The organism is Saccharothrix espanaensis DSM 44229 (genome assembly GCF_000328705.1).
In the GTDB taxonomy this organism is placed as follows: Bacteria; Actinomycetota; Actinomycetes; order Mycobacteriales; family Pseudonocardiaceae; genus Actinosynnema; species Actinosynnema espanaense.
Map to the genome: position 1 here is coordinate 6,955,001 of NC_019673.1, position 114,881 is coordinate 7,069,881.

Sequence of the window (114,881 nt, forward strand, 5' to 3'; positions counted from 1 at the left end):
GGACAACGAGCGGTTGCGACGGTTGCCCGACGACGTGCGGGTGGTGCGGGGCCTGGTGGCCGAGCGGGGTCGGCGGCACGTGGTGTTGCGTGACGGGCGTGTCCTGCGGGCGGGCCTGGTGGTGGACGCGACCGGCGCGTCGGGCCGGGTGGCGCAGCACGCGGTGGGTGTGGTGGTGGCTGCCGAGCAGGCGTTGCCATTCGTGGTGGACGACGAGGCGCTGGTCATGGATTGGCGCAGACCACCGGACGCGGGCTCGCCGGACCCGACGTTCCTGTACGCGATCCCGATGCCGGGCGGCGGTGTGTTGTTGGAAGAGACGTCGCTGGCGCGTGGCCCGGGGCTGCCGTTGCCGGAGCTGCGGTTGAGGCTGCGCGCACGCCTTGCGGCGCACGGGGTCGCGCTCCCCCACGACGAGGAACGGGTGCGGATACCGTTGGCGGCACGGCCTCGGCGCGGCGCGTTCGGGGCGGCGGCGGGGCTGGTGCACCCGGCGACCGGGTACAGCGTGGCGGAGGCGTTGGCGCTCGCGCCGGAGGTGGCGCGGGCGATCGCGGACGGGGTGCCGGTGGACCGGGTGGTGTGGCCGGCGCGGGCCAGGGCGGTGCACGCGCTGCGCCGGTACGGCCTGGCCGCGCTGCTGGTGATGCGGCCCGACCAGGTGCCGGAATTTTTCGACCTGTTCTTCCATTTGCCCGAGAATAAGCAACGAATGTATCTCAGTGGGCGCTCCGACCTGCACGGAACGGTTTCGGCGATGTCCGCTCTGTTCCGAACGGCGGACTGGCGGATGCGCGCTCGATTGGCATTCACCGTGCAGCCGGCCAAGGCTGTGAGAACTCCTGGTTAACGGTCTGGGCAAGACAAGATCGACCGGGCAGGATCTGGTGACGTGCCCGCTTTGCTGGATGACGTTCGCTTCGCCTTCCAGCCGCTGTTCAACCTCAACACCGGAGGGGTCGTCGCGGTCGAGGCACTGGCCCGCCCGCACGACGGCAGCGTGCAGGATCTACTCCGCATGGCGTTCCGTGCGGGGTATTTGGCGAACACCGATGTGGCCCTCGCCTGCCGTGCGATCCGCAGCGCGGCTGATCACGACTTCACCCTGCCGCTGCACGTGAACCTGCTCGCGATGACCATCGCGGACAAGTCCGAGCACATGGCTCCGCTGTACGCGGCGCTGCGCGACGCAGGTCGTCCCACCGCCAACCTGGTGATCGAGGTCGGCACGCCGTACTCGCGCGCGCCGCGCCACCGACTCGTCAAGGGTCTGGACCGGCTGCGCCAGGACGGGTTCAAGATCGGCCTGGACGGGGTCGGCGAGGGCGACGCCCCGCTGTCGCTGCTGGCCGAGGTGCAGCCCGAGGTGGTGAAGCTGGACCGCGAGGTGGTCCAGGAACTGGTCGACGACCCGGCGCGGTTCGCGCTGGTGCAGGGCTTGCAGCACCTGTGCGAGGCGACCGGTTCGCTGATCGTCGCCGAGGGCGTGGAGACCGAGCCGCAGCTCGCGGCGCTGCGCCGGCTGGGGGTGCGGCTGGCGCAGGGCAACCTGCTGGCCGCCGCGCAACGCCGGCCGAAGATCAACGCGACCATCTCGACCGTGCTCAGCGAGGTCAACGACCCCGAGGCGGCGACCAAGACGACCACCAAGCCGCTGCGCCGCAAGCCCGGTCCGAAGGTGACCGACTTCCTGCACCCGGCGACGACCCTGCCCGAGTCCGCGACCTCGGAGGACGTCCGGGACGTGCTGGCCACGCAGCCCACCGTGACCGGGGTCGTGCTGGTGGACGACGACGGCCGCCCGACGTGGACGGTGGACCGCAACCGGTTCCTGCTCGCGGTCACCGGGCCGTTCGGGCACGCGCTGCACGCCAAGCGGGAGGCGGCGCGGCTGGCCGACCCGCCCCGGGTGATCGGGGCCGGGTCCACGGCGATGGAGATGCTCGACGTGGTCGCGCACACCAACCGCGAGCGCACCAACGACGACCTGGTGGTCGTGGACGACGACGACCGGTGCGTGGGTGTCGTGCGGGTGGCCGACGTGGTGCGCGGCATCGCGGAGATGAAGGTCGAGCAGGCCGCGGCGCTGAGCCCGCTGACCCGGCTGCCCGGCAGCGACTCGATCGCGCGCGAGGTCGACCGGCGGATCCTGTCCGGCGAGATCTTCGCCGTGGGGTGGCTCGACGTCGACGCGTTCAAGCGGGTGAACGACTCGGTGGGGTTCGCCGCCGGTGATGACCTGATCAGGGCGTTAGGGCGTAAGCTGACCGAAGGTGCGACGGCGTTCCCCGGGATTCAGGTGGGGCACGTCGGTGGCGACGACTTCCTGGTCGTCGCGGGGCTGAACGAGGTCGTGCCTTACGCGGCGGGTGTATTGGATACGCCGTTTGACGCAGAGGGACACGCGGTAACCCTGTCGCTGGCGACGCTGGTGTGCGCGGCCGGGTCGGTGGGGTCCTACCGGGAGGTGTCCCGCCTGCTGGCGCCGTTGAAGGAGCACGCGAAGTCGTTGCGCGGCAACAGTTGGGTGCTGGGCCGTCCGGGCAGCGACCACGTGGACGTGCTGCGCGGCGGCGCGCATTTGGCGGTCAGCTAGCCGGACCGGAAGTTCACCGCAACGATGCATGTGCACCCGCGCTGATCACTCATAGCATCAGGATGACTACCCACCGCAGGGAGGCCCCTGGTGAGCGAAGTCGACGTCAGCGCGCTGCCGCGTCCGCGAACCGAGTTCGACCCCGCGTTGTCAGTCGGCGTGGAAGAGGAGTTCCTGCTGGTGGACGCGGTCACCGGGGCTCTGTCGCCGGTGGCGGGCGAAGTGCTGGGTGACGCGGACGGCGTGCTGGACCTCCAGTCCGAGATGACCCGCTACCAGGTGGAGAGCGCGACCGCGGTGTGCTGGTCGATGGACGAGGTGCGCGAGCAGCTCGTGCTGTCCCGGCGCGCCCTCGGCGACCTGGCCAAGGGGCACGACGCGCGGATCGTGGCCACCGGCACCCCGGTGCTGGGCGGCAGCCGGCCGCCGCCGTTGACCGACCGGCAGCGGTACCGGGACATCGAGCACCGGTACGGGTCGCTGATCGACGCGCTGACCATCTGCGGGTGCCACGTGCACATCGGGATCCCGGACGAGGAGACCGGCGTGCTGATCTCCAACCACCTGCGGCAGTGGCTGCCGGTGCTGCTGGCGATCAGCGCGAACTCGCCGTTCTCGGAGGGGCGTGACACGGGGTACGCGAGCTGGCGGTACCTGTCGTGGAGCCCGTGGCCGTCGGCCGGCGCGCCGCCGTGGTTCGCCTCCGTGGAGGACTACCACCTGGGCACGCGCACGTTGCGGACGTCCGGGGCGGCGATGGACACCGGGATGATCTACTGGGACGTGCGGCTGTCGGCCAGTCACCCGACCGTGGAGCTGCGGGTGTGCGACGTGGCGGCGACCGTCGAGGAGGCGGTGCTGATCGCGGCGATCGCGCGGGCCATCGCGGTGGTCGCGGTGTCCGGGGCGGCGGCGTTCCCGGTGTCGGACCTGGCGTTGCGGGCGGCGTTGTGGCGTGCCGCGCGGGACGGGGTCGAGGGGGCGGGGGTCGAGCCGCACACCGGGCGGTTGGTGGCGGCGGCGGACCTGGTGCGGACGTTGGTGGAGTGGATTCGGCCGGCGTTGCGGGCGTGCGGGGACGAGGCGTTGGTGGACGACGGGGTGGGACGGCTGTTGCTGGACGGGTGCGGGGCGACCCGACAGCGCCGGGCGTTCACTCGTCGGGGTGAACTTGCCGACGTGGTGGCGATGTTGGTGGCGCAGACCTGACTCCGCCGCTTGATCTTAGACTCCGGGTCGTGGACGACGTCGTGCTCGGATCGGTGACCTGCCCGTCCGGGCACCTCGTGCTGGTGGACGGCGGTTACCTGCGGTTGTGGTCCGCGCAGCGGTCGCCGGACGAGTCCGGCGGTGACGCGGCGGTCGACTTCGAGGTCGTCGGGTCTGACGCTGACGCCGCGGCGCGGTCCTTCGACCACCAGGCCGGGCGCAGGCTGTACGACATCCCCGAGCACGCGGTGGTGCCGTTCACCGCGAAGTTCGACGAGCACTGCCGGGCGGGTGGGTTCGGTGCTTCGCTGCGGCCGTTCCCCCGTCGGGTGCCGCACCGCGACCGGGTGCGGCACGCGCTCGAGGCGGGTGATCCGGAGTTCCTGATCACCGGAGTGCCGGTCGTGCCGATCGGTGGTGTGCCGACCGGTCGGGCGCTGCGGGTCGTGGCCACGCGCGGCCAGTGGGGGTGGGCCCGGATTCGGATCGAGCTCGGCGGCGGGACGGTGGTGGAGCGGCGCCCGTTGGGGACGATCAGGGTCGACCACGCCCGGTTCGCCTTCGCCGACGCGGACGCGCTCGGGTCGTGGGTGCACGACGATCCGCTCGACGGGCTGGCCGACGTCGTGTTCTGGGGTGGGGACGAGGACGCGATCGCCGAGGAGTTCGAGGCCCGGCGCACGAGGACGCCGGGCGACGACACCTTCGGCTGGGTCGATCTCCCGGTCCGGGAGGCGTACCGGCTGGCGGTGGCCTTGGAAGAGCGGCGCGGCGTCGCGCCGGAACGCAGGTTCGCCGTCGACTTCCGGCCGCACTCGCACCACTGGCAGGCGATGCGGGCCGTCCGGGCGAGCGAGCACGAGGCCGCGACCCTGGCGGTGGGCGGTGCCGACGTGATGCTGGCGATGACGTCGGTCGGCGACGGCTTCTTCCCCGCCCACCTCGACGTGGACGCGGCGGGCGCGCCGGTCGCCGTCGAGATCGACCTCTCGTAGTACGGGTCGGGGCAGCACGACGGCCGCCCCGATGTCGTCGCTACCTCTTGTATTCGGCGTGGAACGCGTGGAACGCGGGCGACGTTGGCCACGAAGGCGATCGACTTGCCGTCCGCGATGTGGAGCAGGGTGAGCGGGAGGCCCAGCGCGGTGACGTTGCCGGCGAAGCGAGCGCTCCGCGCGTTCCTCGGCGAGGGCGTCGACCTTGGGCGCCGCGACGAGGGGTGCGGCGGACAGCAGCGCGTGGGCGTACTCCGGTCGGATCGTAGAGGCTGATCATCGCTTCGACGTCGGCGGCGTTCAACACCTCACCCGTTCGCTGCACGTGGACGCGGTGCAGTTCACCTGCGGGGACGGGTCCGTGGAGTTGCTGTTCACACCGGAGGCGTTGCGGTTGATGAAAGCGGGTGGGTGATCGGGGCCGGGAACGCCGACAGCGGCCGCCGTGGTGGGCGACCGCTGTCGAGGGTGGTGCGAAAAGCCGGAGAGCTAGACCGTGAAGCCGAGGGCGCGGAGTTGTTCGCGGCCGTCGTCGGTGATCTTCTCGGGGCCCCACGGGGGCATCCAGACCCAGTTGATGCGGAAGTCGTTGACGATTCCGCCGCCGGGACCGCCGGTCAGGGCGGTGCGGGTCTGGTCTTCGATGACGTCGGTCAGCGGGCACGCCGCCGAGGTCAGGGTCATGTCGATCAGCGCGACGTTGTCGTCGTCCACGCGGATGTCGTAGACCAGGCCGAGGTCGACCACGTTGATGCCCAACTCCGGGTCGACCACGTCGCGCATGGCCTCTTCGAGGTCGTCCAGGCTGGGCAGGTCGGCCTTCGGCGCGGGCGGTTCGGGCATGCCCTCCACGCCGCGGACCACCTCGTCGGTGTGTTCCGCGGTCGAGCCTTCTGGGGTGGTCATGCTGTTGCTCCTTCGCTGCGGGCCACCGCGTCCTTGAAAGCCATCCAACCGAGCAGCGCGCACTTCACCCTGGCCGGGTACTTGGCCACGCCGGCGAACGCGATGCCGTCTTCCAGCACGTCCTCATCGGGCTCGACCTTGCCGCGACCCTGCATGAGCTCGACGAACGCGTCCAGCTTCTGGAACGCCTCCCCCACCGGCCTGCCGACCACCAGGTCGGTCAGCACCGAGGTCGACGCCTGGCTGATGGAGCAGCCCTGGCCGTCGTAGGAGACGTCCGCGACCTTGTCGCCGTCCAGCTTCACCCGGAGCGTGACCTCGTCACCGCAGGTCGGGTTGATCTGGTGGGACTCGGCGTCGAACGGGTCGCGCAGGCCGCGCCCGTGCGGGTTCTTGTAGTGGTCCAGGATGATCTCCTGGTACATCTGCTGAAGCTGCACCTACGCCACCACCCCGAAGAACTTCTGGGCTTCGCGCACGCCCTCCACCAGGGCGCGCACCTCGTCCAGCGTGTTGTACAGGTAGAAACTCGCGCGCACGGTCGCGGCGGCGCCGAGCCGCCGGTGCAGCGGCCACGCGCAGTGGTGGCCGACGCGGACCGCGATGCCGAGGCTGTCCAGGACCTGGCCGACGTCGTGGGCGTGGATGCCCTCGACCACGAACGACACGGCACCGCCGCGGTCCTGCGTGTCGAGCGGGCCCACGATCCGGACGCCGGGGATCTCCGCCAGGCCGCGCAGGGCCGCCTCGGTGAGCACGTGCTCGTGCGCGGCGACCCTGTCCATGCCGATCTCGCTCAGGTAGTCCACGGCCGCGCCGAGCGCCACCGCCTGCGAGGTCATCGGCACGCCGGCCTCGAAGCGCTGCGGCGGCGGGGCGAACGTGGAGCTCGCCATCTGCACCATCTCGATCATCGACCCGCCGGTGAGGAACGGCGGCAAGGTCTCCAGCAGCTCACGGCGTCCGTAGAGGACACCGACGCCGGACGGGCCGAGCATCTTGTGGCCGGAGAACACCGCGAAGTCCACGCCCAGCGCCCGGAAGTCGACCGGGCCGTGCGGCACCGACTGGCACGCGTCCAGCACGGTGAGCGCGCCGACCGCCCGCGCCCTGTCCACGATGGACCGGACCGGGTTGACGGTGCCGAGCACGTTGGACTGGTGGGTGAGCGCGACGACCTTGGTCCGCCCGGTGATCAGCGAGTCCACGTCGGACAGGTCGAGCCGGCCCTCGTCGGTCACGCCGAACCAGCGCAGGGTCGCCCCGGTCCGCTGCGCCAGCTGCTGCCACGGCACAAGGTTCGCGTGGTGCTCCATCTCGGTCACGACGATCTCGTCGCCGGGGCCGATCCGGAACCGCTCGGCCTCGGGGCCGGCGACCGAGGCGTTGCCCATCGCGTACGCGACCAGGTTCACGCCCTCGGTGGCGTTCTTGGTGAACACGATCTCGCCGAAGTCGACGCCCACGAACGCGGCGATCTTCGCCCGCGCGCCCTCGTAGGCGTCGGTCGCCTCCTCGGCGAGCTGGTGCGCGCCGCGGTGCACGGCGGCGTTCGCGGTCTCCAGGAACGCGCGCTCGGCGTCGAGGACCTGCCTCGGCCGTTGCGAGGTGGCGCCGGAGTCCAGGTAGACCAGCCGCTTGCCTTCCCGCACGGTGCGGCCCAGGATCGGGAAGTCCGCGCGCACGGTAGCGACGTCCAGTGGAGCAGCGGTGGTGGTCACAGCTCCGACGCCTCCTCTCGAACTGTTGAACACACGACTAGGACAACGTCAGCCGACCTTGGCGGCTTCCTGCACACCCGCGTACTTCACGTAACCGTGCTCTTCGAGCTGGTCGGCCAGCTCGCGGCCGCCGGACTCGACGATCCGGCCGTTCGCGAACACGTGCACGAAGTCGGGCTGGATGTACTTGAGGATCCGGGTGTAGTGGGTGATCAGCATGACCCCCGCCTCACCGGACTCCTTGAACTTGTTGACGCCCTCGGAGACCACGCGCAGCGCGTCGACGTCGAGGCCCGAGTCGGTCTCGTCCAGGATCGCGATCTTCGGCTTGAGCAGCCCGAGCTGCAGGATCTCGTGGCGCTTCTTCTCGCCGCCGGAGAAGCCCTCGTTGACCGAGCGCTCGGCGAAGGCCGGGTCGATGTCCAGGTCGGCCATCGCGCCCTTGACCTCCTTCACCCAGTGCCGCAGGGCCGGGGCCTCGCCGCGCACGGCGGTGGCGGCGGTGCGCAGGAAGTTCGACATCGAGACGCCGGGGACCTCGACCGGGTACTGCATGGCGAGGAACAGGCCCGCGCGGGCCCGCTCGTCCACGCTCATCTCCAGCACGTCCTCGCCGTCGAGGGTGACGGTGCCGGAGGTGATCCGGTACTTGGGGTGCCCGGCGATGGCGTAGGACAGGGTGGACTTGCCCGACCCGTTCGGACCCATGATCGCGTGCGTCTCGCCGGCCTTGATGGTCAGGTCGACGCCCTTGAGGATCTCCTTGGACGTCTCGTCGGTGGTGACCGAGACGTGCAGGTCCTTGATCTCCAGAGTGGCCATGTGGTGCTCAGTTCTCCTGGTGTGCCGCCCGGGGTGGGAGCGGCTCGGAAGTCAGTTCGTGGTGGCGTTCAAGGTGGCGGTGACGTCCACGTAGACGTCGCCGTCACGGATGTCGACGGCGAAGACGTCGACCGGTTCCGTCGCGGGCGGGGACGAGGGGCGGCCGGTGCGCAGGTCGAAGCACGACCCGTGCAGCCAGCACTCGACGCCCTTGCGGGTCACGTCGCCCTCGGACAGCGCGACCTCCGCGTGCGAGCAGAGGTCGCGCAGCGCGTGGACGGACCCGCCGTCGCGGACGAGCAGGACCGGGGTGTACTCGTCGCCGACCTCGAACGCGACCGGCTTGCGGTCGTCCAGGTCGGTCAGCGAGCACACCCGGATCACACGCCCACCGCTTCCAGCTCCGCCTCGATCGCGGCTTCCAGGCGCTCGCGCACCTCGGGGACGGCGATCTTGAGCAGGATCTCGTGGAAGAAGCCGCGCACGACCAGCCGGCGGGCCTGCTCCTCCGGGATGCCCCGGGCCTGCAGGTAGAACAGCTGCTCGTCGTCGAACCGGCCGGTGGCGCTGGCGTGGCCCGCGCCCTCGATCTCGCCGGTCTCGATCTCCAGGTTCGGCACCGAGTCGGCGCGCGCGCCGTCGGTGAGCACCAGGTTCCGGTTGAGCTCGAAGGTCTCGGTGCCCTCGGCCGCCGCGCGGATCAGCACGTCGCCGATCCACACGGTGTGCGCGTCCTCGCCCTGCAGCGCGCCCTTGTAGACCACGTTGCTGCGGCAGTTGGACACCGCGTGGTCGATGAACGTGCGGTGCTCCAGGTGCTGGCCGGCGTCGGCGAAGTACAGGCCCAGCAGCTCGGCGTCGCCGCCGCGCCCGGTGTAGGTGACCACCGGGGTGAGCCGGACCAGGTCGCCGCCCAGGGTGATGACGGTGTGCTTGAACGTCGCGTCGCGGCCCAGCTTCGCGTGGTGCGCGGAGACGTGCACGGCGTCGTCGGCCCAGTCCTGGATCGCCACGACCGTCAGGTGCGCGCCGTCGGCGACGACGAACTCCACGTTGTCGGCGTACGCGCCGGACCCGCGGTGGTCGATCACCACGACGGCCTCGGCGAACTGCTCGGCCCGGACCTGGAGGTGGCCGTAGGCGACCTCGCCCTTGCCCGCGCCGGTCACCGTGACGGTGGTCGGCTCGACCTTGGTGTCCTTGGGCAGGGTGATCACCGTGGCCTCGGCGAACGAGTTCCACGCCTGCGCCGCGATCCGGTCCGCCGGCGTGCCGGCGGTGCCCAGGCGCTCGTCGCCCCGGGCGGCGGTCTCGACCCGGACGCCCTCGGCCGCCTTGACCTCGACGGTGGCGGTGCCCGTGGCGGGCACGCCGGTGTGCAGGCCGGCCAGGCGCTTCATCGGGGTGAAGCGCCAGATCTCCTCACGGCCGCCGGGCACCTCGAACGCGTCCACGTCGAACGACGCGAAGTGGTCCGCGCGCGACGAGATCGGGGCGCCCGCGCCGTGGGAGTGGGCCGTCAGGCCGTGCTGGTCTTGAGTGGTGACGGCCATGTCAGCCGACGGCCCCTTCCATCTGCAGCTCGATCAGGCGGTTCAGCTCGAGGGCGTACTCCATGGGGAGCTCGCGCGCGATGGGCTCGACGAACCCGCGCACGATCATCGCCATGGCCTCGTCCTCGTTGAGGCCGCGGGACATCAGGTAGAACAGCTGGTCCTCGGACACCTTCGAGACCGTGGCCTCGTGGCCCATCGACACGTCGTCCTCGCGGACGTCGACGTAGGGGTAGGTGTCGGAGCGGCTGATGTTGTCGACCAGCAGCGCGTCGCACTTGACCGTGGACTTCGAGTGGTGCGCCCGCTTGTTGACCTGCACGAGCCCCCGGTAGGAGGTCCGGCCGCCGCCGCGCGCCACCGACTTCGACACGATCGTGGACGACGTGTGCGGCGCCATGTGGACCATCTTCGCGCCGGCGTCCTGGTGCTGGCCCTCGCCCGCGAACGCGATGGAGAGCACCTCGCCCTTGGCGTGCTCGCCCATCAGGAACACGGCCGGGTACTTCATGGTGACCTTGGAGCCGATGTTGCCGTCGATCCACTCCATGGTCGCGCCCTCTTCGGCCTTGGCGCGCTTGGTGACCAGGTTGTAGACGTTGTTCGACCAGTTCTGGATGGTCGTGTAGCGGCAGCGGCCGCCCTTCTTCACGACGATCTCCACGACCGCGGAGTGCAGCGAGTCCGAGGAGTAGATCGGGGCGGTGCAGCCCTCGACGTAGTGCACGTACGCGCCCTCGTCGACGATGATCAGGGTGCGCTCGAACTGGCCCATGTTCTCGGTGTTGATCCGGAAGTAGGCCTGCAGCGGGATCTCGACGTGCACGCCCTTCGGCACGTAGATGAACGAGCCGCCGGACCACACGGCCGAGTTCAGCGCGGAGAACTTGTTGTCACCCGAGGGGATGACGGAGCCGAAGTACTCCTTGAAGAGCTCCGGGTGCTCCTTGAGGCCGGTGTCGGTGTCGAGGAAGATGACACCCTGCTTCTCCAGCTCCTCGTTGATCTTGTGGTAGACCACCTCGGACTCGTACTGGGCGGCGACACCGGAGACCAGGCGCTGCTTCTCCGCCTCCGGGATGCCCAGCTTGTCGTAGGTGTTCTTGATGTCGTCCGGGAGGTCTTCCCAGGTCGCGGCCTGCTTCTCGGTCGACCGGACGAAGTACTTGATGTTGTCGAAGTCGATCGCCGAGAGGTCCGAACCCCAGGTCGGCATCGGCTTGCGGTCGAACAACCGCAGCGCCTTGAGCCGGAAGTCCAGCATCCACTCCGGTTCGTCCTTCTTCGCCGAGATGTCCCGAACGACGTCCTCGTTCAGGCCACGACGGGCGCTCGCGCCTGCCACGTCCGAGTCCGACCAGCCGAACTCGTAGTTGCCGATGCTCGCCAGGGTCTCTTCCTGGGTGAGCGGGGCTGTGGTGGTGCGCTGCTCGGCAGCGGCAGTCATGCGGGCTCCCCTCCATCTGAAGGTCGGGTGTCGGTCTCGCCGACGGTGATCGGGGGTGGGTTCGGGATGTGGGTCGTGCACACGGCGTCGCCGCGGGCGATCGTCGCCAGCCGCTGCACGTGGGTGCCGAGCAGGTCGGCGAACGCCGCCGTCTCGGTCTCGCACAGCTGCGGGAACTCGGCGGCCACGTGCGCGACCGGGCACAGGTGCTGGCAGAGCTGCTCGCCCGCCCCCACGTGTCGCGCCGAAGCAGCGTAGCCCTCCCTGGTCAGGGCGACCGCGAGGGCCTTGGCCCGCTCGGCCGAGTCGGGTTGCGCCACGATGGCCGCCCGGTGCTGGTCGACGAGTGCGGAGACCCGGCGCTCGGCGAAGGCTCGTACCGCCTCCTCCCCGCCCTGTTCGGCGAGGAACCGCAGTGCGGCCACGGCGAGGTCGTCGTAGGCGTGCCCGAAGCGGGCCCGCCCCTGCTCGGTCAGCAGGAACAGCTTGGCCGGGCGACCCCGACCCCGCTGACCCCGGCGCGGGGCCTCCCTGTCGACCGCCTCACCGTCGGCGACCAGCGCGTCGATGTGCCGGCGCACCGCCGTCGGGCTCAGGCCCAGCTGCTCCGCGACCGAGACCGCGGCGATCGGGCCCTGCTCCAGCAGCAGGCGTGCGACGGCGTGCCGGGTGCGGCCGTCGTGCCCAGCCGGCACGGCGGTCGAGTCGCTCCCGACGTTTTTCACAACACCAGTGTTGCTTATTTCGCCGGCGCTCGCAAAGATCGGCCCGGATCGGGTGACCCGACTCACGTGCGCAGGCCGGTCGCTACCCTTCGGGCGTGACGGCGGGCGGATTGGCGATGGCGGACCGGGACGGGATAGGCGAGGCAGCGCCGCTGGACACCCGTGAACGGCGGCAGCTCGACATCATCCGCCGTTGGGGCACGGTCGGCGCGCTGCTGATGTTCGTCGGCTCGCTGGGCGCGGGCGCGGCACCGGTGTTCAGCCCGCTGCCCGGCACGCCGGTGCTGGGGCTGTTCCCCCGCATGTCGACCGCCTCGATGGCCGTCGTGTGGACCGGCGTGTTCCTGGTCGTGTCGGCGTGGCTGTGGCTGGGCAGGTTCGCCCGGCCGGGCCGGCCCCGCCTCGTGTCGCGCAGCCAGCTCGACCGCACGCTGCTGATGTGGATCACCCCGCTGGTGTTCGTCCTGCCGATGTTCAGCCGTGACGTGTACAGCTACCTCGCGCAGTCGCAGATCGCCGCGAACGGGCAGGACCCCTACGAGCTGGGGCCGCAGAGCGCGCTCGGCGTCGACCACCCGTTGACGACCAACGTGCCCAACATCTGGCGTGAGACACCGGCGCCTTACGGGCCGCTGTTCCTCGCCATGGGGCGTGTCATCTCGATGGTGACCGGCGACAGCGTGCTGCCGGGCGTGTTCCTGCACCGGATGCTCGTGCTCGTCGGCCTGGGGATGATCGTGTGGGCGCTGCCCCGGCTCGCGCGGCGCTTCGGCGTGCCGCCGGTGAGCGCGCTGTGGCTCGGCGCGGCCAACCCGCTGGTGCTGTTCCACCTGGTCGTGGGCGTGCACAACGAGGGCCTGGCGATCGGGCTGATGCTGGTCGGGCTGGAACTGGCGTTGCGCAAGATGCCGGTGGTGCCGGGGTCGCCGATGACCCGGGAGGAACTGCTGTGGATCGCGCTCGGTGCGACCATGATCACGTTCGGGGCGGCGGTGAAGATCCCCGCCGCGCTGGCCCTCGGGTTCCTCGGGGTGATGATCGCGCGGCGGCTCGGCGGGTCGTTCTGGGACCTGGTCAAAGCCGCGTTGCTGCTGGGCGTGGTGTCCGGGGTGGTGATGGTCGGGACGTGCCTGGGGACCGGGTTGGGCTTCGGGTGGATCTCGACGCTGAACGTCGCGGGGACCGTGAAGAGCTGGATGTCGCCGCCCACCGCCATGGGGTTCATGGGCGGCGGGCTGGGGTTGGCGCTCGGGCTGGGCAACCACACGGATTCGATGATCGCGTTGATGCGGCTGGTGACGCAGGCCGTGTCGGTGTGGATCGCGGGGTTGCTGCTGTGGAAGGCGTTCAAGGGGCGGATCAAGGCGGTCAACGGGCTGGGTGCCGGGTTGGGCGCCGTGTTGGTGCTCGGGCCGGTGCTGCAGCCCTGGTACGTGCTGTGGGCGGCGTTGCCGTTGGCGACCGCGGTGCTGGCCAAGCGGTTCCGGCTGTTCGCCATGGCCACCAGTGCGGTGGTCGCGGTGGTGCTGCCGCCTACGGGGGCGGCGTTCGACGGGCGGGCTTACATCGTTCCGCAGGCCGTGGCGGCTTCGGTGATCGCGTTCCTGCTGTGCGTGTTCGTGGCGCGCAAGCAGGTGATGCCGTTGATCAGGCGGGATCCGGTGCCGGACGCGGCTTGATGCCGTCGGTCGGGCGAGGTCCACGGCTTTCACGACCGACCAGCTCGTCGACCGGGAGCCGGTGGAGCACTCTGGCCCGGCCGACCGGCCGTCCCGCGTCCTGGTGCCGGCTGCGAAGGGGCGGGCGGACTTCGAGGCGTGGGTGTGGGCCGCGGGGAGGTGGGCCGGTGGGGTGGGGCGGGGGCCCTAATCCGATCGGGGCGTAACCCGGTGGTTCCGGCGGGCGACTTATCGGTACCTGGGAAGATCGCCTGCGCGTCCGGGGAGGGAGCGTGTGATGGCCGACGTGCCTCGTGAGCAGATCCGGTTTGCCGTTGTGCTCAACGGTGGGGTCAGCCTTGCTGTGTGGATGGGGGGCGTGGTCCTCGAACTCGACCGGCTCACCCGAGGGGACGGGGTGTACGCCGATCTGCTGGACCTGGTCGGCAGCACCGCCCGCGCGGATGTGATCACCGGGACCTCGGCGGGTGGGATCAACGGGGCCGCGTTGGCGTTGTCGCAGGTCAACGGGAACGCCAAGCTGGAGCGGCTGCGTGACCTGTGGGCCGAGCAGGGGCGGATGGAGCAGCTGCTGCGCACGCCGTTCCGGGGGTCCCCGGTGTCGCTGCTCAAGGGCGACGAGTTCTTCCTGCCCCGGCTGCACGAGGCGCTGGACCGGCTGACCACCGACTTCTCCCCCACCCCGGCCGACGAGCGGCCGGTCGACCTGCGGATCACCACCACCTTGCTCGGGGGCGTGCCGACGGTCACCCACGACGACCTCGGGCAGGCCCTCGTCCAGTCCTCCTACCAGGGCAGCTTCTCCTTCCGGCGGGAACCCGGCGGGCGGGACGACTTCACCGCCGACCGACTGCCGACGCTGGTGGACCGGATGGCGTTGGCGGCCCGGTCGTCGGCTTCGTTCCCGTTCGCGTTCGAACCCTCTTACGTGCCCGTGGGCCCGGAGACGAACAACGGGCGGCCCAACATGGCCGATGTCGCCTCGTGGGCCAACGGGGCCGACAACCGGTCGCGGTACGCGGTGGACGGCGGGGTGCTGGTCAACACGCCGACCAAGGAGGCGTTGGAGGCCATCGACCGGATGCCCGCCGAAGGGCCCGTGCGGCGGGTGATGCTCCTGGTCTTCCCGCACGCCAAGGAGGACGCGGACGCGCCCACCGCCCCCGTCGACGGGAAGCCGCCCAGCACGATCGGCACGGGCGCGCGCCTGCTCAGCGCGTTGACCAGCCAGAGCGGGCGCACCTACGTCGAACGCATCGAGGAGCACAACCGGCTGGCCGCGTCACGGCGCGGCGGGCGCAGCGCGCTGCTCGACCGGCTCGCCGCGAGCGGGTCCGTCGTCGGCAAGCTCTACGCGCTCGCCGCGACCTTGCACGACCACTACGAGGACATCCGGATCCGGCACGCCGCCCGGGACGTCACCAGCCGGCAGTTCGAGGTCCCCGGGGCGAACGCGGCCGGGTGGACCTTCGAGCGGGTGCGGGCCTCGGCGGAGGCCGCGCAGCGGTCCTACCTCGCGAAGTGGGGCGGGCTGCCTTACGTGCCCAACCGGCCGCAGCCCGCGACGCTGCCCGAGCACGGCTGGCCGTGGGGCATCGGGATGGCCGAACGGCTCGCCGCCGCCGCGATGGACCTGCTCAAACGGCTGGTCTGGGTGGTTTCGGAGGACCTGTCGGGCGGGTCGCGGCTGGCGCAGGCCCGCACCAACCTCTACGAGCTGCGCACCGGGCTGCGGGCGGCGCGCGCCGAGCTGGACGGGCAGTGGACCACCGGCGAGAAGCAGGCGTTGAACCAGGAGTACTGGGAGGGCCGGGTCGAGGCGTTCGCGGCCGGGATGCTGCCGGCCGCGTCCGGCGACTCGGTCGGGCAGCGGGTGCGCGCCCAGGTGGACCGGATCGCCGGGATCCTCGCCGACGCGCGGGACGTGCTCGACGGGCTCGACGAGGACCGGGTGGCGATGGCCGGGGTGGCGTCGTGGCGCAAGCTGCTGGTCGAGCCGCGCACCGACGAGGAGACCGCGGCCGGGCTGCTGGGCAACGACCTGTGGCTGTCGCGGGTGCTCGCGCTGGAGGTCGCGGTCACCTGCCTGGCCGACGACTCGCGCAGCGGCATGGACCAGGCGGTCGACCTGGTGCAGATCAGCCTCCAGACGCGCAACGCGTTCGCCGACCACAGCACCACCCCCGACGACAAGGCCGGCGGCGCGTCGCTGAGCCGGTTCTCCGGGTTCCTGAAGCGGTCGTGGCGGGTCAACGACTGGATCTGGGGGCGGGTGGACGGCGCGACCATGCTGTGCAAGGTCGTGTTCGACCCGAAGCGGCTGTTGCGGATCGACCGGCTGACGCCGTCGGGGTCCTCGGCCGCCGAACGGGCCCGGGAACGGGTCGGGCACCTGGTCGGCAAACTGTTCGGAGAGGGGCTGCCCGCGTCGCTCCAGCCGGTCGTGGAGCGCGCGGTCGAGGAGTTGACCGCGCTGTACGGGAGTTCGGCCGGTGACCACCCGCCGACCTGCGAGGCGCTGGCCGAGCTCGCCGCGTGGGGCCTGCACGTGCGGATCATCTGCGAGGAGCTGCCGGCGCTGCGGGCGTCGATCCTGGCCGACCGCAACGAGGGCGCGGACCGGCGGTCGCGCGGCGAGCTGTTCCTGGAGGAGCAGGCGGTGCTGCTGGCGCGCCTGCCGGTGCGCACCGACGCGCAGCGGGTCGAGATCGGGATGGAGGCGCTGGCCGCGTTCGACCGGGCCGGGATCGGGCGGGAACCGCTGTCCCAGGAGGCATCCAGCGACCAGGTGATCCGGACCGCGGCGACCGCGGCGGCGGTGGCGATCACCGTGGCGGACAGCGAGAACTCCGGTCTCGGACCGGCGAAACCGCTGACCCGGACGTTGCGCGGGGCGGCGCTGCTGCCCTACTGGACGATCACCGGGCTGACCCGGGGCGGGCGGTTGGCGCAGTTCCTGGGCCTGCTCGGGTTCGCGCTGGGCGGGGCGCTGCTGGTGCTGGCGCTGTTCGACCTGCTGCCGCCGTGGGCGGTCGGCCCGGCGGCGGCGTTCGGCAGCGCCACGCTGCTGGCCGCGTTCGGGTACGCCGCGCTGCGCACCGGCACGCTGCTGCACGGCCTGGTGCTGCTCTCGCCGGTGATCCCGCTGACGGCGGTCGCGGTGGACCGGACGCGGATCGCGATGGCGTCGGGCGTGACCGAGGAGCAGGGCGTGACCGGCATGGTCGCCCTGGGCGGGGTGGTGCTGGTCGTGCTGGGGCTGCTGGTGATCGGCAGCCTGCCCGCGCCGGTCGGGACGCCGCTGGCGGTGCTGAAGAAGATCCGGCTGCGGCCGCGCCTGCTGGTGCGGATGGTGGTGGTGGCCGGGATCGTGGCCGGGATCTGGGCCGTGGTGCGCTACCGGCTCTACGACGTCGACGCGACGCTCGTCGTGATCGGCACGGCGGTGGCGATCGTGTTCGGTGCGACGGTGTCGCTGCGGCTGGGCCGGTCGTTGCAGCGGTGGCGGCAGATCGACGGCGTGTGGGACACCGAGAACGCCGAGCCGCCCGCGGCCGCGACCGCCGGGTGGGCCGCCGTGTACGGGTCGGTGCTGCTGGTGATCGGCGCGGCCGTGCAGGTGTTCACGCTGCGGTTCGTCGGCTGGGAGGCGGTGCTGGCGACGGCGCTGTCGTTCGGCCTGGTCCTGCTGCTGGTGACCACGTGGTGGGTGCCGTTGAAGGCCCGCCGGCGGATCACCCGCAACCTGGTGGAGCAGGCGTCGTTCGTCGACTTCGGCGGCAACGTGGCGGCCGGTCTGCTCAAGCGCCTCGAAGGGCACGCGATGCTGTTCCGCTTCCTGACCACCGTGGACGGCCACGGCCACCCGGTGCTCGGTCCGGCCGGCCTGCGGGTGGCCCAGCGCATCGCCCACCTGCAGGCCACCGGCGAGGACGACGACTGACCCGCCTGGCGCGGGGGACTGTCCTGACCCGGTCCCCGGAAACCTGCGGTTCTTCCGGGAACGCCACCTTCGCGGACAGCTCCAGGTTCTCGGCCCGCAGACGTTCCCACTCGCCGAGCCCGGACGTGTCGCAGGACTCGGCCGGGCGGCCTTCGGTCTGCGCCGCAGGGCTTCCTCGCCCTCTCGCCAGTACGACCTCGTACGTGAACGACCGCTTGCCCGGTCTCGTCACCAGCGGCCTCCCGCTGCCGCTCGGACAACGAACTGCGTGGATGCGACGAACCACTCCCCGGACAGTCGGAACTGGATTCCAGCCCAACTTCCGGGGAGCGGTTCCTCCCCCCGCCGCCCCCTCGCCAGGTCAGGCCGCCAGCGCCGGGCGCGCCACCGCGGGCACGCCCATCGCCCGCGCGTAGAGCGCCTCGAACTTCTCCAGCGTCGCCTCGATCGCGTGCGACCCGATCAGCTCCAGGCTCGCCGCGCCCATCCGGGCCGTCACGGTCGGGTCGGCGAGCACCGAGTGCAGGCGGTCCGCCAGGCCCGACACGTCGCCGGGGGTGAACAGCCAGCCGTTGCGGCCCGGCCTGCACAGGTGCGGCAGCGCCATCGCGTCGGCCACCACGACCGGCTTGCCCGCCGCCATGGCCTCCATCGTCGCCAGGCTCTGCAGCTCGGCGATCCCCGGCATGCAGAACAGGTCCGCGCCGGTGTAGGCGTCGAGCAGCTCCTCCTCGTCCACGAAACCGCGGAAGCGCACCCGCTCGGCGATGCCGAGGTCCCGGGCCAGCAGCTCCCACTCCGCGCGGCACGAGCCGTCGCCGACGATGTCGGCGTGCAGGCGGGGCACCAGGGCCACCGCGCGCAGCAGCTCGTCGACCCGCTTCTCCTCGTCCAGCCGGCCCACGAACAGCACCGTCGGGCCGTCGTTGGTGCGCACCGCCGGGCGCAGCCGGTAGCGGTCGATGTCGATACCGCAGGACACCGCCACCGCCCGCGGCGGGAAACCGTTGTCGTGCAGCAACTGCACCGCGCGCGGGGTCGGCGCGGTCACCACGTCCGCGACGCCGAACACCCGGCCCAGGTCGCGCCACGCCCACCGGGACGCCAAGCCCTGCAACCACTGCGGGCAGCGGGCGTGGCCGAACAGGTTCTCCGGCATGAAGTGGTTGGTGGCCACCGTGGGGATGCCCATCTCGGCCGCCTGCCGCACCACGTACCGGCCAACCACGAAGTGCGCCTGGACGTGCACCAGGTCCGGCTTCAGCTCCTCCAGCAGCGCCCGCACGTCCTTGCGCACCTGCCACGGCAGGCCGATCCGGAACGTGCGGTGGAACGGCGTCCGGTGCGACCGCAGCCGGTGGACCGTGATGCCGTCCACGTGCTCGGTGCGGGCCCTGCCCTCCGGGTCGACCGCGATCACGTGCACATCGTGGTCCCGTCCCGCCAGGCCGGTGGCCAGCCGGTGGGCGAACCGAGCCGCGCCGTTGACGTCCGGCGGGAACGTCTCAGCGGCGATCACGATCCGCATGGCGCGTCCGTCGTACACAGTGGTCTCCGATCTCAGAGGTGCAGGAGGGTTTTGCGTGCGGGCCAGCGCGACCACGCCGCCGATGGCGACGACGGCGCAGGCGAGTTCGGCCAGGGCGACGAGCCCGCTGGTCCGGGTGGCCTCACCGAGCAGCCCCGCGCCGATGCCGACGGCGACGAGCGGGTCCACCACGGTCAGGCAGGCCACCGCCAGGTGCGGCGGCCCACTGGCATAGGCGTGCTGGATGAACCAGCCGCCGACGAGCAGGGAGACGGCGATACCCACCGTCGACAGGGCGGTGGTCAGGTCGATCCGGCCGGACTGGACGTCCTGGGACACCGAGCGCATGAGCACCGACACGTAGCCGTAGGCGACACCGCCCGCCGCGCCGAAACCCAGCCCCCGCACCACGGGCCTGGTCGAGAGCACGCCGAGCAGCACGGGCGCGGCGATCAGGCCCAGCACCAGCAGACCGGCGGTGAGCTCCGCCTCCGGCACGACCGGGGTCGCGGTGGCGCTGCCCGCCGCCAGGAACACGAACGCCCCCACGCCGAACGTCGTCAGCGCCACGGCGGGCAGTTCGCGCCGGCGGCCGTCGAGCACCGTCGTGATGCCGATCGCCAGCACCCCGACCGGCTGCACGACGCTCAGCGGGGCCATGCCCAGCGCCACCGCGTGCAACCCGGCACCGGCCACCAGCAGCACCAGACCGGCCAGCCACCGGGGCCGGCGCAGCAGGTCCAGCACCCGCAACGCGCCCTCGGTGGCGCGCACCGCGTCGTGCTGCAACCGCGCGGCGAACGCGAAGAACACCGCGCCCACCACGGCGAGCAGGACCGCGAGCCACGTCACGACCGCGCCTCCCGCCGGGCGACCGCGGCGGCCAGCGCGAACAGCAGGCCGTACAACAGGGCGAACAGCAACCGCTCGAAAAGACCGAGCAGCACCGCGCCCTGGTAAGTCAGCGTCACGTGGCTCACCATGAATGCGACCGACGTGATCCCCGAGGCCACCGAAAAACGACGCACAGTGGTACTGGAAATGAACTGCCGGGAAATCAGCCAACCGGCCAGCGGCAGGCTCGCGAACATCACCGCCCCCGCGTACCGGTGCACCGCACCGGACACCGAGGTCGGCGTGCCGGTCGGGTCGGTCGGGAACACCGCGGCCACCGCCAACCCCGCGGCCCACAGCGCCATCAGGATCGCCACCGGCCCCCGCCTCGGCAAACCCCGCCGCACCAGCACCGCCAGCAGCGCGACCGACGCCGCGGCCAGGGACAGCGCGGTGACCGCCAGCAGCCCGCTGCCGTTGGCGACGAAGATGTAATCGCTGATCGTGTGGCTGATCGGGCTAAGCTCGCCGACCGACGCCACGTGCAGGTAAACAATCGGGAACAGCGACAGGACAAGGCCCGCAACAGCCAGCGGCAGCACCGCTGCCCGTCTTTTCCCCCGGATCTCCGCCACACCGGAATCTTGGCCGGAAAACCTCGTCCGGAACTATCCGGATTGCCCCCTAGGTGACCCTGAGGTGTCCCCGACCACCCTGGTGGGGCCAGCCCCACCACCAAGTGGCGCGCACCCCACCACCGGGACCCCACCACCGGCACCGCCCGGCACACGGCTTAGGCTCTGCCGTCGTGAGCCCGCACCCCCAGCACCCTGCCGTGGAAGTGTCCGGGCTGGTCAAGCGATACGGCTCCGTCGTCGCGGTGAACGGCCTCGACCTCACCCTGGACCGCGGCGCCGTGCTGGCGCTGCTCGGCCCCAACGGCGCCGGCAAGACCACCACCGTCGAGGTGTGCGAGGGCTTCCGCAAAGCCGACGGCGGCCAGGTCCGAGTGCTCGGCCTGGACCCGCGCGCACCGGAACTGCGCCCGCGCATCGGCGTGATGCCGCAGGGCGGCGGCGGCTACCCCGGCGTCCGCGCCGACGAGATGCTCCGGCTGGTCGCCGCGTGCGCCGCGAACCCGCATGATCCCGCGTGGCTGTTGGAGATCCTCGGCCTGACCGGCGTCGGCCGCACCCCCTACAAGCGGCTCTCCGGCGGCCAGCAGCAGCGGCTCTCGCTGGCCTGCGCCCTGGTCGGCCGACCGGAACTGGTGTTCCTGGACGAACCCACCGCCGGCATGGACCCGCAGGCCCGCCGACTGGTCTGGGACCTCGTCGCCGCCCTGCGCGCCGACGGCGTCAGCGTCCTGCTCACCACCCACCTCATGGACGAGGCCGAAGCGCTCGCCGACCACGTCGTGATCGTCGACGCGGGCCGCGTGGTCGCCGCCGGCACCCCCGAAGAGCTCACCGCGCGCACCGCCGACGACGAGCAGCAGCTGCGGTTCCGCGCCCGACCCGGCCTCGACCTCACCCTGCTCACCGGCGCGCTGCCGGAAGGGATGCGGGTGCGCGAGGCGACCCGCGGCGGGTACCTGGTCGAAGGCCGCATCGACCCGCAGGTCGTGTCCACCGTGACGTCCTGGTGCGCCCAGCAGGGCGTGCTGGCCGAGGAGTTGACCGTGGCGAAACGCAGCCTGGAGGACGTGTTCCTCGACCTGACCGGACGGGAGCTCCGGTCATGACGTTCGCCCCCGGCACCTTCACCCCCGCACCCGGCCGCGGCCCGCTGGCGCGGATGCTGGTCACCCAGGCCCGCACCGAAACCGTGCTGACCCTGCGCAACGGCGAGCAGATCCTGCTCACCGTCCTCATCCCGGTCGCGCTGCTGGTCGCGCTCGCCACGATGTCGGTCATCCCGATGCCCGACCCCCGGGTCGGCTCGGCCGTCGCCCGGATCCTCGCCCTCGCGGTGATCTCGTCGGCGTTCACCGGCCAGGCCATCGCACTCGGCTTCGACCGGCGCTACGGCGTCCTCAAGCGCCTGGCCGCCACCGCGCTGCCCCGCTGGCTGCTGGTCGGCGGCCGGATCGCCGCCGCGCTCGCCGTGGTCGCCGTGCAGGTCGTGATCATCGCGGTCACCGCGCTGCTGCTCGGCTGGGACCCGCCCCCGCTCGGCGGACTCCTGTGGGTCGTCGTGCTGCTCGTGCTCGGCACCCTCTCGTTCGGCGCGCTCGGCGTGCTGCTCGGCGGGGCGCTGCGCGCGGAGATCGTCCTGGCACTGGCCAACATCATCTGGTTCGTGCTGCTGCTCATCGGCGGCGTCGCCCTCGGCGTGGACAGCCTGCCCGGCTGGCTGGCCACCGTGGTCGAACTGCTCCCGTCGGCGGCACTGGCCGAAGGCCTGCACACCGCCATCGTGGACGGCGGCGCGCCGGGCCTGCGACAGGTGCTCGTGCTGCTCGGCTGGGGCGTCGCCGCCGCCGCGCTCGCCACCCGCACCACGAAGCTGAGCTGACCACCTACGGTGCGCAGCCGAACAGGTCCGGGAAGACCTCCAACGACCTGGTGCCGACCCCGGTGACCTGCCCCTCGTCGCCTCGCACCACGCAGAAGTAGTAGATCGGCTCGGAGTCCGGCACCACCGGCTGCGCGAGGTACAGCTCGCTGAACGGCTCGGTGACCCCGCTGCCGCGCAACGCGGCCAGCGCCTTGTCCTCGATCATGGTGAACGGCTCCACGGCCTCGATCCCCACCCCGGGCTGCCAGATCACGGTCTCCACGTACTCGCCGCGGATGTCGTAGATGTAGCTGAAACCGCCCGACGGGTGACTCGGGTCGCTGAAGTTCACCGCCCACCCCTCGATGCCCTCCACGCCGCTCACCGGCGGCTGGTCCAGTTCGGCCTCCGCGCCGAAGAACCGCGCCTGGGGGTACTTCAGCGCGGCCTTGTCCTTGGCGGCGTCGACGATGGTGGGCAGCCCCACCCCGATCGGCGCGGCGGTGGCGGTCCCGGTCGAGGTGAACAGACCGGCGGCGAGCACCACTGCCGCCGCCAAGCCGGTGATACGCGGTCGCATGTCCTGGTCTCCCCACAACGTCGTGCGGACTCGTCCGTTCGATGCAACCGCCGCGACGGCCGACCCGCCACCGCATTCACCCGACGGTAGGACGCCCACCCGCCCGTGAGCCGGGCCACTCCACCCCCCGGCGGACCGGACCCGGCGCGGACCCCTCAGCTCCCGCTACCTACCATCGGTAGCCGTGCCCACCTGGTTGACCGGCTTCCTCCTCAAGTTCCAGCGCGTGTTCGCCATCGCGGTGGTGATCGCCGAGGCGGGGATCGCGGTCACCGGGTCGGTCGTCCGGGTCACCGGGTCCGGGCTCGGCTGCCCGACGTGGCCCGAGTGCGTGGACGGCAGCCTCATCCCGGTGGCCCACCCCGAGGTCGCGCCGCTGCACCAGTGGGTCGAGTTCGGCAACCGGACGCTGACCGGCGTCGTCGGGATCGTCGCCGCGCTGTGCGTGCTCTCCGCCTGGGTCGACCGGCCGCGCCGGCGACGGGTCCTGACGCTCGCGCTGGTCCAGTTCGGCGGCGTGGTCCTCCAGGCCGTCATCGGCGGGTCGCTGGTGCTCACCGGCCTGCTGTGGTGGACGGTCAGCATCCACATGCTGGTGTCGATGGTGCTCACCTGGGCCGCGGTGCTGCTGGTGGCCTCGCTGCGCGAAGGCGACGGGCCCGCCGTGCCGCTGGTGTCCAAGAACGTGACGCGGCTTCAGGTCGTGCAGGCCGCGGTGCTCGGCCTGCTGATGCTGGCCGGCACGTTCGTCACCGCCGCCGGTCCGCACGCCGGCGACTCCGCCACGCCCCGCCTGCAACTGCCCGTGCCGACGCTCGCCCAGATCCACGCCGACCTGCTGTTCCTGTTCCTCGGCATGCTGGTGGCGCTGGGCTTCGTGCTCGGCCGCCAGGCCCGGCGCGCCTACCTGGTGCTGATCGCCACGGTCGTCGCGCAGGGCGCGGTCGGCATGGTCCAGTACTGGACGGGCGTGCCCGAGGTGCTGGTCTCGGTGCACGTGCTGGGCGCGGGCGCGGTCGTGATCGCCACGGCGAACCTGTGGACCGCGACCCGCGTGCGCCCTCACCTGGAGGACGAGGGCCTGCGCTCCCAGACCGCGGGCAGCTCCGTCGCCAGCCACGTGTAGAGGTCGTCCACGGCCCGCAGCCGCTGCGCCCGCTCCGGGTCGCCGCTGAGCAGCCGCATCCCGGACTCGGTCAGCTCGCGCACGCTGGTCAGCGCGTCGAGCTTGCGCTGCACCAGGTCGGCCCACTTCTTCTCGTTGATCCGGTACTGCGCGGCCTGCCGGCCCCGGCGCGTCCGCTTGGTCACCAGACCCTCGTTCACCAGGAACTTCATGTTCGTGGAGATGGACCCGCTGGAGGCCTCCAGCTCCTGGGACAGCTCCGCCGCGGTCCGCTCGCTGGGCTGGCACACCAGCAGGTAGCCGAGGATCCGCCCGCCGATCAGCGGGATGCCCTCCTCGGCGAAGTGCGCGGCGAACCGCTCGATCCACGCCGACAACCGCGTCTCACGTCCGACACCCACGCTGACCGCCCCCTGGTTCTGTCGACACTGAAGCCATCGTAGGCAGTCAGAGTCGGCGGAGGCCCGCCAACACGCGCTCCATCAGCCCGAGATCGGGTTCTTCGGCGGACGCGGTCCCGTGCACGTCGATCAGGCCGCGCTCGGCCATGTCGCCCAGCAGCACCTTGGCCACGCCCAGCGGTAACCGCAGCAGCGCCGCCACCTCGGCCACCGAGCGCGGCGCGGCCACCAGGTTGAGCACCTCCTGGTACTCCGACTGGAGCGCGCCCGGGAACTCCCAGTCGACCACCGACACCAGGGTCTCGATCTCCAGCTGGTGCGACGACGTGGTGCGCCCGCCGGTCCACGAGTAGGCGCGCACGCTCGACGCCGCCTCCTCGCGCGGGAAGTCCGGGTCGTCCTGGAACACCGGGTGCGGCCTGGTCGGCCGCTCCACCGGGTCGGGCTCCTCGGCGGGCCGCGCCGACCGCCGCCCGCTCAGGCTGAACCCGTTCAGCAGGGCGGCGAACGACGCGTCCGGATCCTCGTCCTGGCTCATGACCACCTCACGCCGAAGGGCGGGCCATCATCCGCTTCACACCGTGCAGCTCCGCGCGCAGCTCGGGGGTGAGGAGCTGGCCGACCTGGTCCACCACGACGGTCATCTCGTAGGCCACCTGGCCGACGTCGGCGTCCGGCGCGGCCAGCACCGCCAGGCACGAGCCGTCCCGGATCGACATCAGCAGCATGATGCCGTACTGCATCTCGATCACCGAGCGCAGCACGCCGCCGCCGTCGAAGCAGCGCGCGGCCGACTCGGTGAGGCTCGCGACCCCCGCCGCGATCGCGGACAGCTGCTCGGCCCGGTCGTCGGGCAGGCCGCTGGACGCGGTGAGCAGCAGCCCGTCCACGGAGATCACCACGGCGTGGGCGACGCCCGGCACGCGTTCGGCGAAGTTGCTCACCAGCCAGCCGAACTGGTCGATCTGCCGTGACCTCTGCCCGCTCATGTCGTACTCTCCCGCCCCGTTCGGTTCTCACCGGAGTCGTGCACACCTTGCCTGACCCCGGTCTGGTAGCTCGCCAGGAACCCGCGTGTCGCGTTCGGGTCCCGCCGGACGGGTGCCGCCGCGTCGGGCGCACTCGGCCGTTCGGCGGCCAGGTTCGAGCGCGGACGCCTCTTCGGCAGACCCGCGGAGTTCTCCTGCACCGGAGGATCCCCCTGTCCGGGCACCTCCACGTGCCCGGAGTGTTCAACGCCGTTGTGGCGCGGTGGTTCCCCGTTCCCGCCGGGAACCCGGGAACGGCCGAACCACGTCGAGCCCGGACGGGGCCCGCCGGCGGTGTCCGGTGGTGCGGGAGCCGCCGTGCCGGGTGCGGATGCCGGCACGGGTTTGGTGAACAACGCCCCGGCCCTGACCGGCGGTGCCGGTGTCGCCGGGGTGACCGTGGTGCCGAAGGCCGTGGGGCCGGTCGGCGCCGGTTCGGCGGTGCGGCCCCGGAAGGACGCCCACTTCTCGTCGCGGGCCGGCGTGCCGTTGGTCGCGGCCGCCGGGGTGGTCGGGTCGGTCGCGGCGGTCGGGCCCGCCGGGGTCGTCTCGGGGGCGGCGTGCCGGGGCGCGCCGGGCTGGGCCGGGACCGGGCGCGCGGCCGTCGGCTGCACCACGCGGACCAGCTCGGCGGGCAGCGCCACGACCGCGCGCACGCCCTCGCCCTGCTCGCGCAACGCGACCTGGATGCCGTGCCGACCGGCGAGCCGGCCCACCACGTACAGGCCGAGCTGGCGCGACACCGGCAGGTCGCCGGCCTCCTCGTCGGCGGCGGCCCGCGCGATCTTCGCGTTGGCCTCGACCAGGTCGTCCTCGGACATGCCCACGCCGACGTCGACGACGTCCACCAGGACACCGCCACCGGGCCGGCCGCGACCGCCGACCACGACCTGGGTGCGCGGCGGCGAGAACGTCGTGGCGTTGTCCATCAGCTCGGCGATCAGCCGCACCACGTCGCCCGCGGCGTAGCCGACCACCTCGACCGGCGGCGTGGCCTGCACGACCACCCGCTGGTACTGCTCGATCTCGGAGGCCGAGGCGCGCAGCACGTCGCCCAGCGGCACCGGGCGGGTGAAGCGGCGGGCCATGTCGCTGCCGGAGAGCACCATCAGGTTCTCGTTGTTGCGGCGCATCCGGGTCGCCAGGTTGTCCAGCTTGAACAGGCCCGAGAGCTGCTCGGGCTGCTCCTCCCGGCGCTCCAGCTCCTCCATCAGCCGCAGCTGCCGCTCCACCAGGCTCTGGCTGCGGCGGGACAGGTTGATGAACGCGTTGCGCATGCCGGTGCGCAGCTCGGCCTGCTCGGTGGCGGAGCTGACGGCCTGCCGGTGCACCGCGTCGAACGCGCGCGCCAGCTGGCCGAACTCCTCCCGGGTGTGCACCGGCACCGGGTCGATCGTCACCTCCGGCGCGGTGTCCTCGCGCAACTGGGCCACCAGCGTCGGCAACCGGTGCTGCGCCACGTCCAGCGCGGCGACCCGCAGGGCGCGCAGCGAGCGCAGCAGGTAGCTGCCGACCACGAACCCGACCGCGACCGCGGCGAACAGCGACGCCAGCAGGATCGCCGAGGCGAAGCCCGCCCGGTCGCTGGTCTCGTCCTGGAGCCGGGCCGCGGATGCCTTGAGCTGGTCCTCCAGCCCGCGCAGCACCCGGTCGTACTGCTTGGCGGTGACCGTCGAGCCGTCGTCCCAGACCTCGGCGTCGATCCGGCGCAGCCCCTCCGGGTCGACCCGGACCTGCTGGAGCAGCGCGTCCCGGGAGGCCACGGTCTCGCCCGCGACCGCCGACCGGAAGTCGGCCTGCTGCTGCGGCGTGGCCACGGCGGTGAAGTCGGCGATCTTGTCCTGCTGGCGCGTCCAGGACTGCTCCAGCGAGTTGCGCTCGGTCTCCGGCAGCACGCCCGTGCGGACGCCGGAGAGCACGGTCGCGTGCTGCCACGAGATCTGCTCGGCCGCCATCGCCAGGTTGTGCAGCGCGTTCGCGGTACCGGCCAGCGCCGGGTCGCCGAAGTCGCCCACCATCGCCTGGTCGAAGTCCAGCAGCGCGCGCAGCACGACCGTGTAGCCGCCGATCGCGCCGGCCGGCTCGATGGTCCGCGCCAGCACCCGGTCACGCAGTTGCGGCAGACCGTCCAACTGCACGTTGACGTCGTCGAACCGGGCCGTGGCGACCGGGCCCAGGGAGGAGGCGGTGCGCTCCAGGAGGTTGCGCACACCGGCCACCGCGGCGTCGGTGTTGCGCAGGAGTTCCTTGAACCGGCGCTGTTCCACGCTGGTCGCCTCGACACCGCGGGCCGCCACCGCGCGCTCGGCCTGGATGTTGGCGATCAACGGGTCCAGACCGGCACGAAGGGTGACCATCCGCTGCGCCGCCGAGTAACCGTCCGCTGCCCTTACGTAGCCGCGGATCTGCACCATGCCCGCGCCGATGGCGACGATCACCGGCACCGCCAGCACGGCGGCGAGCTTGACCGGCAGGCGCCAGTTCCGCCAGTCCGCGACAGCGCCCCACCACGGCCAGCGCGCGCTGTTGTCGCCAGTCACCAGACAAGTCCCGGGAGTTCGAGTGGTTGATCCGCCACGCAGTTCGACGCCTGCGCCAAGGCACGCCGGCGGCGGATGCTGATGGGCGATAGTAGGTCGTGATCGGGGCCGGGACAACGACCTCGGGCCATGTGCTCATCCGTTCGGATCAGACACGCACAGTGAAGTCAACGCTGAAACCCGCGCTGGGCGGCCTGACGGCACGGGAGTTGAGCAGCCGTAACGGTTGCGCGGCGGCTCGGCGTGATGCAATCGGCCGTTGACTGAGAGCACTTCGTGATTAGGCTGATCGCTCATCGAGCCGCGCGATCCCTGCGGTGGAGAAGGCAAATCACCGTGGAGGATTGATGACGAAGGCGATCCTGCCCCCGGGCGAGTCCAGACGGGCGCGCGGTTTCGCGACGTTCGAGGAGCCTCCGCCACCGCTGCTGGTGGACGCGGCCGGCCGGCCGGACTTCGCGGCGATCCGCGACACCGACGAGTTCCGCGAGCTCAAGCGGCGCACGACGGTGTTCGTGCTGCCCGCCGTGCTCGGCTTCCTGGCCTGGTACCTGGGCTACGTGGTGGCGTCGGCGTTCGCCCCGGAGTTCATGGGCACCAAGGTGCTCGGGGAGATCAACACCGGCATGGTGTTCGGGCTGCTCCAGTTCGTCTCGACGCTCGCGCTCACGGTGGCCTACGCCCGCTACGCCCGGCGGCGGATCGACCCGCAGGTGGCGCAGGTCCGGGCGCTCACCGCGGAGGAGAAGCGGTGACCGGCGCGAACACCGCGCTCAACCTGGGCGTGTTCGGCGTCTTCGTGGTGATCACGCTGTTCGTGGTCTACCGGGTCGGGTCGCGCAACGCGACCGCGTCGGACTACTACGCCGCCGGCAGCAGCTTCACCGGGCCGCAGAACGGGGTCGCGCTGTCCGGCGACTTCCTGTCCGCGGCCTCGTTCCTGGGGATCACCGGCAGCATCGCGGTCAACGGGTACGACGGGTTCCTGTACTCGATCGGCTGGGTGGTGTCCTGGCTGCTCGGCCTGATGATCATCGCGGAGCGGCTGCGCAACACCGGGCGGTTCACGCTCGGCGACGTGCTCGCGTTCCGGATGCGGCAGCGGCCGGTGCGGGCCGCGTCGGCGTACGTGACGCTGGTGATCTCGCTGTTCTACATGATCGCGCAGATGGCGGGCGCGGGCGCGTTGATCGCCCTGCTGCTCGACGTGCACACCAGCGGCGGGCAGGCGATCGTGATCGCGGTCGTCGGCGTGGTGATGGTGCTGTACGTGCTCGTCGGCGGGATGAAGGGCACCACCTGGGTGCAGATCATCAAGGCCGTGCTGCTGATCCTGTGCGTGACCCTGATGTCGGTGTTCGTGCTCGGCAAGTTCGGGTTCAGCCTGTCCGGGATCATGGAGGCGGCCACCCGCAACTCGTCGCTGGGGCCCGAGGTGCTGGAGCCCGGCGTGCGCTACGGCGGGTCGGCGTTGGCGAGCCTGGACTTCGTGTCGCTGGCGCTGGCGCTGGTGCTCGGGACCGCGTCGCTGCCGCACGTGCTGATGCGGTTCTACACGGTGCCCAACGCGCGCGAGGCGCGGCGGTCGGTCGTGTGGGCGACGTGGGTCATGGGCGTGTTCTACCTGTGCACGCTGGTGATCGGGTACGGGTCGCTGGCGCTGGTCGGGTCGGACACGATCAAGAACGCGCCGGGCGGCGAGAACTCCGCCGCGCCGCTGCTGGCGTTCCGGATCGGCGGCGTGGTGCTGCTGGGGATCGTGTGCGCGGTCGCGTTCGCGACGATCCTGGCGGTGGTGGCCGGGTTGACGTTGACGGCGTCGGCGTCGTTCGCGCACGACGTGTACGCGAACGTGATCAAGCGCGGGCAGGCCGAGCCGAAGTCGGAGGTGCGGGTCGCGCGGCTGACCGCGGTGGGCGTCGGGGTGCTGGCGATCGGCGGCGGGATAGCGGCGAACGGGCAGAACGTGGCGTTCCTGGTCGGGTTGGCGTTCGCGCTGGCGGCGTCGGCGAACCTGTCCACGATCATCTACTCGATGTTCTGGAAGCGGTTCAACACCAACGGGACCCTGTGGGCGATCTACGGCGGGCTGGGGTCGTGCGTGATGCTGATCGCGTTCTCGCCGGCGCTGTCGGGAACGAAGACGTCGGTGTTCCCGGACGTGGACTTCGCCTTGTTCCCGCTGGGCAACCCGGGCCTGGCGTCGATCCCGTTCTCGTTCCTGTGCGGGTGGCTGGGGACGGTGCTCAGCCGGGAGCAGGCCGACCCGGCCAAGCAGGCCGAGATGGAGGTCCGCTCGCTGACCGGCATCGGATCGGGCCTGCGGTAGCCGCCCGGTTCTCGTCACCAGGCTTGACGGGCGCTCAGGGCGGCGCGGACGGCCGAGGCGAAGCGCTGGGGCGCGGCGGCGTCGGCCTGCCGGAAACCGAGGGACGGCTCCACGAGCTCGAGTTCCAGCAGCAGCGGCGCGCCGTCGTGCCCGGTGACCAGGTCGACCCGGGCGTAGAGGAGTTCGCCGCGGCGCAGGCCGAGCAGGCGGACGGCGGCGTCGAGCGCGTCCTCGGCGACCCGGCGCTGGGCGGCGGTCGGTGACGCGCCGGAGAGCCGTTCGACGAGGTAGAGCCCGGATTCGTCGAACTCGGCGTCCGGGGTGAGCATCGCGCCCTTGGTGAAGGCGTGCGAGTACTGGCCGCCGAAGAAGACCAACGCCGTCTCCCCCGCCGAGTCCACGGCGGACTGGTAGGGCTGGACGAGCGCCGCGACCCCCAGCGAGTCCAAGTGCGCCGACGCGGCGGAGTGGTCCCCGGCGGCGACCCGGAGCGCACCCCGCGAGCCCGCGCCCACCGTCGGCTTGACCACGAACTCACCCTCGGGCCAGTCCGAGAACCCCGGCGCGACAACACGGGTGGGCACGACGGGAACCCCGGCGGCGGCGAGGTCGACCAGGTAGGACTTGTCGGTGTTCCACGGCACGACCGCCGCCGGGTTCGCCAACGCGGGCACCGAGGAGCACCAGGAAGTGAACTCCCCCAACCGCTCGGTGTAGTCCCAAGTGGACCGCAGGATCACCAGATCGGCGGTCTCCCCGGACCCCCACACCGACCAGTCCGCCGCCACCCCGACATCGGCCAGGACGTCGATCAACGCGTCGTCGTCCCCGTCACCGGCGGGCAGGGAGGCGCAAGTGGCAAAAAGAACCTTCACCACCGCAGCCTAGACAAACCCCAGCCCACCCAGGCGGCGTCCGGCATCTGCCACTCGTCGCCGTGGACACCCGATCTGCCACGGGCCGCCGTAGGTTCGCCCGCCGTCGGCGGGTGCGTCCGGTGTGGCGTGGGCGACGGGGCGCGGGCGGGCGGACGTGGGCGGCCGGGAGCCCCGGGGTGGGGGCATGGCTCGGCCTGGGGTCGGGCTGGGGCCTTGTCACGGTCGTTCCGCCAGGCGCCGCCACCTTGTTCTGGCAACGAAATCCGTCCGGGATTAGTGCCCGAACGTCCTGACCTTCACTCGATCCAGTGATCAAGTCCCGACAAAACCGCTGGTCAGTGCCGTGCCATCTTACGGCGGTGGACGGGACCGACCTTCAGGGCGGCGGTGGTTTCGCGGTCCCATTCGTGGAGGTCCAGGTCGGACACCGCGGCCACCACGGCTTCCGCCGCCGCCACGGTCGGCAGGACGATGTCGCCCATCGCGCCGTCGTCGCCGACCAGCACCACCCGGGCGCCCGCTCGGCCGATGTTCTCCACCACCGCGCGCGCGGGCTTGCCGTGGGCCGCCACGAAGGCTTCCGCCGTTTTGACCGCCGCGCCGATCTTCTTGTCCTCAGCCACCCCGCCAGAGTAGAACCTGCGGGTAACTTCCGTGCACGTGACCGAAACCACGACACTCCCCCGGCTGGTCGACGATTTCCTCTCGTGGCAGTTCGACCGGCACCCGGGCACGGCCGCGATCCTCGGCTCGCTCGCCCACGACCGCACGCTCGGCGACTTCGGCGCCGACTTCTTCACCCGCTACGACCGCGAGGCCGCCGGTTGGCTGGAGCGGTTCGAACGTGCCCGCACCGACGACCTCGACGAGTCCGTCGACCGCGACCTGGTGATCTCCGTGCTGCGCGGACACCTCGCCAAAGCGTCCTGGCCGGCCTGGCGGCGCGACCCCACCACCTACACCGCGGCCGTGTTCTTCCCGCTGTTCGCCGCGTTCCTCAACCGGCTGCGGCCGGAGCACGAGCTGGTCGACAGCGTCATCGCGCGGCTCGCCGAGGTGCCCTCGGTGCTCGCGGCGTGCCAGGCGAACCTGGACCCGGACCTGGCGTCGCCGCTGATCGTGGCGCGGGCCGCGGCGCAGGCGCGGACCGGGCGGGCGTTCGTCACGCGGACGTTGCCGGGCGAGGTGGCCGATCCGGGGTTGCGGGCGAAGGTGGCCGCGGCGGCGGAGCCCGCGGCGGAGGCGTTCGACCGGCTCGCGGCGTTCCTGGACGCGTTCGGGCGGACCGCGCGGGGCGACTGGCGGATGGGCGAGCAGCTCTACTCGACGCTGCTGCGCGACCAGGAGGTCCTCGGGTACGGGGCGGCCGAGCTGCACGAGCGCGGCAAGGTCGCCTACGCCGAGCTGGAGGCCGAGATCCGCGCGCTGGCCGGGACCGACGACTGGCACGCGGTGATGCTCTCGCTGCAGGACGACCACCCGCCGACGCCGGAGGCGATGCGGGTGGAGTACGAGGCCGAGACGCGCCGGGCGCGGGCGTTCCTGGTCGAGCACGGCCTGGTGACGCTGGCCGACGGGGAGGAGTGCCGGGTGGTGCCGTCGCCCGCGTTCCAGCGCCCGATCCTGAGCGTCGCGTCCTACATGTCGCCGCCGCCGCTGACCTCCGCGCGGGTGGGCCACTTCTTCGTGCCGTGGCCGCCGGAGGAGTTCACCGCCGACCAGGTCGAGCAGCGGCTGCGGACGAACTCGCGCGCCCAGTTGGCGACGATCGCCGTGCACGAGGCGTACCCCGGCCACCACTGGCACCTGTCGTGGCTGGCCACCCAGAACCGGCCGGTGCGCAAGGTGCTGCGCACGCCGTACTTCTCCGAGGGGTGGGCGCTGTACTCGGAGAAGCTGCTCAAGGAGCACGGCTACTACAGCGTGGAGACGGTCGGCGACGCCGCCAAGGCGCGCGCCCAGGAGCTGGCGTACGTGGAGGCGCGGCTGTTCCGCGCGGCGCGGATGATCGTGGACACCGCGCTGCACTGCGGCGACATGGACGTGGCCGAGGCCGAGGCGTTCATGACCACGAAGGCGTCGCTGACGCCGAGCACGGCGCAGGGCGAGGTCAACCGGTACTGCGCGTGGCCGACGCAGGCCCCGTCGTACCTGACCGGCGCGTTGGAGATCGAGCGGATCCGGGACGAGTTCACCGGCACGCAGCGCGAGTTCCACGACAAGCTGGCCGGGTCGGGTTCGCTGCCGCTGGGGCTGGCGCGGCGGGTCGCGCTGGGGAGGTAGGGCCGGGTTCCCGGATCGCGGGACGCGGGGCGGCCGGGTGCCGGCGGCGGAACAGGCCGGTGCGCGGCAGAGTTGGGCTCTAGCGACGGGCCTGACGGGGTCCGGCCGGATGTGGCCGGATGTGCGTGGCCGAACGTGTGTAGCCAGATGTGTGGCCAGATGTGTGTGGAGGGACGGGACATGCCCAAGGCAGTAGTGGTGCGCGCGACCGGCGGGCCCGAGGTGTTGGAGTTCGGCGAGGTCGACGCGAAGTCGCCGGGCGCGGGCCAACTCCTGGTCGACGTGGCGGCGGCGGGTGTGAACTACATCGACACCTACCACCGCGAGGGCCGCTACCCGCTGCCGCTGCCGTTCGGCATCGGGCTGGAGGGGTCGGGCCGGGTGGCGGCGGTGGGCCCGGACGTGTCCGGGTTCGCGGTCGGCGACCGGGTGGCGTGGTCGTCGGCGCTGGGCAGCTACGCGGAGCAGGCGCTGGTCTCGGCGTCGGACGCGGTGCCGGTGCCCGACGGCGTCGCCGACGACACGGCGGGTGCGCTGCTGTTGCAGGGCCTCACGGCGCACTACCTGGTCGCGTCGACCTACCCGGTGCAGAGCGGCGAGACGGTGCTGGTGCACGCGGCCGCGGGCGGGGTCGGGCTGCTGCTGGTGCAGTTGGCCAAGGCGCGCGGCGCGCGGGTGATCGGCACGGTGTCGACCGAGGCCAAGGAGGCGTTGGCGCGGGAGGCGGGCGCGGACGAGGTGATCCGGTACGACCAGGTGGAGTTCGCGCCGGTGGTGCGGGACCTGACCGGCGACGAGGGCGTGGCCGCGGTGTACGACGGCGTGGGCGCGGCGACGTTCGACGGGAGTCTGGCGAGTCTGCGCCGGCGCGGGTACCTGGTGCTGTTCGGCGGGGCCAGCGGCGCGGTGCCGCCGGTCGACCCGCAACGGCTCAACCAGGCAGGGTCGGTGTACCTGACGCGTCCGTCGCTGGGCGCGTACACGGCGACCCGTGAGGAGTTGGAGTGGCGTGCGGGCGAGCTGTTCGCGGCGGTCGCGGACGGGTCGTTGGACATCCGGATCGGTGGGCGTTACGCGCTCGCGGATGCCCGTAAGGCGCACGAGGACCTGGAAGGACGGCGTACGACCGGCAAGCTGCTGCTCGTGCCGTAAGGCCGCGCCAGTGATGCGCGGAGGGGCCCCGGCGGTGTGCCGGGGCCCCTCGTCGTCTCGTGGTGGGGTGGGGCTCAGCCCTCGACCTTGATGGCGTCGATGACGAAGATCAGCGTCTCGCCGGGCTGGATGGTGCCCTTGCCCTGCGGGTAGCCCTTGTCCGACGGCACGACCAGCAGGCGGCGGCCGCCCTCCTTGAGGCCGATGAGGCCCTCGTTCCAGCCCTGGATGACCGGGGCCTGGCCGATGTTCTTCAGCGGGAACGGCGCGCCGTTGTCCCAGGACGCTTCCCGGGTCTTGGCGTCGCGGAAGGTGGCCAGGACGTAGTGCAGCTCGGTGTTCGAGCCGGCCTTGATCTCCGGGCCGGTGCCCTCGGTGAGGTCCTTGACCAGCAGGCCGTCCTGCGGCTTGCAGCCGGTCGGCACGGTGATCGTCGGCTTCGCGCCGGGCTCGCCGGTCACCTGGTACTGGGTGACCTCGCACGGCGGGCCGCTCGGCTCGGGCAGCTTCTCGGCCTGCGCCTCGGTGGTGGCGGGCGCGGTCGCCGAGGGGGTGTTGGTCTTGGTGGACGGCCGGTCGCTCGCGGTGCACGCGGACAGCGCCAAGCCGGCGGACAGCAGGGAGACGAGGACCAGGGCCGTACGGCCGACAGTACGCATGGTTGCGGAGCTTATGGTGCGGCCCCGGACGCCGGACGCCCAGGCCCACCGCAGGCGCAACGCCGGTCACGGTGCGCTGTCGACCGGCCGGAAATCAATCCGCAAATCTGCCACTAATTACCGCTTTCGCAGTTCGACACCCCAGCGTACAGTAACTCCGCGCAGTTGATCGGATACCGATGGCAGTCGCCCTTTCGGGTGCCCGCCAAGGAGGTGAACATGGTGTCCGCGGTGCCTCGGGGCGAACGCGGCAACCTGTTGCAGGAATTGTTCTGGACCAGGACCGGGCTGCTTCTGCTCCTCCTCGTGGTGACCTCCGGAACAAGCCTGGCCATGTCGAGCGGAATGGATCCGGGGACCGCGCGGAACTTCATCGCGTCGGTCGGCACCGGCACCATGATCTCGGCCGTGGTCGGATTCACGCAGACGCTGATCACCAGTTCGGCGGCACAGCGCGCGTTGATCACGCCGGTGGTCGAGGAGAGCCGCAAGGCGCTGCACGACCTCACCGCCGAATACCGGGCGCTGGACCGCGAGTTCTTCCCGAGCAACGTGTTCGAGCCGACCGCGCGGCCGGACCCGGCGTTCAACCAGCTGATGATGCAGGACCTGGAGCGGACCCGGCTCTACGGGTTCCGCGGGTTCGCCGGCCGGTACGCGGCCTGCCGGCTGCTGCTCGCGCAGTCGGAGTGCGAGCTCAGGGCCGTCCTGGCCGACCCGAGGGACGACGACGCGATCAGCGGTCGGGCCCGCTACCTGCTGCGGCACGAGGGCGCGGAGGGCGACTACGACACCATCGTGGACCGGTTGCGCGACCAGATCTCGATCGGCCTGGTCGGCTTGTTCCTGGCCCGCAGCCGGTGTTCGCGGATCGACCTGACGATCGTCCCGGACCCGCCGCTGGACCGGCTGGAGCTGTTCGACGACAGCGCCTGGCTGACCCTCTACAGCAACACCAGCGCCGGCGTCGTCCGGCTCTACCCGCGCACGCTCCGCTTCTCCGAGGGGTCGTTCCTGTACGGGATGGAACGCGCGGAGTTCCTGCGCATCAGCAATTCCAAGGCAGGACTGCACGTCGTCATCACGCCCGGCAGCAGCCGGGCCGACTTCCGCGTGCTGTTCGAGAAGATCACCGATGCACCGCTGTCCGAAGAACGTTTCCGGGCGCTGGAGGACAAGTTCCACCGGTTCCGCCGGGAATTCTCCGCCTCCGCTCAGCTGGGGAGCTGATAAGTCGTGTTGACCGAGTCTGCCGGGTCCTCCGCCCTCGTGGAGCTCGCCACCGTCATCGCTGTGGCAGACCCCCCTGTCGTCGACCACTGGGAGCACGTGCGCGGCCGGTTCCGGGCCTGGGCGGCGAGCCCGGACCTGCGCCGCCGGCTGCGCGCGCACCTGCACCGGCTCAGCCCGCAGGAGGAAATGCGGGTGGTGGCGAAATCGCGGGAGACCACGACGCACTTCGCGTGGTGCCTGCGCGACGAGCCGGCCGAGCCGTTCACCTTCTGGCTGCACGAGTACAAACCGCAGCGGGATTGGCGGCAGGGGTACGCCGATTCCATCCACAATCACCGCTACCACTTCTGCACCACCCTGCTCGCGGGCTCCTACCTGCACGAACGCTTCGTCGCACGGCTCGCGGCGGACGGCCGGTCCATCCAGGACACCACTTTGCTGCGCAGCACCCAGGCGGTCGAGGGTGATTCCGGGACGATGCTGGCGCACGAATTCCACCGCATCCCGAAAGCGGCGGACGACACGGTGACGTTCCTGGTGAAGAGCCGCGCGGTCAACCCGTGGAGCCTGTCCTACGACCCGGACACCGGGACCAGTCACCGGCACGTCCCGGTCGAGTCCCGGCTGGAGGAACTGACGAACGCGCTCTAAGGATCACCGGACCGCCTTACCATCGCCCCACCCGGCACGGGAGGGGTCCAATGAGCACGGTCTCGGCACCGACGATCACGGCGCAGGCGGTCTCCGAAGTGGAGCGCGAGGTGTGGCGCCTGTGCCGCACCCTGGCCGCGAAACTGCAGTTCCACGGCTGGCACCACGTCAGCTTCGTGCGCGACAAGGCGGTCGACTTCGCCCGGCGCAACGGCGCGGACGTGGCGCTGGTCGAGGTCGCCGCCCTGGTGCACGACGTGAACTACATGGTCCGCAAGAACTCGCTGCCCGTGGACGGGCGGCGGCTGCGACTGTCCATCCTGGCCGACGCGGGCGTCCCGGACGCCGTCGCGGTCAGGGTGGACGTGGTGGTCGAGGAAGCCGAGATGCGGACCCGGCACCGGCACATCTCGCTGGAGGCGCAGGCGCTGTCCGACGCGGACACGCTGTTCAAGGCGCTGCCGGTGACGCCGGTCGTGCTCGCGCCCCGGTACCTGGAGGAGAACGGCATCACGCTGCGCGAGCTGGCGCACAAGATCGTCGGCGAGCAGCAGGCCAAGCAGGACGAGGGCTACTACTTCTACGACCCGGAGGCGGCGGCCACCTACTCGCGGTGGGCGACGGCGAACCTGGAACTCTGGCAGTGCATCGTAGAATCGTTGAACGATCCTACTGTCGACCGCCTGTTGGCCGACGTCTCATGACCACTGTGGTCACTCTCCAAACCTGATCCGACCGAAGTTGGTCCGAAAGTCACCCGAAATTACCCCGAATGCCCGCGTAAGGCTCACCGAGAGTGCGCGTCACCCGGTTGAAGCCGCGGTGGGCGCCGTGGCGGGGGTGGAGGTGCGTGGTGTTCGCGGACGGTCGGACGGTTCCGTTAAAAGAGTCGGTGTCCCCCGAGGTCGTGACGCAAGCGGTGGGTGGCGTGCGGGACGCCGTGGAGCGGTTGCTCAAGGCGGTCCGGCCGGTCGTCCTGCGCTACTGCCGCGCGCGGCTGGGCGGGTCGCTGATCTCGCCCGACGACGTCGCCCAGGAGGTGTGCATGGCCGTGCTGCAAGCGCTCCCCCGCTACCGCGACCAGGGCAGGCCGTTCCTGGCGTTCGTCTACGGGATCGCCGCCCACAAGGTGGCCGACGCCCACCGGTACGGCGCGCGCAACCGGATCGACCCGGTGGCCGACGTGCCGGACGGCCCGGTCACCGAAGCTGGGCCGGAGCTGATCCTGCTGCGCGGCGAGTTGTCGGAGGAGATGTCGCGGCTGCTCGACGTCCTGCCGCCCAAGCAGCGCGAGATCCTGCTGCTGCGGGTCGTGGTGGGGCTGTCGGCGGAGGAGACGGCGGAGGCCGTGGAGTCGACTCCGGGCGCGGTGCGCGTCGCCCAGCACCGCGCCCTCACCCGCTTGCGCAAGGTGATCACGGAGCACCTGGTGACCCACTAGACCATTTTCGGCCCGATCCTCGGATGAGGGAGGCACGCGGTGACCGACGCGTTCGATCCCGATCGAACGCGTCGACTTCGAGTTCGCCTCGTGCCGATGAGGGACGCCGAGGTCACCACGGCAACGCTGCCCGCGGCATCACGGCCGAGGCGCAGGAGCCTGCTGGAAAGCCCTAGAAGGGCCAGCCGAGCACGGGCAGGCCCACGACGGCGTCCACGGCCAGGCCGCAGAACACGAACATCAGGTACAGGTTCGACATGTGGAAGAACTTCATCGTGTTGGTCGACCCGCCGCGCCTGACGACACCGTGCAGCCGGTGCGCGAACACGGCGAACCAGATGCCCGACAGGGCCGCGATCGACACGTAGATCCACGACGTCACGGGGGCCAGCAGCAGCGTGCACACCACGGTGATCCACGAGTAGATCACGATCTGCCGCGTCACCTGCTGCGCCGTCGCCACCACCGGCAGCATCGGCACGCCCGCCCGCGCGTAGTCCTCCTTGAACTTCATCGCCAGCGCCCACGTGTGCGGCGGCGTCCAGAAGAAGATCACGCCGAACATCACCAGGGCCGGCCACGCGACCGTGCCGGTCACCGAGGACCACCCGATGATCACCGGCATGCAGCCGGCCATCCCGCCCCAGATGATGTTCTGCGACGTGCGCCGCTTGAGCACCAGCGTGTAGACGAAGATGTAGAACAGGATCGTGGCCACCGCGAACACGGCCGAGATCAGGTTCGTGGTCAACCACAGGAACGCGAACGACACCACGCCCAGCACCACGCCGAAGATCAGCGCGTTGCGGGGTGGGATCGTGTTCTGCGCGAGCGGACGGGCCCCGGTGCGCTTCATCACCGAATCGATGTCGGCGTCCACGTAGCAGTTCAGCGCGTTCGCCGAGCCCGCCGCGAGGGTGCCGCCGGCGAGCGTGCAGGCGATCAGCCACAGCGGCGGGAGGCCGCGCGCGGCCAGCAGCATCGCCGGGATGGTGGTGATCAGCAGCAGTTCGATCACGCGCGGCTTGGTGAGGGCCACGTACGCGCCGACGACCTGTCGGGGCGATCGCGCCGGTAGCTCGCTGACGGCACTCATCGCACTCCTTGGTCAGGTCTCGGGGATGCGCAGATCGTAACTCCGGGTGGAAAACGCAGCCCGTTCGGGTACGCCTGAACGTGAGGCAACACCGGTTCTGAACGCACCCGACGACCTGTTCGCATGACCTGTGCGTACACCCACAGAGTGTTCACGGCACGAGGGTCCGACCAGCCGACTAGGCTGGCCGCGGACGAGGGAAAACCGCGGATCGGGCCTGACGGGATCGATTGAGAACGCCCGTCGACCACCTGCCGCCTACGTGAGACTGGAGCTGGAAGTCCGTGTCCGTCACCGATGACATCACCCGGCTGACCGAGGCCCATCTGCCCGCCGACTGGACGGAGCTCGACAAGCGCGCCGTCGACACCGCCCGCGTCCTGGCCGCCGACGCGGTCCAGAAGGTCGGCAACGGCCACCCCGGCACCGCGATGAGCCTGGCGCCGCTGGCCTACACGCTGTTCCAGCGCGTCATGCGCCACGACCCGGCGGACGCCGACTGGCCGGGCCGCGACCGGTTCGTGCTCAGCGCCGGCCACTCCAGCCTGACCCTCTACGTGCAGCTGTTCCTCGCCGGCTACGGCCTGGAGCTGGACGACCTGAAGGCGCTGCGCACGTGGGGCTCGCGCACCCCCGGCCACCCCGAGCACGGGCACACCCGCGGCGTGGAGATCACCACGGGCCCGCTGGGCCAGGGCCTGGCCTCGGCGGTCGGCATGGCGATGGGCGCGCGCCGCGAGCGCGGCCTGTTCGACCCGGACGCCGCGCCCGGCGCGAGCCCGTTCGACCACCAGATCTACGTGATCGCCTCCGACGGCGACATCGAGGAGGGCGTGACCTCCGAGGCGTCCTCGCTCGCGGGCACCCAGCAGCTGGGCAACCTCACGGTGATCTACGACGACAACAAGATCTCCATCGAGGACGACACGGCGATCGCGCTGTCCGAGGACACCGCGAAGCGCTACGAGGCCTACGGCTGGCACGTGCAGGTCGTGGAGGGCGGCGAGAACGTCGCCGGCATCCTCGACGCGCTGGAGAAGGCCAGGGCGGAGACGTCGCGCCCGTCGTTCGTGCTGCTGCGCACGATCATCGGCTACCCGGCGCCGAACAAGCAGAACACCGGTGCGGCGCACGGCGCGGCGCTGGGCGGCGACGAGGTCGCGGCGGTCAAGAAGCTGCTCGGCTTCGACCCGGAGCGGTCCTTCGAGGTGGCCGACGAGGTGCTCGCGCACGCCCGCGAGGTCGTCCAGCGCGGCGAGGCCGCCAAGGCCGAGTGGCAGGAGTCGTTCGACACGTGGGCGTCGGCGAACCCGGAGCGCAAGGCGCTGTTCGACCGGCTCACCGCGCGCGAGCTGCCCGAGGGCTGGACCGACGTGCTGCCGTCGTGGGAGCCCGACGCCAAGGGCGTGCCGACCCGCAAGGCCTCCGGCGAGACGCTGACCGCGCTCGCGGCGGTGCTGCCGGAGCTGTGGGGCGGCTCGGCCGACCTCGCCGAGTCGAACCTGACCACGATGAAGGGCGAGACCTCCTTCGGCCCGGAGTCGATCTCCACCGGCATGTGGAAGACCAACCCGTACGGCCGCACGCTGCACTTCGGCGTCCGCGAGCACGCCATGGGCTCGATCCTCAACGGCATCGCGCTGCACGGCCCGACCCGCCCGTACGGCGGCACGTTCCTGGTGTTCTCCGACTACATGCGCCCGGCCGTGCGGCTCGCGGCGGTCATGAAGTCGCCGGTCACCTACGTGTGGACGCACGACTCCATCGGCCTGGGCGAGGACGGCCCGACGCACCAGCCGATCGAGCACCTGGCCGCGCTGCGCGCGATCCCGGGCCTCACCGTGGTGCGCCCCGGTGACGCCAACGAGACGGCCGCCGCGTGGCGGGCGAACATCGAGCAGATCGACGGCCCGGTCGGCCTGGCGCTGAGCCGGCAGAACCTGCCGGTGCTGGCGGGCACCAAGGAGAAGGCGGTCGAGGGCGTCAAGCGCGGCGGTTACGTGCTGGCGGGCGAGGGCGAGCCCGAGCTGATCCTGATCGCCACCGGCTCGGAGCTGCAGATCGCGGTCGAGGCGCGCGAGGCGTTCGAGGCCGAGGGCGTCGCGACCCGCGTGGTGTCGCTGCCCAGCATCGAGTGGTTCGACGCGCAGGACGAGGCGTACCGCGAGTCCGTGCTGCCGTCGTCGGTCAAGGCGCGCGTGGTGGTCGAGGCGGGCATCGCGCAGCCGTGGCACCGGTTCGCCGGCGACGCGGGCGAGATCGTGTCCATCGAGCACTTCGGCGCGTCGGCGGACTACCAGACGCTGTTCCGCGAGTTCGGCTTCACGACCGAGAACGTGGTCGCGGCGGCCCGCCGGTCGCTGGCCAAGGTCCGCTAGACCCGCCGCGCGCGACACAAAGGGGAGATGACGAGATGACTACCGACAACCTGGGCGCGCTGAGCGACGCCGGCGTGTCGATCTGGCTGGACGACCTGTCCCGCGAGCGGCTCAACACCGGCAACCTCGCCGACCTGATCGCCCACCAGCACGTGGTGGGCGTGACCACCAACCCGACGATCTTCGCGAGCGCGCTGGCCAAGGGCGCGGCCTACGACCAGCAGGTGCGCGAGCTCGTGGCGCGCGGCGCGGACACCGACGCCGCCGTCCGCGAGATCACCACGTCGGACGTGCGCCACGCGTGCGACCTGTTCCGCTCGCTCTACGAGTCGACCGACGGCGTGGACGGCCGGGTGTCGATCGAGGTCGACCCGCGGCTGGCCAACGACACCGAGGCGACCATCGCCGAGGCGCTGGACCTGGCCAAGGCGGTGGACCGGCCGAACCTGCTGGTCAAGATCCCGGCCACGGTCGAGGGCCTGCCCGCGATCACCAAGGTGCTCGCCGAGGGCATCAGCGTGAACGTGACGCTGATCTTCTCCACCGCCCGCTACCGGGACGTGATGGAGGCGTTCGTCGCGGGCCTGGAGCAGGCCAAGGCGAACGGCCACGACCTGCGCGGCATCCACTCGGTGGCGTCGTTCTTCGTGTCCCGGGTGGACAGTGAGATCGACAAGCGGCTGGAGGCGCTGGACACCCCGCGCGCCCAGGAGCTGCGCGGCCAGGCCGCCATCGCCAACGCGCGGCTGGCCTACGCGGCGTTCGAGGAGACCTTCCGCGGCGAGCGCTGGGAGGCGCTGGCCGCCGACGGCGCGCGTCCGCAGCGCCCGCTGTGGGCGTCGACCGGCGTGAAGGACCCCGCGTATTCCGACACCCGGTACGTGGACGAGCTGGTCGTGGCCGGCACGGTCAACACGATGCCGGAGAAGACCCTGCACGCGGTCGCCGACCACGGCAAGATCACGGGTGACACCGTGACCGGGCGGGCCGCGCAGGCGCAGGAGGTCTTCGACGGGCTGAGCGAGGTCGGCATCGACCTCGACGACGTGTTCGTCGTCCTGGAGACCGAGGGCGTGGACAAGTTCGAGAAGTCCTGGGCGGAACTGCTCGACACGGTGACCGGCCAACTGAACCAGGCTAAGGACTGAAACACATGACCGAGGTGGTCTCCGTGGAGATCGTCCGCTCGCCGAACGAGGACCAGGTCGCGCTCGTCGTGGCCGACCTGGTCCGTGACCGGGTGGCGAGCCGGCTCACCGCCGGCGACGCGACCCTGTGGGGTCCGGCGGCGCAACCCGAGGCGTCCATCCGGCTCGCCTGGACCGCGCTGCACGAGACATCGCGCCCGCTGGTCGCCGAGATCGAGGCGCTGCGCGCGGAACTGCTCGCCGAGGGCGTGGACCGGGTGGTGCTCGCGGGCATGGGCGGCTCGTCGCTCGCGCCCGAGGTGATCACCGGCACGGCCGGCGTGCCGCTGGTGGTGCTGGACACCACCGACCCCGGCCAGGTGGCCGACGCGCTGGCCGGCGACCTGACCCGCACCGTGCTGGTGGTGTCGTCCAAGTCGGGCGGCACCGTGGAGACCGACAGCCACCGGCGGATCTTCGAGGCCGCGTTCGCCGCCGAGGGCGTGGACGCGGCGTCCCGGATCGTCGTGGTGACCGACCCGGGCTCGCCGCTGGAAACGGCGTCGCGGGAGGCGGGCTACCGCAAGGTGTTCCTGGCCGACCCGAACGTGGGCGGCCGGTACTCGGCGCTGACCGCGTTCGGCCTGGTGCCCTCCGGGCTGGCGGGCGCCGACGTGGCGGGCCTGCTCGACGACGCCGCGGCCGTCGTGCCGCTGGTCTCGGCGGACTCGCCGGACAACCCGGCCGTGGTGCTCGCGGCGACCTTCGCCGTGGCGCACGCGCACGGCGCGGAGAAGATCGTGTTCGCCGACACCGGGTCGGGGATCAAGGGCCTGGGCGACTGGGCCGAGCAGCTGATCGCCGAGTCCACCGGCAAGGACGGCACCGGCCTGCTGCCGGTGGTCGTGGAGGGTCCCGGCGCGCCCGGTTTCGTGGACGCCCGCTCGGACGCCACGACCGTCGCGATCGGACCGGCCACCGGCTCCTCGTCGGTCGCCGTCGAGGGCTCGCTCGGCGCCCAGTTCCTGGTGTGGGAGTACGCGACCGCGCTGGTGGGCCGGGTGCTCGACATCAACCCGTTCGACCAGCCCGACGTGGAGGCCGCGAAGACGGCCGCGCGGTCCCTCCTGGACGCGCCGACCGCGTCGGTGGCGGCACCGGCCTTCGTGGACGGTCCGATCGAGGTGCACGCGAGCGGGGGCTGGCTGCCGGCGGACGTGAAGACCGTCGCCGACGCGCTCAAGCTGCTCGTCGCCGCCGCGCCGGACCACGGCTACCTGTCCGTGCAGGCGTACCTGGACCGGCTGGACGACGCGTCGTTCGCGCTGGTCCGGCCGGAGCTCGCGCAGCGCTCGCACCTGCAGACCACGTTCGGCTGGGGCCCGCGGTTCCTGCACTCCACCGGGCAGTACCACAAGGGCGGGCACCAGAACGGGGTGTTCCTCCAGATCACCGGGGCGTCCGAGACGTCCCTGGACGTGCCGGGCCGGCCGTACGACCTGGGCACGTTGCAGACGGCGCAGGCGCTGGGCGACGGCCAGGTGCTGGCCGAGCGCGGTCGTCCGGTGCTGCGACTGCACCTCACCGACCGCGTCGCCGGGCTCGCGCAGCTCGTCGAGGCCATCCAGGAGGACGGTTCGTGATCGCGCTCGCGAGATCACCATTCAGCGCAGCACCGCTCGGTCACCTGTCCGACGAGCGCAGCGAGGAGGGCCGATGACCGCGCCGACCAAGCGCAACCCGCTGCGCGATCCGCGGGACAAGCGGCTGCCGCGGATCGCCGGGCCCTGTGGCCTGGTGATCTTCGGCGTGACCGGTGACCTGTCGCGCAAGAAGCTCATGCCCGCCATCTACGACCTGGCCAACCGGGGGCTGCTGCCGCCGGGCTTCGCGCTCGTCGGCTTCGCCCGGCGGGACTGGGCCGACCAGGACTTCATGCAGGTCGTGCACGAGGCGGTCAAGCAGCACGCCCGCACGCCGTTCCGGCAGGAGGTCTGGGACCAGCTCGCCGAGGGCATCCGGTTCGTGCAGGGCACGTTCGACGACGACGCCGCGTTCGACTCGCTGGCCGAGACCATCGCCGACCTCGACCGCGAGCGCGGCACCGGCGGCAACCACGCGTTCTACCTCTCGGTACCGCCCAGCGCGTTCACCACGGTGGTCAACCAGCTCAAGCGCTCCGGCCTGGCCACGCCGCCCAAGGACAGCCCCGGCCAGTGGCGGCGGGTGGTCATCGAGAAGCCGTTCGGGCACGACCTGCCCAGCGCCAAGCACCTGAACAAGATCGTCAACGACGTCTTCCCCGAGGAGTCGGTGTTCCGCATCGACCACTACCTCGGCAAGGAGACGGTGCAGAACATCATGGCCCTGCGCTTCGCCAACCAGCTCTACGAACCCATCTGGAACGCCAACTACGTCGACCACGTGCAGATCACCATGGCCGAGGACATCGGGCTGGGCGGTCGCGCGGGCTACTACGACGGCATCGGCGCGGCGCGTGACGTGATCCAGAACCACCTGCTGCAACTGCTCGCGCTGACCGCGATGGAGGAGCCGGTGTCGTTCAAGCCGGCCGACCTGCGGGCGGAGAAGGTCAAGGTGCTGTCCGCGACCAAGCCGGTGGGCCCGTTCGCCGAGACCACCGCGCGCGGCCAGTACACCGGCGGCTGGCAGGGCGGCCAGAAGGTGCCCGGCCTGCTGGAGGAGGGCGGTTTCGCCGGCGACTCCACCACCGAGACCTACGCCGCGATCACCTGCGAGATCAACACCCGGCGGTGGGCGGGCGTCCCGTTCTACCTGCGCACCGGCAAGCGGCTGGGCCGCCGGGTCACCGAGGTGGCCGTGGTGTTCAAGCGCGCGCCGCACCTGCCGTTCGACGACACCGCGACCGAGGAGCTGGGGCAGAACGCCCTGGTGGTGCGCGTGCAGCCGGACGAGGGCGTGACCATGCGGTTCGGCTCCAAGGTGCCCGGCAACACCATGGAGGTCCGGGACGTCACGATGGACTTCGGCTACGGCCACGCGTTCACCGAGTCCTCCCCCGAGGCCTACGAGCGGCTGCTGCTCGACGTGCTGCTCGGCGAGCCGTCGCTGTTCCCGAAGAACGACGAGGTCGAGCTGTCCTGGGAGATCCTCGACCCGGTGCTCGACCACTGGGCCGCCACCGGGGCTCCGGAGAAGTACAAGGCGGGCACCTGGGGTCCGGCGTCCGCGGACGAGATGCTCGACCGCACCGGCAGGCACTGGAGGCGCCCGTGATCATCGACCTGCCCTCGACCACCACGTCACAGGTCAACAGCAAGCTCGTGCAGCTGCGCGAGGAGGGCGGCGCGGTCACCCTCGGCCGGGTGCTGACCCTGGTCATCGTCACCGACGACGGGGCGAAGACCGAGGACGCCGTGGACGCGGCCAACGACGCCAGCCGCGAGCACCCGTGCCGGGTGATCGTGGTCGCGCGCGGTGCGCGCAAGGCCGCGCCCCGGCTCGACGCCCAGATCCGGGTCGGCGGCGACGCGGGCGCGTCCGAGGTGATCGTGCTGCGGCTGTACGGGGAACTGGCCAACGAAGGCGCGTCGTGCGTCGTGCCGCTGCTGCTGCCGGACACCCCGGTGGTGGCGTGGTGGCCGCACGAGGCCCCGGCGGTGCCGGCCAAGGACCCGATCGGTCAGCTCGCGCAGCGCCGGATCACCGACGCGGCGGCCGAGAAGAACCCGATCAAGGCCCTCGACCAGCGCAAGTCCGGCTACACGCCGGGCGACACGGACCTGGCGTGGACCCGGTTGACGCTGTGGCGGGCGATGCTCGCCTCCGCGCTCGACCTGCCGCCGTTCGACCGGGTCACCGAGGCGGAGGTGAGCGGCGAGGCCGACTCGCCGTCGACGGACCTGCTGGCCGCGTGGCTGGCGGGTGCGCTCAAGGCCCCGGTGAAGCGGTCCAAGGCGGCGCGCGGCGTCGGCATCGTGGACGTGAAGCTGGCCCGCAAGTCCGGGGTGGTGGAGTTGCTCCGGCCGGACGGCAAGGTCGGCACGCTCACCCAGCCCGGCCAGCCGCAGCGGCGGGTGGCGCTGCAGCGCCGCGAGATCCGCGACTGCCTGGCCGAGGAACTGCGCCGGCTGGACCCGGACGAGGTGTACGAGTCGGCGCTGCGATCGCTGGGCAAGGTCGTGCGCGGCCGGACCCCGGTGAAGACCTCCGCCGCCCGCAAGCCCGCCGCCACCAAGCCCGTTGCCGACAAGCCCACCGTCGACAAGCCCGTTGCCGACAAGCCCACGGAGTCGCCCAACGGCGAGGCCCCCGCGGCCAAGGCCCCCGCGAAAGCCACCGCCCCGGCGAAGACCGCCGCTCCGGTCAAGGCCACGGCGAAGGCCGCTGCGAAGACGGCCGCGAAGACGGCTGCGAAAGCCCCGGCCAAGGCCGCCAAGGCGAAGGCATGACCGCCCCCGAGGTGGTGGTGCACCGTGACGGCGTCCTGCTGGCCGCCGTCACGGCCGCCCGCCTGGTCACCGCGCTGGTCGACGCCCAGGCCGCCCGAGGCACCGCGTCGCTGGTGCTGACCGGCGGCCGGACCGGCGCGGCGGTGCTGGAGCAGGTCCGCGACAGCCCGGCGCGCGACGCCGTGGACTGGTCGCGGGTCGACCTGTACTGGGGCGACGAGCGCTTCCTGCCCGCCGGCCACCCGGACCGCAACGAGACCCAGTCCCGCGCGGCCCTGCTGGACCACGTGCCGGTGGACCCGGAGCGGGTGCACGCGGTGGAGCCGTCCGACGGCCGGTTCGGCGACGACCCGGACGCGGCGGCGGCGGCGTACGCCGAGGTGCTCACGGCGCGGGGCAGCGTGCCGGCGTTCGACGTGCTGCTGCTCGGCGTCGGCGAAGAGGGCCACGTGGCGTCGCTGTTCCCGGAGTCGCCGGCGGTGCACGAGCACGACCGGACCGTCGTCGCGGTCCGCGACTGCCCCAAACCGCCGCCGACCAGGGTCAGCCTCACCCTCCCGGCGATCCGCCACGCCCGCGAGGTGTGGCTGATGACCACCGGCGAAGCCAAGGCCGACGCGGTCGCGGCGGCCCTGGTGGCCGCGAACGAGGTCGACATCCCGGCCGCCGGCGCGACCGGCCTGAGCCGCACCCTGTGGCTCCTCGACACGGCCGCCGCGAACAAGTTGCCACCGGCCTGACCGACCCGCGGACGCAACGCCGGCGGTGGTGACCACTGGTCGCCACCGCCGGCACCATCTCCCCTGGTCAGGGCCAACCCGCAGCAGGCGAGGATTCACGTCGCACGCCCGTGCGGGCACGCCCCGGGACTTCGTGAGGCGCCGATCCGCAGTACTTCCCGACGCTCCCCGACGACGAGGGGGCTCGACCACCTGAAGTCGATCACGGTGCGGTTCTCCGGCTGGTCCCGATCCGGGTCGACCCCGCTGTCGTCCGGTGATCCACATCACCCGTCAGGCGTCCGGATGTCGAACATGCGTTCGCGGTCGCAATTTTGTGCTGGCCCGCACGTCCCTTTCGGGTAATCGTTGCATCTCGTTGGGTGAGGTGGGGCTCGGCGGGCACTTTCGGGGGCGAGAGGGCGGTCATGCCAAGCGTGATGACAGCGCAGTACGGTGACGAGCAGCGGGTGGCTGACACGGGAGGGCGAGTCCTGGCCGGCAACGCTGTCGAAAGGCTGCCGAGCGGCGGGGTCAACGGCGTCCCCACCGAACGGGTGCCTCGCGCTGCCCGGGGGTGGCGCGAGCGGCTGTTCCGGCACCGGCAGTTGGCGGTGGACTTCGCCGCCGTCGCGGTCGGCGCGTTCGACGTGTGGTTCTGGTTCGCGCCGGACGCCAAGCCCTACAACTACGCGCTCTCGATCATCGCCGTGTCGGCGCTGGTGCTGCGCCGGCGGTTCCCGTTCCTGGTGGTGCTGCTGACCGTGCCCGGGTTCTTCGCGGGCATGGCGCAGCTCGCCGCGATGATCGCGCTGGGCACGCTGGCCCGGCAGAAGCTGCTCTCGACCCAGACCTACATCGCCGCCGGGCTGGTGTGGCTGAGCCGGTTCTTCCTCTGGCCACCGGACGAGTTCCTGGCGCTGCCGTGGACCACGCACATCCACGACGCGATCTACGGCTGCATCGTGGCCGGGATGCCGATCGCGATCGGGCTGCTCGCGCACGCCCGCGAGGAGCTGTCCGCGCGGATAGCCGAACTGGCGGCCAGCCGCGAACGGGAACGGCTGCTGCACGCGCACGCCGTGCGGGCCGACGAACGGGCCCGGCTCGCCCGCGAGATGCACGACGTGGTGTCGCACCAGGTCAGCCTGATAGCCATGCAGGCGGGCGCGTTGCGGGTGGCGGTCGCCGACCCGGACGCCAAGCAGGTCGCGGGCACGATCCGGATGCTGAGCACCCGGACCCTCGACGAGCTGCGCCAACTGGTCAGCGTCCTGCGCACCACCGATGGTGACGACTCGCCGCAGCCGCGCGTGGAGGAGCTGCCGCAGCTCGTGGCGGGTGCGGGGATCCCGGCGTCGCTGACCGTGCTGGGGCCGGTGGGCGACCTGCCGGCACCGATCTCCGGGGCGGTCTACCGGACGGTCCAGGAGGCGCTGACGAACGTGCGCAAGCACGCGGGCTGCGCGGCGACCGCCGTGCACGTCCAAGCCGAGCCGGACGAGCTGCGGGTGGAGATTCGCAACGACCCGCCGGTCCTGCCGCGCGAGTGCCCGATGCTGCCCAGCGGCGGCCACGGGCTGGTCGGGCTCCAGGAGCGGGCGGCGCTGCTGGACGGGACGTTCGAGGCCGGACCCAGCGACGACGGCGGGTTCCGGGTCGCGGTCACCTTCCCCCTGGCCCGGCAGCTCGACGGGTAGCCACCGCCGTGCACACGGCCGCCGCGAGGCCCAGCGCGCCGCCCACCAGGGCGGGCCACAGCGCGGGCTCGTGGCGCAGCAGCACGGACGGCAGCAGCCACACGGCGACACCCAGGCCGAAGCCGAGCGGGGCCGACGCGACGACGGCGGCGGCCCCGGACTGGCGGCGGCGCAGCGAGCGCAGCAGCGACTCCAGGTAGGCCAGGGTGAACAGCAGCAGCACCGCGCTGCCCACGCCCATGATGCTGATCATCGGGTTCTCGGTGGGCCGCAGCGAGTACTCGGTGCGCTGACCGCCGGACTCGACGGTGGCCAGCGCCGCGCCGCCGACGATCCAGCGGGCCGCGCCGGGCAGCTCGAACGCCACGGGCGTGCTCTGCGGGACGGCGGTGACGTCGGCGAGCGTGATCCCGACGGCGGTGACGGTGAGCCGGGCGGGCTCGACCACGCCCGCCACCACGACCGGCTTGCTCAGGTCGCTCTCCAGCACGGGCAGGTCACGGCCGGGCAGCGTGATCGGCAGTGCGAGCGCGACCAGCGCGAACACCGCCGCGGCCAGGCCGAACCAGCGCGCGGGCTTGGGCCGTTCGAGCAGGTCGCGGGCCGGGATCAGGGTCTGGCCGTCGAGCCGGACCGGCGACGGCAGGTCGACGGCGGTGGCCCGGACCAGGACGTTCACCGTCTCGCGCGGCACCGACGGGTGGCTGGACGGCCGGGTGCTCGCGGCGGCGACCTGCGGCGCGAGGTGCACCGGCAGGCTCGCCCGCAGCAGCCAGTCCGGGCCGAACACCTCGGCCGCCGCGCCCGCCAGGTCGATCGCGAACGTCTCGGCGTTGCGGTAGCGGGCCTGCGGGTCGCGTTCGATCCCGCGCATCACGACCCGCGCCAGCGGGGCCGGCACCTCGGTCAGCGGGCGCGGCTGCTGGTGGACGTGCCGCTGGATCATGGCCAGCGCGCCGCCGCCGGACTCGAACGGCAGCCGGCCGCTGAGCAGCTCGTACAGGACGGTGGCGGTGCCGTAGACGTCGGCGGCCGGGGTGAGCGGGTTGCCCAGCGCCTGCTCCGGCGACAGGTAGGCGGGTGTGCCGAGCACCTGGCCGGCGTGGGTGACCAGGGTCGCGCCCTCGCTGACCACCTGGGAGATGCCGAAGTCGGCGACCTTCAGCGCGCCCTGCGCGGTGAACAGCAGGTTCTTCGGCTTCACGTCCAGGTGCAGGACGCCCGCGCCGTGCGCGGCGTGCAGGCCGGACAGCGTGGCCAGGGCGAGCGCGCACGACTGGGGCGGGGTGAAGCCGCGTTCGGTGAACGTCGACCAGACCGTGCCGCCGTCGAGCTTCTCCATCACCAGCAGGTGCTCGCCGTGGCTCTGCACGTAGTCGTAGACCGGCACGATGTGCGGGTGGTCCAGGCGGGCCAGCAGGCGGGCCTCGTGCTCGAACCGGGCGCTCATCCGGGCGTCCTCGGCGAGCACGTGCGGCAGCCGCTTGACCGCCACCGGGCGGTTGAGCGGGCGGTGCACGCCCTCGTAGACCACGCCCATGCCGCCGTGCCCGATCTGCGCGCCGATGTCGTACTGCGGCAGCGCGGCGATCACGCTCGGGCTCGGCGCCGTGCTCGGGCTCACGCCGCACCACCGGGCAGCGGGCGGGTGATCCGCTGGGTCGTCTCCGGGTCGACGGGCGGCGGTTCGGCCGCGTTCGGGGTCAGGTAGCCGAGCAGGAACGCCGCCGCGGCCGCGCCCAGGATGAACGGCACCTCGGCGGCCGGCGACGGGGCCATCACCCGCAGCACCGACAGCGAGATGACGGCGACCAGGCCGGTGCCGACGCCCGCCGGGAGGAACTGCATGGCGCGCTGCCACCGGTTCGCGGGCAGCCTGCGCCGGGCCAGCGCCCACAGCGCGCCCGCCCACGCCAGGGCGGTCAGGAAGAACACCGCGAGGCCGAACACGCCGTAGACCGACCACATCGACCCGCGCACGTCACCGGTCGCGCCAATCGAGGCGATCACCTGGCGCTCGACGTCGAGGACCTCGATGTCGGTGGGCAGCAGGCCGGTGGCCTGGGTGCCGAGCTGGCCGAGGTCGAGGAAGAACGCCTTGGTGACGCTCTGCTTCGCGGGGACGTCGAACGGGACCGTAGTGTCGTAGGAGAAGAACGTGAGCGCGAGTGCCGTGCCGGAAAGGCGAACGGTCTTCACGTGGCGCACGGTGTCGGTTCCGTTGTGGACGGTGATCGCGATCTTCGCCGAGCCGGACGGGTCGAGCACCAGGTCGTCCGGGCCGGCCGGACGGCCGTCCACAGAGGCGGTCAGGGTGACCTCGTCACCGGCGGCGTGCGCGGTGGCCGGGAGGATCCCGCCGACGACAACGCCGAGGACGACGCTGGAGATGCCCCTGAAGATCCCGCTGAAGATCCCGCAGCCGAGCAGTAAACCGACCCCACCCATAATGCGTCTCACAGGGGCACCTCGAAGTTCAGGGGACGCGGACGAGTCCGGGAGTCGGTATGCGATCGGCAGGAACACTAGCTCTACTCGGTGCAGTGGCCTATGGCGTTACCTCCCTGGCGTCCACTCCGGCCTCCGCGCAGGTTCCGCCGTCCATCACGGTGACGCCCGCGAGCGGCTCGGCGGGCTCGGCGTTCACCGTGAGCTGGGTGGGGTTCTCCTGGGATCCCGACTGCTACCAGCGGATGCAGGTGTTGTGGGACAACGCGGGCAACATCCTGGCGACACCCGCGCAGGCGTACCGGGGCGCGGTGACCGTGTCCTCGCCCACGTGGTCGGATCCCGGGTCGCACACGGTCGTGCTGCGCACGGTGTGCCGCGGCAGCATCGCCCGCGCCACGTACTCGGTGACGCTCGCGCCGACCACCCGGCCGACCACGACCACTCCCCCACCGGTCACCACGACCACCAATCCGCCCGTGGTGACGACTCCACCGGCGGTCACCACGACCACCCGGCCCACCACGACGACGACCACGACGTCCACCACGACCACGACCACCACGACCACCACGGAGAGCACCTCGGAATCCGTGCCGACCGCGGGGACGTTCGAGGGCGGTGACGGGGCGCTGACGCTGGACAAGGACAACATCCAGCCCGGCGACCCGCTGACCGCCACCGGGACCGGGTGCCAACCGGGGTCGGAGGTGACGCTCAGCTCGCTCGGCGAGGACGTGGGCACCGCGCGGGCGGACCGGACGGGGACGTTCAGCACGCGGGTCGAGTTCGCCACGATCCAACCGGGCCGGCACGTCATCCGCGCCGACTGCGGGATCATCCTGGTGGGCAGCGTCGACGTGGCCCTGACCAGCTCGACCGGCGGCACGACGTCGACCCTGGTGATCCTGGTGTTCTTCCTGCTCATCGGAGCCACCCTGCTCCGCCGCCAGTTCAGCGCCTTCCGCCGCACCGCTTGAGGCCGGGCCCGCGCCGGGGTGGCCGGGCACACCGCCAGGCCACCGGACGTGCCGGGCCATGGGGCGCGCCGGACCACCGGGCGCGCCGGGCGCACCGCACCGCCAAGCCGCCACGCACCGCACCGCCGCCGCCGCGCAACCAAGCCACCGCACCGCCGGGCAAGGACGCGGGTGGGTTCTGGGCGGGTTCGTCCGGCAAGTCGGCGGCGGCCGGGCTCAGCGAGCCGCAGGGGCCGTGAGCGGCACAACTGCGAGCGGCCAAACGGCGCCGAATGGCCTGCGGTACCCCGGTTCCCGGTGTGCTGGGCTTGGCCTCCGGCCCCCGGTCACCATTGTCCCACTGGGTACCGACAATTACCGGCAGTCGCGGGGTGGGCGGCGGGGTACCGGTGAGGGGCTGCCGGCGGGGGGCCGCCGGTGGGGCGTTGGGGGTGGGGGGTTGGGGGTGGGGGGTTGGGGGTGCGAAACGCGCCGGCCCCCGTGGTGGGTCCACGGGGGCCGGCGCGTTGTCTTGCGGCTAGGGCTCTTCGCGCTGCTTGCGCAGCTTGGTGAGCGCCTCTTCGAGGATCGCCTCTCCGTCCGCGTCGGAACGGCGTTCCTTCACGTACGCCAAGTGCGTCTTGTACGGCTCGTTGCGCGGGGGAGCCGGCGGAGCCTGCTCGTCCCGACCCGCCGGCAGACCGCACCGGGGGCAGTCCCAGTTCTCCGGGATTTCCGCTTCGACCGCGAACGACGGACGCGACTCGTGCGCGTTGGCGCACCAGTACGACACCCGACGCCGGGGCGCGGACTCGCCGCGCTCCGATTCACCCATCGGGCCTGCGCCGACGCGGGTACCGCGAATCGCGTTACCACCAGCCATCGACCCTCACACCCCCACCACGTGGTTTCCCTGTCGTCAGTTGACCTTGATCAGAGCTTGGTCAGCAGTCCGATACCGACGATGGCGATCACCCAGATGGCCCCGACGAACAGCGTCAGGCGATCCAGGTTCTTCTCCACCACGCTCGAACCGGACAGGCTCGACTGCATGCCGCCGCCGAACAACGAGGACAGACCGCCGCCACGCCCCCGGTGCAGCAGCACCAGCAAGATCAGCAGCAAACTGGAGACGACCAACAGGATCTGCAGGAACGTTGTCATTTCTTCCTCGCTGTCAGGCAGGTGACGCCACAGAGTACCCGGTCGACTGCCGACCGTGGACCACCTCGGTGGTGGGGCTTGTTCGATGACTCAGGGTAGAGGGCCGCCGGCCGCGAGGGCACAGAGCTTCGCGAACTCGTCCGCTTCCAGGCTCGCACCGCCGACCAGGGCCCCGTCGACGTCCTTCTGCGCGACCAGCTCGGCGATGTTCCCGGACTTCACCGACCCGCCGTAAAGCACCCGAACGGCCGACGCCACGTCCTCGCCGTGCAGCTCGGCCAGCTTCACCCGCAGCGCCGCGCACACCTCCTGCGCGTCCGCCGACGAGGCCACCTTGCCGGTGCCGATCGCCCAGACGGGCTCGTACGCGACGACGATGTCCCTGGCCTGTTCGGCGGACACGCCCTTGAGGCCCGCCACGAGCTGGTTCGTGCAGTGCTCGACGTGGTTGCCCGCGTCGCGCACGTCCACCCGCTCGCCGAGGCAGAAGATCGGGGTGACGCCGTGCTTGAGCGCCGCCTTGACCTTCTTGTTGACCAGCGCGTCGTCCTCGTGGTGGTACTCGCGCCGCTCGGAGTGGCCGACCGTCACGTAGGAGCAGCCCAGCTTGGCCAGCATCCGCCCGGAGACGTCACCGGTGTAGGCGCCCGAGTCGTGCGGCGACAGGTCCTGCGCGCCGTACTTGAGCAGCAGCTTGTCGCCGTCGACCAGGGTCTGGATGGACCGGATGTCGACGAACGGCGGCAGCACCGCCACCTCGACCTTGGCGAAGTACTTCTCCGGCAGGGAGAAGGCGATCTTCTGCACCAGGGCGATGGCCTCGAGGTGGTTGAGGTTCATCTTCCAGTTGCCCGCGATCAGCGGCTGTCGGGCGGCCATCAAGCGGTCCCCTCCTCGAGCACGGCGACGCCGGGCAGTTCCTTGCCCTCCAGGTACTCCAGCGACGCGCCGCCGCCGGTCGAGATGTGCGAGAAGCCGTCCTCGGGCAGGCCCAGCGCGCGCACGGCCGCGGCCGAGTCGCCGCCGCCGACCACGGTGAACGCGTCGCTCGCGACCAGCGCCTCGGCCACCGCGCGGGTGCCGCCGGCGAACGCCTCGAACTCGAACACGCCCATCGGGCCGTTCCAGAACACCGTCTTGGCGTCGGCCAGCTTCGCGGCGAACTGCTCGCGCGACTCCGGGCCGATGTCGAGGCCCTGCCGGTCGGCCGGGATCGCGGTGGCCTTGACCACGTCGAACTCGGCGTCGGCGGCGAAGCCCGTCGCGGCCAGCACGTCGACCGGGAGCACCAGCTCCACGCCGCGCTCCTCGGCCTCCTTGAGGAAGCCCGCGACCTGGTCGAGCTGGTCTTCCTGGAGCAGCGACCTGCCGACCTCGTGACCCTGCGCCTTGAGGAAGGTGTAGGCCATGCCGCCGCCGATGAGCAGGCGGTCGACCTTGGTCAGCAGGTTCGCGATGACGCCGAGCTTGTCGGACACCTTCGCCCCGCCCAGCACGACCACGTACGGGCGCTGGAGGTCGGCGGTGAGCTTGCGCAGCACCTCGACCTCGGCCAGCACCAGGCCACCCGCGTAGGCGGGCAGCTTCTTCGCCACGTCGTAGACCGAAGCCTGCTTGCGGTGCACGACGCCGAAGCCGTCGGAGACGAACGCGTCGGCCTTCGCGGCCAGCTCGTCGGCCAGCGCCTCGCGCTCGGCGTCGACCTTGCTGGTCTCGCGGGCGTCGAAGCGGATGTTCTCCAGCAGCACGACGGTGCCGTCGCCGGCGGCCTCGGTGCCCAGCTCGACGGTCTGGCCGAGCAGCTCGCCCAGCCGCACGGCGACCGGGGCGAGCGAGAGCGCCGGGTCGGGCTCGCCCTTGGGGCGGCCCAGGTGGGCGGCGACGAGGACGCGCGCGCCGCCGTCGACCAGCGCCTTGAGGGTCGGCACCGACGCGCGGACGCGGCCGTCGTCGGTGATCTTGTCGCCGTCGAGGGGGACGTTCAGGTCGGCGCGCACCAGGACGCGCCGACCCGAGACACCCTCGGCGATCAGGTCGCTGAGAGTCTTCACAACCGGTCTTTCCGCTCGGTGGCCAGGCAGGTCAGAGCTTCGAGGCGACCAGGTTGACCAGGTCCGCGAGGCGGTTGGAGTAGCCCCACTCGTTGTCGTACCAGCCGATGACCTTGACCTGGTTGCCGATGACCTTGGTCAGCGGCGCGTCGTAGATGCACGACGCCGGGTCGGTGACGATGTCGCTGGACACGATCGGGTCCTCGTTGTAGCGGAGGTAGCCCTTGAGCGCGCCCTCGGCCGCGGCCTTGTAGGCGGCGTTGACCTCGTCGACGGTGGTCTCCCGGCCGACGGTCACGGTCAGGTCGGTCGCCGAGCCGGTCGGCACCGGCACGCGCAGCGCGTAGCCGTCGAGCTTGCCCTTGAGCTCGGGCAGGACCAGGCCGATCGCCTTCGCGGCACCGGTGCTGGTGGGCACGATGTTCAGCGCGGCGGCACGGGCGCGGCGCAGGTCCTTGTGCGGCGCGTCCTGGAGGTTCTGGTCCTGGGTGTAGGCGTGGATGGTGGTCATCAGGCCACGCTCGATGGTGAACGCGTCGTGCAGCACCTTGGCCAGCGGGGCCAGGCAGTTCGTGGTGCACGAGGCGTTGGAGATGACGGTCTGCGAACCGTCGTACTGGTCGTCGTTCGCGCCCAGCACCACGGTGAGGTCCTCACCCTTGGCCGGCGCGGAGATGATGACCTTCTTGGCGCCGCCCTCGTCCACGTGCTTGCGCGCGGCGGCGGCGTCGGTGAAGAAGCCGGTCGACTCGACCACGACGTCGACGCCGAGGTCCTTCCAGGGCAGCTTGCCCGGGTCGCGCTCGGCCAGCGCCTTGATCGTCTTGCCGTCGACCTCGATGCCCTCGTCGTTCACCTTCACGTCGTACGGCAGCCGCCCGAGGATGCTGTCGTACTTGAGCAGGTGGGCCATCGTGTTGACGTCACCGAGGTCGTTGAAGGCGACGATCTCGATGTCGTGCCCGCTGGCCTGAACGGCGCGCCAGAAGTTGCGACCGATGCGGCCGAAACCATTGACACCTACGCGAACCGTCACGGTGAGTCTCCTCGATACTCGACTGGCTGTGCGCCAGGGTGCGTGCGGATTGACTGCGAGCAGCCGCCAGCCAGCCTATCCTCCGCGCTGCGCCCCTGGTCACGTGGACCACCAGGATCTCTTTATCGAGCAAGAAAATCCAGAGCTACGGTTCAGTAACCACCACGTCCGGTGACGTCTGCTCCTCCCGGCAGTCGGCTCCCGGGCCTTCTCCGCCACCCGCGCGGAGGCACAGGGTCACGATGGAATGACGAAGGGCGACCGGCGTTGGCGGCACCCAGGCGAGGGCCGACGGCGCGAGGCCACGGACGGCAGCGCGGCGGCCCGTGGATGCCAGCGGCCCGGAGGTCGGCAGCGGCGCGAGCGTCGGCTCGGGTGGGTGGCCGGCGGCGTCGGAAGGGTTCCGGCGTCGGGCGGGGTCAGACCTCGGCTTCGAGCATGTCCGCGGTGACCGCCGACTCGGTGTCCGGCATGCCCAGCTCCTTGGCCCGCTTGTCGGCCATCGCCAGCAGCCGCCGGATCCGGCCCGCCACCGCGTCCTTGGTCATCTGGGGGTCGGAGAGCTGGCCCAGCTCCTCCAGCGACGCCTGCCGGTGCGCCAGGCGCAGCGCGCCCGCCGCCGCCAAGTGGTCGGGGGCCTCCGGGCCGAGGATCTCCAGCGCCCGCTGCACCCGGGCCGCCGCCGCGACCGCGGCGCGCGCCGAGCGGCGCAGGTTGGCGTCGTCGAAGTTCGCCAGCCGGTTCGCGGTCGCCCGGACCTCGCGGCGCATCCGCCGCTCCTCCCAGGCCAGCACGCTGTCGTGGGCGCCGAGCCGGGTCAGCATCGCGCCGATCGCGTCGCCGTCCCTTATCACCACCCGCTCCGCGCCCCGGACCTCGCGGGACTTCGAGCCGATGCCCATCCGCCGGGCCGCGCCGACCAGGGCCAGCGCCGCCTCCGGGCCGGGGCAGGTGACCTCCATCGACGACGACCGGCCGGGCTCGGTCAGCGAGCCGTGCGCCAGGAACGCGCCGCGCCAGGCCGCCTCGGCGTCGCACACCCCGCCGGAGACCACCGGCGCGGGCAGCCCGCGCACCGGGCGGCCGCGCGGGTCGAGCAGGCCGGTCTGCCGGGCCAGGCCCTCGCCGTCCTTCACCACCCGCACCACGAACCGGGTGCCCTTGCGCAGCCCGCTGGAGGTGATGGTGAACACGTCGGACTGGTGGCCGTAGAGCTCGTGGATCTCCCGGCGCAGCCGGCGGGCGGTGGACCCCAGGTCCAGCTCCGCCTCGACCACGACCCGGCCGCCCACGATGTGCAGGCCGCCCGCGAACCGCAGCAGCGAGGCGACCTCCGCCCGGCGGCAGCAGGTCTTGGAGACGGCCAGCCTGCTCAGCTCGTCCTTGACCGCAGACGTCATCGCCACGGCTCATCGCCTCCCCTGGTCTCGCGTTCTTCCTGGAGGGTTGTACTTGACGGCTCCCCGGGCCCTGCGGGCAGGCCGTCCAACGCGCGACGAATGCCCGACGCCAGGGCGACCGGGTCGTGGCGGTCCGGGAAACCCGGCAGCGCGATCGGCGACAGGTGGGCCGCAGCGCCGAGAGCTGCGGCGGCGCGCCGCAGGCTGTCCGGAACGGGCACCGCGTCGACGTCCGCGATCACGGCGTCGACCCGCAACGTCGGGGCGTGCGCGCACAACACGTCGAGGTGCAGCTCCGGCGAAAAGCCGGCGGTTTCCCCCGGTTGGGGGACGAGGTTGAGCACCACGACCTTCCTCGCCGCCGTCCGCGTCAACGCGTCGTGCAGCTCCGGCACCAACAGGTGCGGCAGCACGCTGGTGAACCACGAGCCGGGCCCGAGCAGCACGACGTCCGCGCCCAGCACCGCCTCCACGGCCTCCGCGCAGCCCCGGGGCGGCTCACCCGGCCCGCCGGGGCCGTGCAGCCGGATCCGCTGCACCCGGCCGGGCGTGGTGGCGATCGCGACCTGGCCGCGGATCCGGCGCACCACGTCGACGTCCTCGTCCAGCCCGGTGACGTCCGCCTCGATCTCCAGCGGCTCGGTGCACATCGGCAGCACCCGGCCGTGCACGCCGAGCAGCCGGCCCGCCTCGCGCAGCACCGCCACCGGGTCGCCCAGCTCCTCCAGCAGGCCGGCCAGCACCAGGTTGCCCACGGCGTGCCCGGCCAGCGCGCCGGTGCCGCCGAAGCGGCGCTGGAACAGCGTCGCCCACAGCGCGCCGGGGCCGTCCGTGTCGGCCAGCGCCACCATGGCCTTGCGCAGGTCGCCGGGCGGCAGCAGGCCCAGCTCGCGGCGCAGCCGGCCGGACGAGCCGCCGTCGTCGGCGACCGTCACCACCGCGGTGACGTCCTCGGTCATCCGCCGCAGGGCGGTGAGCGTGACGTGCAGTCCGCGCCCACCGCCCAGCGCCACCACCTTGGGTGCGACAGCGCTCAAGCTCACTCGCGTCCCAGGTCCCGGTGCACGACCTTGACCGCCATGCCGTCCTCGGCGGCCAGCCGCGAGGCCAGCTCCTCGGAGATGGCCACGCTGCGGTGCTTGCCGCCGGTGCAGCCCACGGCCAGCGTCAGGTACCGCTTGCCCTCGCGCCGGTAGCCGGCCCCGATCAGCCGCAGCAGCTCGTGGTAGCGGTCCAGGAACTCCTCCGCGCCCTCCTGGGTGAGCACGTAGTTGCGGACGTCGCCGTCCAGGCCGGTCTGCTCGCGCAGCTCCGGGATCCAGAACGGGTTGGGCAGGAACCGGACGTCCATCACCAGGTCGGAGTCCATCGGCAGGCCGTACTTGTAGCCGAACGACAGGACCGTCACGCGGGTCCGGGTCGCCGACTCGCTGCCGAACGTGTCCTCGATCTTGGCCCGCAGCTGGTGCACCGACAGCGCGGAGGTGTCCAGCACCAGGTCGGCCTCCTCGCGCAGCGGCGTGAGCAGCGCGCGCTCGGCCTCGATGCCGTCCGCGAGCCGGCCGTCCGCCTGTAGCGGGTGGCCCCGGCGCACCGACTCGAACCGCCGGATCAGCACGTCGTCGGTGGCCTCCAGGAACAGCACCTTCGGCTTGTAGCCGCGGGCGTCCAGGTCCTTGATCACCGCCGCGAGGTCTTCGGTGAACGCGCGGCTGCGCACGTCCATGACGACCGCGACCCTGGTGATGGCCCCCCGTGCCTGCGCGCCCAGCTCCACCATCGTCGCGATCAGCTCGGGCGGCAGGTTGTCCACCACGAACCAGCCCAGGTCCTCCAGGCACTTCGCGGCGGTGCTGCGGCCGGCCCCCGACAGCCCCGTCACCACCGCGACCTCGATGCCGGACTTCTCGCCGGCCTGTGCGCTCACTTGTGCTCCCTCTGATGGTCGGCTCCGCCGACGCTTTCGGTACCGGCCGCGCCCAACGTCGCGTGCACGGCCTCGGCGGTGCGCCGGCCCACTCCCGGCACCCCGCTGATCTCCTCGATGCTCGCCTCGCGCAGTTTCTTCACCGAGCCGAAGTGCTTGAGCAGCGCGGCCTTGCGCGTCTGCCCCAGGCCCGGCACCTCGTCCAGCGCGGAGGTCGTCAGGCGCTTGGACCGCTTCTGCCGGTGGTAGGCCACGGCGAACCGGTGCGCCTCGTCGCGCACCCGTTGCAGCAGGTAGAGGGCCTCGCTGGTGCGGGGCAGGATCACCGGGTCCGGTTCGCCGGGCACCCACACCTCCTCCAGCCGCTTGGCCAGGCCCACCACGGCCACGTCGGTGATGCCCAGTTCGGCCAGCACGTCCGAGGCCGCCTGCGCCTGCGGGCCGGCACCGTCGACCACCAGCAGGTTCGGCGCGTACGCGAACCGGCGCGGCTTGCCGGTGTCCGGGTCGATGCCCGGCAGCGGACCGTCCGGCTGGTCGGCGTTCTCCCGCAGGTACGCCTGGAACCGCCGGCGCACCACCTCCGCGATCGAGCCCACGTCGCCCTGCTCCGCCCCCTCGCGGATCGCGAAGCGCCGGTACTCGGACTTGCGCGCCAGACCGTCCTCGAACACCACCAGCGACGCCACCACGTCCGTCCCCTGGACGTGGCTGATGTCGGTGCACTCGATGCGCAGCGGCGCGGTGTCCAGGCCCAGGGCGTCCTGGAGCTCCTGCAACGCCGCCGAGCGGGCCGTCAGATCGCCCGCGCGACGCAGTTTGTGCTGCTGGAACGCCTCCTTCGCGTTGCGCTCGACGGTCTCCATGAGCGCCCTCTTGTCGCCGCGCTGCGGCACCCGCAGCACGACCCTGCCGCCCCGCAGGTCCGACAGCCACTTCTCCACGGCGACCGCGTCCTCGGGCAGCTCGGGCACCAGCACCTCGCGCGGCACGGGCGCGGACTCCACGCCGCTGACCCGGGCCGAGTCGGCCTGCTCGCCGTAGAACTGGGTGGTGAACTGGTCGACCAGGTCGGCCACCCCGGTCTCGTCCACCTTGTCCACGACCCAGCCGCGCTGGCCCCGGACCCGGCCGCCGCGCACGTGGAAGACCTGCACGGAGACCTCGAGGTCGTCCTGGGCGAACGCGACCACGTCGGCGTCGGTGCCGTCGCCGAACACCACGGCCTGCTTCTCCAGCGCGCGCTTGAGCGCGGACTGGTCGTCGCGCAGCCGGGCGGCCTTCTCGAACTCCAGCTCCTCGGCGGCGGCCGTCATCTCCTTCTCCAGGCGACGGACCATCGCGTCGGTCCGGCCGGCCAGGAAGTCGCAGAAGTCCTCGACGATGTCGCGGTGCTCGTCGGCCGAGACGCGGCCCACGCACGGCGCGGAGCACTTGTCGATGTAGCCGAGCAGGCAGGGCCGGCCGATCTGGTTGTGCCGCTTGAACACGCCGGCCGAGCAGGTGCGCGCCGGGAAGACGCGCAACAGCAGGTCGAGCGTCTCGCGGATGGCCCACGCGTGGGCGTACGGGCCGAAGTAGCGCACGCCCTTGCGCCGCGGGCCGCGGTAGACGTGCAGGCGGGGGAACTCCTCGTTGAGGGTGACCGCGAGCACGGGGTAGGACTTGTCATCGCGGTAGCGGACGTTGAACCGCGGGTCGAACTCCTTGATCCAGTTGTACTCCAGCTGGAGCGCCTCGACCTCGGTCGTCACGACCGTCCACTCGACACCGGCGGCGGTGGTCACCATCTGCCGGGTGCGCGGGTGCAGCCCGGCGATGTCGGCGAAGTACGAGTTCAACCGCTGGCGCAGGCTCTTGGCCTTGCCGACGTAGACGACACGACCGGTCGCGTCGCGGAACTTGTACACGCCGGGAGCATCGGGGATGGTGCCTGTCGCAGGGCGATAGGTCGACGGGTCGGCCACCCGACAAGCCTACGTGCGCCCACCGACAATCCCGCGCGCGCCCGACCCCTGTCAGGCGACCGGGTGCTGTTCGAAGGACACCCGGGTGACCACCAGCACGTCGACTCGACCCTGAGTCGTGAGCAACAGGTAGGTGATCAACCCGCGTCCGTCGCCGAACGGCAGGTGGTAGAGACCACCGGTCGGGTTGCGGGCGTTCGCCGGCTCGCCCCGCTCGGGAACGAGCGACAGCACCTCGAACGCCTCGACCAACGCGATGGCGCCCTCCGGCGGAAGCGCGCGGATCTGGGCACGCGCGTCGGGGTCGACGTCGAGCGTGTACCCCACCGAGCAGCCGCCCCCGAGCGTCGAACTTCGCGACTCAGAGGCCGAGTTCGGCCTTGAGTTCGTCCCAGGACACGCTACCGGGCCGGGGGTGGCCGGTTCGCTCGACCTCGGCCGCGGTGGCGAGCATCCGCCGGTGGGCTTCAGGATCTTGTCCGGCCAGGAAAGCCATCCGCCGCCACACCCGTAGGACGCGGTGCAACTCGTCCAGCCGGAGGGTGTGCTTGGCGGCGACCAGGGCGGCGTCGTACGCCGTGTCGAACTCCTCGACCTGTTCCGGCAGCAGTGCCGCTCGGATGGCCTCCGGCGAGCCGAACCTCGCCGCGGCGGCCTCGTCGCTGACCCACTGCGAAACCCGTTCGACCCCGGCGACTTCCGAACCTGCCACCGTCGGGCGACAAGGCTCCGAATGCCGTTCAACGGGGTGCACCACAGAGAAATTACCTCTCAACCTGGTTCACCTCAACTTACACACATGCCTGCCCGGTTCCGCCGACGACGGGTCAGGGCAGGACGATCACCTGGTCGTTCTCGACCTTCACGTTGACGGTCTTGAGGCCGGTGGTGGCGGGGCCGCCGGTGCGGGCTCCGTCGGTGGCCTTGAACGTGCTGCCGTGGTTCGGGCACGTGATGACGCCGTTCACGGGGGCTCCGACGGTGGTTCCGGCGTGCGGGCAGGTGGCGTCGAAGGCCTTCACCGTGTTACCCGATCGGGTGATCACGAGGGGCTTGTCGGGGGTTTCCACGACCACGCCGCCGCCGTCCGGCACCTCGGACAGCGAGACGACTCCCTCGGCCGCGCCCGGCGTCGAGCCAGGGGTGGAGCCCGGGGGCGTGCCCGGGGTCGAGCCGCCGGTGGTGCCGGTCGGGGAGCCGGTGGGTGTGCCGGCGTCGCCGCACGCGGCCAGGCCGCCGGGCACGGCCAGCGCCACCAGGACGCCGCACAGCATCGAGCGACGGGACAGCCTGGGGTTCTCGGTGGTGCTCAAACCGGTCCTCCGCGATGTGGTGGGTGGTCGTTCGGTCACACCACCAATACGAGACCACGCACTGACCGGTTCGACACTTCGAGCGACGTCGACCTGTCGACATCGACAGCTCAGGCCAGCAGCACGTCCTCGCCCGCCACCCGGACGGGTACCTCGACCAGCCCTTTGGGTGACGGGCCGGACAGCACCGCGCCGCTGGACAGGTCGAACTCGCTGCGGTGCGTCGGGCACGTGATCACGCCGGCCGCGGGCGGGTTGACCACCGTCCCCTGGTGCGGGCAGGCCGGGTTGAACACCCGTACGCCCGCGTCGGTGCGCACGACCAGCAACTGGCCGTCACCCGGCATGTCGACCAGCTTGCCGGTGCCCGCCGGGACGTCGGCCAGCCCGGCGACCCGGTCCCCCGTCTTGGCGGAACCCACGCCGGGCTTCCGAGCGGTGCCGGCGGCACCGCATCCGGTCAGGGCGAGCAAACCGCACAGCAGCAGCGTCCGTCGTTCCACCCGCCCATCTTCACCTAGCGGTCCTGGGCGGTCGCCGTGCGGGCCAGCGCCAGCACGGCGGTGAACGGCGGGAACCAGTGCCGGGAGTGCGACGGCGGGTTCGCCCACCGCAGCGAGCCGTACCGGGTCATCGTGGGCGGCAGGGCGATCCGCTGCGGCGAGCGGACGAACTGGACCTCGGGTGGCGCCTTCAGGTGCGTGGGCAGCAGGGCGACGAGTTCGGCGAGGAAGATCCAGTGCTCGCGGGGACCCGGGATGACGGTGACGGGTCCGGCCAGCATCCGGGCCTTGAGGTCGGCCAGGACCCTCGACCCGATGCGCGCGGGCATGGCCAGTGCGGTGGTGGCCGGGCCCAGCGGCAGGAACACGCCCTGCTCGGTGACGGACACCTTCCAACCCAGCAGCCGGTAGCCCGCGATGGCCTCTCCGAGCGCCTGCTGGTGCGCTCGGTCGCGGGGCCCCGTTCGTGGACTGGATTGCGCGGTCGTGGTGGTGATGCTCATCAGCGGAGGTCCCTCCCCGGTCGGGTGGAGCGGGCGGGTGCTCGGGCACGGGGGTCGTCCCGACGCAGGCACAACCGGCAGGGTCGTCGTCGGGGCCGCCGACCACCACACAGGCTTCGGGTGGGACCCATGCACCCGCCGGGTCAAGCCGATCCGCCGCACGGCGTCACCGGAGCGCCGACACGACGCCTCACCCCGTCTTATGCATGAAATGCATGGACTCGCGATCACATCTCTATATGCTGTTGAGCACGCTCAGTGACGGGAGCGAGCCGATGGAACCGAAAGCTCGAAGAGCAGCCAGTACCAGGCCAGCTTGCCCGTTGTGCGGAGCGGTCCTCGCCGCCGACAACACCGACCGCCTCTGCCACCGGTGCCGGCGCAACGCGCGTACCGAGTTGTTCGGCCCGCCCGAGGTCCCAGCCGACTTCTGGGACCACGAGGCGATGGCCGCCGCCTTCGCCGACCGCGACATGGGAGCGGTCCTCGCCGCTTACCGCCACCACCCGCACCACGTCAGCCGAGTCACCCAGGACCGCATGGCGTCCTGGCTGGGGATCAGCCAGGCGCAGCTCTCCCGGTACGAGACCGGCGAGAACCCGATCGACCGGATCGACCGCCTGCGGAAGTTCGCGCGGGCGCTCGGCATCCCCGGCGACCGGGTCTGGTTCGACCGAGTCGGAATCCCAAGCCAGGCCGGCCCCGAAGACGGCGCCGCGCCCGATGTGCTCGCCCCGGCGTGGGACGCGGCGAGCATCGCAAGATCGGTCGAGGAGACGGCGAGGAGCGACTTGGCGATCAGCAGACGAGCGGCGCTCACCGGAGCAGCCGCGGTGGCTATGGGTCCCGCCCTGGTCGAACCGCTGCAGCGGTGGCTTCACCCCCTTCAGCCCCTGTCCAAGTGGTCGTCCAGCGCGGCGATCAGCGAGGACGAGTTGGCGGCGTTGCAGAACGTCGCCGACGGGCTGCGCGGGTGGGGCGGACGAGGCGGGTACGGGCTGGCGCGCAAGGCGGTGCTCGGGCAGTTGGAGGAACTGGCCGAGCGGTTGTCACGGGCGCCCGCGGGTCCCACTACGGAGCGGGCCTTCTTCATCGGCGCGGAGCTGTCCAAGGTCGCGGCGAGCATGTCCTGGGACGCCGGGATGCACGACGCGGCACAGCGCTACTACGTGCTCGGCGTCCGAATGGCGAAAGCGGGCCGCAACGACCCGTTCGCCGCGCTGTGCCTGGCAGCCATGGCGCGGCAGATGTTCGACCTGGGACGACCGGAGGACGGACTGGAGCTGGTGCAGCTGGGCCAGTACGGGACGCGGCGCAACGCCACCCCGACGTTAGAGGCGCTGCTGCGCACACGGGAAGCGTGGGCGTACGCGCAGATGGGTCGGGTGCGGGAGTTCCACCGCGCGGTCGGACAGGCGCAGGACAGCTTCGCGCAGCGCAAGGACGGTGCGGAGCCGTGGTGGCTGGACACCTTCGACGAGGCGGAGCTGGAAGGCGTGATCGGGGCCCGGATGCGCGACTTGTCCGGGCACGACCCGAAGCAGGCCCCGTTGGCGGAGAAGCACATCCGCCGGGCGCTGCGGCTGCGCGACCCGTCGCGGGTGCGCAACCGGGCGTTCGACGTGATCGGGCTGGCCCGCACGCGGATGGTCTCCGGTGAGCCGGAGGAGGCCTGCGGGCTGATCCACGACGTCCTGCCGACCGCGGCGGGACTGGCCTCGGGGCGGGTGCTGCGCAAGTTGCAGGACTTCGCCAAGGAAGCCGAGCGGCACCGGGAACTGCCGGTGGTGCGCGACACCCGCGAGGCTATTCGCGGAGTGCGGACGGCCTGATGCGCGTGGGAATCACCGGGCACAGCAACCTGGTGCCCGACTGCGTCGACGCCGTGCGCGAAGCCATCCGCGCGGCGTTGGAGGCCGAGGCGGCAGGCGGGTCGTCCCTGGTCGGGGTGACCTGCCTGGCGCCGGGCGCGGACCAGTTGTTCGCGCGGGCCGTGCTCGACCTGGGTGGCCGGGTCGAGGCGGTGCTGCCCGCCATGGACTACCGGGACAAGCTCAAACCGGAGCGGCGGGCCGAGTACGACGAGCTGCTGGCCAAGGCGGACGTGGTCAGCATGCTGCCCAACGAGGTGTCCGGCCGGCACGCGTACGTGATGGCGAACGAGCGGATGCTGGCGTCGGTCGAACTGCTGATCGCGGTCTGGGACGGCAACCCGCCGGACGGTCGCGGGGGCACGGCGGACGTCGTGGACACCGCGCGCGCGTCCGGCGTGCCCGTGGTGGTCGTGTGGCCGGAGGAGGCGAGGCGGAAGTCCTAGAACGGCGGAGGACGTAGACCATTCAGGGACAGGAGCTGTCCGCAATAGGTGGCAGACTCGGCGTCATGCTGGAAACGTCCGCACGCCTGCTGAAGCTGCTGTCCCTGCTCCAGGTCCGCCGCGACTGGACGGGCGCGGACCTGGCCACCCGGCTGGGCGTCGACGTGCGGACCGTGCGCCGTGACGTCGACAAGCTGCGCAACCTGGGCTACCCGGTGAACGCCGCGCCGGGCGTCGCGGGTGGCTACCAGCTGGGCGCGGGAGCCGAACTGCCCCCGCTGCTGCTGGACGACGACGAGGCCGTGGCGGTCGCCGTGGGGTTGCGGACGGCCGCCAACGGCACGGTCGCGGGCATCGAGGAGACGTCCGTGCGGGCGTTGGCGAAACTGGAGCAGGTGCTGCCGTCCCGGTTGCGCCGACGGGTCAACGCCTTGCAGGAGCACACGATCGCGCTCACGCCGAACGTCGCGCGAGTGGACTCCCGGACGTTGACCGCCATCGCCGGGGCGTGCCGCGACAACCAACGCCTGCGGTTCCCGTACACGGGCCGCGAAGGCGACACCAAGCGGCACGTGGAGCCGTTGGGGCTCGCGCACACCGGACGGCGTTGGTACCTGGTGGCGTGGGACGTCGACAAGGCCGACTGGCGGACGTTCCGGGTGGACCGGATCCCCGAGGAACCCACCCTGGCGGCCCGTTTCACGCCCCGCGAACCGCCGGCCGAAGACTTGGCGTCTTACGTGTCGCGGCAGCTCTCCGTCGCGCCTTACACCTACCAGGCGAAGCTGGTCATGCACGCGCCGCTGGACGTGCTCTCGGCGCGGGCCTCGTGGTCGTCGGTGCACTTGGAGCGCATCGACGACGAGCGCACGCTGCTCACCGTGGGCTCGCCGTCGCTGGAGGAGATCGGCCTCTGGATCGGGATGTTCGGCATCGACTTCGACGTCCTGGAGCCGCCGGAGCTCGCCGAGCACCTGCGGGTGCTCGGCGAGCGGTTCCTCGGCGCGGCCGACTCCGTGCGCAAGCCCGACTGACCCCGCGCCCAGACCAGATCGACCCCCTACTCAGGTCCGACCGACCCCGCGCCCAGACCTGATCGACCCCGTACGCAGGTCTGACTCCGCGCCCAAGCCCGACTGACTCGTTACGCAGGTCCGGTCAGCTCCGGGTGCAGGCCAGGCGGTACGCCGCCGCCCCGATCAGTTCCAGCGACACCTGGAGGCGTTCGCTGCTCACGTTGGCCGCGATGGTGTCCTCGGGCGTGTGGTAGAGCGGTTCCAGCTCCTGCGGGCCGCCTTCACCGCGCCAGCTGAAGTTCGCCGCCGCGATCTTGCGCTCGTGGAACGGCACGTGGTCGCTGCTGCCCCGGGCCACCGGGCCGTGCACGCGCGGGTCGTAGCCCAGCCGCTTGGCCGCCGCCGCGACCTCGCGGGTGGTGTTGTTGTCGCCGCCGTCGACCGAGAGCAGCCAGTACGCGGTCGCCGAGCCGTGGCTCGTGGCGACCATGTCGTTCTGGAAGACGCCGGAGATCCGGGCGGCGTCGTCGTCGGTGAGCTGCGAGACGTAGTGGCGCGAGCCGAGCAGGCCCTGCTCCTCCGAGCCCCACAACACGAACCGCAACGCCTTGTGCGTCGGCAGGTACCGCAGCACGCGCGCGAGTTCCAACGTGAGCACGGTGCCGCTGCCGTCGTCGTTCGCGCCCGGCGAGCCCGGCACGCTGTCGTAGTGCGCGGTCACCATGACCACGCCCTTGCCGCCGAACGTCGCGGGCCGTTCGGCGATCACGTTGTACGAGGTCAGCGACGCGTGGTGGGTGGTCGACACGGTCAGCTCCGCGGGCTTGGCGGCACGCAGCCGCTCGACGTGCACCTGCGCGATCCCCAGCACCGGGACGGCGACGTTCGACGTCAGCGTCGGCGAGAACGCGCTGGTCTTGCCCGCCGGCGGCGTGGACACCCGGCCGATCAGCACCGCCGCGGCGCCGCGCGCGACCGCGTCGTACACGGCGGTCGACCCGGTGGGGACGTTGACCAGCAGCACGACCTTGCCGGCGAGGTCGGCGGGCAGCGACGCGCCGGTGTCGGCGTCCACCAGCGGCCCGGCGGCGGTGACGCCGAGCGCGCCGAACCGCGAGGCCCCGGCGTTCCAGCGGGACTTGTCGGGCAGCGCCAGCGTGGACAGGTACTTGTCCGGCACGGTGAACGGCTGGAGGTCCACCCGGTACCGCAGGTCGCGCAGCACACCGGCCAGGAAGTCCCGGGCCCGGTGCTCGGACTCGGTACCGCCGATCCGCTGGCCGATCCGATCGCTGAGCACCCGCAGGTGCTCCATCGCCCGCCGGGCCCGAACGCGGCCGACCACCGGGTAGTCGCCGAAGAACAGGTCCGGTGCCTGCGACGCGCCGGGGCGCTGGGCGTTGGCCACCGGGTTGAGCCCCAGCGCGACCACGCCGGCCGCGGCGGCGGCACCTGCCAGAACAGTACGTCTACGCATTCCGGGCCCCCAAGGTTCAGGTCGATCTTTCGAACCTAGGCAGACCGGACATTCCGGGGAAGGGTGCCGTTGGCGCACAGCGGACCGCCAACGGCACCACGACGATCAGCCCTCCGCGACCGCACCCGATCCCGGTCTGCCCCGTCCACCGGACCGTCGGACCAGCCGGCGCGCGACCACCGAACAGCGGTCCGGACAGCGGGCTAGCTCGTCATCTCCTCGAGGAACTCCTGGGTCTCGCGGTCCGTGGAGTGGACCGCGATCCCGCGCATGCCACGGGTGAGCAGCACCTTATAGGTGTTCTTGATCAGCGCCGCGAAGCGCAGGTCGTCCGCGCGTTTGACCAGCGGGTCCTTGGACTCCGACCGGCGGGGGCTCCACATCCCGTCGCGCCGCACCAGGTCCGGGCCGAAGACGACCCCGGACCAGTCGAACTCGAAGCCCTGGGCGGTGTAGACGCAGCCGACCTGCCCGAAGCCGCGCGGGTCGGTGGCCCAGTAGTCAGATTCGGGAACACCCGGCACGGCCCGCCTGCCCTCGGACTTCGCGTTCCAGGGCCGTTCCCACGAACCGATGCGGACGTCGTCGACGAGCCGGCGCTCGGCTCCGTCGCCGACCGGGTCGCTCCAATTCCAGCAGTACCCGGCGGTGAGGCGGGCGACGCCGCCGTGCTCGGCCTGCCGATCGAGCACCCAGGCTTCCAGCGACGCCGGGGAACTGGCACTGGCCAGGGTGATGCCCTGGTCGAGCGGGCCGGCGAGCTTGCTCCACGGGATCGGCGGCCCGGCACTTCCACCGAGCCCGAGCAGCCGCGCGACCCACGTGTCGTACCAGACGGAACCACCGCAGCGCATCTGGTCGTGCAGCTGCACGACCTCGACCTTGCAGCCGAGCGCGTCCGCCGCCGCGGTGATCTCCGCCAGCGACCCCATCTCGCCCGGCCGCACGATCTGGTTCTCGTCGAGCAGGAAGACGGGCACGTTCGCGATGTTGATCAGCTCGTCGATCTGCCGTCCGGCCCGTTCCCGCCGTTCCTTCTTGGTGAACCGGTCGACGCCGTTCTCCCGGATGCGGTGCGCCTCGTCGCAGAGCACGACGTCCAGGTCCCGCGGATTGCTGCCCACGTAGGAGTTGAAGTACTTGAACAGCCCCTTGACCCGCGGGTTCCCGCGTGCCGCGTACTTGCGCATGGTCTGGGTGAACGCCTTGGAGCCCGTGGCGTGGTGGACCGCCAGGCCGCGGCGGGCGAGCTCACCGAGCAGGCTCAGCGCGATGACGCTCTTGCCCGAACCAGGACCGCCCTCCACCACCACGACGGTCCTCGTCTGCGCCGCGCGCGACCGCTCCACCGCGTTCAGGACCAGTTCGTACGCGACCTTCTGCTCGTCAAGGAGGACGAACTGCTCGCGGTCCTGGATCTCCTGCGCGGCCAGCGTCAGCAGGGGCTTGGTCGGGCGGTGCTCGAAGTTCAGGAACTCGTCGCCGGCGGCGAGGGCCGCCACCCGCCCGGCGGCCGGGTCGAGGATCGAGCGCAGGTGGCTGACGAGCTTCGCGCCGTCCTCCATCGTGAACATCTGCCCGTAGTCGTCGACCCGGTGGTCGAGGAGCGACGCGACATCCGCCCGACGTGCGTTGTGGAGGTACGCGAGGCCGCGCACGGCACGCGGGCGCTCGACGAGACCCGGAGTGTGGTCGACGACGTACTGGCAGTAGCCCCGCACCTGTTCGACCGGGTGCAGGTGCCTGCCGGGCAGGCCGGACACGTTCAGCACCGCGTCGATGTGCAACTCCGCCGCGGACCACTGCTTGAGTTCCACGAACACGAAGCAGTGCTCGGCCGTGCGGGGGTGCACACCGCAGAGGACGGCGTCGATGCGCTGCTTGCTGTGCGGTAGCTGGTGTTCCAGCAGGACTTCGGTCTCACCGAGACCGGCGTCCGCCACGTGCTGGAGGAGGATGGGCAGGCTTCGCTGCCAGGAGTTGACCTCGCCGACGCCGGCGCGGGTGCCGATGACGTGTCCCGCTTGTTCCTGGAGCCGGGTGTGCAGGCGGCCGGCGCGGGCCTCGGCCAGCAGATCATCAGCGCTGCCGCGGATCAGAGCCAAAACGATCCCCTCTGGGCGTACTTCGTCGGCGTGCGACCTGGGCGGCGGAACCGAATTGCCGCGCAGCCGCCGGGCCGTGATCCACGAGCCTAGTGGAGACCGGCCGTCGCACACCGCCTCACACCACCGTGAGGTCACGACCCGTCACGACGGATCGTGCTCCGTTCGGAGTGACCACGCTGCCGAATGTCGTAATTTCGGACCGATTCAGGAAATGGTTTACGGGTTTTGGTTGCCGACCGCGAGTTCAGCTCGAATGATCGACCCGATAGTGGGTATCGACTTGTCGGGGAGGGCAAGGTTGGTCCAGGGCTCCGCGCGTGACCTGTTACGCGACTACACCGAAGGAAAGCTGATCCGCGCGCTGGCGGCGCACGTGGGCGTTCGCAACCAGCCGGACGAGGTGCACGGCCAGTTCGGCGCGTGGCAGAGAAGTGTTCCGGTATTGCTGGAACTGCTCGGCGACTGCGGCCTGGCCGACCTCCAGGTCATCCTCGAATACCAGCTCCCGTACAGCCCCAAGCGGGTCGACGCGGTGCTGTGCGGCGTCCACCCGGACACCGGCTCACCGTCCTACGTACTGGTCGAACTCAAGCAGTGGACGAACGCCGAGGTCGTCGGACATGGACTGGTCCGCTACAACGGGCAGAAGGGGCAGCCGGTCCTGCACCCGGCCGAGCAGGTCCGCCAGTACTGCCGGCACCTGCTGGGTTTCGTGCCGATGCTGGCCCGGACGCCGTCGTGCGTGAAAGGCCTGGCGTACCTGCACAACGCCCACCGCAGTGCCGACTGGCCGCTGGACCGCTACGACCACGACGACTACAGCCAGCTCTACACGGCTGATCAACTCGGGGATCTGGCCACCGATCTTACCTCGCTGCTCGCGGTCGCCGACGACGCCGCGGAACGGTTGACCCGAGCCCGGCGGACGCCGGCCCACTCGCTGCTGACCGCAGCCGCCGGTTCTGTCTCGGCGCGCACCGACTTCGTGCTGCTCGATCAACAGCAGGTGGCCTTCAAAGCGGTTCAGGGAGCTGTTGCCGAGGCTGTCGGGAATCACCGCGCGTGGAAGAAGGTCATCCTGGTCAGAGGTGGTCCGGGCACCGGCAAGAGCGCCATCGCCTTGAACCTCTATTCGGCCATGGCGGGTAGCCGGATCAAGGTGATCCACGCTACCGGTTCGAAAGCCCTGACCGAGACCCTCCGCCAAGCCGTCTTCGGCCAGGACGGACGGCGGGGAGAGGACGTCTTCAAGTACTTCAACAATTTCGGCGGCGCACGGGTGGACGAACTGGACGTCGTGATCTGCGACGAAGCCCACCGACTTCGCGGACAAAGCCCCAACGTGCCCGATCACCGGCGCTATCAAATACGCGGCCAGATCCACCAGATCATCGACGCGGCGAAGGTCCCGGTCTTCCTCCTGGACGACCACCAGGTGGTGCGGCCGCGCGAGATCGGCTCGCCGACCGACGTCCTGGAGGTCGCGCGGGCCATGGGCTGCCAGGTCGTGGAGGTGGATCTCGACGGTCAGTTCAGGTGCGGTGGATCGCCGCTGTTCGACCAGTGGGTGCTGCGCCTGCTCGGCCTGACCGGGCAGGCACCGGTCCCGTGGTCGGAACTGGTCGCGGACACCGACGACGAGTACGTGGTCGAGTCGGTGGCGGCCCCGCACGGGCTCGAGGCGTGGTTGCGCGCCCGGATCAGGGACACCGGGGCGAGCGCCCGGATCGCGGCCGGCTTCTGCTGGAAGTGGTCCGACCCGGTGGACCACAACGGACGGCTCAGCCTCGTCCAGGACGTCAAGATCGGCGGGTGGCACCGACCGTGGAACGCCCGGCAGGGCGTGGACGTCCCCGGTGTGCCCTCCGCGTCCTACTGGGCTTCGGACCCGCGGGGCTTCGACCAGATCGGCTGCATCTACACGGCCCAGGGCTTCGAGTACGAGTGGGCCGGGGTGATCCTCGGCCCGGATCTGGTGATCCGGGACGGCCGCTGGGTGGCCCAGCCGGACCGGACCGAGGACACCGCCCTGAAGGGCGTGCCCGCGCCGGTGTTCGACCGGCTGGTCCGCAACACGTACAAGGTGTTGCTGACCCGCGGGATGCAAGGGGTGTGCGTCTACTCGGTGGACCCGGAAACGAACGAGTTCCTTCGCAAGCACACTGTCTGACCGCGGCCCGGTCCTGGTCGGCGCCACGACCGGGCCGCGATGACGGACGGCTCAGCCCGTGGCGGCGCGGTGCAGTTCGCGCAGGGCGCGGACCGCGGCGACCGCGTGGTCCCGGTCGACGGCTTGGATCGCCATGATCGAGACGTACTCGTCGTCCGGCAGTTCCAGCCGGGCCCAGGACGCGCCGTCCGGGAACGACACGTGCAGCACGTCGGACCACTCGAAACGGCGGACCGTGACGACGTTGCGGACCTCGACGCCGGTCTCGTCGGCGCGCACGCGCGGGCGGGCCAGCAGCAGCACGCCGGACGCCAGCAGCACGCCCAGCACGACCATCGCGACCTGGTCCGACGTCCGGAAGATCACGCCGGTCGGCGTGTCCGTCAGCAGCCAGCCGACCACGGAGAACACCACGACCAGGAACACCGCGCTGACCACCGACACGGTGCGGATGCGCTTGGGGCGGAATTCGACGGCCATCGCGATCACGACGCGGTCCGCAGCGCCCGCAGCACCAGCGCCGCGTCCAACGCCGCCGCCACCGCCTCGTGGCCCTTGTCCTCCACCGAGTCGTGGAACCCGGCACGGGCCAGCGCCTGCTCCTCGGTGTCGCAGGTGAGCACGCCGTTGCCGACCGGCGTCGACTCGTCCAGCGCGATGCGGGTCAGGCCGGCCGTCACCGCGTCGCAGACGTACTCGAAGTGCGGTGTCCCGCCGCGGATCACGACGCCGAGCGCCACGACCGCGTCGTGCGTGCGGGCCAGTTGCTGGACCACCACCGGCAGCTCGATCGCGCCGGCCACCCGCACCACCGTCGGCGCGGGCACCCCGGCCTCGGTCGCCGCGGCGACCGCGCGCTCCACCAGCTGCCCGGTGATCTTCTCGTGCCACCGGGTGGCCACCACGGCCAACCGGACACCGGTCGCGTCCGGCACCGACGACTCGGGCCGACCTTCGCCGCTCATTCCACACCCTCCGTGCTGACGATCGCGCCGCCCTGGCTCAGGGCCTCGTACTGCTCGAGCTGGTGCAGCTCGTGCCCCATCCGGTCGCGCTTGGTGCGCAGGTACCGCAGGTTCTCCGGGTTCGGCGAGATGGGCAGCGGCACGCGGTCGATCACCCGCAGGCCGTAGCCCTCCAGCCCGACCCGCTTGGCCGGGTTGTTGGTCAGCAGCCGCATGGACTTGATGCCCAGCTCGCACAGGATCTGCGCGCCGGTCCCGTAGTCGCGCGCGTCGGCCGGCAGGCCCTGCACGAGGTTCGCGTCCACGGTGTCCGCGCCGTTGTCCTGCAACTGGTACGCCTGCAGCTTGTGCATCAGGCCGATGCCGCGGCCCTCGTGCCCGCGCATGTAGAGCACGACGCCGCGCCCCTGCGCCGCCACGGCCTCCAGCGCCGCGTCCAGCTGCGGCCCGCAGTCGCAGCGCAGCGACCCGAACACGTCGCCGGTCAGGCACTCGGAGTGCACCCGGACCAGCACGTCCTCGCCGTCGCCGAGGTCGCCGTAGACCAGCGCGACGTGCTCGATGCCGTCCAGCTTGGAGTCGTAGCCGACCGCGGTGAACGCGCCGTGCGCGGTCGGGATGCGCGCCTGCGCGACCCGTTCCACCTGGGTCTCCACCCGCCGCCGGTAGGCGATCAGGTCGGCGATGGTGATCAGCACCAGGTCGTGGTCGGCGGCGAAGACCTCCAGCTCGTCGCGCCGCGCCATGTCGCCCTCGTCCTTCTGCGACACGATCTCGCAGAGCACGCCGACCGGCGCGAGACCGGCCAGCCGGGCCAGGTCCACCGCGGCCTCGGTGTGGCCGGGCCGGCGCAGCACGCCGCCGTCGCGGGCGCGCAGCGGCACCACGTGGCCGGGCCGGCTGAAGTCCTTGGCGTCCGACGACGGATCGGCCAGCAGCCGCATGGTGTGCGCGCGGTCGGCGGCGGAGATGCCGGTCGACACGCCCTCGCGGGCGTCCACGGTCACCGTGTAGGCGGTGCCGCGCTGGTCCTGGTTGGTGTGGTACATCGGCGGCAGGTCGAGCCGTTCGCAGTCGGCCTCGGTGAGCGCCACGCACACGTACCCGGACGTGTAGCGGACCATGAACGCCAGCAGTTCCGGCGTGGCCTTCTCGGCGGCGAAGATCAGGTCGCCCTCGTTCTCGCGGTCCTCGTCGTCCACGACGACGACCGCGCGGCCCTCCGCGACGGCCGCGATGGCCCGCTCGATGTCGGCGAAGTCCTTCACCGGGTCTCCTCAGGCTTGCCCGCGAGGTGGGGTGCGGTCAGCCGTTCGACGTACTTGGCCAGCACGTCCACCTCAAGGTTGACCGGGTCGCCGGGACTCCGCCGGCCCAGCGTGGTCAGTTCCAGGGTGGTCGGGATCAGGCTCACGCTGAACCTGTCGTCGGCCACCGACACCACGGTCAGCGAGACGCCGTCCACGGTGATCGAGCCCTTCTCCACCACGTACCGGGCCAGGTCCCGGGGCAGGCCGACGTGCACGACCTCCCAGTGCTGGGCCTTCTCCCGGGCCAGCACGGTGCCGGTGCCGTCCACGTGGCCCTGCACGATGTGGCCGCCCAGCCGCTGCCCGAGGGCCGCCGCGCGCTCCAGGTTCACCCGGTCGCCCGCGGCGACCTTGGCGAGGCTGCTGCGCAGCAGCGTCTCCCGCATCACGTCCGCGGTGAACGCCCCGCCGACCACGTCCACGACGGTGAGGCACACGCCGTTCACCGCGATCGAGTCGCCGTGCTTCGCGTCACCGGTCACCAGCGGACCCGCGATGGTGACCCGCGCCGCGTCCGGCAGGTCGGTCACCGCGACGACCTCACCCAACTCTTCGACGATCCCGGTGAACACCGTTCCTCCTCTACCGCCCCGAGGCCGGCACGGCGGAGATCCGCACGTCCGGCCCGCACATACTGACCTGCTCAACGACCAATCCCACAGCGTCGGTGATGGTCGACACCCCCGCGTCCCGCAGAGCGGTCGGCCCGTCCCCCAGCAGCTTCGGCGCGAGGTAGGCCAGGACCCGGTCGATCCGGCCGGCGCGCGCGAAGGCACCCGCCAGCGTAGGCCCGCCCTCCACGAGCACGTCCACCGCTCCCCGCGCGCCGAGTTCGGCCAGGACCGCGTCCGGGTCGTGCGTCCGGACGTGCAGCGTCTCCGCCTCGCCGTCCAGGACGTGCGCGCCGGGCGGCAGGTCGCTGGTCCCCACGACCACCCGCAACGGCTGCCGGGTCACGTCTGTTCCCCGCGCGGTGAGCCGGGGGTCGTCGGCGCGGACCGTGCCGGTGCCGACCACGATCGCGTCGATGGTGGTGCGCAGCGCGTGCACCTCGGCCCGGGACTCGGGCGAGCTGATCCACCGGCTGGTGCCGTCCGCGGCGGCCACCCGGCCGTCCAGGGTGGCGGCGTACTTCCAGGTCACGTGCGGCCGGCCGGTGCGGGCGAAGTGCAGCCACGCGCGCAGCGCCTCGACGTGCGTCGGCAGGTGCACGACCTCGACGCCGGCGGCGCGCAGCACGTCGGCTCCCCCGGCGGCCTTCGGGTTGGGGTCGGCGTTGGCGAACACCACGCGGGCGACCCCGGCGTCGACCAGCGCGGACGTGCACGGCGGGGTGCGGCCGTGGTGCGCGCACGGTTCGAGGGTGACCACGGCGGTGCCGCCGCGGGCCCGGTCACCGGCTTCGGCCAGCGCGCCGATCTCGGCGTGCGCCCCGCCGGGCGGCTGCGTGTACCCGGTGCCCACGAGCGCGCCGGAGGGGTCCAGCACGACCGCGCCGACCGGCGGGTTCGGGCTGGTGGTGCCGTGCGCCCGCGTGCCCGCCTCGACGGCCAGGGCCATCGCGCCGGACCACGCGAGGTCGTTCACGGGCGGTGCCGGGCGGCCTGCGCGCGCAGCCGTTCGACCGCCTGGCCCGGGTCGGCGGCGTCGTAGACGGCGGACCCGGCCACGAAGCAGTCCACCCCGGCCTCGGCGGCCTGCTCGATGGTGTCGGCGTTGATCCCGCCGTCGATCTCCACGACCAGGGTCAGGTGGCCGGTGTCGACCAGGCGGCGGGCGGTGCGGACCTTGTCCAGGACGTCGGCCATGAACTTCTGGCCGCCGAAACCGGGCTCGACCGACATCACGAGCAGCGTGTCGTAGTGCTTGAGGACTTCGGTGTACGGCTCGATCGGCGTGCCGGGCTTGAGCGACAGACCGGCCTTCGCGCCGGCCGCGCGCAGGTCCTTCGCGAGTCGCACGGGGTCGGCGGCGGCTTCGACGTGCACGGTCACGTTGTACGCGCCGGCCTCGGCGTACCCGATCGCCCAGCGGTCCGGGTCGTCGATCATCAGGTGGCAGTCCAGCGGGATGTCCGTGGCACCCAGCAGCGACTTCACCACCGGCAGGCCGAGCGTCAGGTTGGGCACGAAGTGCGCGTCCATGACGTCCACGTGCAGCCAGTCCGCGCCGGCGACGGCGGCGGCCTCGTCGGCGAGTCGGGCGAAGTCGGCGGACAGGATGCTCGGGGCGATCATCGGCTGGTGGACCACGGGTGGTCAGTCTAGGGTTCCGCGATCACCCGGACCTCCCGGGGAGTCGTATTTCGCTCCGGCTGCCCGTTCGCGGGGTTTTCGTGTTCCGCGGATCTTTTCCGACTACTCACGCGGGTAGTTCCCCGGGGACCCGTCCGGCGATTACCTTCGGGACGGGCAGAACTGGGGAGTGCTGGGGATGAAAGCCGAATTCAGTCACAGGATCGCACTGGTGACGGGCGCGTGCGCGACGCCGGGCGCGGCGGTCGTGGAGGCGTTGGGCCGGCGGGGCGCGCTGGTCGCCGCCGTGGACGGCGACGGGGCGCGGCTGGCCGACCTGGTCGAGCGGTTGCAGGGCACCGGCCTGCGGATCGTGGGCCGGCAGATCGACGTGACCTCCGGCGCGGCGGTGGACGCGCTGGTCGACCAGGTGGAACGCGAGTTCGGGCCGATCGACGCGCTGGTCACCACGGCCGGCGAGCTGCGGCCGGGCCCGGCGCTGACGGTCTCCGACGCGGACTGGGCGCACTGCTTCGCGGTGAACGCGGACGGGGTGTTCCACGCCTCGCGCGCGGTCGCCGCGCGGATGGTGGAGCGCCGGCACGGCACGATCGTCATGGTCGCCGCGCACCCGGTCGCGGTGCCGCGCACGAGCATGGCCGCCTACGCGGCGTCCCGGGCCGCCGCCGTCACCTACACCGAGCACCTGGCGGTCGAGATCGCGGCGCGCGGCGTGCACTGCGCGGTGGTCGCGCCGGACGACCCGCGCCGGGTGGTGGACGAGGTGTGCTTCCTGCTCGCCGACACCGTCCCCGGCAGCGCCGTACCCGCGTGACCGCCAGTACCCGCCAGACCGGGGACCCGGCTACACCTCGGCGTGCTCCTGTTCGAGGGCGAGGCGGGCCAGTTCGACCCGCGAGCAGATCCCGAGCTTCTTGAAGATGCCCCGCAGGTGGTAGTTCACCGTGTGCGGGGACAGGAACAGCTGGCGCGCCACCTGGCGGTTGGTCAGGCCCGCGCCGACCAGCCGGGCGAGGTCGCGCTCCGGTTCCGACAGCCGCCGCCAGTCCTCGCCGGACGTGCCGGGCGCGGTGCCGCCCGAGGGGGGCGGCGCGTCGGTCCGGCGGCGCAGCCGGGCCGCCTCGGCGTCCGCGCCCATCCGGTCGAAGATCCGCAGCGCGGCGGTCAGGGCGGCGTCCGCGCGGTCGGTCCGGCCGCTCTCGGCGAGCACCGCCGCCAGGTCCTCGTTCGCGTTGGCCCGCGCCCACGGGTGCCGGTGCCGGCCGGCGGCGGCCAGCAGCGCCTCGTCGTCGTGGTCGAGCAGCGCGCGGGCGTGGCTCGCGCCCACCGACACCGCCGCGAAGCCCGGGTTGCCCGCCGCCAGCTCCTCCGCCGCGGCGACCACCTCGCCGGCCAGCCCGCTGTCGCCCGCGGCGAGCGCCTGGCGCACCAGCCACGGTGCCGCGCCGGGCTCCTCGACCAGCATCCGGCGGGCGCTGCCGAGGTCGGCCAGCCGGGCGCGGGCCAGGCCGGCGGCGCGGGCCGGGCCGTCCTGGGCGTGCGCCAGCAGCAGCTCCACCCAGTCGTACTGGCCGGAGTGCAGCACCGCCTCGCCGCCCGCCAGGTCGCCCCGGTAGCGCCGGACGTGCTCGGCGGCGGCGGGCACGTCGCCGCGGTGCAGCGCGACGGTCGCCAGCACGGTCGACGCCAGCGGCACCAGCAGCCGCAGGCCGCGGTCGCGGGCCAGCGACATCCCGGAGTGCGCGGCGACCTGGGCCGCCACCAGCTTGCCCGCCTGGGTGAGCACTCTGGCGCGGGCGATCATCCGGGCGGCGGGCGCGCCGGCGGTCACCGCGTCGTCGGTGTCCGGGCCGTCGCCGCGCACCAGCTCCTCGGCGGGCTCGAACTCGCCCAGCGCGGACAGCTTGAGCGCGAACGCCACCGCGGCTTGCGACTGCCACCACGCGGTGGGCGCGTCGAGCTCCCAGCGGGTCGACTCGCGGCCCCAGTACACGCCCTCGGCGAGGTTGCCCGCCGTCCACTCCAGGCACGAGTGGACGGTCGCGGCCATCACCACGTCCGCGTCGCTGGCCTCCCGGTCCCGCGCGGTGAGCACGGACAGCGCGTGCGCGCCCGCCCGGCTGCCGGTGGCGAAGTACAGCGACAGCAGCCGCCCGGCGGCGGCCAGCCGGCGGCACGGCCCGGACGCCGCCGCGGGCGCGGCGAGGGCGCGTTCCATCTCGGCCGCCGCGTCGGCCGGGCGGCCGTCGGCGAGCAGGATGCCCGCCAGGGCGGTGTGCAGCTCGGCCGCCGGTCCGGCGGGCAGGTCGCGGGCCAGGCTGTCGCGGGCCAGCGCGATGGCCGAGCCGAGCCGGCCGTTCGCGGCCAGCGTGCGGACGCCGCGCACCGCCGCCGAGCCCCGGTCGTCGACCGACAGCGGCTCGTCCGGGACGGCGCGGAACGCGGCCCGCAGCGCGGTGGCGTCCCGGCGCAGGGCGTGCAGCACGGAGTCCGGGATGGACTCCACGACGGCCCGCCACACCAGTTCCGAGTCGAACTCCAGCCGGTCGCCGACCGAGCGGACCAGGCCGGAGGCGATCAGCTCGTCCACCGACAGCAGCAGCGCGCCGGTCGTCTCGCCCATCAGCGCGGCGGCGTCGTGCGGCCGGAAGGACCGGCCGATCACCGCCGCGACCCGCAGCAGCTGGGTCGTCTTCGCCGACAGCACGTCGACCCGGCCGCGCACCAGGCCGCCGACCCGGCGCGGCAGCGCACCGGTGGTGCCGTCGTGGGTGTCCAGCCGGCCCTCCTCGCGCAGGCCGGTGATCAGCTCGGTGATCATCCGGGGGTCGCCGGCCGCGGCCGCCACGAGTTCGGCCAGGTCCGGGCGCGGTGGCGCGCCGAGCAGGTCGACCAGCATCCGGTCGACCACGTCGGCGTCGACCGGGCCGAGGGTGAGCACCTCGCCGTCGGCGGCCAGCGCGCGGCACAGCCCGTTGCCCGCGTGGGCGCCGGTCAGCGCGACCAGCGCGGTGACCCGCCGTTCGCGCAGCCGGGGCAGCAGGGCCAGCACGGCGTCCGGGTCGCGGTGCGCGTGGTCGATCGCGACCAGCGCCCGGTCGGGGGTGTCATCGGGTGCGCGTTCGAGCGCGTGGGCCAGCTCGGCGGAGCGCGCGACCCGGTCGGCGGGCACCAGGACGACGCCGTAGCCGCGGTCGCGCGCGGCGTCGGCCGCCTCGTGCAGCAGGGAGGTCTTGCCGGAGCACGGCGGCCCGTCGATGGCCAGCAGGCCACCGGGTGCGGTCAGGAAGCGGAGAACCGAAGCCCATTCACGATCCCGGCCGTGCGATTTCGACACATTCAAGCCTGCTACGCGTCTCGGCCGGCTGTCAATTCACGCCCCGTTGTCGAATGCGACGAACGGCGCAACCTCGGCGAGTTCCCTCAGCACCTCTTCAGGCCCGCCGCCGACCACCCGGACGCCCGCCTCCCGCAACACCGACAGATGGCCGCGGTAGGCGGGGTGCCGGGATTGTTCCGGGCCGACCTGGGCGAGCACGACCATCGGCGCGCGCCGGCCCAGCGCCTCGGCCAGCACGGTCAGCGCCTGGTTGTCGCCGATGCCCAGGGCGAGCTTCGCGATCGAGTTCAGCGTGGCCGGGGCGAACACGAACGCGTCGGGCACCGGGTGCGGTTTCGGCTCGCCCGGCAGCCTCGACGTCGAGCGCACCGGCAGGTCGGTCAGCGCCGCCAGCGCGGCGGCCTCCGGCTCCAGCCAGCGCGCCGCGGTCGGGGTGAGCGTGATCGCCAACCGCCACCCCGCGCGGGCCAGCGGCAGCGCCAAGCCGGGCCGCAGCCACCGCTCGACCCCGCCGCCCGCCGAGGCGACCAGCCCGAGCACCGGCCCGGCCGCCTCCCCTCCAGACCGCCCCATCGGGTTACACGGGGCGGCGCAGCAGCGCGCAGAACATCGCGTCGGTGCCGTGCAGGTGCGGCCAGAGCTGCACGTGCGGGCCGTCGCCCAGGTGCGGCACGGCCGGGAACGCCTCGCGGGTGTCCAGCCGTTCCGCGCCGGTCCGCCGGGCCACGTCCGCGACCACGCCGACCGTCTCCGACAGGTGCGGCGAGCACACCACGTACGCCACCACCCCGCCCGGCCGGACCAGCGCCAGCGCCGCGGTCAGCAGCTCGCGCTGCAAGCGGGCCAGCGGCGCGATGTCGGACGGGTTGCGCCGCCACCGCGCCTCGGGCCGGCGGCGCAGCGCGCCCAGACCGGTGCACGGCGCGTCGACCAGCACCCGGTCGAACGACCCCGCCGGCAGCCCCGAATCACGGCCGTCCGCCACGTGCACGGTGATCGGCAGGTCACCGACGACCTTGCGGATCAGCTCCGCGCGGTGCGGGGCCTTCTCCACGGCGGCCAGGGTCGCGCCGGACAGCTGCGCCAGCGCGCCGAGCATCACGGCCTTGCCGCCCGGCCCGGCGCACAGGTCCAGCCAGCGCTCGTCCGGGCCGTCCAGCGCGGGCCTGGTCAGCGCCAGCGCGCACAGCTGGCTGCCCTCGTCCTGCACCCCGGCGAGCTTCTCGCGCACCGGGTCGAGGTCGCCCGGGTCGCCCGCGCCCGGCTCCAGCAGCACCCCGTACGGCGAGTACGGCGCGACCTCGCCGCCGGTCATCGCGGCCAGCTCGTCCGCGCTGCACTCCCCCGGCCGGGCCGCCAGGTGCACGGCGGGGCGCGTGTCGTCGGCCGCGAGGGCGTCGCGCAGCGGCTCGCCCCGGCTGCCCAGCGCCTCCGCGAACGCTTGCGCGATCCAGCGGGGGTGGGCGTTGGCCATCGCCAGGTGGCCGATCGGGTCGGTCTCCTCGTCCGGCGCGACCTCGTCCACCCAGCCCGCCTCGTCCTGCGCGGTCACCCGGCGCAGCACCGCGTTCGCGAAGCCGGCCGCGCCCGAGCCCAGCTCGGCGCGCACCAGGTCCACAGTGGACGCGACTGCCGCGTGGGCCGGGATCCTGGTGCGCAACAACTGGTACGCGCCCAGCCGCAGCGCGTCGAGCACCGCGCCGTCCACGGCGTTCAGCGGCCGGTCCGAGCACGCGGTGAGCACGGCGTCGAGCAGGCCCTGCGCCCGCGCCGCCCCGTAGGCCAGCTCGGTGGCCAGGGCCGCGTCGCGGCCGGTGATCCGGCGTTCCCGGAGCAGGCCGGGCAGCACCAGGTTGGCGTAGGCGTCGCGCTGCCGGACCGCGCGCAGCGTCTCCAGCGCGGCCAGCCGGGCCGGGTCGTCGACCGGCGGGCGCTCCGGGCCGGGGCGCCGGCGCGGCGGGTGGGGTCGTTGCGGCCGGGACGGCCGGGAGGAACGCTGGTTCACGAGATGCGCTCCCCCGCCTCGATGCGGGCGCCGCGCGCCCAGTCCGTCGCCGTCATCCGCTTCTTCCCCTGCGCTTGCACATCACCGAGCACCACGGGTGTGGTGGCCGTGCCGACCAGCACGCGGTTGCGCTCCACCCGGAGCTCACCGGGAGCCAGTCCGTCCTCCTCGACCGGGGTCACCGGGCCGAGCTTGAGCCGTTCGCCGCGGAACCACGCCCACGCCCCGGGGTCCGGGGTCACCGCGCGGGCGACGCGGTCCAGCGCCGCCGCGGGCGTGCCGAAGTCCAGCCGGCCGTCGTCCACGGTCAGCTTGGGCGCGTAGGTGATGTTCTCCTCCGGCTGCTCGACCGGGCGCAGCGTGCCGTCCTCGACGCCGTCGACGGTGGACAGCAGCAGCTTCGCACCGGACTCCGCGAGCCGTCCCAGCAGGTCACCGGCGGTGTCCCGGTCCCGGACGCGTTCGGTCACCACGCCGAACACCGGACCCGCGTCCAGCGCCTTCACGATCCGGAACGTGGTCGCGCCGGTGATGTCGTCGCCATGCCGCACAGCCGCCTGCACGGGGGCCGCGCCGCGCCACGCGGGCAGCACCGAGAAGTGCAGGTTCACCCAACCGTGCTTGGGGATGGCCAGGGCGGACTCGGGCAGCAGCGCGCCGTAGGCCACCACCGGGCACAGGTCCGGCTTGAGCGCGCGCAGCCGGGCCTGGAAGTCCGGGTCGGACGCCTTGGCCGGGGTCAACACCTCGATGCCGTGCTCGTCGGCCAGCGCCGCCACCGGCGAGCGCTCGACCCTGCGGCCGCGACCGGCCGGGGCGTCCGGGCGGGTCACCACGGCGACCACCTCGTGCCGGGGGGAGTCCAGGAAGGCGCGCAGCGACGGCAGCGCCGGTTCGGGCGTGCCCGCGAAGACCAGCCGCATGCTCACGCACCCCCGAACAGCGGGTGCGGCGACTGCTTGAGCGCGGGCAGGCCGCCGTCGAACCAGTCCTGCTGCCGGATCTCGCGCATCGCCTGCTTGCGGGTCTGCTCGTCGAGGCGGTCCAGGAACAGCACCCCGTCGAGGTGGTCGGTCTCGTGCTGGATGCACCGGGCCAGCAGGTCGGTGCCCTCCACCTCGACCGGCTCGCCGTGCATGTTCCAGCCGCGCGCGACCACCGCGCGGTGGCGGACGCAGTCCCACCGGAGTTCGGGGATGGACAGGCAGCCCTCGGGGCCGTCCTGGGTCTCGTCGCCGACGACCTCGAACGTCGGGTTCACCAGGTGCCCGGCGAAGCCGTCGCAGTGGTAGGTGAACACCCGCAGGCCCACTCCGAGCTGCGGGGCCGCGAGACCCGCGCCGCCGGCCTCGCTCATGGTGTCCCACAGGTCCTTGACCAGCTTGCGGAGCTCCGCGTCGAACTCGGTGACCTCGACGGCGGGGGTCCGCAGCACCGGGTCGCCGAACAGCCGAATGGGTTGGACGGTCACGCACTCTCCTCGAACGGGGGCAGACGGCCAGTCTAGGAGAGCGGCCAAAACGCGGTCGGGCTCAGTGCTCGGCGTGGCGGCCGAGGAAGGTCACACCGACCAGCGCGGCCAGGAAGTGGCCGGCGAACCGGGCGGCGGTGAGCAGGCCCGCCCCGAACACCGGGGTCTTCGTGCTGGTCATCGTGATGGCGGCCATGTCGTCGCTCCTCGTCTCGTCGGTAGCACCACGATGCAGCGCGGCGGCGTGCGCGCGCGTCCGCTCGGAGTAGCGAGCCCGGGTACGCCCCCGGGATGAGGCCGACTGCAACGCCGGGGGTACCTGCGGCTACCTACTGGCATGATCGCTGAGACGACCAACCGGCAGGGAGCACCACCGTTGGCCGACACCGACGCCGAGCTGTGGGAACGCGGCGACCAGGCCGCGTTCGCCACCCTGTTCGACCGCCACGCCGAAGCGGTGTGGAACCACTGCTACCGGCTGACCGCGTCGTGGGCCACGGCCGAGGACCTGACGTCGGCGACGTTCCTCGCCGCGTGGCGCGGACGGGCCGGCATCACCCTGGTGCGCGACTCCGCGCTGCCCTGGCTCTACGCGGTCGCGGGCAACCTCGCCCGCACCGAGTTCCGCCGGCTGGGCCGGTTCCGGCGGGCGCTGCGCCGGGTCCCCGACCGGGACGTGGTGCCCGACCACGCGGAGCGCGTCATCTCGTCGGTGGACGACGACCGCGAGCTGCGCCGGGTGCTGGCGGCGGTGCGCACCATGCCCGCCGCCGAGCGCGAAGCCGTCGAGCTGTGCCTGCTCGGCGAGCTGTCCACCGCCGAGGCGGCCGAGCTGCTGGGCGTGGCCGAGGTGTCGGTCCGCTCCCGCATCTCGCGCGCCCGCGCCCGGCTGCGCGCCGGCCGAGTAGAGGAGTCCCGATGACCTTCCCGGAACTGCCCCCCCGCCGACCGCTGCCGGCCGAAGTCCGCGAGCGGATGCGCCGCGTGGTGGTGGCCGACGTGCTCGCGGGGCCCGAGGGCACCGCGACCGACGTCCGCACCCAGGCCGACGTCCGCACCCTGACCGAGGGGCGCACCCAGGCCGAACGGCGCGCCGTGGACGACGTGCGCGCCGTGGACGAAGGGCCCGGACGTCCCAGGCGGCGGGCGCGCGGACCGCTGGCCGCCGCAGCCGGTGCCGTCCTGCTGGTGGGGGCGGTCGCGGTCGCCGTGCAGCCGTTCCACACCGCCCCGGTCGACACCGCCCAGGGGACGCCCGTCCTGCCGGTGCCCGACGGGTTCGCCGCGCCGATCGAGGCCGAGGTGGTGCCGACCCTGCCGCAGGACTTGGAGGTGTGCGGGTTCGGCGGCGAACAGGCCGTCACGGTCCGCGTCCCCGGTCGGCGGCTGTTGATCACGCCGCAGGAGGAGTACTGCGAGCTGACCTACACGACCGTGGCCCGGTCCGACCCGTCGGTCTACGACGACCTGTACGTGGGCAGGTCGAAGGTGCTGTGGCGCTCGCCCACCGGGGTTGTGATCCTCAAGCCCGCGCCGGGCACCACGCCGATCAAGGCCGCGGTGGTCCCGGACATGCCGATCACGGCGAAGCTGGTCGACGACGACCACTTCCTGATGATCCCGCAAGGGCAGACGGTCACCGTCGAGACCAACGCGGGCGACCCGATCAAGAGCGCGTCGACCGAGCTGACCCTGCGCAGCATCCCTGACGCGGCCCTGGTCCACGACCGGTTCCCAGATGGCTCCAACGACCCCGCCGACCCGAAGAACGTGCTGGCCAGGTGCCTGGACGTGGCGATGCGCAGCGGCGCGGAGCAGGTGGACGACAGCGGGACGTGGAAGTACGCCGCGGCCGCCGGCGTCGGCACCCGCAGCGGGCTGGTGGCGTTGCGCGGACCCGGTGCGGCCAGCGCGTACTGCTCGGTGGCCGAGTACAAGGCGCTGAGCGTGTACACGGCACCCGACCACGCCGGCGACCCGGCGCGGCCGTTCCGGATGGTGCTGTCGCAGGTGTCCAAGGCCGGGGGGCCGGAGGGGATCGTGCTCAAGATCGGCGGGACGGTGCGCGACGAGGTGACCCGCCTGGAGTTCACCCACCGGCAGCAGAGCCCTCAGTCCGCCGACGTCCGCGACGGGACGTTCGTGGCCCTGCTGCCCGACGTGACCTCCGCCGACAACCTCCTGCAGGACGTCACGGCCAAGGCGTTCGACCGCGACGGCCGAGTGGTCTACGAGGGGCGGGTCGTCTAGCCCGGCCGGACGGCGCGGGCTGCGCCACCGCCACGGCGGGTCGTCTCGGCGGCGGCCCGCCACCGGCCGTCGGGCAGGCGTTCGACGGCGGTCACCGCGCCGATCTCGGCGGTGGACGTGAAGCGGTGCCCCAGGGCGCGCAGGCCGGCGGCCTCGGGGGTGTCCAGGAACACCGCTTCGGCCTGGGTGCTCGTCGCGTTGCGCTGGGACGCGCGCGGCGCGGCGATCGCCGTGACCAGCGGCAGCCCGCGGTCCAGGCGCTGGGTGAGCACCTGGACGACGGTGGTGATGATGCTCGCGCCGCCCGGGGAGCCCAGGGCCAGCACGGGCTTGCCGTGGTCCAGCACGATCGTCGGCGACATCGAGGAGCGCGGGCGCTTGCCGGGGCCGGGCAGGTTCGGGTCCGGGACGCCGGGCGTGACCGGGGTGAACGAGAAGTCGGTCAGCTCGTTGTTCAGCAGGAAACCCCGGCCGGGCACCACGATGCCGCTGCCGCCCTCCTGCTCGATGGTCAGCGTGTAGGCGACCACGTTGCCCCACTTGTCGGCGACCGTGAGGTGCGTGGTGTCGGTGCCCTCGTACGGGGTGACCTCCGGTTGGCCGGTGGTCCGGCACGGGCTCGGGTGCCGGGGGTCGCCGGGCGCGACCGGGCTGGTCAGTACCGAGGTCGGCGAGATCAGGCAGGCGCGGCTGTCGGCGAACTTCTGGGACAGCAGGGCGCGCGTCGGAACGTCCGCGAAGCCCGGGTCGCCCACCCAGCGGTTGCGGTCGGCGAACGACAGCCGTGACGCCTCCAGGAACCGGTGCAGGTACTGGACCGGGGTCTCGTCGCCGAGCTTCGTGGTCTCCAGGATGTTCAACGCCTCACCGACCGCGATGCCGCCGGCGGACGGCGGGGCCATGCCGTAGACGTCCAGGCCGCGGTAGCGGGAACGGCTCGGTTCGCGTTGCGGGGCGTCGTATGCGCGCAGGTCGGCGAGGGTGAGGCGACCGGGACGGACCGTGCGGGTCGCGGCCGGGTCGACCGGCGGGCGGTTGACCGTGTCGACCAGGTCGCGGCCGATCGGGCCCCGGTAGAGCGCGGAGACACCGTCGCGGCGGAGTTCGCGGTAGGTGTCGGCGAGATCGGGGTTGCGGAACGTGCTCCCGACCGCGGGGGCCGGGAGGTACAGCTCGCGGGTCGAGGTGATGTCGGCGAACCGGGCGGCGTTCTCGGTGACCTGGCGGTTGAACGTGCCGTCGACCACGAACCCGCGCCGGGCCAGGTCCTCGGCCGGTTTCAGCGCCTTGTCCAACGAGTAGGTGCCCCAGCGCTGGAGCGCGCGCTGCCAGGTGCGCGGGGTGCCGGGGACGCCGACGGACAGGCCGCTGGTCACCACGTCGGCGAACGGGATCGGCTTGCCGTTCTCCAGGAACAGGTCGGGGCCGGCGGAGGCGGGCGCGGTCTCACGACCGTCGAGAGTGGACACACGCCGCGTCCGGGCGTCGTAGTGGAGGAAGAACCCCCCGCCGCCGATCCCGGCCGAGAACGGGTCGGTGACGCCGAGGGCCGCCGCCACCGCGACCGCCGCGTCCACGGCGTTGCCACCGCGCCGGAGGACGTCGACACCGATCTGCGAGGCGTCCGGGTCGATGCTCGACACGACACCCCCGGCCCCCACCACCTCGGGAACCCGAACCGGTGCCGAGTACGGGTCACGCGCCTGCCCGCCTTGCGCTTGCAGTCCTTGCGGGTTCGCGGGGTGCGCTTGAGCTGGGACGAGGGGCGCGATGAGGAGGAGGGATGCCAGGGCGCTGACGACCGTCGAGCGGAGCATCGTTCCCTTGTACTGCAAAGCCGAGGTGCCGGAAAACCCCTGCGAGGCCGAATCCCCCGACGTCGCACATTTCCGCGGTGCCGTGAGTCGGCCTGCGGCGGCGGTGCACGAGGGGCGTTGCCTGGCGAAGCGACCAGGTGCCGGCCGAGCCGAGCCGGGCCGGGCCGGGCCGGGCCGCGCCGGGCCGGGCCGGGCTGGGCTGGGCTGGGCGAGCCAAGCCCACGCCGGACCAAGCCGCGTCGAGTCGAGTCGAGCGGGACCGGACCTGGCCGAGCCGAACGGTGCCGGACCTGGCTGGCTGGATCTGGCGGGCCGCACCGCACCTCACCGGAGCGGGCCGGAGCGGGCCGGGCCGACGGGGCGGGCCGAACGCGCCAGGCGGGCAGGGCAGCGGCGGGCGAGCAGGTGAAGGTCGGCAGGGCCGGCCGAGGTAGTGGCGGCTGATCAACATCACCCATAAGTGATCTTGCATACCTAGAACACCTGTTCGAAGATAGATCCATGACGCCACCTCCGCCAACACCCTCTCCACCACTCCCGCCGGCCCACCTCCAGCCCCGCGACTCACCCACTCGGCCCCACCACCCCGACACCCTCCGGGAGGCACTCTGGTAGACCTCAGCTCATGGCAGGCAAGGCGAGCACAAGGCGCGGGGAACGCGTACCCGCGGCCGTGCTGCCCGTCGCCCGGATCTGCGTCGACGTGCCGCTCCCCCACCTCGACCGGCTCTTCGACTACCAGGTCTCCACCGAGCAGGACGCGGACGCGGTGCCCGGCTGTCGGGTCCGGGTCCGGTTCGCGGGCCAACTGGTCGACGGCTACCTGATCGACCGCGCCGAGGAGTCCGGCTACGGCAGCAAGCTGAGCTTCCTCGACCGGGTGATCTCGCCGGAGCCGGTGCTGGCGCCGGAAGTCGCGGAGCTGGCGCGGGCGGTGGCCGACCGGTACGCGGGTTCGCTGATCGACGTCCTGCGGATGGCGATCCCGCCCCGGCACGCGCGGGTCGAGGCGAAGCCGTCGCCGGAACTCGCGCCGGTCCCGGAGGCACCCTCGTCCGAGGGGTGGGCGCGGTACCCGTTCGGGCCGAACCTGCTGGACGCGCTCCGGTCCGGGCGGGCGGCGCGAGCGGTGTGGCAGGCGTTGCCCGCCGAGGACTGGGCCGCGCGGCTGGCCGAGGTGGCGACGTCGGTGGTGAGCACCGGGCGGGGTGCGTTGGTGGTCGTGCCGGACCACCGCGACCTGGCGCGGCTGCACACGGCCTGTGCGGCGCTGGCGGGGCCGGACGCGGTGGTGACGTTGTCTTCCGACCTGGGGCCGTCGGAGCGGTACAAGCGGTGGTTGGCGGTGCGGCGGGGGGCCGTTCGGCTGGTCCTGGGTACGCGTGGGGCGGCGCTCGCGCCCGTGCACGACCTGGGGCTGGTGGTGGTGTGGGACGACGGCGACGACCTGCACACCGAGCCCCGGTCGCCGTACCCGAACGTGCGGGACGTCCTGGTGCAGCGTTCCCACCTGACCGGAGCGTCGCTGCTGGTCGGCGGCTTCGCCCGGACGGCGGAGGCGCAACTCCTCGTGGACAGCGGGTGGGCGCACGAGGTGGTGGCGAGCCGCGACACGTTGCGGGCCGTCGCGCCTCGGGTGGCGGCCGTGGGTGACAACGCGTGGCAGGACGTGAAAGACCCGGCGGCACGGTCGGCGCGGCTGCCGTCGATCGCGTTCGACGCGGCGCGGGCGGCGTTCGCCGAGGACGCCCCGGTGCTGATCCAGGTGCCCCGGCGGGGGTACGTGCCGTCGTTGGCGTGCGGCACGTGCCGTGTCCCGGCGCGGTGTCGGCGGTGCGCGGGGCCGCTGGCCCTGCCGGGTGGTGCGGACGACGGGGTGCCCAAGCCCGCCTTCTGCCGGTGGTGCGGGGCGACGGAGGCGGCGTTCCGGTGTCCGGCGTGCGGGTCGCGGAGGTTGCGCGGCCAGATCATCGGGGCCCGCCGGACCGCCGAGGAGTTGGGCCGGGCGTTCAGCAACATCCCGGTGCGCACGTCGGGGGCCGACGAGGTCCTGTCGACCGTGCCCGCCGGCCGTGCACTGGTGGTCGCGACCCCCGGTGCCGAACCGACCGCCGACGGCGGTTACGGCGCGGTCCTGCTGCTCGACGGCTGGGCCCTGCTGGGCCGCGCCGACCTGCGCGCGACGGAGGAAACCCTCCGCCGCTGGATGACCGCGGCCGCCCTGACCCGCCCGGCGGGCAAGGTGGTGGTGGTCGCCGACTCCAGCCTGCCGCCGGTCCAGGCGCTGGTGCGCTGGGACCCGGTGTGGCACGCACGGCAGGAACTGGCGGCCCGCACCGAACTCGGCTTCCCGCCGGCCGTCCGGATGGCGACCGTCGACGGCACCCCGGACGCCCTGGCCACCGCTCTGGAGGACCTGGTCCTCCCCCCGTCCGGCGAAGTCCTCGGTCCGGTCCCCCTCTCCGAGGACGGTCAACGGGAACGGGCACTCATCCGCGTCCCCCGAACCGACGGCAAACCCCTCGCCGAAGCCCTGGCCACCCTCCAAGCCACCCGCAGCGCCCGCAAAGACCCAGACCCAATCAGGGTCAAGCTCGACCCGCTCGAAGTCCTCTAGCCCTCTATCCAGACACGGGGTGACGGGGCGCGCGCCTGGGTTTCGCCACGGGGGTGGCGACGTTCAGGACGAGCCCGATCTGCTCCACCGTCGAGCGCGACCGCGCCAGCACCGGCCGGTAGCTGTAGCCCACGGTCGCGCGAATGACCCGGTGCCATGCCCGGCCCGACCTGGTCAGCCGGCCCTCGGCGGGCTAGGGCGCATTGCTCGGCGATCCGGATCCACCGACGCGTCGCGCGGCATCCCGAGTAGGTGAGCCCGTCCGACCCCAGTCCAGTCGTCGTCGGACGGGGCGCGCCGCTGATCCTCGGGCCCGTTGGTCGAGTTCATCGGTCGACTCGGTCACCAGGTCGTGGATCAGCGGCGCGGGTGGCTAGTCACCTGGCAGGTCTACGGCTTCGCCGCGGACCAGCCGCCTCGTTGGCCCGTCACGCACCAGCGGCCGCGCGCAGGGCGTCCGCTCGGTCGGTGTTCTCCCACGGCAGGTCGACGTCGGTGCGGCCGAAGTGGCCGTACGCGGCGGTCGGGGCGTAGATCGGGCGGAGCAGGTCGAGGTCGCGGATGATCGCGGCCGGGCGCAGGTCGAAGACCTCGCCGATGGCCTGCTGGATCTTGGTCGGGTCGACCGTCTCGGTGCCGAACGTCTCCACGAACAGGCCCACCGGGGCGGCCTTGCCGATCGCGTACGCGATCTGCACCTCGATGCGGGTGGCCAGGCCGGCCGCCACCGCGTTCTTCGCCACCCAGCGCATCGCGTAGGCGGCGGACCGGTCGACCTTCGACGGGTCCTTGCCGGAAAACGCGCCGCCGCCGTGCCGGGCCATGCCGCCGTAGGTGTCGACGATGATCTTGCGGCCGGTCAGGCCCGCGTCGCCCATGGGGCCGCCGATGACGAACCGGCCGGTCGGGTTGACCAGCAGGCGGACGTCGGTGGTGTCCAGGCCGAGGCCCTCGATCTCGGGCGCGACGACGTGCTGGCGGATGTCGACGCCGAGCAGCTTCTCCAGGTCGATGCCGTCCGCGTGCTGGGTGGACACCACGACGGTGTCCAGCCGGACCGGCTGGTCGCCCGCGTACTCGATGGTGACCTGGGTCTTGCCGTCCGGGCGCAGGTAGGGGACGGTGCCGTCCTTGCGCACGGCGGTCAGCCGCCGGGACAGCCGGTGGGCCAGCGCGATCGGCAGCGGCATGAGCTCCGGGGTGTCGGTGCACGCGTAGCCGAACATCAGGCCCTGGTCGCCCGCGCCCTGCTTGTCGATGTCGTCGTCCGCACCGTCGACGCGCTGCTCGTAGGCGGTGTCGACGCCCTGCGCGATGTCCGCGGACTGCGCGCCGATCGCCACGTTCACGCCGCACGAGCGGCCGTCGAAGCCCTTGGCCGACGAGTCGTAGCCGATTTCCAGGATCTTCTCCCGGACGATCGACGGGATGTCGGCGTAGGTCTCGGTGGTGACCTCGCCCGCCACGTGCACCTGGCCGGTGGTGATCAGGGTCTCCACCGCGACGCGCGAGCGCGGGTCCTTGGCCAGCAGCGCGTCCAGGATCGAGTCGCTGATGGCGTCGCAGATCTTGTCCGGGTGCCCCTCGGTCACCGACTCACTGGTGAACAGCCTGCTGCTGTGCTGGCTCACGGCACTCCTTCAATCCGACTCGATCCGAAATTCCACCTGCGATCCGGCTTTCCAGCTTACTGAGCGCTCCCGCCCGAGGGGTCATCCTCGGGAAGTGCGGATCACCGAATCCCACACTGCGGACGCCAGCCGGGCCTTCGAGCCGTGCGGCAGGGCGGTCTCCGCGCCGGTCGCGGACAGCAGCCAACCTGCGTTGTCCTCGACCTCGAACGCCTTGCCGTCGCCGACCGCGTTGACCACGAGCCAGTCGCAGCCCTTGCGACGCAACTTCGCCCGTCCGTAGTCCAGCACGTCGCCCTGACCGTCGCCGGTCTCCGCGGCGAAGCCGACGACGACCTGCCCGGCCCGCCGGGCGCCGACCAGTTCGACCAGGATGTCCGGGTTGCGGGTGAGCCGCACCGGGTCCGGGTCGCGGTCGCTCTTCTTGATCTTGTGCTCGGCCAGGTCGACCGGGCGGAAGTCGGCCACGGCGGCGGCCATCACCACGACGTCGGCGTCCTTGGCCACCCAGTGCATGGCGTCGCGCAGCTCGGCGGCGCTGCCCACCCGTTCGACCTCGACGCCCGCGGGCGGGGCGAGGTCGGCGGTGTGCGCGGCGACCAGGGTGACCCGCGCGCCGCGCTGGGCGGCGACCCGGGCCAGCGCGAAGCCCTGCCGGCCGGAGGAGCGGTTGCCCAGGAAGCGCACCGGGTCCAGCGGCTCGCGGGTGCCGCCGGCGGAGACGGCCACGTGCAGGCCCTCCATGTCGCGGGGCAGCGCGTCGGGGCGTTCGAGCAGCAGCCGGGCCAGGTCGACGATCTCGGCCGGGTCGGGCAGCCGGCCCTTGCCGGTGTCCTTGCCGGTCAGCCGGCCGCTGGCGGGCTCGGCCACGACCACGCCGCGCGCGCGCAGCAGCGCCACGTTGGCCTGGGTCGCGGGGTGCTCCCACATCTCGGTGTGCATCGCCGGGACCAGCAGGACCGGGCAGCGCGCGGTGAGCAGGGTGTTGGTGAGCAGGTCGTCGGCCAGCCCGTGGGCGGCCTTGGCCAGCAGGTTCGCCGTCGCGGGCGCGACGACGACCAGATCGGCCTCTTGCCCCAGCTTGACGTGCTGCACGGACGGGACGTCCGAGAACACGCCGGCGTGCACCGGCTGACCGGACAGGGCCTCGAAGGTGGCCGCGCCGACGAAGTTCAGCGCGCCCTCGGTGGGGACGACCCGCACCGCGTGACCGGACTCGGTGAGCCGGCGCAGCACCTCGCACGCCTTGTAGGCGGCGATCCCACCGCCCACCCCCAGCACCACGCGGGGGCGGGCGTCGACCGCCTCGGTCACTCGCCCTCGGTGTGCTCGAGGAGACCCGCGTGGATCTCCCGGAGCGCGATGGACAGCGGCTTCTCGCGCGGGCCCGGCTCGACCAGCGGGCCGACGTACTCCAGCAGGCCCTCGCCGAGCTGGGCGTAGTAGTCGTTGATCTGCCGCGCCCGCTTGGCCGCGTAGATCACCAGCGCGTACTTCGAGCTGACCTGCTCCAGCAGGTCGTCGATCGGCGGGTTGGTGATGCCCTCCGGAGAACCCGACAGGGGGCCCAGCTCGGTGTGCGTGGTCACTCGTCAACGCTCCTGCGGTTTGGTGTGTCCAGGGGTCGTCCCACGCCTGCGGAACGCGCTAGCGCGCGACGGGCGGCGGGCCGACCACCAAGTCTAGCAAGCGGGTGGCCGCCGACCGCACGTCGGCGTTCACCACGACCTCGTCGAACTCGGGTTCGGCCGCCAGCTCCTCGCGGGCGATCTCCAGCCGGCGGGCCACCACGGCGGGGTCCTCGGTGCCGCGGCCGGTCAGCCGCTCGACCAGGTCCTCCCACGACGGAGGGGCCAGCATGACCAGCCGGGCCTCGGGCATCGCGGCCCGGACCTGGCGGGCGCCTTGCAGCTCGATCTCCAGCAGGGACGGCCGGCCGGCGGCCAGCGCGGCCTCCACGGGCTCCCGGGGGGTGCCGTAGCGGTTGCCGGCGAACTCGGCGTGCTCCAGGAGCTTGCCGTTGTCGACCATCTTGCCGAACTCGGCGAGGTCCACGAAGTGGTAGTGCACCCCGTCGACCTCGCCCGGCCTCGGCTTCCTGGTGGTCACCGAGACGCTGAAGTGCAGGTCGGGATCCCTGCGGCGGAGCTCGGCCAGCACGCTGGACTTGCCCACGCCGGAGGGCCCGGAAAGTACGGTGAGGCGGGACCGGGCGCGTGCGCCCGGTCCCGCCCCGGTGCCATCACTCACTCGCCGCTGAACTCGGTGAGCAGCGCCTTGCGCTGCCGCTCACCCAGGCCGCGCAGCCGACGGCTCGGAGCGATCTCAAGCCGCTCCATGATCTGCTGCGCGCGAACCTTGCCGACGCCAGGAAGCGCCTCAAGCAGCGCGGACACCTTCATCTTGCCAAGGACCTCGTCGCTCTCAGCGTCCTTCAGCACGGTCGTCAGGTTCGTGCCGCCACGCTTGAGGCGCTCCTTGAGCTCAGCCCGAGCGCGACGAGCGGCAGCAGCCTTCTCCAGCGCTGCGGCCCGCTGCTCCTCGGTAAGCTGGGGAAGGGCCACGATTTCCTCCGTGGTGTGGGAATTTCAATTCTGGATCGGTGCCGCGACCGTACCGAGCGCAATTGCCTGGGTACAACGTGGGTCCCAGTCAGGTCAATCTTTCAGCGCCTGGATGTCGCGGCGGGTGGTAGTAGTACCAACACCCGCCGACAGGCCCATCACCGCCACCGGTAACGCCTTGCGCACGACCTGTGTGGTATGCGCTCGATGGGGCTTGGTCCCGCCGGTGGCAGGACCGTACCAGGCACCGTTTACGCAGGTGAGCGGACCACGCAAAGCGCGTCGCGATTTGATCGCGATCACAGCCCCAGCGAGTCGCCCACCGCCCTCGCCGCGGACCGCAAACTTGCGGAGTCCGGGCCGTGCCGGAGCACGTCCCGGGAGCTCGCCGGGAGCACCCCGCGCAGGTCTTCGCCGAACACCCGGCGCAGGTCCGCGACCGTCGCGCCCTGGGCCCCGAAACCTGGCGCCAGGACAGGTCCGTGCAGGTCAGACAGGTCGGCGTCGAGTTCGCCCACGGTCGCGCCGACGACCAGTCCGACGTCGCCCAGGGGGTCCGCGCCGGCGTTGCGCACGGCCGCCTGATCGACGATCGACTGGGCCACCGAACGCCCGTCCGGGCCGGTCGCGCGCTGCACCGGGGAGCCCTCGGGATTCGACGTCAAAGCCAGCACGAACACGCCACGCCCGCTCGCGCGCGCCGCGTCCAGCGCCGGGTCCAGCGACCCGAAACCGAGGTACGGCGACAGCGTGACGGCGTCACCGGCCAGCGGCGAGCCATCGGCGAGGTACGCCTGGGCGTAGGCGGCCATGGTGGAGCCGATGTCGCCGCGCTTGGCGTCCACCAGGACCAGCGTGCCGCTGCCCCGCAGGTCCGCCACGACCCGTTCCAGCACCGCCACGCCCCTCGAGCCGTACGCCTCGAAGAAGGCCGCCTGGGGCTTCACCACGGCCACGTGGCCACCGAACGCCTCCACGCAGGTCAGCGCGAACCGCTCCAGGCCCGACGCGTCGCGGGGCAGCCCCCAGGCGTCGAGCAGCCCCGGGTGGGGGTCGATGCCGACGCACAGGGGGCCGTGCGCAGCGGTGGCCTTGACCAGCCGTTCGCCGAACCTCACGACTCACCCCGCAGGGCCGCCTGGAGCGCCTGGAGGGGCCGTACGCCGATGTCACCGCGGATGGCGGCCTCGATGCCGTGCACGGCCGCGGCGGCGCCCTGGATGGTCGTGACGCACGGGATGTCCTTCGCCACAGCGGCGGTGCGGATCTCGTAGCCGTCCACCCTGGGGCCGTGGTTGCCGTAAGGGGTGTTGATGATCATGTCGACGGACCCGTCCAGGATGGCGTCGACGATGTTGTCCGCGCCTTCGAAGTGCTTGCGGACCACCGTGCACGGGATGCCGTTGCGGCGCAGCACCTCGGCGGTGCCGGCCGTGGCGAGCACCTCGAAGCCCAGGTCGGCGAGCCGCTTGACCGGGAAGATCATGGCCCGCTTGTCCCGGTTGGCGACCGACACGAAGACCCGGCCCGAGGTGGGCAGCGAGCCGTAGGAGGCGGTCTGGGACTTGGCGAAGGCCATGCCGAAGGACACGTCGATGCCCATCACCTCGCCGGTGGACTTCATCTCCGGCCCGAGCAGCGAGTCCACGCCCTTGCCCTCCGGCGTGCGGAACCGGTGGAAGGGCAGCACGGCCTCCTTGACCGCGACGGGGGCGTGCGGCGGCAGCTTCGCGCCGTCGCCCTCGGCCGGGAGGATGCCCTCCCCGCGCAGCTCGGCGATCGTCGTGCCGAGCATGATCCGCGCGGCGGCCTTGGCCAGCGGCACCGCGGTCGCCTTGGAGACGAACGGCACGGTCCGCGACGCCCGCGGGTTGGCCTCCAGCACGTACAGGACGTCGTCCTTGAGCGCGTACTGGACGTTGAGCAGGCCGCGCACGCCGATGCCCTCGGCGATGGCCCGGGTGGAGCGCCGCACGTTGTCCACGTCGGTCTCGCCCAGGGTGATCGGGGGCAGCGCGCACGCCGAGTCGCCGGAGTGCACGCCGGCCTCCTCGATGTGCTCCATCACGCCGCCGATGAAGATCTCCTCGCCGTCGAACAGGGCGTCGACGTCGATCTCGATGGCGTCGTCGAGGAACCGGTCGACCAGCACCGGGTGCTCCGGGCTGACCTCGGTGGCGCGGGCGATGTACCCGGCCAGCGTGCTCTCGTCGTACACGATCTCCATGCCGCGCCCGCCGAGCACGTAGGAGGGCCGCACCAGGACCGGGTAGCCGATCTCGTCGGCGATGGCCTTGGCCTGCGCGAAAGAGGTGGCGGTGCCGTACTTGGGCGCGGGCAGGCCCGCGTCGGTGAGCACCTGGCCGAACGCGCCGCGGTCCTCGGCGAGGTGGATGGCGTGCGGCGGGGTGCCCACGACCGGCACGCCCGCGTCGGCGAGCCGCTGCGCGAGGCCCAGCGGGGTCTGCCCGCCGAGCTGCACGATCACGCCCGCGACGGTCCCGGAGCGCTGCTCGGAGTGGAACACCTCCAGCACGTCCTCGAACGTCAGCGGCTCGAAGTACAGGCGGTCGGAGGTGTCGTAGTCGGTGGACACGGTCTCCGGGTTGCAGTTGACCATCACCGTCTCGTACCCGGCGGCGCGCAGCGCCATGGCCGCGTGCACGCAGGAGTAGTCGAACTCGATGCCCTGCCCGATCCGGTTCGGCCCGGAGCCCAGGATCAGCACCTTGGGCTTGTCGCGCTGCTCGGCGACCTCGGTCTCCGCCTCGGGGTCGAGCTCGTAGGCCGAGTAGTGGTACGGGGTCTTGGCGGCGAACTCGGCGGCGCAGGTGTCGACGGTCTTGTACACCGGCCGCACGCCCAGCCGGTGCCGCAGCCTCCGCACGCCGTCCTCGCCGGCGAGCTCGGAGCGCAGCGCGGCGATCTGCCGGTCGGACAGGCCCGCCCGCTTGGCCTTGCGCAGCAGGCGCTCGTCGAGCACCGGGGCGTCCTCGATCTCCCGGCCCAGGGCGACCAGCCAGGCGATCTGCTCGACGAACCACGGGTCGATGCCGGACGCCTCGTGCACCTGCTCGATCGTCGCACCCAGGCGCAACGCCCGGTCCACGGTGTACAGCCGGCCGTCGTGGCCCGCGCGCAGTTCGTCCAGAGTGGACTCCAGCGTGGTGTCCGGGTCCGGGGTGGTCCAGAAGCCGGCGGCCTTGGTCTCCATGGAGCGCAACGCCTTGCCCAGCGCCTCCGCGAAGCTGCGGCCGATGGACATCGCCTCGCCGACCGACTTCATGGTCGTGGTGAGCGTCCGGTCCGCGCCGGGGAACTTCTCGAAGGCGAACCTCGGCACCTTCACCACGACGTAGTCCAGCGTCGGCTCGAAACTGGCCGGCGTCTCGCCGGTGATGTCGTTGCGGATTTCGTCCAGGGCGTAGCCGATGGCGAGTTTCGCGGCGATCTTGGCGATCGGGAAGCCGGTCGCCTTCGACGCGAGCGCGGAGGACCGGGAAACGCGCGGGTTCATTTCGATCACGACCATCCGCCCGGTTTCCGGGTTGATGGCGAACTGGATGTTGCACCCGCCGGTGTCCACGCCGACCTCGCGGATGACCGCGATGCCGACGTCGCGCATGTGCTGGTACTCGCGGTCGGTCAGCGTCATCGCGGGCGCGACGGTCACCGAGTCGCCGGTGTGCACGCCCATCGGGTCGATGTTCTCGATCGAGCACACCACGACCACGTTGTCGTTGCGGTCGCGCATGAGCTCGAGCTCGTACTCCTTCCAGCCGAGCACGCTCTCCTCGATCAGCACCTCGGTGACCGGGGACTCGGCGAGCCCGGAGGCGGCCAGCCGCTCCAGCTGCTCGGGGGTGTGCGCCATGCCGGAGCCCAGGCCGCCCATGGTGAACGACGGCCGGATCACCACCGGCAGGCCCAGCTCGGCGACCGTGGCGCGGACCTCGTCCATGGTGCGGCACACCGCGCTGCGCGGGACCTCGGCGCCGATCTTGCGCACCAGGTCCTTGAAGATCTGCCGGTCCTCGCCGCGCTGGATGGCGTCGATGTCCGCGCCGATCAGCTCGACGTCGTACTTCTCCAGCACCCCGCGCTCGTGCAGCGCGATGGCGGTGTTCAGGGCGGTCTGCCCGCCCAGGGTGGCCAGGATCGCGTCCGGGCGCTCGGCGGCGATCACCTTCTCCACGAACTCCGGCGTGATCGGCTCGACGTAGGTGGCGTCGGCGAACTCCGGGTCGGTCATGATGGTGGCCGGGTTGGAGTTGACCAGGCTGACCCGCAGGCCCTCGTCGCGCAGCACGCGGCACGCCTGGGTGCCCGAGTAGTCGAACTCGCAGGCCTGGCCGATCACGATCGGCCCCGAGCCGATCACCAGCACGTGCTTGAGATCAGTCCTCTTCGGCATCAGAGGCACCCGCCCATCATCATCACGAACTCGTCGAACAGCGGGGCCGCGTCGTGCGGTCCGGCCGCCGCTTCCGGGTGGTACTGCACGCTGAACGCCGGCACCTCCAGGGCGCGCACGCCCTCCACGGTGCCGTCGTTCGGGCAGTAGTGGCTCAGCTGCACGCGGCCGAAGTCGGAGCCGAACTCCTCGCCCGGCTCGCCCTCCAGCGCGAACCCGTGGTTCTGCGAGGTGATGGCCACCTTGCCGGTCGCGACGTCGATCACCGGGATGTTGATGCCGCGGTGGCCGTAGCGCATCTTGTAGGTCTCGCGGCCCAGCGCGCGGCCCAGGATCTGGTTGCCGAAGCAGATGCCGAACAGCGGGATCTGCTTCTCCAGCACCTCGCGGGTCAGCCCGACGGCGTGCGCCTGGGTGGCCGGGTCGCCGGGGCCGTTGGACAGGAACACCCCGTCCGGCGCGAGCGCCTCGATGTCGGCGAACGTCGAGTGCAGTGGCAGCACGTGCACCTCGATGCCGCGCGCGGCCAGCATCCGCGGCGTGTTGGACTTGATGCCCAGGTCCAGCGCGGCGACCCGGAACTGGCGCTCGCCGATCGCCTCGACCACGTAGGGCCGCGGCGTGGTCACGTCGCCGGCCAGGTCCGCGCCGGTCATGCCGGGCGCGGTGCGCACCCGCTCCAGCATCTCGCCGTCGCTGCCCAGGTCGGCACCGGAGAACACGCCGGCGCGCATCGCGCCCCGCTCGCGCAGGTGGCGGGTGAGCATCCGGGTGTCGATGCCGGCGATGCCGACCACGCCCTGCCGGGTCAGCTCCTCGTCCAGGCCGCGGGTGGAGCGCCAGTTGGACGGCACACGCGCCGGGTCGCGCACGACGTAGCCCGCGACCCAGATCCGGGACGACTCGTCGTCCTCGTCGTTCCAGCCGGTGTTGCCGATCTGCGGCGCGGTCTGCACCACGATCTGGCGGTGGTAGGACGGGTCGGTGAGGGTCTCCTGGTAGCCGGTCATGCCGGTGGAGAACACCGCCTCGCCCAGGCTCGCCCCGAGCGCGCCGTAGGACTCGCCGCGGAAGACCCGGCCGTCCTCCAGCACCAGGGCGGCGCCGGTCGTCGCGGAGTTGTTGTTGGCGGAGTTGTTCACGCACGGCCTCCCAGCGCCTGCACCCACTGCTCGTACACGTCCTTGTCGTCGCCCCGGAAACCGGTGTCGAACGTCTGGCCCTCGCGCTGCCAGCGCACCACCAGCAGACCGTCGGCGGTCATCACCTTGCCCGCCAGACCGCGCGCGGTGCGGGCGTCGAGCACGTCGGCCAGCGGGATCCACATGGCGCTCGCGCCGGTCCGCTCCACCAGCACGCCGGTGTCGGTCAGCTTGAGCACGGCCTCGGCGCGGTGGCCGACGTCGCCGACCGCGACCCGGTCCTGCCAGTCGTCGCCGATCGTGGTGCCGACGTAGACGCCGGTGGTCTCCAGCCTGGCCGCGCCGGGCTCGGCGGGCGGCTGGGGGAACTCCGGCAGCGCCTCGGCCTGCCGCTTGGCGCGGGCCCGCCAGCCGTGCCACATGCCGTAGACGGCCAGGGCGAAGACGGCGAACACCGCGAGGGACAGCAGCACGCGGGTCATGCGGGGATCCTTCCGCTGGTGGCGGTGGTCACGCGCCCGCGCAGCAGCGTGGCGACGACCCGGCCGGGCAGCTCCATGCCCTCGAACGGGGTGTTGGCCGCGATGCTGGCGAAGTCCGCGCCGCGCACGGTCCAGGTGGTGTCCGGGTCGACCAGCACCAGGTTGGCGGGCTCGCCCACCTCGACCGGGCGGCCGTGGTCGGGCAGGCCGGCGATCTCGGCCGGCCGCTCGCTCATCACCCGGGCGACGCCGCGCCAGTCGAGCAGGCCGGTCTCCACCATGGTCGAGACGACGATCGACAGCGCGGTCTGCAGGCCCAGCATGCCGGGCCGGGCCGCGGCCCACTCGCAGTCCTTGTCCTGCACGGCGTGCGGGGCGTGGTCGGTCGCGACGCAGTCGATCACGCCGTCGGCCAGCGCCTGGCGCAGCTTCGCCACGTCGGCGGAGGTGCGCAGCGGCGGGTTGACCTTGTTGACCGGGTCGTAGGTCGCCAGCCGGTCGTCGGTCAGCAGCAGGTGGTGCGGGGTGACCTCGGCGGAGACGTCGGTGCCCCGGGCCTTGGCCCAGGCCAGCACGTCGGCGGTGCCGGCGGTGGAGACGTGGCAGACGTGCAGCCGGGCGCCGACCTGCTTGGCCAGCAGGCAGTCGCGGGCCACGATGGCCTCCTCGGCGGCGGCCGGCCAGCCCTGCAGGCCCAGCCGCGCGGCGTGCTCGCCCTCGTGGGCCTGCGCGCCGGCGGTCAGCCGGGGCTCCTCGGCGTGCTGCGCGACGACCACGTCCAGCGCCTTGGAGTACTCCAGCGCCCGGCGCATGATCAGCGGGTCGTGCACGCAGTGGCCGTCGTCGGAGAACACCCGGACGCCGGCCTTGGCCATGGTGCCCAGCTCGGCGAGCTTCTCGCCCCTGAGGCCGACGGTGACCGCGCCCACCGGGTGCACGTCGACCAGGCCGACCTCGCGACCGCGCCGGGCCACGTGCTCGACCACCACGGCGTTGTCCGCGACCGGGTCGGTGTTGGCCATGGCGAAGACCGCGGTGTAGCCGCCGAGCGCCGCGGCGGCGGAGCCGGTCTCGATGGTCTCGGTGTCCTCGCGGCCGGGCTCGCGCAGGTGGGTGTGCAGGTCGACGAAGCCGGGCAGCAGCACGGCGCCACCGCCCTGCACGACCTCGGCGTCACCGTCGTCGGCGACCGCGCCGACGGCGGCGATCACGCCGTCGCGGATCAGCACGTCGACCGGGTCGCCTTCGCCGTAGGGCCGCACTCCCCTGAGGATCAAGGGGTTCACGCGTTCTCCTCCTCGTGGGCAAGCAGGTGGTAGAGGACGGCCATGCGCACGTGCACGCCGTTGCGCACCTGGTCGGTGATGGCGGCGCGGGGCGAGTCGGCGACCGCGCTCGCGATCTCCATGCCGCGCAGCATCGGACCGGGGTGCAGCACCACGGCGTGCTCGGGGAGCAGGGCCAGTCGTCGTTCGTTGAGCCCGTAGGCGATCGAGTACTCGCGCGCCGACGGGAAGAAGTGCCCGTTGCCGGCAGCGCCGGCGGGCCCCCCGTACATCCGTTCCGCCTGGACGCGGAGCAGCATGACCGCGTCCTGGCCGGGCAGCTCCGCGTCGAGTTCGTGCGAGACGGTGACCGGCCAGTTCGCCACGCCCGCGGGCAGCAGCGTCGGCGGGGCCACCAGGGTGACCTCCGCGCCGAGTGCGGTCAGCAGGTGCACGTTCGACCGGGCGACCCGGCTGTGCAGCACGTCGCCGACGATCGCGATCCGGCGGTCCCGCAGGTCGCCGAGCCGCTCCCGCAGGGTGGCCGCGTCCAGCAGCGCCTGGGTGGGGTGCTCGTGCATCCCGTCGCCGGCGTTCACCACCGACGTGCCGGTGTGCTTGAGCCAGCCGGCCAGCCGGTGCGCCGCGCCGGAGGCCGGGTGCCGGACGATCACGCAGTCCGCGCCGGCCGCGGCCAGGGTGAGCGCGGTGTCCCGGAGCGACTCGCCCTTGCTCACGCTGGAGCCCGACGACGAGACGTTCACCACGTCCGCGCTCATCCACTTGCCCGCGATCTCGAAGCTGACCCGGGTCCGGGTGGAGTTCTCGTAGAACATCGTGATCACCGTGCGGCCGCGCAGCGTGGGCAGCTTGCGCACCTCGCGGCCCTCCAGCGACTGCTTGAGGCCCGCGGCGGTGTCCAGGATCGCGGTGGCGTCCGCCGGGTCGATGCCCTCGGTGGACAGCAGGTGCTTCACCGCAGCACCACCCCGTCCCGCTGGTCGAACTCCTCCAGCAGCACGTGGACCTCCTCGGACCGGGCGGTGGGGACGTTCTTGCCGACGTAGTCCGCGCGGATCGGCAGTTCGCGGTGGCCCCGGTCGACCAGCACCGCGAGCTGCACGGCGCGCGGGCGGCCGTGGTCGCGCAGCGCGTCCAAGGCGGCCCGGATCGTGCGGCCGGAGAACAGGACGTCGTCGACCAGGACGACCAGGCGGTCGTCGATACCGCCATCCGGGAGCTTGGTCGTCTCAAGTGGCCGGGTCGGGCCGCGCCGCAGGTCGTCCCGATGCAGAGTCACGTCCAGGGTGCCGGTGGGTACCGCCACACCGCTGAATTCCCGGATCTTGACCGCGAGCCTGCGGGCGAGGGGCGCACCCCGGCTTGGAATCCCCATCAGGACTACCGCGGGTGCGCTGGGTGCATCGAGAGCCGTCTTCTCGATGATCTGATGGGCCATTCGGGCGACGGTACGCGCGACGTCACCGGCCGACAGGAGCTCTCGCTCCCCGGCCGGGTCCGTCGCGCCACGTTGACGTGGCGCCACGGTTGGACCTCCTTCCCCGCCTCGCTGGACGGGTCCTTAAAGGACGTCGGACACCCGGCTCAGACCGGGCTGACCAGCACCGTATCAGGCTTTCCCGGTCAATCTTCCGGGTGGTCCGGGTGGTTTGCCCCACCTGCGTCGGCGAGATCGGCTTGACCTGGCGACCACGGAGAGCAATGATTACTCTGCGTATTGATCTAAGCCTCCCCGCGGCAGTCCCCTACCGGCTGACGGGGCGAATGAACGGAGAACCGCCACATGGGCGACTACGCCAAGGCGCTGGGGGCAAAGCTCCGCGCGATCCGCCAGCAGCAGGGCTTGTCTTTGCACGGCGTCGAGCAGAAGTCCGGCGGTCGCTGGAAGGCCGTGGTCGTCGGCTCGTACGAGCGCGGCGACCGAGCCGTGACCGTGCAGAAGCTCGCCGAGCTGGCCGACTTCTACGGGGTGCCGGTCGCGGAACTGCTGCCGGAGGGCCGCGTGCCCTCCGGTGCCGAGCCCGCGACGAAGATCGTCATCAACCTGGAACGGCTGCAACAGCTGCCGGCGGAGAAGGTCGGGCCGCTCGCGCGGTACGCGGCCACCATCCAGAGCCAGCGCGGTGACTACAACGGCAAGGTGCTGTCCATCCGGACCGAGGACCTGCGCTCCCTGGCGATCATCTACGACATGACGCCGGGCGAGCTCACCGAACAGCTCATCGACTGGGGTGTGCTGCCTCCCGAGGCCCGACCGGCCAAGGAGGACTGAGCGCGACGCGAGAGAGGGCCGGCACGGCACGCCGCGGCGGCCCCTCTTCCGCACGTCCCGGTCGGGTCGGGACGTGCGGAACGGCCCCCGCGTCGAGCACGCGAGGGCCGTTCCGGGCAGAAGTGTCCTAGAGCACCGCGCGCAGCTGGTCCGCGATGACCGCGATCCGGCCCAGCACGCCGTTGACGAAGCGCGGCGAGTCGTCCGTGGAGAGCTGCTTGGCCAGCTCCACGGCCTCGTCGATGGCGACCGCGTCCGGCACGTCGGCCGCCCACAGCAGCTCGTAGAGGCCCAGCCGCAGCACGGCGCGGTCCACGCCCGGCATGCGCTGGAGCGTCCAGCCCTCGGCGTGCTCCGAGATCAGGTCGTCGATCCGGGAGCGGTGCCCGGTGACACCCTCCACCAGGCTGATCGTGTAGTCGTTGATCGGCGGCACGTCCGGCGAGCCCACCCGCTCCGCGAGCAGGGTGACCGCGTCCACACCGCGCAGATCGGCCTCGTAGAGGACGTCCACGGCCCGTTTCCGGGCCTTGCTGCGCGCTCCCACGTCAGCCGTTGACCCGGCCGAGGTACCGGCCGTCGCGGGTGTCGACCTTGATCTTCTCGCCGGTCGTGACGAACAGCGGGACCTGGATCTCGGCGTCGGTCTCCAGCGTGGCGGGCTTGGTGCCGCCGGTGCTGCGGTCGCCCTGCAGGCCCGGGTCGGTGTGCTTGATGACCAGCTCGACGCTCGTCGGCAGCTCCACGTAGAGCGCGACGCCCTCGTGGACGGCGACGATCGCCTCCTGGTTCTCCAGCATGTAGTTCGCCGCGTCGGACACCGTCTCGGCGGGGACGCTGAGCTGCTCGAACGTGTCACCGTCCATGAAGACGAAGTCGGTGCCGTCCTTGTACAGGTAGGTCATGCCCCGCTTGTCCACGGTGGCCGTCTCGACCTTGGTGCCCGCGTTGAAGGTCCGGTCCACGACCTTGCCGGACAGCACGTGCTTCAACGTGGTGCGCACGAAGGCGCCACCTTTGCCCGGCTTGACGTGCTGGAACGCGGTGACGGTCCACAGCTGGCCGTCGAGGTTCAGCACCAGGCCGTTCTTCAGGTCGTTGGTGGTGGCCACGGGGTGGGCTCTCCTGTTGTCCGGGGTGCGGGCGTCAGACGACCACTAGCTCTTTCGTGGTCAGGGTGAGGAGCTCGGGCGCGCCTTGGCGCACCACCAGCGTGTCCTCGATGCGGACCCCGCCCCGCCCGGCCAGGTACACGCCGGGTTCGACGGTGACCGCCATTCCGGGCAGAAGTGTACCGGCCCCCGCCTTGGACAGCGCCGGAGCCTCGTGGATCTGGAGGCCGACGCCGTGGCCGAGGCCGTGCAGGAACTGCTCGCCGTAGCCCGCCTCCTCGATCACGCCGCGCGCCGCCGCGTCCACCGCGTCCAGGGCGGTGCCCGGAGCGAGCGCCTGCCGACCGGCCGCCTGCGAGGCCGCGACCAGCTCGTACAGGTCCCGCTGCCAGTCCGCGGCCTGACCCACCACCAGGGTGCGGGTCATGTCGGAGTGGTAGCCGTCGACCAGGGCGCCGAAGTCCAGCTTCACGAAGTCGCCCGCGTGCACGACGGCGTCGGTCGGGCGGTGGTGCGGCACGGCGGAGTTCGCGCCGGCCGCGACGATGCTCTCGAAGCTCGGGCCGGACGCGCCGTGGTCGAGCATCCGGCTCTCCAGCTCGCGGGCGATCTCCCGCTCGGTGCGCCCGGCGCGCAGGCCGCCGTGCTCGATCAGGCCGGCCAGCGCCCGGTCGGCCGCCGCGCACGCCATCCGCAGCGCCTCGATCTCCGCGTCGTCCTTGACCAGCCGCAGCTCCTCGACCAGCCCCGGCGCGCGGACCAGCGCGGCCGGCCCGGCGGCGTCGGTCAGCGCGTCGAGCGCCTCCACCGTCACGTGCCGGCTCTCGTAGCCCGCGCGCCGCAACCCCGCCTCGCCCGCCCGCGTGGCCAGCGCCACGTCGCAGGGCCGGTCGATCACCCGCTCCAGGTCCGGCACCTGCCGCTCGGCCTGGGTCAGGTACCGGCCGTCGGTGCAGAAGACCGAGGTCTCGTCGGACTCGGCGGACACCAGCAGCGCGGCGTTCGACCCGGTGAACCCGGTCAGGTAGCGGATGTTGAGCAGGTTGGTCACCAGCAGCGCGTCCAGCTCCCGGTCCCGGAGCGAGGCGCGCAGCGTGGCGCGGCGAGTCGAGGGGGACATACCCGCAGCCTAGAGGCTTACCGGCGGTGGCACAGCGGCCTAGGGTGGGGCCCATGCGCAGGTGGCTGCCCCGGGGGCTGTGGATGGGACTGCTGCACGGCGGGGTGCAGGTCGGCACCGACGCGGTGGCGGTGCACAGCCCGGGAGCGGGCTCGCCGATCCGGTACATCGCGCTGGGTCTGGTCGTCGTCGCCGGCCTGCTGTGGGGTGCGCTGGACGCGTGGCGTGGGCTCGACGGGCGCGGGATGGTGTGGTTCTTCGCCGCCCTGGTCGCCGGCCCGGTGGCCGGGCTGGTCGGCGTGCTGGGCAAGTCCGCGCTGGTCGACCAGACCGGGGTGGAGGCGCTCGGCGCGGCGCTGACCGGCGGCGCGGCGTTCACCGCCCTGCTCGTGCTGGCCACCGCCGCGATCGGGCTGGGCCTGGGCAACGCGCTGCCCCAGCCCGGCGGCAGCGCCCGCTGACGCCCGCGCGGGGTCAGCGGCGCAGGTCGCCGGCCTGCTCGTAGCCGTCCCAGGTCTGCTGCGTGACGGCGGTGACGGTGGACGAGTTCAGCGCCAGCACCTCCTCCGCCGCGACCAGCCAGAGCTTGTCCTCCAGCAGCAGCGCCAGCCGGCCGTCCGGGGCGCGCACCGCCTTCGCGCCGGCCGGGACCCGGGCGACCAGCGGCAGGGCGTCCACCACCGGCGGGCGGCGGTCCAGCACGCGGGTGGCCAGCCGGTCGGTGACCGAGCGGCGCTCGACCCGGACCACCTTGCCGCCGACGACCAGGTCGACGGTGTTCTCCGGCGACGGCACGGCGAAGCCGTTGAGCACCCGGGCCGTCCCGGCGGTCGCGCAGCCGGGGGCGTTGGCCAGGTCCAGGCCGAAGTGGCCCAGGTCGGTGGGCGCGGCGGCGGCCCCGTCGACGGTCGCGCGCACCACGTCCAGCGGGATCCGGCCGCACGGGTCCTCGGCCGCGACCGGGGCGTGCCCGTCCGGGGTGCGGACCAGGCCAGGGCCCTCGCGCCAGCGGCCCGGGATGGTGACCGGCGGGACCGGGTTGCCGGTGAAGTCGCGGTTCCAGAACGTGATCGTGGTGCCGTGCTCGGTCTCGTGGGCGATGGCGAACGCATCGAGCGCGTCCACGAACATCCAGTCCGCGCTGAACGCGTCGACCACCGAGCGGGTGCGCGGCTTGCGGGTGTCGGCGACCGGTTCGAACCCGCGCTCGCCCAGCGCCTCGACGTGGTTGAGGAAGGCCGGGTCGCGGGCGCGCAGCACGAACTGGCCCGCGCCGTTCCAGCCCGCCGCGCGGCCGGTGGTGTCGGTGAACATCAGGTAGAACCAGCCGTCGACGAACAACACGGACGGCTGGCCCGCGCCGTAGGTGTTGTCGCGGGTGGTGTCGTAGGCCGGGCTCACGATCGGCTGGCCGCCCGCGTCCCGGGTCCAGCGCACGCCGTCCGGGCTGGTGGCGACGCCGATCGCGTTGCCGTTGGCGTGCTCGCCGGCCGCGCCGGTGTAGTAGAGGTAGTAGGTGCCGCCGACCTTGAGCACCGACGGGTCGCACACGTGCTTGCCGTCGAACCCGGTCACGCTGCCGCTGAGCACCGCCTGGCCGGGCCCGCCGTCGGGCGCGGTGAACGGGCCCGACGGGCTCGCGGCCTCGGCGTGGAGCAGGTCGTCACCGGGCGGGTCGGCGAACCGGAGCTGGCTGCACCACCACATCCGGATCCGGCCGCCCTCGGCCAGCACGGCCGGGCCGTAGTTGTACGGGGCCTCCGCGCCGGCCGCGACGACGCCCGCGCTCTGCCGCCCCCGGTCGGCGACCGGCGCCGGCGCGGGCGGGGCCGGTCTGCTCGGCCGGGTCGTGGTCGTCGGCGCGGGTGGTGCGGCGGGCTGGGGCGCCGGTTGGGCGATGCCCGGCGCGCAGGCCGCGACGGTGGCGAGGACGAGGAGGGCTCCGAGGAACCTCTTCGGGCCGGCCATGGTCTCCACTTCCGCCGAGTCGGGTGCGCCACCGGGGGAACGCGGCACACCCGGTTCCGGTTCAGTGTAGAGATCAACTCACCCGGCCGGGTGAGATCCGATCGAGGCCACGAGTTCGACTTCGAAGCCGTCGGTGTTCTCCAGGTACCCGGCATAGTGAGCAGGCCCACCCGCGTGGGGGTACTTGTCGGCGAACAGCGGCGACCACCCGTGGTCGGTCGCGCGAACCACCAGGTCGTCCACCAGCTCACGGGTCCCGACGTGGAACGCCAAGTGGTTGAGGCCGGTGCCGAGCCGGTGGTGGGCCCGCAGCGCGGGCGAGTGCTCGACCACCAGGTAGGTCGGGCCGAGCCGCCAACTGACCCCGGCGCTCCACCGCTGGTACTCGGTCCAGCCCAGCTCGCGCAGCAGCCAGCCGATGCTGTGCTCCGCGCGCGCCAGGTCCGGCACCCACAGCTCGACGTGGTGCAACGCCCCGTGCGCCATCGCTCCCCCGGGTCCGGTGCGATCCCGCCGCACGCCCCCGCCCGGGGAGGTGCGGCGGTCGGGCTTCGTGCGGGTCAGGCCCGGTCGGCGAGCCAGCGGATCGCGAGCTGGTAGCCCTGCACGCCCAAGCCGACGATCACGCCCTCGGCGATCGCGGACAGGACGCTGTGGCCGCGGAAGTCCTCGCGCTTGTGCACGTTGGAGATGTGCACCTCGATCAGCGGCGCGGTCAGCTGCGAGCACGCGTCGCGGACCGCGATCGAGTAGTGCGTCCACGCGGCCGCGTTGAGCACGACCGGGGTGCCCGCGTCGGCGGCCTCGTGCAGCCAGCCGAGCAGCTCGCCCTCGGAGTCGGTCTGCCGGACCTCGACCTCGACGCCCAGCTCGCGCCCGGTCGCCTCGCACAGGCCGACCAGGTCGGCGTACGTGGTGGCGCCGTAGATGTCGGGTTCGCGGGTGCCCAGACGGCCCAGGTTGGGCCCGTTGAGGACGAGCACCTTCACAGCAGCACGCTCCCGCCGGAGGTCGGCTCGGCGGCCACCGCGGAGTACGCGGCGACGATCAGCGACGGGTCCGGGCCCTCCAGCCGGCCGGGCTTGGCCAGGCCGTCGAGCACCACGAACCGCAGCACGCCGGAGCGGTTCTTCTTGTCCACCCGCATGCCGTCGAGCAGCTGGGGCAGCGCGTCCGGGTCGTACCGGGTGGGCAGGCCCAGCGCGTCGAGCACCCGGCGGTGCCGGTCGGCGGTGGCGTCGTCGAGCCGGCCCGCCAGCCGGGCCAGCTCCGCGGCGAACACCAGGCCGACGCTGACCGCCGCGCCGTGCCGCCAGCGGTAGCGCTCGCGGCGCTCGATGGCGTGGCCCAGGGTGTGGCCGTAGTTGAGGATCTCCCGCAGGTCGGACTCGCGCAGGTCGGTCGACACCACGTCCGCCTTGACCTGGATCTTGCGCCGCACCAGCTCTTCGAGCACGTCGCCGGTCGGGTCGAGCGCGCGCTCCGGGTCGGCCTCGATCAGGTCGAGGATCACCGGGTCGGCGATGAAACCGCCCTTCACCACCTCCGCCATGCCCGCGACGAGCTCGTTGCGCGGCAGGGTCTCCAGCGTGGACAGGTCGACCAGCACGGCGTGCGGCTCGTAGAACGTGCCCACCAGGTTCTTGCCCGCGTCGGTGTTGATGCCGGTCTTGCCGCCGACCGCGGCGTCCACCATGCCCAGCAGCGTGGTCGGCACGTGCACCAGCTTCACGCCGCGCATCCAGGTGGACGCGACGAATCCGGCCAGGTCGGTCACCGCGCCGCCGCCCAGGCCGATCACGGCGTCCTGCCGGCCCAGCCCGATCTGGCCGAACACGCCCCAGCAGTACCCGGCGACCCGGAGGTCCTTGCCGTCCTCGGCGTCGGGCACCTCAACCCGGTGCGCGTCGATCCCGGCCGCCGCCAGCTCCGCCCGGACCGCCTCGGCGGTCTCGGCGAGCGTGGGCGTGTGGACGATCGCCGCCTTGGCCGTGCCGCGCAGGGTCTCGACCAGGTCGCCGAGCAGCCCGCGCCCCACCACCACGTCGTACGGTCGTTCCGCGGCCACGCGGATCCGCACCGGCTCGCCCATCACCACTCCCTCTCGTCGCTCACCATTCGACCACGTGCGCTTCCAGCGCGGTCGAGCCCCACACCCCGGCCAGCACGTCGGCCTGGTCCCGGACCGCGCGCCGCGCGGAGCCCTTGACCGCCGACCAGCGCTCGACGTGGAAGGTCATCGTCCGGCCGCTGACGTCGTACCGCCACGCGCCGGCCACCCGGCCGTGCACGACGAGCGCACCCGGACTGCCGACCGGCCGCCACACCCGCTTGGCCACCTCGGGCTCGGCGACCAGCCACCGCGGCCCGAGCAGGTAGGGGTCGCGGGGGAACAGCAGCAGCCCGGCGGGCACCTCCGGCGCGTCGGCCGGGTCGGGTCCGTCCGGATCTGGTTCGTCCGGATCTGATTCGTCAGCGAGCAGCAGCAGCCGCCGCCCGTCGACCCGGACGGGGCGGGTCGCCGGCCACTGGTCCGGCTTCGCGCCCAGCCACCGCTCGGCGTCGGCCTTGGCGAACGGCCCGACGAACCGCGCGTACTCCCGCACCAGCGCCACCGCACCATCCACCTCGGCCCCGCCGGCAGCGCCCGACGAGGTCGGCACTGCGGGCACGACCGCGGGCACAACAGGGCCTGGACCGGACGCGCCGTCCGGGGCGGGTGCGGTCCGCGCGGCGGGGTCTGGACAGGCAGAACCGGCAGAACCCGGGATCGGCCGGCCGAAGACGAGTTTCGGGCCCGTCGGCTCCAGTTCGAGGCCGGCCAGGAGGGTGCACAGGCGGAACAGGCCCTCGATGACGTGCTCGGTGCCGCACGGCGGGCAGAGTGGTCGGACGTCTGCCGGCAACCCCGGCGTGATCGCGGCCGACAGCTCGGCCTTGGTCGCCCGTTCGCCGGGGAACTCGCGCAGCATCGCCGCCACGACGAGGTCCACGTGCTCCAGCGCCGGCACCGGGAACGCGCCGCACCACGACGCGAGCCGCGCGGACGTGCGCGGGCGCAGTCGGCGGCGCAGCGCCGGCAGGTCGTCGGGGCGGTGCAGGTGGGGCGCGCCGCGCAGGCCGAGCACCCGGACCAGCGGGCCGGTGAAGCGCAGGTCGCGCACGGCCACGGCGGCCGCACCGGTCTTCGGCGGGCTGTCCACCACGCCGAGCGCGAGCACGCCCAGGTCACCGCCGCCCAGATCACCGCCGCCCAGTCCCTGCACCGCGGCGCGGTGCGCGAGCACGTGGTCGGCGGTCAGGTCCACCTGGTCACCCGGAGGCCGCGCCGTGCGCGAGCACCGCGGCGACCACCTGCTCCGGCTCCAGCGCGTCGGTGGACACCTCGATCGCCGCGACCTCGCGGTAGAGCGGCAGCCGGGCGTCGAGCAGGGCCTTGAACGTCGAGCGCGGGTTCACCCCGGCCAGCAGGGGCCGCGCGGTCGACAGGCCGGTCCGCCGCACGCCCTCGGCCGTGCCGACGTTGAGGAACACCACCGGGTGGCCCGCGAGCCGCCGCCGGGTGGTCGCGGAGAGCACCGCGCCGCCGCCCAGCGCCAGCACGCCGTGGTGCTCGGCCAGGCCGGTCTCGACCGCGGCCTCCTCCAGCGCCCGGAACGCCGGCTCGCCGTCGTCGAGGAAGATGTCCGAAATGGACTTCCCGGCACTCGCCACGACGTCCTCGTCAGTGTCCCGGAAGGACACCCCGAGCCGCTCGGCGAGCAGCTGCCCGACCGTCGTCTTGCCCGCGCCGGGCGGGCCCAGCACGACGTAGCGCGGGCTCACCGGCCCTCCCAGCGGGCTTCCAGCGCCTCCAGGTAGGACGCGACGTTGCGCCGGGTCTCGGTGATCGAGTCGCCGCCGAACTTCTCCAGCGCCGCCTCGGCGAGCACCAGCGCCACCACGGACTCCAGCACGACACCGGCCCTGGGCACCGCGCACACGTCCGAGCGCTGGTGAATCGCCACGGCCGGCTCGCCGGTGCGCACGTCCACAGTGGACAGCGCGCGCGGCACGGTCGAGATGGGCTTCATGGCCACCCGCACGCGCAGCGGCTCGCCGTTGGTGATGCCGCCCTCCAACCCACCGGCCCGGTTGGAGCGGCGCGTCACGCCCTTCGGCCCGGTGCCCCGGTCGATCTCGTCGTGCGCCTCGCTGCCCCACCGCTCGGCGGTGGTGAAGCCGTCGCCGACCTCCACGCCCTTCATCGCCTGCACGCCCATCAGCGCGCCCGCGAGCCGCGAGTCCAGG

107 protein-coding genes (2 of these 107 running past the window's edge) are annotated in these 114,881 nt (G+C 72.4%); 35 read left to right on the top strand and 72 right to left on the bottom strand.

Annotated features, from left to right (window positions below):
* The 4 genes from BN6_RS29955 to BN6_RS29970 form a co-directional block, all read left to right on the top strand.
* Window positions 1-850 carry the 3' portion of a lycopene cyclase family protein gene (locus BN6_RS29955; RefSeq protein WP_015103582.1) on the top strand. Its footprint begins 233 nt before the window's first position, so the window shows 850 of its 1,083 coding nt (coding positions 234-1,083); its start codon lies off the left edge, out of view; its stop codon occupies window positions 848-850.
* A gap of 42 nt (window positions 851-892) precedes the next feature.
* The gene (locus tag BN6_RS29960; RefSeq protein ID WP_015103583.1) at window positions 893-2,596 is read left to right on the top strand and encodes a GGDEF domain-containing protein; all 1,704 of its coding nucleotides are present in this window, start codon (window positions 893-895) and stop codon (window positions 2,594-2,596) included.
* Window positions 2,597-2,686: 90 nt separating this feature from the next.
* Window positions 2,687-3,805 (top strand): carboxylate-amine ligase, encoded by a 1,119-nt coding sequence (locus tag BN6_RS29965; protein ID WP_015103584.1) that lies wholly within the window; start codon window positions 2,687-2,689, stop codon window positions 3,803-3,805.
* Window positions 3,806-3,834: 29 nt separating this feature from the next.
* Window positions 3,835-4,800, top strand: coding sequence for a hypothetical protein (locus BN6_RS29970; protein ID WP_015103585.1), 966 nt, complete (start codon window positions 3,835-3,837; stop codon window positions 4,798-4,800).
* A gap of 489 nt (window positions 4,801-5,289) precedes the next feature.
* Here BN6_RS29970 and BN6_RS29980 read toward each other — a convergent pair whose 3' ends face one another.
* The 8 genes from BN6_RS29980 to BN6_RS30015 are packed head-to-tail and all read right to left on the bottom strand — an operon-like array spanning window position 5,290 to window position 11,974.
* Window positions 5,290-5,706 carry a metal-sulfur cluster assembly factor gene (locus BN6_RS29980; RefSeq protein WP_015103587.1) on the bottom strand — a complete coding sequence of 139 codons (417 nt, stop codon included), beginning with the start codon at window positions 5,704-5,706 and terminating at the stop codon, window positions 5,290-5,292.
* Window positions 5,703-6,146 carry a Fe-S cluster assembly sulfur transfer protein SufU gene (gene sufU, locus BN6_RS29985; RefSeq protein WP_015103588.1) on the bottom strand — a complete coding sequence of 148 codons (444 nt, stop codon included), beginning with the start codon at window positions 6,144-6,146 and terminating at the stop codon, window positions 5,703-5,705. The genes BN6_RS29980 and sufU overlap by 4 nt, the downstream gene beginning before the upstream one ends.
* On the bottom strand, window positions 6,147-7,427 hold the full coding sequence (locus tag BN6_RS29990) for a cysteine desulfurase (RefSeq protein WP_015103589.1): 1,281 nt from the start codon (window positions 7,425-7,427) through the stop codon (window positions 6,147-6,149).
* A gap of 48 nt (window positions 7,428-7,475) precedes the next feature.
* The gene (gene sufC / locus BN6_RS29995) at window positions 7,476-8,249 is read right to left on the bottom strand and encodes a Fe-S cluster assembly ATPase SufC (RefSeq protein ID WP_015103590.1); all 774 of its coding nucleotides are present in this window, start codon (window positions 8,247-8,249) and stop codon (window positions 7,476-7,478) included.
* 51 nt (window positions 8,250-8,300) lie between these two features.
* The gene (locus BN6_RS30000; RefSeq protein WP_015103591.1) at window positions 8,301-8,633 is read right to left on the bottom strand and encodes a non-heme iron oxygenase ferredoxin subunit; all 333 of its coding nucleotides are present in this window, start codon (window positions 8,631-8,633) and stop codon (window positions 8,301-8,303) included.
* Window positions 8,630-9,802: a Fe-S cluster assembly protein SufD gene (gene sufD, locus BN6_RS30005; protein ID WP_015103592.1), complete on the bottom strand. Its 1,173-nt coding sequence runs from the start codon at window positions 9,800-9,802 to the stop codon at window positions 8,630-8,632. The genes BN6_RS30000 and sufD overlap by 4 nt, the downstream gene beginning before the upstream one ends.
* Window position 9,803: 1 nt before the next feature.
* Window positions 9,804-11,249 carry a Fe-S cluster assembly protein SufB gene (sufB, locus tag BN6_RS30010; RefSeq protein WP_015103593.1) on the bottom strand — a complete coding sequence of 482 codons (1,446 nt, stop codon included), beginning with the start codon at window positions 11,247-11,249 and terminating at the stop codon, window positions 9,804-9,806.
* Complete coding sequence (locus tag BN6_RS30015) at window positions 11,246-11,974, bottom strand: helix-turn-helix transcriptional regulator (protein WP_051075795.1); 729 nt, start codon at window positions 11,972-11,974, stop codon at window positions 11,246-11,248. Before BN6_RS30015 ends, sufB begins: the two co-directional genes overlap by 4 nt.
* A gap of 95 nt (window positions 11,975-12,069) precedes the next feature.
* Between BN6_RS30015 and mptB the strand changes: the two genes are divergently transcribed.
* Both mptB and BN6_RS30025 read left to right on the top strand, forming a co-directional pair.
* Window positions 12,070-13,653 (top strand): polyprenol phosphomannose-dependent alpha 1,6 mannosyltransferase MptB, encoded by a 1,584-nt coding sequence (gene mptB, locus BN6_RS30020; protein WP_015103595.1) that lies wholly within the window; start codon window positions 12,070-12,072, stop codon window positions 13,651-13,653.
* Window positions 13,654-13,930: 277 nt separating this feature from the next.
* Entirely contained in the window at window positions 13,931-17,596 is a 3,666-nt protein-coding gene (locus tag BN6_RS30025; protein WP_015103596.1) for a patatin-like protein, read from the top strand.
* A gap of 361 nt (window positions 17,597-17,957) precedes the next feature.
* Here BN6_RS30025 and BN6_RS30030 read toward each other — a convergent pair whose 3' ends face one another.
* Complete coding sequence (locus tag BN6_RS30030; RefSeq protein ID WP_015103597.1) at window positions 17,958-19,976, bottom strand: glycosyltransferase; 2,019 nt, start codon at window positions 19,974-19,976, stop codon at window positions 17,958-17,960.
* Entirely contained in the window at window positions 19,973-20,593 is a 621-nt protein-coding gene (locus BN6_RS30035; protein WP_015103598.1) for a DUF998 domain-containing protein, read from the bottom strand. The genes BN6_RS30030 and BN6_RS30035 overlap by 4 nt, the downstream gene beginning before the upstream one ends.
* 173 nt (window positions 20,594-20,766) lie before the next feature.
* Here BN6_RS30035 and BN6_RS30040 point away from each other — a divergent pair, with 173 nt between their 5' ends.
* Together BN6_RS30040 and BN6_RS30045 are read left to right on the top strand one after the other, a co-directional pair.
* Complete coding sequence (locus BN6_RS30040; protein WP_231904786.1) at window positions 20,767-21,702, top strand: ABC transporter ATP-binding protein; 936 nt, start codon at window positions 20,767-20,769, stop codon at window positions 21,700-21,702.
* Window positions 21,699-22,475 carry an ABC transporter permease gene (locus BN6_RS30045; RefSeq protein WP_015103600.1) on the top strand — a complete coding sequence of 259 codons (777 nt, stop codon included), beginning with the start codon at window positions 21,699-21,701 and terminating at the stop codon, window positions 22,473-22,475. The genes BN6_RS30040 and BN6_RS30045 overlap by 4 nt, the downstream gene beginning before the upstream one ends.
* A gap of 4 nt (window positions 22,476-22,479) precedes the next feature.
* Here the strand turns inward: BN6_RS30045 and BN6_RS30050 are convergent, their stop codons facing one another.
* Entirely contained in the window at window positions 22,480-23,037 is a 558-nt protein-coding gene (locus BN6_RS30050) for a hypothetical protein (RefSeq protein ID WP_015103601.1), read from the bottom strand.
* A gap of 184 nt (window positions 23,038-23,221) precedes the next feature.
* Between BN6_RS30050 and BN6_RS30055 the strand changes: the two genes are divergently transcribed.
* Window positions 23,222-24,163 (top strand): COX15/CtaA family protein, encoded by a 942-nt coding sequence (locus BN6_RS30055; protein ID WP_015103602.1) that lies wholly within the window; start codon window positions 23,222-23,224, stop codon window positions 24,161-24,163.
* Here the strand turns inward: BN6_RS30055 and BN6_RS30060 are convergent.
* From BN6_RS30060 to BN6_RS30075, 4 genes are read right to left on the bottom strand one after another with little or no spacing between them, the layout of a single operon-like run.
* Entirely contained in the window at window positions 24,100-24,564 is a 465-nt protein-coding gene (locus BN6_RS30060; protein ID WP_015103603.1) for a GbsR/MarR family transcriptional regulator, read from the bottom strand. The two genes, BN6_RS30055 and BN6_RS30060, sit on opposite strands and share 64 nt — an antisense overlap.
* A 46-nt stretch (window positions 24,565-24,610) precedes the next feature.
* A complete protein-coding gene (locus tag BN6_RS30065; RefSeq protein WP_015103604.1) occupies window positions 24,611-25,102 on the bottom strand; it encodes a DUF742 domain-containing protein in 492 nt (163 codons plus the stop codon).
* Window positions 25,103-25,109: 7 nt separating this feature from the next.
* A complete protein-coding gene (locus BN6_RS30070; RefSeq protein WP_015103605.1) occupies window positions 25,110-25,553 on the bottom strand; it encodes a roadblock/LC7 domain-containing protein in 444 nt (147 codons plus the stop codon).
* Window positions 25,550-28,132, bottom strand: coding sequence for a sensor histidine kinase (locus BN6_RS30075; RefSeq protein WP_015103606.1), 2,583 nt, complete (start codon window positions 28,130-28,132; stop codon window positions 25,550-25,552). Before BN6_RS30075 ends, BN6_RS30070 begins: the two co-directional genes overlap by 4 nt.
* A gap of 347 nt (window positions 28,133-28,479) precedes the next feature.
* Between BN6_RS30075 and BN6_RS30080 the strand changes: the two genes are divergently transcribed.
* The gene (locus BN6_RS30080; protein WP_015103607.1) at window positions 28,480-28,887 is read left to right on the top strand and encodes a DUF485 domain-containing protein; all 408 of its coding nucleotides are present in this window, start codon (window positions 28,480-28,482) and stop codon (window positions 28,885-28,887) included.
* A complete protein-coding gene (locus BN6_RS30085; protein ID WP_015103608.1) occupies window positions 28,884-30,461 on the top strand; it encodes a solute symporter family protein in 1,578 nt (525 codons plus the stop codon). The genes BN6_RS30080 and BN6_RS30085 overlap by 4 nt, the downstream gene beginning before the upstream one ends.
* 14 nt (window positions 30,462-30,475) lie before the next feature.
* Here the strand turns inward: BN6_RS30085 and BN6_RS30090 are convergent, their stop codons facing one another.
* Entirely contained in the window at window positions 30,476-31,339 is an 864-nt protein-coding gene (locus BN6_RS30090) for an ATP-grasp domain-containing protein (protein ID WP_015103609.1), read from the bottom strand.
* A 335-nt stretch (window positions 31,340-31,674) separates the two neighbouring features.
* The gene (locus BN6_RS30095) at window positions 31,675-31,962 is read right to left on the bottom strand and encodes a hypothetical protein (protein WP_041314554.1); all 288 of its coding nucleotides are present in this window, start codon (window positions 31,960-31,962) and stop codon (window positions 31,675-31,677) included.
* 37 nt (window positions 31,963-31,999) lie between these two features.
* On the opposite strand from BN6_RS30095, the gene BN6_RS30100 reads away from it, so the two are divergent.
* Both BN6_RS30100 and BN6_RS30105 read left to right on the top strand, forming a co-directional pair.
* Complete coding sequence (locus BN6_RS30100; RefSeq protein WP_231904787.1) at window positions 32,000-33,622, top strand: DUF885 domain-containing protein; 1,623 nt, start codon at window positions 32,000-32,002, stop codon at window positions 33,620-33,622.
* Between the two features lie 180 nt (window positions 33,623-33,802).
* A complete protein-coding gene (locus BN6_RS30105; RefSeq protein WP_015103612.1) occupies window positions 33,803-34,774 on the top strand; it encodes a quinone oxidoreductase family protein in 972 nt (323 codons plus the stop codon).
* 74 nt (window positions 34,775-34,848) lie between these two features.
* On the opposite strand, the gene BN6_RS30110 is transcribed toward BN6_RS30105, so the two are convergent.
* On the bottom strand, window positions 34,849-35,433 hold the full coding sequence (locus tag BN6_RS30110) for an FKBP-type peptidyl-prolyl cis-trans isomerase (RefSeq protein WP_015103613.1): 585 nt from the start codon (window positions 35,431-35,433) through the stop codon (window positions 34,849-34,851).
* A gap of 219 nt (window positions 35,434-35,652) precedes the next feature.
* Here BN6_RS30110 and BN6_RS30115 point away from each other — a divergent pair, with 219 nt between their 5' ends.
* The 4 genes from BN6_RS30115 to BN6_RS30130 all read left to right on the top strand — a co-directional run bounded on the left by BN6_RS30115 (window position 35,653) and on the right by BN6_RS30130 (window position 38,758).
* Window positions 35,653-36,663 (top strand): hypothetical protein, encoded by a 1,011-nt coding sequence (locus BN6_RS30115; protein ID WP_051076063.1) that lies wholly within the window; start codon window positions 35,653-35,655, stop codon window positions 36,661-36,663.
* 63 nt (window positions 36,664-36,726) lie between these two features.
* A complete protein-coding gene (locus BN6_RS30120; protein WP_231904788.1) occupies window positions 36,727-37,317 on the top strand; it encodes a hypothetical protein in 591 nt (196 codons plus the stop codon).
* 50 nt (window positions 37,318-37,367) lie between these two features.
* A complete protein-coding gene (locus BN6_RS30125; RefSeq protein ID WP_015103616.1) occupies window positions 37,368-38,021 on the top strand; it encodes a hypothetical protein in 654 nt (217 codons plus the stop codon).
* Window positions 38,022-38,170: 149 nt separating this feature from the next.
* Window positions 38,171-38,758, top strand: a complete 588-nt coding sequence (locus tag BN6_RS30130; RefSeq protein ID WP_015103617.1) for a sigma-70 family RNA polymerase sigma factor — start codon at window positions 38,171-38,173, stop codon at window positions 38,756-38,758.
* Window positions 38,759-38,930: 172 nt separating this feature from the next.
* Here the strand turns inward: BN6_RS30130 and BN6_RS30135 are convergent, their stop codons facing one another.
* A complete protein-coding gene (locus tag BN6_RS30135) occupies window positions 38,931-39,854 on the bottom strand; it encodes a heme o synthase (protein WP_015103618.1) in 924 nt (307 codons plus the stop codon).
* Window positions 39,855-40,138: 284 nt separating this feature from the next.
* On the opposite strand from BN6_RS30135, the gene tkt reads away from it, so the two are divergent.
* From tkt to BN6_RS30170, 7 genes are all read left to right on the top strand, one after another.
* The gene (gene tkt, locus BN6_RS30140; protein WP_015103619.1) at window positions 40,139-42,232 is read left to right on the top strand and encodes a transketolase; all 2,094 of its coding nucleotides are present in this window, start codon (window positions 40,139-40,141) and stop codon (window positions 42,230-42,232) included.
* A 35-nt stretch (window positions 42,233-42,267) separates the two neighbouring features.
* Window positions 42,268-43,380 (top strand): transaldolase, encoded by a 1,113-nt coding sequence (gene tal, locus BN6_RS30145; RefSeq protein ID WP_015103620.1) that lies wholly within the window; start codon window positions 42,268-42,270, stop codon window positions 43,378-43,380.
* Window positions 43,381-43,385: 5 nt separating this feature from the next.
* Window positions 43,386-45,002, top strand: coding sequence for a hypothetical protein (locus tag BN6_RS30150; protein ID WP_015103621.1), 1,617 nt, complete (start codon window positions 43,386-43,388; stop codon window positions 45,000-45,002).
* A gap of 73 nt (window positions 45,003-45,075) precedes the next feature.
* Window positions 45,076-46,617 carry a glucose-6-phosphate dehydrogenase gene (gene zwf / locus BN6_RS30155; RefSeq protein WP_015103622.1) on the top strand — a complete coding sequence of 514 codons (1,542 nt, stop codon included), beginning with the start codon at window positions 45,076-45,078 and terminating at the stop codon, window positions 46,615-46,617.
* Window positions 46,614-47,792 (top strand): glucose-6-phosphate dehydrogenase assembly protein OpcA, encoded by a 1,179-nt coding sequence (opcA, locus tag BN6_RS30160; protein ID WP_015103623.1) that lies wholly within the window; start codon window positions 46,614-46,616, stop codon window positions 47,790-47,792. Before zwf ends, opcA begins: the two co-directional genes overlap by 4 nt.
* Window positions 47,789-48,532, top strand: a complete 744-nt coding sequence (gene pgl, locus BN6_RS30165) for a 6-phosphogluconolactonase (RefSeq protein WP_041314565.1) — start codon at window positions 47,789-47,791, stop codon at window positions 48,530-48,532. Before opcA ends, pgl begins: the two co-directional genes overlap by 4 nt.
* 407 nt (window positions 48,533-48,939) lie before the next feature.
* Window positions 48,940-50,211 (top strand): sensor histidine kinase, encoded by a 1,272-nt coding sequence (locus tag BN6_RS30170; RefSeq protein ID WP_015103625.1) that lies wholly within the window; start codon window positions 48,940-48,942, stop codon window positions 50,209-50,211.
* Here BN6_RS30170 and BN6_RS30175 read toward each other — a convergent pair.
* Window positions 50,177-51,835 carry a serine/threonine-protein kinase gene (locus tag BN6_RS30175; RefSeq protein ID WP_041314568.1) on the bottom strand — a complete coding sequence of 553 codons (1,659 nt, stop codon included), beginning with the start codon at window positions 51,833-51,835 and terminating at the stop codon, window positions 50,177-50,179. The genes BN6_RS30170 and BN6_RS30175 overlap by 35 nt on opposite strands.
* The gene (locus BN6_RS30180; protein ID WP_231904790.1) at window positions 51,832-52,671 is read right to left on the bottom strand and encodes a hypothetical protein; all 840 of its coding nucleotides are present in this window, start codon (window positions 52,669-52,671) and stop codon (window positions 51,832-51,834) included. The genes BN6_RS30175 and BN6_RS30180 overlap by 4 nt, the downstream gene beginning before the upstream one ends.
* A gap of 83 nt (window positions 52,672-52,754) precedes the next feature.
* Here BN6_RS30180 and BN6_RS49220 point away from each other — a divergent pair, with 83 nt between their 5' ends.
* Window positions 52,755-53,639: a hypothetical protein gene (locus BN6_RS49220; RefSeq protein ID WP_231904791.1), complete on the top strand. Its 885-nt coding sequence runs from the start codon at window positions 52,755-52,757 to the stop codon at window positions 53,637-53,639.
* Window positions 53,640-54,156: 517 nt separating this feature from the next.
* On the opposite strand, the gene BN6_RS30195 is transcribed toward BN6_RS49220, so the two are convergent.
* The 14 genes from BN6_RS30195 to BN6_RS30260 all read right to left on the bottom strand — a co-directional run bounded on the left by BN6_RS30195 (window position 54,157) and on the right by BN6_RS30260 (window position 65,482).
* Window positions 54,157-54,501 carry an RNA polymerase-binding protein RbpA gene (locus BN6_RS30195; RefSeq protein WP_015103628.1) on the bottom strand — a complete coding sequence of 115 codons (345 nt, stop codon included), beginning with the start codon at window positions 54,499-54,501 and terminating at the stop codon, window positions 54,157-54,159.
* Window positions 54,502-54,551: 50 nt separating this feature from the next.
* Window positions 54,552-54,782 carry a preprotein translocase subunit SecG gene (secG, locus tag BN6_RS30200; protein ID WP_015103629.1) on the bottom strand — a complete coding sequence of 77 codons (231 nt, stop codon included), beginning with the start codon at window positions 54,780-54,782 and terminating at the stop codon, window positions 54,552-54,554.
* Between the two features lie 90 nt (window positions 54,783-54,872).
* Window positions 54,873-55,661, bottom strand: a complete 789-nt coding sequence (gene tpiA, locus BN6_RS30205) for a triose-phosphate isomerase (protein ID WP_015103630.1) — start codon at window positions 55,659-55,661, stop codon at window positions 54,873-54,875.
* Complete coding sequence (locus BN6_RS30210) at window positions 55,661-56,833, bottom strand: phosphoglycerate kinase (protein WP_015103631.1); 1,173 nt, start codon at window positions 56,831-56,833, stop codon at window positions 55,661-55,663. Before BN6_RS30210 ends, tpiA begins: the two co-directional genes overlap by 1 nt.
* Window positions 56,834-56,864: 31 nt before the next feature.
* Entirely contained in the window at window positions 56,865-57,869 is a 1,005-nt protein-coding gene (gene gap / locus BN6_RS30215; RefSeq protein WP_015103632.1) for a type I glyceraldehyde-3-phosphate dehydrogenase, read from the bottom strand.
* A gap of 419 nt (window positions 57,870-58,288) precedes the next feature.
* Entirely contained in the window at window positions 58,289-59,275 is a 987-nt protein-coding gene (gene whiA / locus BN6_RS30220) for a DNA-binding protein WhiA (RefSeq protein WP_015103633.1), read from the bottom strand.
* Window positions 59,266-60,312 (bottom strand): gluconeogenesis factor YvcK family protein, encoded by a 1,047-nt coding sequence (locus tag BN6_RS30225; protein WP_015103634.1) that lies wholly within the window; start codon window positions 60,310-60,312, stop codon window positions 59,266-59,268. The genes whiA and BN6_RS30225 overlap by 10 nt, the downstream gene beginning before the upstream one ends.
* The gene (gene rapZ, locus BN6_RS30230; RefSeq protein ID WP_051076064.1) at window positions 60,309-61,166 is read right to left on the bottom strand and encodes an RNase adapter RapZ; all 858 of its coding nucleotides are present in this window, start codon (window positions 61,164-61,166) and stop codon (window positions 60,309-60,311) included. The genes BN6_RS30225 and rapZ overlap by 4 nt, the downstream gene beginning before the upstream one ends.
* Window positions 61,167-61,192: 26 nt before the next feature.
* Complete coding sequence (gene uvrC, locus BN6_RS30235) at window positions 61,193-63,163, bottom strand: excinuclease ABC subunit UvrC (protein ID WP_015103636.1); 1,971 nt, start codon at window positions 63,161-63,163, stop codon at window positions 61,193-61,195.
* 51 nt (window positions 63,164-63,214) lie between these two features.
* Window positions 63,215-63,490, bottom strand: coding sequence for a hypothetical protein (locus BN6_RS30240; protein WP_015103637.1), 276 nt, complete (start codon window positions 63,488-63,490; stop codon window positions 63,215-63,217).
* A 34-nt stretch (window positions 63,491-63,524) separates the two neighbouring features.
* The gene (locus BN6_RS30245) at window positions 63,525-63,875 is read right to left on the bottom strand and encodes a DUF6247 family protein (protein ID WP_231904792.1); all 351 of its coding nucleotides are present in this window, start codon (window positions 63,873-63,875) and stop codon (window positions 63,525-63,527) included.
* A 115-nt stretch (window positions 63,876-63,990) separates the two neighbouring features.
* Window positions 63,991-64,476, bottom strand: coding sequence for a Rieske (2Fe-2S) protein (locus BN6_RS30250; RefSeq protein WP_015103639.1), 486 nt, complete (start codon window positions 64,474-64,476; stop codon window positions 63,991-63,993).
* Between the two features lie 110 nt (window positions 64,477-64,586).
* Window positions 64,587-64,979, bottom strand: coding sequence for a Rieske (2Fe-2S) protein (locus BN6_RS30255; protein ID WP_015103640.1), 393 nt, complete (start codon window positions 64,977-64,979; stop codon window positions 64,587-64,589).
* Between the two features lie 14 nt (window positions 64,980-64,993).
* Window positions 64,994-65,482, bottom strand: a complete 489-nt coding sequence (locus BN6_RS30260; RefSeq protein ID WP_015103641.1) for a hypothetical protein — start codon at window positions 65,480-65,482, stop codon at window positions 64,994-64,996.
* Window positions 65,483-65,805: 323 nt separating this feature from the next.
* On the opposite strand from BN6_RS30260, the gene BN6_RS30265 reads away from it, so the two are divergent.
* From BN6_RS30265 to BN6_RS30275, 3 genes are all read left to right on the top strand, one after another.
* Window positions 65,806-67,314 (top strand): helix-turn-helix domain-containing protein, encoded by a 1,509-nt coding sequence (locus BN6_RS30265; RefSeq protein WP_231904793.1) that lies wholly within the window; start codon window positions 65,806-65,808, stop codon window positions 67,312-67,314.
* Window positions 67,314-67,799 carry a hypothetical protein gene (locus BN6_RS30270; protein ID WP_015103643.1) on the top strand — a complete coding sequence of 162 codons (486 nt, stop codon included), beginning with the start codon at window positions 67,314-67,316 and terminating at the stop codon, window positions 67,797-67,799. The genes BN6_RS30265 and BN6_RS30270 overlap by 1 nt, the downstream gene beginning before the upstream one ends.
* Before the next feature lie 65 nt (window positions 67,800-67,864).
* Entirely contained in the window at window positions 67,865-68,833 is a 969-nt protein-coding gene (locus BN6_RS30275; protein ID WP_015103644.1) for a helix-turn-helix transcriptional regulator, read from the top strand.
* Between the two features lie 124 nt (window positions 68,834-68,957).
* Here BN6_RS30275 and BN6_RS30280 read toward each other — a convergent pair whose 3' ends face one another.
* Together BN6_RS30280 and BN6_RS30285 are read right to left on the bottom strand one after the other, a co-directional pair.
* Complete coding sequence (locus BN6_RS30280) at window positions 68,958-70,292, bottom strand: M28 family metallopeptidase (protein WP_015103645.1); 1,335 nt, start codon at window positions 70,290-70,292, stop codon at window positions 68,958-68,960.
* A gap of 203 nt (window positions 70,293-70,495) precedes the next feature.
* Window positions 70,496-72,397 carry a DUF2075 domain-containing protein gene (locus BN6_RS30285; RefSeq protein WP_041314585.1) on the bottom strand — a complete coding sequence of 634 codons (1,902 nt, stop codon included), beginning with the start codon at window positions 72,395-72,397 and terminating at the stop codon, window positions 70,496-70,498.
* Between the two features lie 301 nt (window positions 72,398-72,698).
* Here BN6_RS30285 and BN6_RS30290 point away from each other — a divergent pair, with 301 nt between their 5' ends.
* Window positions 72,699-74,570, top strand: coding sequence for a DUF2075 domain-containing protein (locus BN6_RS30290; RefSeq protein WP_231904794.1), 1,872 nt, complete (start codon window positions 72,699-72,701; stop codon window positions 74,568-74,570).
* Window positions 74,571-74,621: 51 nt separating this feature from the next.
* Here the strand turns inward: BN6_RS30290 and BN6_RS30295 are convergent, their stop codons facing one another.
* From BN6_RS30295 to rpe, 6 genes are read right to left on the bottom strand one after another with little or no spacing between them, the layout of a single operon-like run.
* Window positions 74,622-75,050 carry a PH domain-containing protein gene (locus BN6_RS30295; RefSeq protein ID WP_015103648.1) on the bottom strand — a complete coding sequence of 143 codons (429 nt, stop codon included), beginning with the start codon at window positions 75,048-75,050 and terminating at the stop codon, window positions 74,622-74,624.
* Between the two features lie 5 nt (window positions 75,051-75,055).
* A complete protein-coding gene (gene ribH / locus BN6_RS30300) occupies window positions 75,056-75,535 on the bottom strand; it encodes a 6,7-dimethyl-8-ribityllumazine synthase (RefSeq protein WP_015103649.1) in 480 nt (159 codons plus the stop codon).
* Window positions 75,532-76,803, bottom strand: a complete 1,272-nt coding sequence (locus BN6_RS30305) for a bifunctional 3,4-dihydroxy-2-butanone-4-phosphate synthase/GTP cyclohydrolase II (protein ID WP_015103650.1) — start codon at window positions 76,801-76,803, stop codon at window positions 75,532-75,534. The genes ribH and BN6_RS30305 overlap by 4 nt, the downstream gene beginning before the upstream one ends.
* Entirely contained in the window at window positions 76,800-77,417 is a 618-nt protein-coding gene (locus tag BN6_RS30310) for a riboflavin synthase (RefSeq protein WP_041314588.1), read from the bottom strand. Before BN6_RS30310 ends, BN6_RS30305 begins: the two co-directional genes overlap by 4 nt.
* Window positions 77,418-77,427: 10 nt before the next feature.
* Window positions 77,428-78,405 (bottom strand): bifunctional diaminohydroxyphosphoribosylaminopyrimidine deaminase/5-amino-6-(5-phosphoribosylamino)uracil reductase RibD, encoded by a 978-nt coding sequence (gene ribD, locus BN6_RS30315; protein WP_051076065.1) that lies wholly within the window; start codon window positions 78,403-78,405, stop codon window positions 77,428-77,430.
* 23 nt (window positions 78,406-78,428) lie between these two features.
* The gene (rpe, locus tag BN6_RS30320) at window positions 78,429-79,082 is read right to left on the bottom strand and encodes a ribulose-phosphate 3-epimerase (protein ID WP_015103653.1); all 654 of its coding nucleotides are present in this window, start codon (window positions 79,080-79,082) and stop codon (window positions 78,429-78,431) included.
* 229 nt (window positions 79,083-79,311) lie between these two features.
* On the opposite strand from rpe, the gene BN6_RS30325 reads away from it, so the two are divergent.
* On the top strand, window positions 79,312-79,914 hold the full coding sequence (locus tag BN6_RS30325; RefSeq protein WP_051075798.1) for an SDR family NAD(P)-dependent oxidoreductase: 603 nt from the start codon (window positions 79,312-79,314) through the stop codon (window positions 79,912-79,914).
* Window positions 79,915-79,944: 30 nt separating this feature from the next.
* Here BN6_RS30325 and BN6_RS30330 read toward each other — a convergent pair whose 3' ends face one another.
* The 6 genes from BN6_RS30330 to BN6_RS49815 all read right to left on the bottom strand — a co-directional run bounded on the left by BN6_RS30330 (window position 79,945) and on the right by BN6_RS49815 (window position 86,112).
* Complete coding sequence (locus BN6_RS30330; protein WP_015103655.1) at window positions 79,945-82,437, bottom strand: helix-turn-helix transcriptional regulator; 2,493 nt, start codon at window positions 82,435-82,437, stop codon at window positions 79,945-79,947.
* A gap of 36 nt (window positions 82,438-82,473) precedes the next feature.
* Complete coding sequence (locus BN6_RS30335; protein WP_015103656.1) at window positions 82,474-83,013, bottom strand: flavoprotein; 540 nt, start codon at window positions 83,011-83,013, stop codon at window positions 82,474-82,476.
* Between the two features lie 4 nt (window positions 83,014-83,017).
* Window positions 83,018-84,445: an RsmB/NOP family class I SAM-dependent RNA methyltransferase gene (locus BN6_RS30340; RefSeq protein WP_015103657.1), complete on the bottom strand. Its 1,428-nt coding sequence runs from the start codon at window positions 84,443-84,445 to the stop codon at window positions 83,018-83,020.
* Window positions 84,442-85,368, bottom strand: coding sequence for a methionyl-tRNA formyltransferase (fmt, locus tag BN6_RS30345; protein WP_015103658.1), 927 nt, complete (start codon window positions 85,366-85,368; stop codon window positions 84,442-84,444). The genes BN6_RS30340 and fmt overlap by 4 nt, the downstream gene beginning before the upstream one ends.
* 2 nt (window positions 85,369-85,370) lie before the next feature.
* Entirely contained in the window at window positions 85,371-85,916 is a 546-nt protein-coding gene (def, locus tag BN6_RS30350; RefSeq protein WP_015103659.1) for a peptide deformylase, read from the bottom strand.
* A gap of 61 nt (window positions 85,917-85,977) precedes the next feature.
* Window positions 85,978-86,112: a hypothetical protein gene (locus BN6_RS49815; RefSeq protein ID WP_269454290.1), complete on the bottom strand. Its 135-nt coding sequence runs from the start codon at window positions 86,110-86,112 to the stop codon at window positions 85,978-85,980.
* Window positions 86,113-86,253: 141 nt separating this feature from the next.
* Between BN6_RS49815 and BN6_RS30355 the strand changes: the two genes are divergently transcribed.
* Both BN6_RS30355 and BN6_RS30360 read left to right on the top strand, forming a co-directional pair.
* Window positions 86,254-86,838, top strand: a complete 585-nt coding sequence (locus BN6_RS30355; RefSeq protein WP_015103660.1) for an RNA polymerase sigma factor — start codon at window positions 86,254-86,256, stop codon at window positions 86,836-86,838.
* Entirely contained in the window at window positions 86,835-88,166 is a 1,332-nt protein-coding gene (locus BN6_RS30360) for a hypothetical protein (protein WP_015103661.1), read from the top strand. Before BN6_RS30355 ends, BN6_RS30360 begins: the two co-directional genes overlap by 4 nt.
* Here the strand turns inward: BN6_RS30360 and ggt are convergent.
* Window positions 88,163-89,983, bottom strand: coding sequence for a gamma-glutamyltransferase (gene ggt, locus BN6_RS30365; protein WP_015103662.1), 1,821 nt, complete (start codon window positions 89,981-89,983; stop codon window positions 88,163-88,165). The two genes, BN6_RS30360 and ggt, sit on opposite strands and share 4 nt — an antisense overlap.
* Before the next feature lie 625 nt (window positions 89,984-90,608).
* On the opposite strand from ggt, the gene BN6_RS30370 reads away from it, so the two are divergent.
* The gene (locus BN6_RS30370; RefSeq protein ID WP_015103663.1) at window positions 90,609-92,600 is read left to right on the top strand and encodes a primosomal protein N'; all 1,992 of its coding nucleotides are present in this window, start codon (window positions 90,609-90,611) and stop codon (window positions 92,598-92,600) included.
* A gap of 428 nt (window positions 92,601-93,028) precedes the next feature.
* On the opposite strand, the gene metK is transcribed toward BN6_RS30370, so the two are convergent.
* The 12 genes from metK to pyrR form a co-directional block, all read right to left on the bottom strand.
* Window positions 93,029-94,231: a methionine adenosyltransferase gene (gene metK / locus BN6_RS30375; protein WP_015103664.1), complete on the bottom strand. Its 1,203-nt coding sequence runs from the start codon at window positions 94,229-94,231 to the stop codon at window positions 93,029-93,031.
* Window positions 94,232-94,312: 81 nt separating this feature from the next.
* On the bottom strand, window positions 94,313-95,545 hold the full coding sequence (gene coaBC, locus BN6_RS30380; RefSeq protein ID WP_015103665.1) for a bifunctional phosphopantothenoylcysteine decarboxylase/phosphopantothenate--cysteine ligase CoaBC: 1,233 nt from the start codon (window positions 95,543-95,545) through the stop codon (window positions 94,313-94,315).
* Window positions 95,542-95,820 carry a DNA-directed RNA polymerase subunit omega gene (rpoZ, locus tag BN6_RS30385; RefSeq protein WP_015103666.1) on the bottom strand — a complete coding sequence of 93 codons (279 nt, stop codon included), beginning with the start codon at window positions 95,818-95,820 and terminating at the stop codon, window positions 95,542-95,544. The genes coaBC and rpoZ overlap by 4 nt, the downstream gene beginning before the upstream one ends.
* Before the next feature lie 58 nt (window positions 95,821-95,878).
* Window positions 95,879-96,481 (bottom strand): guanylate kinase, encoded by a 603-nt coding sequence (gene gmk, locus BN6_RS30390; RefSeq protein ID WP_015103667.1) that lies wholly within the window; start codon window positions 96,479-96,481, stop codon window positions 95,879-95,881.
* Entirely contained in the window at window positions 96,478-96,795 is a 318-nt protein-coding gene (mihF, locus tag BN6_RS30395; RefSeq protein ID WP_015103668.1) for an integration host factor, actinobacterial type, read from the bottom strand. The genes gmk and mihF overlap by 4 nt, the downstream gene beginning before the upstream one ends.
* A 299-nt stretch (window positions 96,796-97,094) precedes the next feature.
* Complete coding sequence (pyrF, locus tag BN6_RS30400; RefSeq protein WP_015103669.1) at window positions 97,095-97,913, bottom strand: orotidine-5'-phosphate decarboxylase; 819 nt, start codon at window positions 97,911-97,913, stop codon at window positions 97,095-97,097.
* Window positions 97,910-101,209 carry a carbamoyl-phosphate synthase large subunit gene (gene carB / locus BN6_RS30405; RefSeq protein WP_015103670.1) on the bottom strand — a complete coding sequence of 1,100 codons (3,300 nt, stop codon included), beginning with the start codon at window positions 101,207-101,209 and terminating at the stop codon, window positions 97,910-97,912. Before carB ends, pyrF begins: the two co-directional genes overlap by 4 nt.
* Window positions 101,209-102,351: a glutamine-hydrolyzing carbamoyl-phosphate synthase small subunit gene (gene carA / locus BN6_RS30410; RefSeq protein WP_041314595.1), complete on the bottom strand. Its 1,143-nt coding sequence runs from the start codon at window positions 102,349-102,351 to the stop codon at window positions 101,209-101,211. Before carA ends, carB begins: the two co-directional genes overlap by 1 nt.
* Entirely contained in the window at window positions 102,348-102,833 is a 486-nt protein-coding gene (locus BN6_RS30415; RefSeq protein ID WP_015103672.1) for a PH-like domain-containing protein, read from the bottom strand. Before BN6_RS30415 ends, carA begins: the two co-directional genes overlap by 4 nt.
* Window positions 102,830-104,119, bottom strand: a complete 1,290-nt coding sequence (locus BN6_RS30420; RefSeq protein ID WP_015103673.1) for a dihydroorotase — start codon at window positions 104,117-104,119, stop codon at window positions 102,830-102,832. Before BN6_RS30420 ends, BN6_RS30415 begins: the two co-directional genes overlap by 4 nt.
* Complete coding sequence (locus BN6_RS30425; protein WP_015103674.1) at window positions 104,116-105,075, bottom strand: aspartate carbamoyltransferase catalytic subunit; 960 nt, start codon at window positions 105,073-105,075, stop codon at window positions 104,116-104,118. Before BN6_RS30425 ends, BN6_RS30420 begins: the two co-directional genes overlap by 4 nt.
* A complete protein-coding gene (gene pyrR, locus BN6_RS30430) occupies window positions 105,072-105,644 on the bottom strand; it encodes a bifunctional pyr operon transcriptional regulator/uracil phosphoribosyltransferase PyrR (RefSeq protein ID WP_015103675.1) in 573 nt (190 codons plus the stop codon). Before pyrR ends, BN6_RS30425 begins: the two co-directional genes overlap by 4 nt.
* A 258-nt stretch (window positions 105,645-105,902) precedes the next feature.
* Here pyrR and bldD point away from each other — a divergent pair, with 258 nt between their 5' ends.
* The gene (bldD, locus tag BN6_RS30435; RefSeq protein WP_015103676.1) at window positions 105,903-106,391 is read left to right on the top strand and encodes a transcriptional regulator BldD; all 489 of its coding nucleotides are present in this window, start codon (window positions 105,903-105,905) and stop codon (window positions 106,389-106,391) included.
* Window positions 106,392-106,518: 127 nt separating this feature from the next.
* Here the strand turns inward: bldD and nusB are convergent, their stop codons facing one another.
* Genes nusB through BN6_RS30450 form a run of 3 tightly spaced genes read right to left on the bottom strand, consistent with a single transcriptional unit; the run spans window position 106,519 to window position 108,623 of the window.
* Complete coding sequence (gene nusB, locus BN6_RS30440) at window positions 106,519-106,938, bottom strand: transcription antitermination factor NusB (RefSeq protein ID WP_015103677.1); 420 nt, start codon at window positions 106,936-106,938, stop codon at window positions 106,519-106,521.
* A 1-nt stretch (window position 106,939) separates the two neighbouring features.
* Window positions 106,940-107,503: an elongation factor P gene (gene efp / locus BN6_RS30445; RefSeq protein ID WP_015103678.1), complete on the bottom strand. Its 564-nt coding sequence runs from the start codon at window positions 107,501-107,503 to the stop codon at window positions 106,940-106,942.
* A 34-nt stretch (window positions 107,504-107,537) separates the two neighbouring features.
* A complete protein-coding gene (locus tag BN6_RS30450; protein ID WP_015103679.1) occupies window positions 107,538-108,623 on the bottom strand; it encodes a M24 family metallopeptidase in 1,086 nt (361 codons plus the stop codon).
* A 53-nt stretch (window positions 108,624-108,676) separates the two neighbouring features.
* On the opposite strand from BN6_RS30450, the gene BN6_RS30455 reads away from it, so the two are divergent.
* Window positions 108,677-109,084 carry a B-4DMT family transporter gene (locus tag BN6_RS30455; protein ID WP_015103680.1) on the top strand — a complete coding sequence of 136 codons (408 nt, stop codon included), beginning with the start codon at window positions 108,677-108,679 and terminating at the stop codon, window positions 109,082-109,084.
* 13 nt (window positions 109,085-109,097) lie between these two features.
* Here the strand turns inward: BN6_RS30455 and BN6_RS30460 are convergent, their stop codons facing one another.
* From BN6_RS30460 to aroC, 7 genes are all read right to left on the bottom strand, one after another.
* On the bottom strand, window positions 109,098-110,591 hold the full coding sequence (locus BN6_RS30460) for a glycoside hydrolase family protein (protein ID WP_015103681.1): 1,494 nt from the start codon (window positions 110,589-110,591) through the stop codon (window positions 109,098-109,100).
* A 78-nt stretch (window positions 110,592-110,669) separates the two neighbouring features.
* A complete protein-coding gene (locus tag BN6_RS30465; protein WP_015103682.1) occupies window positions 110,670-111,077 on the bottom strand; it encodes a VOC family protein in 408 nt (135 codons plus the stop codon).
* A gap of 74 nt (window positions 111,078-111,151) precedes the next feature.
* Window positions 111,152-111,580: a type II 3-dehydroquinate dehydratase gene (aroQ, locus tag BN6_RS30470; protein WP_015103683.1), complete on the bottom strand. Its 429-nt coding sequence runs from the start codon at window positions 111,578-111,580 to the stop codon at window positions 111,152-111,154.
* The gene (aroB, locus tag BN6_RS30475) at window positions 111,577-112,683 is read right to left on the bottom strand and encodes a 3-dehydroquinate synthase (protein ID WP_015103684.1); all 1,107 of its coding nucleotides are present in this window, start codon (window positions 112,681-112,683) and stop codon (window positions 111,577-111,579) included. The genes aroQ and aroB overlap by 4 nt, the downstream gene beginning before the upstream one ends.
* A gap of 19 nt (window positions 112,684-112,702) precedes the next feature.
* Entirely contained in the window at window positions 112,703-113,899 is a 1,197-nt protein-coding gene (locus tag BN6_RS30480; RefSeq protein ID WP_015103685.1) for a DNA glycosylase AlkZ-like family protein, read from the bottom strand.
* A gap of 4 nt (window positions 113,900-113,903) precedes the next feature.
* On the bottom strand, window positions 113,904-114,416 hold the full coding sequence (locus BN6_RS30485) for a shikimate kinase (RefSeq protein WP_015103686.1): 513 nt from the start codon (window positions 114,414-114,416) through the stop codon (window positions 113,904-113,906).
* A protein-coding gene (gene aroC, locus BN6_RS30490) for a chorismate synthase (RefSeq protein ID WP_015103687.1) crosses the window boundary here: on the bottom strand, window positions 114,413-114,881 show its 3' portion. 731 nt of this gene lie beyond the right edge of the window; only the last 469 of its 1,200 coding nucleotides appear in the window; its start codon lies off the right edge, out of view; it ends in the stop codon at window positions 114,413-114,415. Before aroC ends, BN6_RS30485 begins: the two co-directional genes overlap by 4 nt.

What these genes read in the sequence shown, in the direction of transcription:
- BN6_RS29980 (WP_015103587.1), bottom strand. Translation starts at nt 5,706, where the DNA reads ATGACCACCCCAGAAGGCTCGACCGCGGAACACACCGACGAGGTGGTC.
- sufC (WP_015103590.1), bottom strand. Translation starts at nt 8,249, where the DNA reads ATGGCCACTCTGGAGATCAAGGACCTGCACGTCTCGGTCACCACCGAC.
- sufD (WP_015103592.1), bottom strand. Translation starts at nt 9,802, where the DNA reads ATGGCCGTCACCACTCAAGACCAGCACGGCCTGACGGCCCACTCCCAC.
- sufB (WP_015103593.1), bottom strand. Translation starts at nt 11,249, where the DNA reads ATGACTGCCGCTGCCGAGCAGCGCACCACCACAGCCCCGCTCACCCAG.
- BN6_RS30025 (WP_015103596.1), top strand. Translation starts at nt 13,931, where the DNA reads ATGGCCGACGTGCCTCGTGAGCAGATCCGGTTTGCCGTTGTGCTCAAC.
- BN6_RS30045 (WP_015103600.1), top strand. Translation starts at nt 21,699, where the DNA reads ATGACGTTCGCCCCCGGCACCTTCACCCCCGCACCCGGCCGCGGCCCG.
- BN6_RS30050 (WP_015103601.1), bottom strand. Translation starts at nt 23,037, where the DNA reads ATGCGACCGCGTATCACCGGCTTGGCGGCGGCAGTGGTGCTCGCCGCC.
- BN6_RS30065 (WP_015103604.1), bottom strand. Translation starts at nt 25,102, where the DNA reads ATGAGCCAGGACGAGGATCCGGACGCGTCGTTCGCCGCCCTGCTGAAC.
- BN6_RS30070 (WP_015103605.1), bottom strand. Translation starts at nt 25,553, where the DNA reads ATGAGCGGGCAGAGGTCACGGCAGATCGACCAGTTCGGCTGGCTGGTG.
- BN6_RS30080 (WP_015103607.1), top strand. Translation starts at nt 28,480, where the DNA reads ATGACGAAGGCGATCCTGCCCCCGGGCGAGTCCAGACGGGCGCGCGGT.
- BN6_RS30105 (WP_015103612.1), top strand. Translation starts at nt 33,803, where the DNA reads ATGCCCAAGGCAGTAGTGGTGCGCGCGACCGGCGGGCCCGAGGTGTTG.
- BN6_RS30110 (WP_015103613.1), bottom strand. Translation starts at nt 35,433, where the DNA reads ATGCGTACTGTCGGCCGTACGGCCCTGGTCCTCGTCTCCCTGCTGTCC.
- BN6_RS30115 (WP_051076063.1), top strand. Translation starts at nt 35,653, where the DNA reads ATGGTGTCCGCGGTGCCTCGGGGCGAACGCGGCAACCTGTTGCAGGAA.
- BN6_RS30125 (WP_015103616.1), top strand. Translation starts at nt 37,368, where the DNA reads ATGAGCACGGTCTCGGCACCGACGATCACGGCGCAGGCGGTCTCCGAA.
- BN6_RS30135 (WP_015103618.1), bottom strand. Translation starts at nt 39,854, where the DNA reads ATGAGTGCCGTCAGCGAGCTACCGGCGCGATCGCCCCGACAGGTCGTC.
- tal (WP_015103620.1), top strand. Translation starts at nt 42,268, where the DNA reads ATGACTACCGACAACCTGGGCGCGCTGAGCGACGCCGGCGTGTCGATC.
- BN6_RS30150 (WP_015103621.1), top strand. Translation starts at nt 43,386, where the DNA reads ATGACCGAGGTGGTCTCCGTGGAGATCGTCCGCTCGCCGAACGAGGAC.
- zwf (WP_015103622.1), top strand. Translation starts at nt 45,076, where the DNA reads ATGACCGCGCCGACCAAGCGCAACCCGCTGCGCGATCCGCGGGACAAG.
- pgl (WP_041314565.1), top strand. Translation starts at nt 47,789, where the DNA reads ATGACCGCCCCCGAGGTGGTGGTGCACCGTGACGGCGTCCTGCTGGCC.
- BN6_RS30170 (WP_015103625.1), top strand. Translation starts at nt 48,940, where the DNA reads ATGCCAAGCGTGATGACAGCGCAGTACGGTGACGAGCAGCGGGTGGCT.
- BN6_RS30195 (WP_015103628.1), bottom strand. Translation starts at nt 54,501, where the DNA reads ATGGCTGGTGGTAACGCGATTCGCGGTACCCGCGTCGGCGCAGGCCCG.
- secG (WP_015103629.1), bottom strand. Translation starts at nt 54,782, where the DNA reads ATGACAACGTTCCTGCAGATCCTGTTGGTCGTCTCCAGTTTGCTGCTG.
- tpiA (WP_015103630.1), bottom strand. Translation starts at nt 55,661, where the DNA reads ATGGCCGCCCGACAGCCGCTGATCGCGGGCAACTGGAAGATGAACCTC.
- BN6_RS30260 (WP_015103641.1), bottom strand. Translation starts at nt 65,482, where the DNA reads ATGAGCATCACCACCACGACCGCGCAATCCAGTCCACGAACGGGGCCC.
- BN6_RS30270 (WP_015103643.1), top strand. Translation starts at nt 67,314, where the DNA reads ATGCGCGTGGGAATCACCGGGCACAGCAACCTGGTGCCCGACTGCGTC.
- BN6_RS30275 (WP_015103644.1), top strand. Translation starts at nt 67,865, where the DNA reads ATGCTGGAAACGTCCGCACGCCTGCTGAAGCTGCTGTCCCTGCTCCAG.
- BN6_RS30280 (WP_015103645.1), bottom strand. Translation starts at nt 70,292, where the DNA reads ATGCGTAGACGTACTGTTCTGGCAGGTGCCGCCGCCGCGGCCGGCGTG.
- BN6_RS30295 (WP_015103648.1), bottom strand. Translation starts at nt 75,050, where the DNA reads ATGGCCGTCGAATTCCGCCCCAAGCGCATCCGCACCGTGTCGGTGGTC.
- ribH (WP_015103649.1), bottom strand. Translation starts at nt 75,535, where the DNA reads ATGAGCGGCGAAGGTCGGCCCGAGTCGTCGGTGCCGGACGCGACCGGT.
- ribD (WP_051076065.1), bottom strand. Translation starts at nt 78,405, where the DNA reads ATGGCCCTGGCCGTCGAGGCGGGCACGCGGGCGCACGGCACCACCAGC.
- rpe (WP_015103653.1), bottom strand. Translation starts at nt 79,082, where the DNA reads ATGATCGCCCCGAGCATCCTGTCCGCCGACTTCGCCCGACTCGCCGAC.
- BN6_RS30335 (WP_015103656.1), bottom strand. Translation starts at nt 83,013, where the DNA reads ATGGGGCGGTCTGGAGGGGAGGCGGCCGGGCCGGTGCTCGGGCTGGTC.
- fmt (WP_015103658.1), bottom strand. Translation starts at nt 85,368, where the DNA reads ATGCGGCTGGTCTTCGCGGGCACGCCCGAACCGGCGCTGCCGTCGCTG.
- BN6_RS49815 (WP_269454290.1), bottom strand. Translation starts at nt 86,112, where the DNA reads ATGGCCGCCATCACGATGACCAGCACGAAGACCCCGGTGTTCGGGGCG.
- BN6_RS30355 (WP_015103660.1), top strand. Translation starts at nt 86,254, where the DNA reads ATGATCGCTGAGACGACCAACCGGCAGGGAGCACCACCGTTGGCCGAC.
- BN6_RS30360 (WP_015103661.1), top strand. Translation starts at nt 86,835, where the DNA reads ATGACCTTCCCGGAACTGCCCCCCCGCCGACCGCTGCCGGCCGAAGTC.
- ggt (WP_015103662.1), bottom strand. Translation starts at nt 89,983, where the DNA reads ATGCTCCGCTCGACGGTCGTCAGCGCCCTGGCATCCCTCCTCCTCATC.
- BN6_RS30370 (WP_015103663.1), top strand. Translation starts at nt 90,609, where the DNA reads ATGGCAGGCAAGGCGAGCACAAGGCGCGGGGAACGCGTACCCGCGGCC.
- carB (WP_015103670.1), bottom strand. Translation starts at nt 101,209, where the DNA reads ATGCCGAAGAGGACTGATCTCAAGCACGTGCTGGTGATCGGCTCGGGG.
- BN6_RS30415 (WP_015103672.1), bottom strand. Translation starts at nt 102,833, where the DNA reads ATGACCCGCGTGCTGCTGTCCCTCGCGGTGTTCGCCGTCTTCGCCCTG.
- bldD (WP_015103676.1), top strand. Translation starts at nt 105,903, where the DNA reads ATGGGCGACTACGCCAAGGCGCTGGGGGCAAAGCTCCGCGCGATCCGC.
- BN6_RS30450 (WP_015103679.1), bottom strand. Translation starts at nt 108,623, where the DNA reads ATGTCCCCCTCGACTCGCCGCGCCACGCTGCGCGCCTCGCTCCGGGAC.
- BN6_RS30455 (WP_015103680.1), top strand. Translation starts at nt 108,677, where the DNA reads ATGCGCAGGTGGCTGCCCCGGGGGCTGTGGATGGGACTGCTGCACGGC.
- BN6_RS30460 (WP_015103681.1), bottom strand. Translation starts at nt 110,591, where the DNA reads ATGGCCGGCCCGAAGAGGTTCCTCGGAGCCCTCCTCGTCCTCGCCACC.
- BN6_RS30465 (WP_015103682.1), bottom strand. Translation starts at nt 111,077, where the DNA reads ATGGCGCACGGGGCGTTGCACCACGTCGAGCTGTGGGTGCCGGACCTG.
- aroB (WP_015103684.1), bottom strand. Translation starts at nt 112,683, where the DNA reads ATGGGCGAGCCGGTGCGGATCCGCGTGGCCGCGGAACGACCGTACGAC.